We start from the raw sequence: 111,789 nt of genomic DNA on the forward strand, positions 1-111,789 counted from the left end.
GGGTGCTCGCCCGCGGTCGGAGCCCGGCGGACGGGCTCGCCGTGGACGATCTGCGCAAGCGGATCAACCCGCCCCACGAACCGTTCGTCCCGGACGGGCTCGACGCCGCCGACTGGCCGGACGACCTCCTCGACGCCTTCCGGCTGGCCACGGCGACGGTGGGGTTCAGTCCGGACAGGATGGCCGCGTCCCGGGCGGAGGCCTGGGACTGGTCCAAGGTCGACGCGCACGGGACCGTCACGCGGGGAGCGCGCAGCGCGCCGAAGGAGCCGTCCGAAGGCTCGAACAACTGGGCGGTGGCGCCGTCCCGCACCGCCACCGGACGGCCGATCCTGGCAAGCGATCCGCACCGGGTCTACCTGCAACCGTCGCTGCGCTACGCCATCCACCTTACCGCCCCGGGACTCGACGTGATCGGGGCGGGCGAGCCGGCTCTGCCCGGCATCTCCATCGGCCATAACGGCCACGCTGCCTTCAGCCTGACCATCGCACCGATGGACCAGGAGGATCTGTTCGTCTGCGAGATCGACCCGGCTGATCGGGATCGCTACCGCTCCGGCGACGGCTGGGCGCCGATCACGCGGATCACGGAGGAGATCCCGGTGCGGGGCGGGCCGGACGAGACCGTGATCCTGGGCTTCACCCGGCACGGACCGGTGCTCCGCGAGGCGGGCGGCCGTGCCTTCGCGCTGCGGACCGTGTGGTCGGAGCCCGGTGCCGCGGCCTATCTCGGCAGTCTCGCCTATCTTGGCGCCACGACGCCCGAGGCCTTCGGCGAGGCCCTGCGCCACTGGTCGGCGCCCTCCGTGAACCAGCTCTACGCCGACACGACGGGCCGAATCGCGTGGTTCATGGCCGGCAAGGCGCCGGCGCGGCCGGCTCATGACGGCCTGCTGCCGGCGCCGGGCGACGGCCGTTACGACTGGGCCGGCTTCCACGATCCCGGCACCCTGCCCCGAAGCATCGATCCGGATTCGGGCTGGCTCGCCACCGCCAACGAGATGAATCTGCCGCCCGATTATCCCGCGGAGGATCGAAAGCTCGGGTTCGAGTGGGCCGAGCCTTGGCGTGCCCGCCGCATCCGCGCGGTGCTCGGCGGACAGGACCGGCACAGCCTCGCCGATTCGCAGGCGCTCCAGAGCGATGTCTTCTCCGAGCCGGCCCGCCGGTTGGCCGAGCTGGTTCGGGCGCTGCCCACGGCCTCGGATCCCGATGTCGCGTTGGCTCAGGCCGTCCTGGCGTCCTTCGACGGCGCGCTGCACCATGGCTCCGCCGCAGCCGCCCTCATTGAGGTCTTCTGGGTCCGCCATCTGCGGCCGGCATTGCTCACGGCGCTCGCGTCCGACGCCGAGACCCGCCGGCTGCTTCCGCCCGGCGACACGCAGAGCCTGATCGAGCGGCTGGAGACCGATCTCGATCCGGAGGCGCGCATGGTGCTGCTCACGGCCGCCCTCGGCGCCGCCTACGGCACCTGCCGCGAGCGGATGGGATCCGATCCCTCGGGCTGGTCCTGGGGCCGCCTGCACCACGCGGTGTTCGCCCATCCTCTGACCGCGCTGACGCCCGATTCCGGCTGGGACGTCGGTCCGCTGCCCCTGGGCGGCGCCGCGGCATCGGTCATGCACGCGGAGTACCGAACCGATACGTTCCGGCTCACCCACGGCGCCTCGTTCCGCATGGTCGTGGATGTGGGGGACTGGGACCGATCGGTCTTCATCAACGTGCCGGGCCAGTCGGGGGAACCGGCAAGCGCGCACTATGCCGACTTGGCCCCGGTCTGGGGGCGCCAGGATTATGTGCCGATGCTCTACGGCCCTGCGGCCGTGGACGCGGCCACCGAAACGGTCATCACGCTGACCCCCAGCCCCGCCTGACCCGGCGGCCGGGACTGATAGGGACAGGACCTTGAAGATCTTCATCGCGGGTCTCGCCACCGAGACCAATACCTTCGCACCCTTGCCCACCGGACTGGCGGCGTTCCACGCCGACTACGCCCGTCGGGACGGCAGCCGGAACCCGCCGAGCCTCAGCAACATCGGTCTCAAAGCCTGGCGCGAGATGGCTGAAGCCGACGGGCATACGATCGTCGAGAGCCTTTCGACCTTCGCCCAGCCCGGCGGGATCACCCTGCGGGCCGTCTACGAGGAGCTGCGGGACGCCCTGCTGGAGGATCTGAAGGCCGCGATGCCGGTCGACGCGGTGCTGCTGTTCATGCACGGCGCCATGGTTGCCGAGGGCACCGATGATTGCGAGGGCGACATCCTGGAGCGGGCCCGCGCCATCGTCGGGCTGGACGCCACGATCGGCGTCGAACTCGACCTCCACTGCCACCTCACCGAGACGATGCGGGCCAATGCCGACGTCATCGTGATCTACAAGGAGTATCCGCACACCGACATCGTCGACCGTGCCCGCGACCTCTACCCGCTGGTGGTCCGGACCGTGTCAAAGGAGATCCGGCCGGTGATGGCCTATGCCGATTGCCGGATCATCAACATGTGGCGCACCAGCCGCGAGCCGGTCGCGGGCTTCGTGCGTCGGATGGAGGCGCTGGAGGGGCGCGACGGCATCCTTTCGGTCTCCTTCGGGCACGGCTTCCCGTGGGGCGACGTGGCGGATGTGGGTGCCAAGATGCTGGTCGTTGCCGACGGTGATGGCGCCAAGGCGCAGGCACTGGCCGACGAACTCGCCGGCGCCGTCTGGGCGATACGGGAGGAGGCGGCGAGCCACTGCGACACGATCGATGCGGCGATCGATCTCGCCCTCGCCTCCGACGACCCGCGCCCGATGGTGCTGGCCGATTTTGCCGACAATGCCGGTGCGGGCGCGCCCTCCGACAACACCGCGATCCTCGCGCGTCTCGCGGAGCGGGGCATCAGGGACGTGGCCCTCGGCCTGATCTGGGATCCCGGCGCGGTCGGCATTTGCCACGAGGCCGGACTCGGCGCGACCTTCACGCTCCGGATCGGCGGCAAGTGCGGCGTGACCTCGGGTGACCCGGTGGACCTGCGCGTCACAGTCCGCGGCCTCTCGGACGACCACAGCCAGACCGGCCTCAGTGGCGGCCGGGCCCATCTCGGCCCCGCGGCCTGGGTCGAGGCGGACGGGATCCACGTGGTGCTGACCCACAAGCGCCAGCAGGCCTTCGCGCCCGACGCCTTCACGGGCCTCGGCCTGAGCCTCGACGACAAGCGGATCGTCGTGGTGAAGTCGATGCAGCACTTCTACGCCGCCTTCGCGCCGATCGCGAGCGAGGTCCGCTACGTCGCGGCGCCGGGCGCCGTGCCGCCGGATTACGGCGCGATCCCCTACACCAAGCGGTCCGGTCTCTACTGGCCGCGGGTTGCCGATCCGTTCGCCGAGGAGAAAGCCCGATGATCCAGGATCTGCACGTCGACGCGCGCGACATCCTCGCGACCCTGCAGCCCTGGGTCCTGTGCGAGAGCCCGACCCACGACGCGGCGGCGGTCAACCGCATGATGGGCGTCGCCGCCCGCGATCTCGCGCTCCTCGGGGCGACCGTCGAGACGATCCCGGGCCGCATGGGCCTGAGCGACTGCGTCCGCGCCCGGTTCCCGCACCGGGACCGCGAAGCGCCCGGCATCCTGGTGCTCGGCCATCTCGACACGGTGCATCCGGTCGGCACCCTCGGGAGCCTGCCCTGGCGGATTGAGGGCGACCGCGCCTACGGTCCCGGCATCCTCGACATGAAGGGCGGCAACGTCGTCGCGCTGGCGGCGATCCGCGCCCTGGCGGCGGCCGGGATCGAGACGCCGCTGCCGGTGACTGTCCTGTTCACCGGCGATGAGGAGGTCGGCAGCCCCTCCACCCGCGACCTGATCGAGGCGGAGGCTGCACGCCACGCCTTCGTGCTCGTCCCCGAGCCGGGTCAGCCCGAGAACGGCGTGGTCACCGGTCGTTACGCCATCGCCCGCTTCGACCTCGAGGCTCTTGGCCGACCGAGCCACGCCGGCGCCTCGCCCCACGAGGGGCGATCGGCGATCCGCGCGATGGCGCGCAAGATCCTGGCCATCGACGCGCTGTCGGATGCCGACTGCACATTCTCCACCGGGATCGTCTCGGGCGGGCAGTGGGTGAACTGCGTCCCGACCGTCTGTCGCGGACAGGCGCTCAGCATGGCCAAGCGCCAAGCCGACCTCGACCGCGGCGTCGAGCGGATGCTGGCCCTCTCGGGGGAGGAGGACGGTGTCCGCTTCACCGTGTCCCGGGGCGTGACCCGGCCGGTCTGGGAGCCAGATGCGGGCTGCATGGCGCTCTACGAACAGGCGCGTGGGTTGAGCGAAGCGCTCGGCCGGCCCCTGCCCCACCGCAGCGCCGGCGGCGGCTCGGACGGCAACTTCACCGGCGCCAACGGCATCCCGACCCTCGATGGCCTCGGACCGCTGGGCCAGGGCTACCACACCCTTGAGGAGCACGTGCTGATCGAGACGCTGCCGCAGCGGGCGCAGCTGTTCGCGGCACTGCTGGCAAACCTTGGAGCGTCAGGCGGGGCCTGACCTAACCCCGGCCGCCCGCATGTCAGGCGGCGCCCCGTCAGAGCGGCCAGCAACCAGGGTGCTTTCCAGACTCCCCTTGGTGGCGATCACCGACATGTTGCAGCGTTTGCAATCACTGATTGCAAACGCTGGGCTATGCCCATTCAGTTTCGAGGAATGACGGTCGGGCGTCAGACCGGGTCCACCGGCATCTCCGGTACGCCGCCGGCCTCGATGGCCGCGCCGGCCGCGAGGCACAGGTCTTCCCGATATCGGGCCGCGACCAATTGCACGCCGACGGGGGTGCGCCCGATGAGCCCGGTCGTCACGGTGAGCGCAGGGATTCCAAGCGGCGCCAGTCCCACCTGAAGCAGATTCGCCTCGAAGGCCCGGGCGATCCCGGCATCGCCGGTCCGGTCGAGCCCGTCCGGGAAGGGCAACTCGCCGGAGACCGGGACCAGCAGCACCGGGTTCTCGGTGAGGAACAGCGACCATTCCCGCGCCAGTGTCGCGCGCCGGGTCAGGGCCCGGGCGATGGCGTCGGGCGCCATCGCTTCGGCTCGCGCCCGGAAGCTGTCCAGAAGCCCGATCGCCGCCGGATCACCCTCCCGCTCCGCTGCAGCCCGGACCGCCGCGTAGCCGTCGCCGAGCCAGAGCTGGAGCTGGAGTTCGCTTGCCTCCCGGATCGGCGGCGTCTCGGCGATCTCCGTGACCACCCACCCGGCCCCGCCGAGGCGCCGCGCGGCCTCGCGCAGGGCGGCCTCGACCTCCGGTACCGTGTTGAGCCCCCCCGGCCGCACGCAGAGAGCGACCTTGCGCGGGACGCGCGGCCCCTCCAGCGGCGCCGGCACCCACCATGGGTCGCGCGGATCCGGTGCCGCCATGACCTCCAGGCCGAGGCGCACATCCGCGATGCTGCGGGCGAGCGGGCCTGAGACCGCCATCAGCTGCGGACCGATGCCGCGCTCGGGGGAGGAGGCGTTCCAGGCCGGGATCCGGCCCAGGCTCGGCCGCAGCCCGTGCACGCCGCAGGCATAAGCCGGATAGCGCACCGAGCCGGCAATGTCGGTTCCGTGGGCGATCGCGCCGATCCCGGCCGCCACCGCGGCGCCGGCGCCGCCGGACGAGCCGCCGGGCGTCAGCGCCGGATCACGGGGGTTCTTGGTGTCGCCGTGGAGCTGGTTGGTGGTGAACCAGCGGAGGGAGAAAGCGGGCGTGTTGGTTCGCCCGAGCAGCACGGCGCCGGCCCGGCGGATATTGGCGACGACGGGATTGTCGTCCGTCGCCACGAGGTCACGCTGGAGGCGCAGCCCGTTCGTCGTCGCGAAGCCATGCTGGTCGGCGTTGACCTTGATGGTGACCGGCACGCCCGCGAGCGGACCGGGGGCCTCGCCGCGCGCGCGGGCAGCGTCCACCGCCTCGGCCTGCGCCAGCACCTCCTCCGGCCGGTGCTCGACAACGGCGTTGATCCGCCCGTTGACCGCATCGAGCCGGTCGAGAGCGTCCCGCGCGACCTCCCTGGCCGAAACTTGGCCGGTGCGGATCAGGGCCGCGAGATCGGTCGCCGTCAGACGCCAGAGCTGCATGGAGGTACCTTTCGAGCGCCCGGACGGGCGGATCCATCCTACGATTCGCGCCGCCCGAGCGGCTCTCGGCCGGCCCGCGCAGCATATTCAATATGCAAAGCGACGGCCGCTTTTTTACGCATCCGCGGATCGCAAGCCCGGGCAAGGCTTTGCCGCGTTGCAGCAGAAAGACCTAAGCATTTCGACGTAGACGGCTCTTGCCACCCCTGGAACGACTGATAACCTCGCCCTCGTTCGCGCGTTCGACCGGCCAATTCAGCAAGAAGGGATGATTTCCTTAGACAAAGGCAGGCAACCTCCAGCATAAGGCAGGCTCCCATGGCAGAGGTGATTCGCGTCAAGCCGACTCACGACGGCACCTACACCGTGTATCGCGGAACACTCGCGTTGATATGCGGTCTCACCCGCCTCCAGGCCGAGCGCTACGAAGCGAGCCTCAGCCGACAACAGCGCGCCGACCTCGCAGTCGCCGGCATCTGATTCGCCCACCGCTCTTCGGGCCGGCGCCGCCGATTGCGCGGTCGCGCCGGCTCAAGAGCTCAGGCGTGTTCCGCCTCGCCGAGATCCAGGGCGCCGAGATCGCCCATGGCGCCTGATGCGTCGAGTCCTCGTCTGCGGGCCGTGACCGTGAACCCCCGTTCCGCCCGGCCGATCTCGAACAGCAGATAGGAGGCCCGGCGCGACGCGATCGCCCCGTGCCCGTCCGCGCGTGCCGACGCGGAGGGGGCCCCGATCACCGGAACGACCCGACCGTTCGGTCCCGGGATCTGGGCCGCGCTGGTGATGTGATTGTGACCGTGCAGGATCAGGTCCGCTCCGGCCCGCGCGATCATCGCGGTGAACGCTGCGGCGTCTTTCAACTCGCGCCCCGGCGCGGCGCCTCCCGGCTGCGGCGGATGGTGGATCATCACCACGCGGAAGGGCCGGCCCGGCTCCGTGGCGAGGGCCCGGAGCAACGCTTCGACCGCAGCCAGTTGTGGCGCCCCGAGGCGGCCTGTCGCCACGAAGGGTTTCGTCGGGATCGCGCTCGACAGGCCGACCAGAGCCAGAGGGCCACGCCGCCGCAGGTAGGGAAAGCGGCCCCAAGAACCGGAATCATCGCCCGTGTAGCGGCCGCAGGTCGCGAGCAGGCCTTCCAGGGAACCGCGGACATAGGCATCGTGATTGCCCGGCACGAAGCTCACCGCCTCCGGCGACCCCAGCGCTTCCAGGAATGTCCGGGCGGTCTCCCACTCGCTCGGCAGGCCGATGTTGCACAGGTCGCCCGTACAGGCGACGTGCTCGGCACCCTGCGCCTTCATGTCGGTGACCAGCGCCTCCAGCACGGTCATGTCGTGGCTGCGCGAGCGCCCGCGCCGCCAATTGGCATAGCCGGTGGCGCGCTTGCCGATGAGATGGCGGAGGCGCACCCGGCCGAGAGGCCCGACATGCGGATCGCTGAGATGGACGAGGCGGAAGGTCAACGCCGGTGGTCACCCTCGACACGGGGACGTAAGGCGCTCCGCATCGCGGGCGCGACGCTTCCCGTCAAGCGCTTCCGATCAGCATCCCGACCACCAGCACCAGCGCGCCGCCGACCATGACCTGCAGGGCCGCGCGCCAGAACGGCGTCGCCATGAAACGCGTGCGGATCGCCGCGATGACCGCGAGTTCCACCACCACCACGAGAATGGCCAGGCTCGTGGCCAGGACGAAAGGATTCGGCCAGCCGGCCGGGAGCGTGTCGGGGATCGCATAGGGCAGCGTGTGGCCGAGGCCGCCCAGTGTGGTCATCGCGCCGCAGACGAGGCCGCGCAGCCACGGGTCGCCGCGGCCCGTGACGGCACCGTCGTCCGACAGGGCCTCTGTGAACCCCATGCTGATGCCAGCGCCGACCGAGGCCGCAAGCCCCACCAGGAAGGTCGCGCCGTTATGCCCCGTGGCGAAGGCCGCGGCGAAGATCGGTGCAAGGGTCGAGACCGAGCCGTCGATCAGTCCGGCGAGGCCGGGTTGGACATAGCGCAGGACGAAGGCGCGCCGCGCCTCCTCGTGAATCTCGGCGGCGCTCTGGAGAAGGGCGGCCATCGTAAAGCTCCTCTTTGGATCTATTCCAATCTACAGTCTAGAATTTGTCTAAACAAGAGGCGCTGCCGTGTTTTCGCCGCGCCGCAGGAGCATCCGCGGGACCGGAATGGCCGCCCGTACAGGTGGTCTATCCGTACGGTTGTGGGCGAGGCGGATTGTTTCGTCTCAGGCGCGGGGGCTAGACCATGCGCGGTCGAATTCGATCCCGAACTGATCGGGTGATGGCGGTCGAGCCGCCTCGGGCGTGACATGGGTCTCGGCAAGCGTATCCTCCGTCATCCCGCAGTGCAGCGCCTCCTCGGCCGCATCGCCGCGTCCTATCTGCGGCTCGTGCAGACGACCAACCGCTTCGAGGTCCACGCGGCCGGGGCTGCGCCGGGCAGCGTGGACCGGTGGATGGACGCGCGGCTGCCGCTCATCGCCGGCATGTGGCACGGGCAGCACATCATGATGCCGTTCATGCGCCGGCCGGGTGATCGGGTCGCCACGATCATCTCCAAGAATCCGGACGGCAACATCAACACCATCGCGCTGGAGCGCCTCGGCGTGCGCGTGATTCGGGCATCCGGCGCCCGCGGCCGAAGCCGGGCCAGCGACACCCGCGCCAAGGGTGGTGCGGAGGGCTTCCGAGCGATGCTGCGGGCTCTCAAGGCAGGCGAGTCCGTGGCCTTCAGCGCGGACGTGCCGAAGGTGTCGCGCCGGTGCGATGCCGGGATCCTGACGCTGGCGCGTTTCTCTGGCCGGCCGATCGTTCCCGCTGCCGTGGTGACGAGCCGGCATCTACGGTTCAAGTCCTGGGACCGGGCCTGCCTTGGCCTCCCCTTCGGGCGTGGAGCGATCGTGCTCGGGGAGCCCGTCTACGTTGCGCGGGATTGCGAGGGTGAGGCGTTCGAGGCGCTTCGACGCCATGTCGAGGCCGAGATGAATCGCGTCCATGCCCGCGCCTACGCGCTTGTGGGGCGTGCCGACCGGGCCGCGCTCTACCGCGAGGCGCCTGAGGTGACAGCCTCCACGCCGGTGGGAGACCTCGCGTGAGGCGCCCCTCCGTCACGCTGCCGCTGCAGGCCTACCGGGCCGGCCTGCGCATCGGCGAGCCAGCGCTGACCGGCCTGCTCGCGTGGCGCGCGCAGCGCGGCAAGGAGGATCCACGCCGGCTCCCGGAGCGGCGGGGCCTGCCGGGCCGGGCCCGGCCCGTCGGGCCGCTGGCCTGGATGCACGGGGCGAGCGTCGGCGAGGCCCTGTCGCTGATCGGGCTCGTCGACGGCATGATCGCCCGCGGCTTCTCGGTCCTCGTAACCACGGGCACACGCGCGGCCGCCGAGCTGGTCGGCGTCCGGCTGCCGCCGGGCGCGGTGCATCAGTACATGCCCCTCGACGCGCCGCGCTGGGTCGGCCGTTTCCTCGACCACTGGCTGCCAGATCTCGCGGTCATTGCTGAATCGGAAATCTGGCCGAACACAATCCTGGCGCTGGACGAGCGCGAGGTCCCCCTCATTCTGGTCAACGGGCGCATGTCGGAGCGCTCGTTTCGGGGTTGGGAGCGCTGCCCGCGCACCGCGAAGGCACTCCTGACGCGGATCGCGATCTGCCTGGCGCAGACTCAGGAAGACGGCGAGCGCTTCGCCAAGCTCGGCGCGCCGCGGGTGAGCATCGCCGGGAATCTGAAATTCGACGCGCCGGTGCCCCCGGCCGATGCGCAGCAACTCGCCTATCTGGGTTCCATGGTGGCCGGCCGGCCGGTTTGGGTCGCGGCGAGCACGCATTCCGGCGAGGAGGCGATGGTCGTCTACGCGCACGCGATGCTGAAGGCGCAGTTTCCCCAGCTCCTGACGATCATCGCCCCGCGGCACCCGGCCCGGGGTGCAGAGGCGGTCGCCTGCGCGAACGCCGTCGGCCTGCGCAGCGCCCAGCGTTCCACTGGCGGGCGGCCCCATCCCTCCATCGAGGTCTACGTCGCCGACACGATCGGCGAGCTGGGCCTGTTCTACCGCATGAGCCCGCTGGTGTTCCTCGGCGGGTCTCTGGTCCCGCGGGGCGGCCAGAATCCGATCGAGCCCCTGCGTCTCGACTCGGCGGTGCTGCACGGGCCCCACACCGAGAATTTCGGCGTGATCTATCAGGCCCTCGACCGTGCCGGCGGCACCCTGACGGTACGCGACGGCGTCGAGCTGGCGGCGGTCGCCGCCGAGCTTCTCGGCGACCAGGCGCGGCTCGCCGACATGGCCCGCGCGGGGCAGCGCGCCCTCGAGCCCTTCGAGGGGGCGGTGGCCCGTACGCTGGCGGTGCTCGACCCATTCGTGGCGCAGATGAAGCTCCAGCGCCTCGACCGGGGCACCCCCGTACGACCGCTGGCGCGAGCCTGATGCGACCTCCGGCCTTCTGGGCGGCGGGGCCGGATCACGTGGCCGCGCGCGGCCTCGCGCCGCTCGGGGCGGTCTACGGGGACCTCGTGGCCCGGCGCATGGATCGTCCCGGCGCGCGAGCCGGCTGCCCCGTCCTGTGTCTGGGCAACTTCACCCTTGGCGGGGCCGGCAAGACTCCGGCCGCCCTGATGGTCGCGGCCCTCCTCGCCGAACTCGGTGCCGCGCCGGCCTTCCTGTCCCGCGGATATGGGGGTCGGACCGCGGGTCCGGTGCAGGTCGATCCCGAGCGCCACGCGGCCGCCGAGGTCGGCGACGAGCCGCTGCTCCTCGCCCGTCGGGCACCCACGATCGTCTCCCGCGACCGCCCGGCGGGTGCTGCCCTGTGCCGGAGCCTCGGCGCTGACGTCATCGTGATGGACGACGGCCTGCAGAATCCGAGCCTCGTCAAGGATCTCAGTCTCGCGGTGGTCGACGGCTCGGCCGGCCTCGGCAACGGCCTGCCGTTCCCGGCGGGGCCGCTGCGCGCGCCGCTGGCCCGGCAATGGCCGCATGTCGGCGGGGTGATCGTGATCGGCGACGGAGCCGCGGGCGAAACGGTCGCCCGGGCGGCCGAGCGACGCGGCCTGCCGGTCCACAGGGCGCGGCTCGTCCGGGAGGCGGACGATCTGGCAGGCCGCCGCTGCCTTGCCTTCGCGGGCATCGGCTACCCGGAGAAATTCTTCGCGAGCTTGGCCGAAGCGGGAGCGGTGGTCGCCGGGATGCGCCCGTTCCCAGATCATCATCCTTACCGGGAGCGAGAGCTTGCCGCTCTTGCCGAGGCGGCCCGGCGCATCGGAGCGGACCTTGTCACGACCGAGAAGGACGCGGTGCGCCTGCCGCCGGCCTTCTCGGCCGGCGTGCGAATCCTGCGCGTCCACCTCGTCCTCGACGACGCGGACGCCCTGCGCCGGCAGATCCGCGACGCGGTCGGCGCGCCGTAACGGTCAGGGGCGCCCGGTTTCCTTCAGCCGCTTCAGGATCGCCTCAGGGGAGGCATAGGCTTCCTGGCGGGTCGCGCTCCAGTAGCGCAGCGCGTCGATCGCGATCGGCTCGCCAGTCACCGCGCAGCGCACGAAGCTGCCGGGCTTGACCACCCGCATCGTGCCATCGCCGTACTCGACGACCGCCTCGCCGTTGTTCCCGCGCTCGTAACGACCCAGCACGTCCGCCTCCTGCTCGATGACACCTTCTACACGATCCACGCCTGCCGCGATGCCCGCGGGATCAGGTCAGCATCGACGAGGTTAGATCGCGCGCCAGCAGGGTCCGCGCCGTTTGGGCATCGACGTGCATACGCTCGACAAGCGCCTCGGCGCTGGCGAACCGCTCCTCGCCGCGGATGTAGCCGACGAACTCCACGGCGATCTCCTGCCCGTAGAGATCGCCGGAGAAGTCGAAGAGATAGGTCTCCAGCAGCGGTGCGCCGTCATCGAACGTCGGACGGCGCCCGTAACTCGCCACGCCGTCGTGGAATCCGCCCGAGGCCAAGCGGACCCGCACCGCGTAGATGCCGTGCGCCAGCCCGCAGTCGGGCAGCATCATGTTGGCGGTGGGAAAGCCCAGCTGCCGGCCGCGCTTGTCGCCGTGTCGGACCGCGCCAAGGACGAACCAGCGGTAGCCGAGAAGCGTGTTGGCACGGACGATGTCGCCGGCCGCCAGCGCCGCACGAATCGCGCTCGACGAAACCGGCTCGGTCTCACCGCCGAGGGCGACCGGTGCCACGATCTGGCAGATCATCCCCGCCTCGCGGCAGAGTTCGGCGAGGATCGCAGGCGTACCTTCGCGGCCGCGGCCGAAATGGAAATCGTGCCCGACGACCACGCCGGAGAGGGCCAGGGACCCCTTCAGGAAGTCGAGCACGAAGGCGCGAGCCCCGGTCTCGGCCAGAGCCCCGTCGAATCGGCGCACGATCAGCCCGTCGAGGCCCAGATGCGCGAACACGATTTCCTTGGCGGCGAGGCCGGTCAGGCGGAACATCGGCGCGTCGGGCGCAAAATAGGCCCGCGGATGCGGCTCGAAGGTCAGGATCGCGGCCGGCCGACCGGCGGCATAAGCCGCGGCACGCACGATGTCGACGAGCATCCGATGGCCCAGGTGGACGCCATCAAAATTGCCGATCGCCGCCACGGCCCCGGCGAGGGCCGGGGGGACTGGCGCGTCGGCGCGGCAGATCGTGAAGGGCCGCGCGGCCGTGTCGTCGCCTGGGGCCATCGGTTCGGGGTCGAGTGCCTGGAAGAGTCGGATGGGGTCGCCTGACAGATCCGCGAGGGGCCCGACGCCGCCGGACCCTGCCGAAAGGTGCCCGGAGGGTCAAGCGAAGCCCCGGCGTCCGTGCGCGCCTCCGCGCCGCAGGCATCGGGGTTGTGCGCCGGCCGCGCCGATTAACGCCTTCGCAATGCGCATGCCCTATTTGAAAAGCTGTGCAGCGCAGCTAAATTGCAGCGTTAGCGAAGCGTTAATCTATCCGGGAGCCGCCGCGGCTTCCCGCCGGGCAATACGGAGCAGTTGTTCGATGGCTCTCGATCTGAGCATGCCGATCCTCGTTGTCGACGATTACCAGACGATGGTCCGCATTATTCGCAATCTATTGAAGCAGCTCGGCTTCGAAGAGGTCGATGATGCTTCCGACGGAACCGAGGCGCTCGCGCGACTGAAGGGGCGCAAATATGGCCTGGTCATCTCCGACTGGAACATGGAGCCGATGACGGGCTACGAGCTGCTCCGGCACGTGCGGGCCGACGAAAATCTTCGGACGACGCCGTTCATCATGGTCACCGCCGAATCGAAGACCGAGAACGTGATTGCGGCCAAGAAGGCCGGGGTGAACAATTATATCGTGAAGCCCTTCAACGCGGCCACGCTGAAGTCGAAGATCGAGGCAGTCTGCGGGAGCTGACCGGCCCCCTACTTCGTCCCCGCACCGTCCGACCGGATCGCCGCTGTGGCGCCCGATTCCGAGACGTGGCGTGGCCGGACATGACGGCCACAGATCCGAGGAGGAGAGCATGTCGTCAGCCGCTGCCCGGCAGGCCGATCTGCGGTTTCGAGAACCGCAGACGGTGATCGCCGAGCTGATCGAGATTGCGGATTACATCGCCCATCTCCGCGAGGAGATCGGTGCGTTGCGCGCGAACGAGATGAGCCGCGACCGGATCCCCATGGCGCACGAGGAACTCGGCAGCGTCGTCACGGCGACGGCGGGCGCCACCAACACGATCATGGAAGCCGCCGAGGCGATGCTCGGCCTGCCCGACGGGACAGGCTACCGCGAGGCCGTCGAGGAGCGCATCAACACGATCTTCGAAGCTTGCGCGTTCCAGGACATCACCGGCCAGCGGATCGCCAAGGTGGTGGAGTCGCTGAGACTGTTCGAGCAGCGCCTGGACCGATTCGTCAGCGCCGTGAAGGCCCGCGATGCGGCCTCGCTGGACCCGGCCGAGCGCGCCCGGCGAACCCGGGCCGAGGATCTCATGTTGAATGGCCCGCAGACCGTGGATGCCATGCCGTCTCAGGACGACATCGACGCCCTGTTCGCCTGACGCGGTCTCAGCCGGCTGAGCCTCGGCCGCCGATATGACATTCGACTTGGCGGCGACCAGCCGGTTAGATCGCCTCCCGGATCCGCCGCAGATCGGCGGCGCCGGCAGGAGGCCTCGGCAGGAATGACGGCGCGGTTCTGGTCCGAGCTGACCACTGAAGACTTGGCCCACCGCGACATGGGGCGGGCGATCGCCGTGCTGCCGGTGGCTGCCATCGAGCAGCACGGCCCCCATCTGCCGCTCGCCACCGACACGATCATCGCCGAGGGCTATCTCGCCCGGGTGCGCGACCACGCGCCGACGGATCTCGACGTGCTGCTGCTGCCGGTCCAGCCGGTGGGCAAGTCCGACGAGCACGATTCCTTCCCGGGCACGCTCTCGCTGGAAACCGGAACGGCGCTCGCCGCCTGGACGGGGATCGGCGCCGCCGTTCACCGTGCCGGCTGCCGCAAGCTCGTGATCGTCACGAGCCACGGCGGCAACAGCGCACTCATCGATCTCGTGGCGGGCGACCTGCGCGCCCGGTTCGACATGGTGGCGGTGACGACATCCTGGGCGCGGCTCGGCTATCCCGAGGGACTGTTCCCGGCGGACGAGATCGCGCACGGCATCCATGCCGGCGGTATCGAGACGGCGCTGATGCTGGCCCTGCGGCCGGATCTCGTCCGGACCGATCGGATTGCCGATTTCCCGCCGCGCACGCTGGCGATGATCCGCGATTTTACCCATCTGCGCGCTGGCCGCCCTGCCGCCTTCGCGTGGAAGGCTGGCGACCTCCAGGCCTCCGGCGCCATGGGCGATGCGCGGCTCGGAACCGCCGAGGCCGGCCGCGTGGCATTGGACCACGGCGCCCGGGCCTTCGTCGCGCTGCTGCGCGACGTTGACGCCTTCGAACTCGAGCTGCCGGCGTAACCGTCGTCGTGGTCCCGCCGAAGAAGCTGGTACGCTGGATTCGAACTGCCGGCGTGCGGGAGTTCCGGCCATGCGCCCTACCCTCTTGATCGCCGCCGCTTTGTTCTGCGCCGGCCTCCTTCCAGCCACGGCGGCGCAGCGCATTGTCGTTGTCGAATTGTTCACCTCGCAAAGCTGCTCATCCTGCCCTCCCGCGGAGGCGCTGATCGGCCGTCTCGCGCGCGAGACGCCTGGGGAGCGGGGCGACGTCCTGCCGCTCGCGTTCCACGTCACCTATTGGAACCATCTGAACTGGCGCGACCCCTTTGCCCTGCCGGCCGCGAGCACGCGCCAGGAGGCTTACGCGGCCCGCTTCGGCGGACCCACCTACACGCCGCAGGCGGTGATCAACGGGCGAATCGGGCTGGTCGGGTCCGACGAGGTCGGCCTGCGTGCCGCGATCGCCCGGGTCCAGGAGACCGGCCCCGGCATTCCCGTGACGCTGGGCCGCGACGGCGAGCGCGTCGTCGCGCAGATCGGGGCCGGCACCGGCGCCGGGACGGACGGCGCACGCGTCCTGCTGATCGGATACGATCCGAGCCACACCACACGTGTGCTGCGCGGCGAGAATGCCGGCCGCACCATCGAGCAGATCAACATCGTCCGCTCGCTTCAGGATCTCGGACGCTGGTCGGGTATGGCCGCGACCTTCACGTCGACCCGCCCCGAAGGCGCGAGTGCGGCCCTGCTGCTTCAGGCCGTTGACGGGCGCATCCTTGGCGCCGCGCGTCTCGCTGCGGCCCCTGCCGGGACGGTCCAGGAGGCCGTGCGATGATCCTCGCCGTTTCGGGCGGGATGGCCGGGCGCGGCTGGGCCCTGGCGTCGGGATCGGACCGCGGGGTAGATACGGCGCTGGCCGGGGGACGGAACGACGGCGGAGCCCGGATGGCGCTCGAACAGGAACTGGCAGCCCTGATGGCGGCAGCGCAGGGTGGTGACGCGGCCGCCTATCGTGCCCTGTTGAAGGCCTGCCTGCCGGTGGTCTCGGCGATCGCGCGGACGCAGGGCGTGCGCGGCGAAGCGGTGGACGATGTCGTGCAGGATGCGCTGATGACGGTCCACCGGGCTCGGGCGAGCTACGATCCCGCCCGCCCCTTCATGCCCTGGCTGCGCGCCATCACCCAGCGTCGGGCGATCGACCGGCTGCGGCACGCCGGGCGGCGTCCCAGAGAGGTCAACGATCCCCTGGCCTACGAGGCTGAAGTCGATCCGGGCCCGGCTCCCGGGCAGGGGCTCGAGGCGCGGGACCGGGCCGCCGCCCTGGCACGCGCGGTGGCGGCCCTGCCCGACGGACAGCGGCAGGCGGTGGAGCATCTCGGCCTGCGCGAGATGTCGCTCGACGAGACCGCCGCGCTCACCGGCCGGAGCAAGGGGGCCCTCAAGGTGAACCTGCACCGGGCGCTGAAGGCGCTCCGGGCCAGCCTGACGCAGGAGCGGGAGTGATGCCCGGAGAAGGGAGCAACTGGGCCGGCGTCGACCTGTCCCGTCACGAGCGGCTCGTCGAGGAGCTCGCGGGAGGGCTCGAACCTGTGCGACGGCTCCCTGCCCCGGAGGCTCGCGCGGCCCTGTGGCTCGGCGCGGCGCTGGGGGTTGGGCTGATGCTTGCCGCCTGGAACGGCACGGGTGGCTTCATGCTGCGCATGCATGTGCCGGATCTGGCCTTTGCGGCGATCGGCGCCGTGCTGACGGCGATCGCCGCTGCCTTCGCGGCCTTCGCCACCAGCGTGCCGGGCCGCTCCAGCCGCTGGGCCCTCCTGCCGCTTCCGCCCCTCGTCCTCTGGATCGGCGCGAGTGGGTTGGGCTGCCTGCGCGAATGGATCGCCCCGGGGGCCGACATACCCGGTGCGCATGCGGTCTCAGGCTGCTTCAGCTTCCTGATCTGCGTCTCAGTCCCGCTGTCGGTTCTGATCGTCGTGATGCTGCGACGCGCCTGCCCGCTGCGACCGAACCTCACGGCCGCCCTCGGCGGGCTTGCGGTGGCCGCAGCGGCGGCGGCGCTGCTGATGCCAGTCCACCCGCACGACGCCACCGCCACGGATCTTCTGATCCACGCGGCGGCGGTCACCCTCGTCATCGCGGCGAACGGATTGGCGGGCGGCAGGCTGCTGGGCCGTCAGGCCGCGACCGGCTAGGACGTTCTTGCTGAAGCGCGGATCCGCTTACAGTCTGCGGGAACCCTGGCCCCGGAGCGAAAGGATCTCCCGCGGCGGGGTCCCGCGCCTGTCGTCTCAGCTGGCACTGGGATCGAGGGCCGGCCAGTCCACGATCCGGTCCGGCAACTCGTCGTCCGAGAATTCCTCCTCGTTGCCCGAGAGCCGGCCACGAACCGAGATGCCGGCCTCGTGAACGCTCGCGGCCCGTCCGGAGACCAGCGGGTGCCACGGGTAAAGCGGCTTCCCGTCGCGCACGAGCCGGTATGCGCAAGTCGGCGGCAGCCACGCGATCGACCGCACCGCATCTGGCGTCAGGCGCACGCAATCGGGCACGCGCTTCTGCCGCCGGACATAGTCGCGGCACCGGCAGGTAAGGCCGTCGAGCAGCGTGCAGCCGATATCGGTGTGGTGGACGTCACCGGTATCCTCGTCTTCGAGCTTCATCAGGCAGCACCGGCCGCAGCCGTCGCACAGGCTCTCCCATTCGGACGGGGTCATGTCTTCGAGCGTCTTGGTCTGCCAGAATGGCTCGACCGCCCCGCGGCGCGGCGCCTCGGGCTTGGGCATCGGAAAGGTCTCTCGATCGGGGAGGCGCCTCTCTGCCCGAGCCGCAGGACCGCTGCAAGCGTGGCCGCCGCCGCACGAGCGCCGGGACGCCGGGCCCATGCGGCCGAATCGCGCTCTCGTGCGTTATGCCCAAGCTCGTCCGCGGCGATTCGCGAGACTGCGCAGAGCCTCGCACACGGGTCCGGATCCTGCTATGGACGTCGGGCGCTGCGCGGTGGCGTCGGCGCAGGTTCCCTGTCCGCGGCGCGGGCGCTCGACCATCCGCCGCCAGGATCCGCCGCAGAGGCGCTCGACAAGCCGGGTTCGACATCGTGCGCCTGCCGACGCTCACCGAAATCAAGATCCGCCTCGAACGCGCCGCGCTCGCGTTCGACGCCTGGGTCAATGCCAGCCTGTATGACAGTGGCCAGTCCACCGGGAACGCCTACGAGCGCTTTCAGCGTGTCATGAGCCGCTTCGCGGTGCGTGGCTGGAAGCGCGTCGCCCTGGACCTGACCAGCGAGGGCGTCACCATCGGGACCGGCGGCGCGGTGCTGATGCTGGCCCTGGCGCAGCCCGCCTTCCAGCTGACCAGCGAGAACTGGCTGAAGCAGCAGGACCTCGCCGTCACCTTCCTCGACCGTTACGGCACCGAGGTCGGGCGGCGCGGCATCAAGCACGACGACTCGCTCAAGCTCGACGACTTTCCCGACATCATGATCAAGGCGCTGGTCTCCACCGAGGACCGGCGCTTCTACGAGCACTGGGGCATCGATCCGATCGGCACCCTGCGGGCGCTGGTCAACAATTCGAAGGGCGGCGGCGGCACGCAGGGCGGCTCCTCGATCACGCAGCAGCTCGCCAAGAACCTGTTTCTGACGAATGAGCGCTCACTCGAAAGAAAGGTCAACGAGGCGTTCCTGGCGCTCTGGCTCGAGAGCCATCTCACCAAGAACGAGATCCTGAAGCTCTACCTCGACCGGGCCTATATGGGCGGCGGCACCTTCGGCGCGGTCGCGGCGGCGGATTACTATTTCGGCAAGCCGCTCAAGGACATCAGCCTCGCCGAGGCCGCCATGCTGGCGGGCCTGTTCAAGGCGCCGACCAAGTACGCCCCGCACGTCAACCTGCCGGCGGCCCGCGCCCGGGCGGCCGACGTGCTGCACAACATGGTGGAGGCGGGATTCGTCACCGAGGGGCAGATCCAGACGGCTTTGCGCAATCCGGCGACGCCGGTGACCCGGACCCGCGACATCACCGCCGACTACTACCTCGACTGGGCCTTCGGCGAGATTAAGGGCATGGCCGATGCCGGGAAGCTGCGCAACGACCGCGTGCTGACGGTGAAGACCCCCCTCGACCTCGCCATCCAGAAACGTGCCGACGAGGTGGTGGCGGACATCCTGCGCAAGTCCGGCGACGCCTACGACGTCGACGAGGCCGCCATGGTGATCCTCGATCCCGACGGGGCGCTCCGCGCCATGGTGGGCGGCGCCGACTACGGCGAAAGCCAGTTCAATCGCGCCACCGACGCGCTGCGCCAGCCCGGCTCGTCGTTCAAGCCCTACGTCTACTCGGCCGCGCTCGCCTCCGGTCTGTTCAAGCCCGACACGGCGGTGGTCGACAGCCCGGTCTGCATCGGCAACTGGTGCCCGCAGAATTACGGCCGCTCCTATGCCGGCCGGGTGCCGATGTGGCTCGCCGTGGCGAAGTCGATCAACACGATCCCGATCAAGATCTCCATCGCGCTGGGCAAGGCCATGGGCATCTCCCACGAGGCCCGGGCGGCCAAGGCGGGCCGCGCGAAGATCACCGAACTCGCCCACAAGATGGGTATCACCTCGAACCTGATCGACACCGTCTCGATGCCGATCGGCTCCGACGAGGTGACAGTCATCGATCAGGCGGCCGGCTACGCGGTGTTCGCCAATGGCGGGTTCCGTGCCAAGCCCTACGCGGCCATCGAGGTGAAGAACTCGTCCGGTGAAGTGATCTACCGCCACGCCGACGAGCCGCCGGACCGGGTTCTCTCGCCCCAGGTCGTGGCCGACATGAACTTCATGCTTAACAAGGTTGTCGAGGAGGGCACGGGCAAGCGGGCGCAGCTGGAGGGCGTGAAGGTCGCCGGCAAGTCCGGCACCACGAACGCCTACCGGGACGCTTGGTTCGTCGGCTACACCGGCAATTATGTCGGTGCCGTCTGGTTCGGAAACGACGACCACACCTCGACCAACAAGCTGACCGGCGGCTCGCTTCCGGCTCAGACCTGGCACGACGTGATGGAGCCGGCCCACCAGGGCATCGAGATCAAGGGCCTGCCCGGCTTGAAGGAGAGCCCTCGCGCGGCCCAGCAGCAAGCCTCCGGCGGCCCTACAGCCCCGATGGACCCCAACGCCAGCGCCTACGGCAAGCTCTCGCGCCGCTCCTTCGAGGTGATCAGCGGCCTGAACGGCTTGTTCCGGACGGTGGAACGCTCGCCCGGATCACCTTCGGGCGCGCGGTCCGGCGCCGGAGACGCGCCGAAGACCGGCCGAAAGCCGGGCGATCGGGCGGTGACGACGCCGTCCGGCCCGCTGCGCGAGGTCGCCGAGGGCGGCCGACCAGTTGGCGGCTTTACCGAGGTTCGCTGAGCGCATGAAGCTCACGATTCCCGATGCGTTCGGCCGGTCCTCCGCGTCCGTCAGAGCCCCACGCCACGGCGCGGTCCGGTTCGTCCTGCGCCTCTGGCGCAAGAGTTCGATCGCTGGCCTCGCCGTCTACGTGCTGGCGTTGGGGGCTCTTCTCGGACTCGCCAGCGCCGACTGGGCCACGAGCGGCGGCTATCCGTTCGGCGGCGTGCAGGTCGGGGCCTGGACGGCTTGGCCGCGGGCCGGCGCCGCGAACGCCGATCCCTATACGCGCGCGGTCAATGCGCGCCGGGGCGAGATCCCTCTGGCGGTCGGGGAAGGCCTGCTGCTCACGGCGGCGGTCGACGATTCCGGGCAGGCGCTCGACGCCACCTGCACCTACCGGGTCGGCGGCGCGACGCCGCCCGCCCGCGCCTGGACCGTCACGGTGGCCGGCCGTGGCGCGCGCGAACCCGGCCGCGCGCCCCTGCGCGAAGGCTTCACCTCCACGGAGGTGCTGCGCGCGGCGGATGGGCGGTTCGCGATCATGCTGGCGCCGGACGTTCAGCCGGGGAACTGGCTCCCGAGCCCACGGGCGAGCGGCCCCGTGCGTCTGGCTCTTCGCCTCTACGACACGCCGGTCGCCGCCAGCGTCGGGGCCCTCGACCGAAATTCCGTGCCGGCCATCACCCGCCTGGGATGCGCCCCGTGAGCCTGCGCTTCGTCTACGCCACGCTGATCGGCCTGGTGCTCGCGGGGATTGTCCACATCGCGGCGGTCCTGGCGATCCCCGCCTTGTCGGAAACCGACGCCGTCTCGCGTGCCCGCACCAGTGAGAACCTCGACCACCCGCAATCGATCTACACGGTTGCCACTGGTGACGACCCCTCTCCGGCCGAGGCATGGCTGCCGATCCCGGATCCGGCGGTGGCGGTGGGTGTCTGCGCCTACAATCTCGCCGACGGGCCGATGCGCGTTTCGGCCCGCACTGGGGCCCTGTCACTGTCGCTCGCCGCGCATGGCCGCCGGGGTGCCTTCTACGCGGTGACCGATCAGGCGGCGGTCCGCGGAGCCCTCGACCTCGTGATCCTCACCCGTGCCCAGTACGACGAGGCGCTCGCCGATGACGACGAGAACGACCCGAGCCGCGACGTGCGCATCGTCGCGCCCGACACGCGCGGGTTCGTTGTGGTGCGGGTGATCGCCAGCCTACCGAGCCAGCGCCCCGCCGCCAATGCCGCGGTCCAGGCCGTCTCCTGCACCACCGACACGCCTGCGGACGACACGGCGACGGGCAAGGATGCGTCCGGCAAGGGCACGGGGCGGTAGCCGGCAGGTCGGAACGGCCTCGTGTCGTCGGCCGATCTCGGACGTTGACGACCGCATCCCCTGAGGAGGGCGGATTGGATCCGGCGCGTGTTGTTCCCTCTTTGTGCTGATCCGGGATAGGTTCAGCCTTCAGACGGAGATGCGCATGTCCAGCCTGGATGCCAAACATAAAGCCTTCCTGGCGTTACACGAGCGGCCCGGTGCCTTCGTGATGCCGAACCCGTGGGACGCAGGCTCGTCGCGTATCCTGACGGCCTTGGGCTACGAGGCCCTGGCGACGACCAGCGCGGGCTTTGCCTTCTCGATCGGGCGCCGGGACTCCACTGCCGCCCTGTCTCGCGACGCGATCCTGGAGAATGCCCGCGCCATCGTGGAGGCGACCCATTTGCCCGTCTCGGCCGATCTGGAAGACGGGTTCGGCGCGGCCCCCGAAGCATGCGCGCTGACGATCATCCGGGCGTCGGAGGTCGGTTTGGTCGGCGGCTCGATCGAGGACGCCACGGGCGATTCGGCCTCGCCGATCTTCGATTTCGGCCTCGCGGTCGAGCGTGTTGCCGCCGCCGCCGAAGCAGCACGCCAGCCCCTTTCGTGCTGACTGCGCGCGCCGAGAGCTACCTGTGGGGCAAGCCCGACCTCGACGACACGATTCGCCGTCTGCAGGCGTTCGAGAAGGCGGGCGCGCACGTTCTGTACGCACCGAATCTGCCGGATCTAGACGCTATTCGGAGCGTGTGCGCCGCGGTGAGCTGCCCAGTCAACGTCGTCGCGGGCTTATCGGGGCAGCAGCACACGGTGGCTGAGTTGCAGGACGCCGGTGTGAAGCGGATCAGCGTCGGCGGGTCATTTGCGCGGGCGGCGCTCGGCGGTCTGGCGCGGGCCGCGCGGGAGGTGCTCGAACGGGGCACGTTCACCTACGCATCCGACGCGATGTCGGCACGCGAGGCGAAGTCCTACATGGCCGATGCGGCTCGATAGATTCGTTCGCGTGCCGCGCCGAACAGCCGAAAGGAGACCGGCGCTGCGCCGACTATGCTGGGCGATCCCAGGCGCTGACCATATCCGCAGGGCGGTTTCGGGAAGACCGCCCCCGGCCGCTCAGTCCTTGACCACCAGTGGCCCCGCCTGCGCAACCGGCAACGGGGGGAGGACCGGTCCGAGGCCGCATCGCGCCGCGGCATCGGGAGGAAGGAGCGGTTCGAGCAGGTTGCGGCGCGCGGCCAGCATCATGATGGAGCGCTCGGCCGAGACCGATTCCGGCGCCGGCGCCGCGGCGAACAGGTGCTCCAGGGCGAACCGATAGCGGGCTAGCCGCAGGCCGGCCTCGAAGCGCACCCAGGCGATCAGGCACCGGTTCTCGGCCACCCGCTGTACGGCATCCCGCAGGGCGGCATCGTCGAGGGTCTTGGCGAAGGGCAGGCTGCGCAGTCGTGCGGCATCCGCGTCGATGACGCGAGCGGCCAGCGCCACGAAGATCGGGATCAGCCGGGCATCGGCGGTCGCGTCGTCACTGAGTTTCCGGTAGCGGGAGACCGGGGAGCGGGACGGCTCCGCCGTCAAAGCCTCGTAATAGGCGCCGACCTCCTCGTAGCGCCATGTCGGCGGGAGCGCGTGGGCGCTGGCGAGGCCGAACACCGTGTCCTGGAACGCCGCGAAGCTGCTGGCGGGCTCGACGAAGCGCCACGCGCGGTCGCGCAGGGCCTGCTCGTCGTCGGTGAGGCCAGACTCAAGCAGCAGACGCCCGCGATCGCGGCTGCTGAAGCTGCCTGTCGTGTCGATGAGCCCATTCCAGACGCCTGTGCGCGGCCGGCCGAAATCACCGCTCTGGGTGCAGGCGGCGAGGAGCGCCAGCATCGCGCCGAAGGGGGCGAGACGCAGGGCGAGGCGCGTGCGGTCGAACGGCCGGCGATCCGGGACTGACATGGGGGAACCGTCGATGGCGTCGCGCGGCCGGAGGGATATGCGATATGCGCCGTGGCGCCCTCAGGACGCGAGGCGCTCGTAGCGGACGCCGAGGAACAGCAGGATCTCGCCGCGTCGCTCGCTGGAACGCGGTACGCGCGAGGTCGGCCGCGCCTCCGCGGCGGGAAATGGAATCAGCGTGGCGGACGTGGTCGGGGCAGCTCTGCGAGTCGGATCGGCAGCGTTCTGCGACGAACGGAGTCCACCGGTCTCCTGCGGCTTGAAAAGGGTCATGGTCTCCGGCTCCTGTCGGCGGTCCGAGCATCTGGCCCGGGCCCTTCGGAGGGCGTCGGCAAGGGCTACCGAAACAATCCAGCACGACGTAGTTAACGGAGTCTTTCCAGGGTTCGCCCGCGGAAATGGTATGCGATGGGAGTTGGCGCGCGAATTGCTGTGCCTCTCACGCCCATGGCGGGCGTTTCCTCCCTTCGACTTAAGGCCCTGTCCGACCCCGGACAGGGCCTTCTTGTTACCGGACACTCATGCTTGAGCTGCGGCCCGGTGCGACCTCCGCGCCACAATGGGGTGAAGCGTGGCCGCGACGTTCCTGCGCGGAACCCGCGGCGACCTCCAGCGCTTGCCTACCGCCCGGCCCGACCGATATGCCGGACACGGGCGAGGGCGGGGCCGCCGCGTCGGTTCTCCGCCCGATCGAGATTGAGGACACCGCTGAATGCGACTGGTTCCGGAACGATCACTGCGCTTCCCTCGCCGCGGCGGGTTGGCCACGGCGGCGCTCGCACTGCTCGCGCTGACGGCCGCCCCCGCCTATGCCCAGCGGGAGGACCAGGGTCTGCAGCTCGGCTGTGCGAACGATTATTTCCGTCTCTGCGCGGGCGTCGACCCGAACAGTCAGGATGCGGATCGCTGCATGATGCGCAACCGCAAGCGCCTGTCGCCCGAATGCCGCTCGGCGATCGGCGACTACGACAAGCGCACCGGCAGCAAGTCGCTGTCCGACGATTGAGACCGCATCCGGTCGAGATGCCCGCCGTTGGCGAGGGGCGTTTGGTATGAGCCTGACCGTCGCGGTTCAGATGGACCCGATCCAGAATATCCGGATCGCGGGCGACACAACCTTTGCCCTGCTGCTGGAGGCCCAGCGGCGGGGGCATTCCCTCGTCTACTACACGCCGGACCGGCTCTCGATGCAGGGGCGGCGCGTGACCGCGCGGGTCGAACGCCTGACCGTGCAGGATGTCGACGGGGCGCATTTCACGCTGGCGCCGCCGGAGCGGATCGACCTCGCCGAGGCCGATGTGGTGCTGATGCGCCAGGATCCGCCCTTCGACATGGCCTACATCACGGCCACCCACATGCTCGAGCGGATCCACCCGCAGACGCTCGTGGTCAACGACCCGTTCGAAGTGCGTAACGCACCCGAGAAGCTGTTCGTTCTCGACTTTCCCGAGCTGATGCCCCCGACCCTGATCAGCCGCGACAGGGCGGAGATCGAGGCCTTCCGACTTGAGCACGGCACGGTGGCGATGAAGCCGCTGCACGGGCATGGCGGCGCCGCCGTGTTCAAGGTCACCGAGAAAGACCCGAATTTCGGCTCGATGTTCGACCTGTTCGCCACCACTTTCCGGGAGGCCTGGGTCGTCCAGCGCTACCTCGACCGGGTCACGGAAGGCGACAAGCGCATCATCCTGGTCGACGGCGTCCCCATGGGCGCGGTCAACCGGGTCCCGGCGGCGAACGACATCCGCTCCAACATGGTCCGCGGCGGTGCCGCCTCTGCCTCGGAACTGACCGACCGCGAGCGCGAGATCTGCGCGACGATCGGACCGGAACTCGCGCGGCGGGGCCTGATCCTCGTGGGAATCGACGTGATCGACGGGCATCTCACCGAGATCAACGTGACCTCACCAACCGGAATCCGGGCGATTCAGCGCCTCGGGGGACCGGACCTGTCGGTGGCCGTTTGGGATGCGATCGAGGCGCGGATCGCAGCACGCAAGCGCGTGTGACAGCGCTCCGCTGACGCGGTCCATCCGCCATCGCGCGCGCAGCAAAGTGACCCAGCGCCGCGCGATGTCTGCTTGCGGTGTGTCAACGAGGAATCCTCCGCTGCGCGCACCAGGGCGGCGACTGCCCCTGGATGCCGCGCTCACGTCTCCGCGCGCGGCGTCGCGCTGAGTTCGGCCCAGTCGAACTCCTCCTCCAGCAGGTAATAGGCGTCGTCGCCGATCCGCCCCTGGCGACGCAGGGAAAGCACCGCGTCGCGGGCAGCCTCGACGGCGCGGCGCCGGGCGGCATCCGCCGGAAGGCTCTCCGGCGCCCGGCCCTCCTCGTGCGCTTCAGCCTCCGCGAGCGCCGCGCGGAACTCCGCGCGCAGGGCGTCGGCTGCCGGTTCATCCTCGGCGTCGGAAAGGCTGTCGAGGGCGGCCTGGTAGGCGGCGGCCCGGGCCCAGCCGGTCTCCCGCCCGACCGGGTCGTCGTCCTCCAGCTTCAGGCAAGCGAGGAGCGGGCGCAGGGTCAGGCCCTGCACGATGAGCGTGCCCAGCACGGTGAAGAAGGCGGTGAAGACCACGAGATCGCGGTGCGGAAACGCGGCGGGCAGCGCCAGCGCAGCCGCAACCGTGACGATGCCGCGCATGCCCGCCCAGGACAGGGCGAGACCCGGCCCGAGCCGTGCCGGCGCGCCTGCCTGCCGGAGGCCGAGCCCGCGCATGCCCGTGGTCGGCAGCACCCAGGCGAGACGGGTCACCACCACGGTGGCGAAAGTGGCACCTGCGAGGATCAGGGCCTGCCACGCATCCGGGCCGGTCAGCCGCTCCCGGATCGGATCGATCTGGATGCCGATCAGCACGAAAGCCAGGACGTTGAGCACGAACACCGCCGTGTCCCAGACCGCGTAGGAGATCACCCGGGCGCGCGGCGCCGTGATGCCCGGCGCCCGCCGGGCGACCGTCACCGCGAAGGTGACGATGGTCAGGACCCCTGACAGCTCCAGCCGCTCGGCGGCGAGCCAGATCCCGAAGGCAACGACGAACTGCATCACGATCGCGCTCGCCGGGTCCGTCACGCGCCGCGACAGCGCGACGAAGAGCAGACCGAGGACGGGGCCGACGACGAGGCTCGCCACGACGCCCAGAAGGAAGGCGGGCGCAACCTCGGCGGGGTGGAACGTGCCGGCCATCGCGCCAGCCACGCCGAGCCGGTAAATCAGCAGCGAGGCCGCATCGTTGAGCAGGCTTTCGCCGCGCAGGATCGTGGCGAGCCGGTGGGGCATCGGTGCGTGCTTGAGCACCGCCAGCGCCGCCACCGCGTCCGGCGGCGCGACCACTGCGCCGAGCACGATGCAGGCGGAGATCGGCATGTCCGGCACGACGAGCCGCGCCACGACCGCGACGGCGAGCGTCGTCACCGCGACCGCGCCGACCGCGAGCCCCAGCACCGCGCGCCAATTGTCCTTCATGTCCCGGACCGATGCGTCGAACCCGGCATCGAGCAGGACGGGCGCCAGGAACAGCGCGAGCGCGAGTTCGGGGTCGAGCCGCAGGTTCGGGACGCCGGGCACGAAGGCGAGGCCGACCCCACCCAGCGCCAGGAAGGCCGGATAGGGCGCGCCCAGCCGGCGCGCCAGACCGGCCAGAAGGACGGCGCCGAACAGGACGCCGACAACCCACTCGAAGATCAGCATGCTGCGGAAAGAACCGGGGCGCCGTCACCGTTCCCGGCAACGCCGTCGCGGGCCGGCTCAGTACTGCACGGTGGCGCGGACCCCGAGCACCGCGGCATTGCGCAGGCGGCGCCCGTCAGGCCCGGCGATGCCGGCGCCCGGATGGATGACGTATTGTGCGTCCGGCTGAACCGTGAAGCCCGGCCCGACGACGGCTTGATAGGTCGCCTCGATCACCGCCTCGGCGCGGCGCCTCGGCATCGGCATGCCCGTGTAGAGGATCGTGTCCCTGTCGGCCCGCTGCGCCTCGTCGCTGATGCGGGCGTAGGCGACGCTGAGGCCGATCGTGTCGTCGTCGCGCCCGTCGAGCAGGCCCTTGTAGGCGAGGCCGGTATCCAGGTAGGCGTCAATCAGGCTGGAGCGGGTGGGCGACCATGCGGCCCGTACGAAGAAGCCGAGACCCTCGTCGTCCTTGCCGGATTCCCGGTAGAGGGTCTGGTCGTAGATCGCGTAGAGGCCGGCATTGCCGCGCACCGGACGGCCGATCCCGCTGGCGTTCGGGTCGGCGAGCGGCACGCCGGTGATGTCGAAGCGCAGGCTGTCGAACCGGCCGAAATGCTGCCAGCCGCCGAGCGTGAGGTCGCCAGGCGGGCCCTTGGCCCCCGGAGCGATGTTGTACGCGTAGGTCGCCTCGGCGATGACCAGGGCCGGATCGCGCACGCGGAAATTCGTGCCGGTCCGATCGAGGCGCTGCGCCTCCGGATCGTCGCCCGGCCGATTGGCGCCTGCCGGATCGCCGTCATACAGCCCGACCTGCAGGGAGAAGCCGTTGCCCGGCGCGTATTTGGCCCGGATCGCCGGCGCCGCGAGCGGGTAGGCCGGGCCGCCGCTCGGCAGGTCGAGCCCGGTGATGGCCGGCCATCCGAAGGTGGAGTTCACGAACAGGGTCGCGGTCTGGCTGACGAAGAATTCGGTGTCGGCGGCCTGCTGCCCGATCCGGAGGCCGAGTTGGCCGTCCATCAGGCTCTGGTCGAGCCAGAGCACGTAGAGACGGCTCGACGGCAGCGCCTCGATGACGCTCGTGGTCAGTAGGTTGCCGACATAGTAGCGCGACAGACCGGTGCCGTGGATGACGTAGGCGTTGGCGTGGACCGTGGCGCCCTGCCAGCCCACGAGCCGGTCGAGGTCGAGATTGAGCCGCAGGTTGAGGCGATCCTCGACAATCGCGCCCTGCCGCAATCCGCCGACGGGGTTGCCGAGCACGTCGGCGATGTAGGTCAGGCTGTACTCGATGCCCCGCTCTTTCAGAAACGGGCGGATCCCCAGCGGATCGCCGAGCGGCCCGAGAGACGGCTCCACAGATCGGACATAGCCGCCGGAGGCTTGGCTGGTCGTCTCAGGCTGGGAGACCGAGATGCGGGGATCGGCGCCGGCACCCTCGAAGACGGTCGGGAAATGCTGCTGCGCTGCGGCAGGCACGGCCGACAGGCCGAGGGCGAACCAGGGTGTGAGCCTCCGGAACATTGGCCGCTTCTGGGCGACAGCACGCTTACAGCATAGCACGGAGCACCGCCTGGACACGCTTGGCCTTTGCAGGATGCGCAGGCTCGCCTAACCCTGCGCCGGTTACACCACAGGACCACTGATGCCCGAGACTCCCGTCTTCACCACTGCCGCCGTCGCCGCGCCCCATAGCCTCGCCGCCCAGGCCGGCCAGACCGTGCTGGCCCAGGGCGGCAACGCCATCGAGGCGATGGTGGCGATGGCCGCTTCCATCGCGGTGGTCTATCCGCACATGAACGGCATCGGCGGCGACGGCTTCTGGCTGGTGCGCGAGCGCGGCGGCCGGGTGCGCGGCATCGAGGCCTGCGGACCGGCCGGCCGCCTCGCTACGATGACCCGCTATCGGGAGAAGGGCTACGACGCGATCCCCGCGCGCGGTCCCGACGCCATGGTGACGGTGGCTGGCGCGGTGGGCGGCTGGCGCCTCGCCCTGGAACTGGCCCGCGCATTGGGCGGGCGCCTGCCCCTGGAGACGCTGCTTGCCGACGCGATCGGCCAGGCGCGCAACGGCGTGCCGGTCTCGCCTTCGGAGGCGCGCTACGTGCCTCAGGAACTCGACACGCTGCACGACGCCCCGAATTTCTCGAAGACGTTCCTGAAGGAGGGCAAGCCCTATCCGGCGGGGGAGACCCGCGCCCTTCCGCTTCTCGCCGCCACACTGGAGCAACTCGCCCATGCCGGCTTGAGCGACTTCTACCGCGGCGATATCGGCCGGGAGATCGCCGTCGACTTGGAGCGCCTCGGTGCGCCGGTCACCCGGGCGGATCTCGAGGCCTTCGCGGCGGCCGAGCGGGCGCCGCTCTCGATCCGGCGCCGTGACGCAACGCTCTACAACTTCCCGCCGCCGACCCAGGGACTCGCCGCGCTGCTGATCCTCGGGATCTTCGACCGGCTGAACATCGCCGAGGCCGAGAGCACGGCGCATTATCACGGGCTGATCGAGGCGACGAAGCGGGCCTTCGCGATCCGCGACCGGGTGGTCACCGATTTCTCCCGCCTGCGGCACGACCCTGCCGCTTTCCTGACAGCGGAACGGCTCGCCCGCGAGGCGGCACAGATCGAGATGGACCGCGCCGCCCGGGTGCCCCTGCCCGATCCGGGCCACGGCGACACGGTCTGGATGGGGGCGATCGACCAGGACGGCCTCTCCGTCTCGTACATCCAGTCGGTCTACTGGGAGTATGGCTCCGGCACGGTTCTACCCGCGACCGGCATCTGTTGGCAGAACCGGGGCATGTCCTTCTCGCTCGATCCGAAAGCCGTGAACCCGCTGGAGCCGGGCCGGCGGCCGTTCCACACGCTGATCCCGGCGCTGGCCTGCTTCGATGATGGCCGGGTGATGAGCTACGGCAGCATGGGCGGCGACGGGCAGCCGCAGTTCCAGGCTCAGATCTTCAGCCGCTACGCCGATTACGGGATGTCGGTGGCCAACGCGGTCGACGCGCCGCGCCTCCTCTACGGACGCACCTGGGGGGCTCCCTCGCTCAGCGTGAAGGTGGAGGACCGGTTCGATCCGGCCTGCATCGCGGCGCTCGGCCGCCTCGGACACGAGATCGAGGAACTGGGCGGACCCTATATCGACTCGCTCGGGCATGCGGGCATGCTGGTCCGCCACGCGCGTAACGGGCGGATCGAGGCGAGCCACGATCCGCGCTCGGATGGCGGCGCGCTGGGGCTCTGAGGGGCGTGTCGCCTGGGCGGCCCCTGACGACCGCTCACCCCGCCTGAACAAGCCAGCAGGCGGCACGCAGACTTACGGCCCCCCCTCGCGCGTGGCGCCGCAGAACCTCCGTCACCGCCGCTTCGGCCTGCATCCGCAGATGCGGCGCGGCCTCGCGGACGAGGTGCGAATTGGGGCCGAGGTCGAGAGAGACGTGGGTGGCCGTCGCGGTCGCCGCTGCATCGGTCTCGCCCTGCCCGAGGACGATGTCGCGGTCGAGCGCGTCGCAGGTCACGCTTGCGAACCCGGCGCCGCGCAGGAGTGCGACCAGCGGGTCGGCATCGGCGAAGCGGAACGGCCCGGGTGTGTCGGGCTGGGGTGGCGACGGGATCTCGGGCAGGAGCGGCAGAACCGCGTCCCGCGGCACGCTCACCCAGAGGTTCTCGGAGAGCGGCCGCCAGCACAGGAAGGTGAGCCGGCCGCCCGGTTTGAGCATCCGCCGCAGGTTGGCGAAGGCACGCCCTGAATCCGAAAAGAACATCACGCCGAAGCGCGAGAGGGCGTTGTCGAAGTGCCCGAGATCCGCCTGCTCCACATCGGCCTCGACGAATGCGACCGGGGCCGCGCCCGGCGCCTCCGCGGCGACGCGGCTCCGGGCGACAGCCAGCAGCGGCGCCGAGATGTCGGCTCCGGTCACAGCGCCGCCGGGCCCGATCCGGCGCGCCGCTTCCAGGGTCGTGGCCCCCGCACCGCAGCCGATATCGAGCACCCTGTCACCGGGGGCGAGGGGCGTGCGGGCGAACAGCGCCTCGGTCAGCGGGACGAACATCGCGTCGAGGACGGCTTGGCTGCGCGCCCAGCGCACGCCGACCTCGCCGTTCCAATACTCGGTCTGGGTGACACCGCCCGCCATGACGCTCCTCCCTCAGACGGTGGTCGTCGCCACCGACAGTTCGGGCTTGTGGTTCAGGGTCTGGAACACCACGCAGTAACGCTCGGTGAGCTTGAGCAGCTGCGCAAGCTTGTCCTCCGGTGCGTCGGTGTCGAGTTCGAAGAACAGGCGGATGCTGCGGAATCCCACCGGCGCCTCCTTGTCGACCCCGAGGGTACCGCGGAAATCGAGGTCGCCCTCGGCGCTGACCGTGCCGGACCGGAGCGGGATCTCCAGAGCGGTCGCCACCGCCTTGAGGGTCACTCCCGCGCAGGCGACCAGCGCCTCCAGCAGCATATCCCCCGAGCACAGCTCCGCGCCCGATCCGCCGGTGGCCGGATGAAGCCCGGCCTCCGCAATGGCGCGGCCAGTCTCGACCTTGCAGGCAATCTTGGTGTCGTCCAGCGTGCCCCTGGCCTTCAGGGTGATGACCGCCGCGTCCGGCGCGGTGCGGTACTTGTCCTTGATCGGAGCCTGGAGGGCTCGCAGCGCAGTGGCATCCATGGCGTCGTCCTCTCGAATTCGCTTCGCGCCCGCTTCTCTGCGGCGGGCCGGCCGGAGCGCTCCGGCTCCGTCGAGGCTCCGGTATAGGTGCGCGGGGTGCGGACGGAAAGCGGCCCTCAGGCCCGCCCGGTGAGGGCGGCAACCGCCTCGGCCATGGCGTCGACCTGGGCCTCGTCGTGGGCGGCCGAGAAGGCCACCCGCAGCCGTGCGGTCCCGGCCGGCACCGTCGGTGGGCGGATCGCCACCACCAGGAAGCCGGCCGCCTCCAGCGCGGCCGAGATGTCGAGCGCCGCCTGCGCCTCGCCGACCAGGACCGGCACGACGGCGCTCTCGGCTTCCGGCAGCCCCAGGCGGGCGGTGAAACGCCGGGCGAGCGCGACGGGCCGGGCCCGCCGGGCGGGCTCCGCCTCCAGGATCGCGAGGGCCTCCAGGGCGGCTGCGGCAGAGGCCGGAGGCAGGCCCGTCGTGTAGACGAAGCTGCGGGCGCGGCTCGTCATCAGATCGATCACGGGGCGCGACGCGCAGAGATAGCCGCCATACGAGCCGAGCGCCTTCGACAGGGTCCCCATCTCCAGCGGCGCCCGCGGGCCGTCCTCGACCACGCCGATGCCGTGGGCGTCGTCCACGAGCGTCCAGGCGTCGAAGGTCTCCGCGATGCCGAGGATGTCGCCGAGCGGCGCACGGTCGCCGTCCATGCTGAACACCCGCTCGGTCAGAACGAGGGCGCGGCCGTGATGGGACCGGTGCTCGGCGAGCTGCGCCGCAAGGTCGCCGGAATCGTTGTGGCGGAACGTCATAACCCGCGCGCCCGACAGTCGCGCGCCGGCCCACATGCAGGCATGGGACAGCTCGTCCAGCAGGACGAGGTCGCCGCGCCCGGCCAGGGCCGGGGTGATGCCGAGATTGGCGAGATAGCCGCTGCCGAAGACCAGGGCCGCCTCCAGGCCCTTGTGTCGCGCCAGACGTTCCTCCAGCGCGCCGAGATACGGGTGATCACCGGTCACGAGCCGCGACCCGCCCGCCCCCGCGCCGTGCGCAGCCGCGGCAGCCTGCGCAGCGGCGATCACGCGGGGATGGTGGGAGAGGCCGAGATAATCGTTGCAGGAGAACGAGACGAGCGCCCTGCCCTGTCGGGTCGCCGCGGCGTCCGGGCCGCGCTCGGTCGGCCTCAGCCGACGGCGCAGGCTGCCGGTCTCCAAGGCGTCGAGTTTTCCGCGGGCGAAGGCGTCGAGGCTGTCCATCAGGCCGGGGATGGGAGCTGCCGCGGCGGCAAAGTCAAGCGGCTCGCGCCGGACGCTTGACCCCCGTCCATGGTCCCACCATGCCGGACGCATGACCCGCGACGCGCCCGCCCGCCATCTCTGGCGGCCCTACACGCAGATGCGCCTCGCCCCGCCGCCCCTGGAGGCGGTGGCGACGCGCGGCACCCGCATCGTGCTCGCCGACGGCCGCGAACTCGTGGACGGTATCGCCTCCTGGTGGACGGCCGTGCACGGCTACAATCACCCGCACATTGCCCAGGCCGTGGCCGACCAGCTCGCGCGCATGCCGCACGTGATGTTCGGCGGCCTCACCCATGAGCCGGCCGAGCGGCTGGCGGCCCGGCTCGCCGTCCTGCTTCCGGGCGACCTCGATCACGTCTTCCTGAGCGATTCGGGTTCGGTCGCCGTGGAGGTTGCGCTCAAGATGGCGGCGCAGATGTGGATCAACCGCGGGGTGAGCGGTCGGACGAAGGTCCTGGCATTCCGCGGCGGCTATCATGGCGACACGATGGGGGCGATGTCGGTCTGTGATCCCGAGGAGGGGATGCATCGCCGCTTCGGTGCCTACCTGCCCACCCAAATCTTCTCCGACCTCCCGCGCGGCGCAGTCGAGACTGCGGCCCTGGACGCCGCCCTCGCGGCCCATCGCGACACCCTGGCCGCCGTGATCGTCGAACCGCTGGTCCAGGGCGCGGGCGGTATGCGGATGCATCCGCCGGAGGTGCTGGCGACCGTCGCGAGGCTCGCGCGCCGCCACGGCTTGCCGCTCATCGCCGACGAGATCTTCACCGGCTTCGGGCGCACCGGCAGCCTGTTCGCCTGCGAGCAGGCGGGGATTGTGCCCGACATCCTGTGCCTGTCGAAGGCGCTCACCGGTGGCACGATGGCGCTTGCCGCCACGGTCGCCCGCACGGAGGTGTTCGCGGCGTTCTGGTCCGAGGATCCGGCAGCGGCGCTGATGCACGGCCCGACCTTCATGGCCAATCCGCTGGCCTGCGCGGCGGCCAATGCCAGCCTCGACCTGTTCGAGGCGGAACCGCGCCTGACTCAGGCCCGCGCCATCGCGGACCGCCTTGCGGAGGGGCTGGAACCCCTGCGTCGGGTGCCCGGCGTGGCGGATGTTCGGGTTCTCGGTGCCATCGGAGCGGTGCAGTTCGCGCGGATGCCCGATCTGGCTGTCCTCAAGGCGAAACTGCTCGCCCAGGGCGTCTGGGTCCGGCCATTCGGCGACATCGTCTATCTCACGCCCGCCCTCACGATCGACGCGGCGGATCTCGACCGGCTGATCCAGGCGGTCGCCGCCACGGTGACCGCGCTGGCGCCGGCATCGACATGATGCCGGCGCCTTCCACATTCCCGTGACCAGCGCCCGCGCTGGCCTGCAACCCGAGGCCGTTTCTGCCGTTGGGCCTAGGGCTGGAGACGCGTGCGGCGGCCCGCGCGGCCGGACGCTGCCGGAGGGAGTACACAGTGGCGAGCGAGCAGACGGGTGCGAGCGGCGATCGGCCGGTGATCCTCCTCGTCGAGGACGAGGCACTGACGATCATGGACCTCGGGGACGTGTTGGAGGAAGGCGGTTACGACACCGTTCAATGCGCCTCGGCCGAGCGGGCGCTGAGCATTCTGCAGGCGCGCCCTGACATCTGCGGTCTGGTCACAGATGTGCAGCTCTCGGGAAAGACCGACGGGTTCGACCTCGCAAGCTCCGTGGCCGAGGCACGGCCGCAATTGCCGATCCTGATCGTGTCCGGGCGTGCGGCGCCAGACCCGGCCCGCATGCCCGAGCATGCCGAGTTCATTGCCCGGCCCTGCACCGGTGAGGACATTCTGGATCGACTTCAGCGCCTCATGCACTGCTGAGCGCATCTCTCAACAAGCCCCGTCATCGCACCGTCACCGGTCCGCGCCACAGGGTGCTGGGCGGCCGCTTGATGGGGGTGGACGGTGCAGATTCAGGATCGTCCGGCGGCCGCCGGCACAAATTCGGGCGCGTCGGTGGGCGACAAGCACAAGCGCGATCATCAGGACGAGGCCGCTTCCGTGCTCGGCCTCCCGTCGAAGAAACTGAGGCCGCCGGGCGTCCGCAGCGTCGGCTGGGCCCTTGTCCAGGCGGCGCGCCTGCATCGGGCCCGGACCGGCGACCGGCTCGCCAAGCTCGGCCTGTTCGCCGGGCAGGAGCAGGTCGTCCAGGCGCTGGCCTCGGCCGGCACGATGACGATGGGCGATCTCGCCGCGCTGCTGCGCGTGCGGCCGCCCACTGCCTCCAAGACCGTGACGCGGCTCGCGGCCCTCGGCATCGTCGAGCGTCGGGCCGAATCGGGCGACGGCCGCGTGGTCCGGGTCCAGCTCACCGAGGCCGGCATGGCCAAGGCCGAGGCCATCGAGCGGATCCAGGAAGAGGTGGAGGCCGAGTTGCTCGACCACCTCGACAAGACCGATCGGCGCCGCCTCCGGAAGCTTCTGCGCAAGGCTGCCCGTGGTCTGGCCGAGGCGGCGGGCGCCTCCGGTCAGACGACCGAGGCGGATGCCGAGATCGAGGCTGAGGACGAAGCCGAGGCGCTGGCGACCTGATCGGTGGATTCAGGCCGCGCGCTGCCAGGCCGGGAACGGATCCGGGAGCCCGCGATAGGGCTCAGGATCGAATGGCGCTTGATCCGCGCCGGTCTCGATCAGGCAGGCATCGAGCGCCGCGGTGAGCCCGGCCTCGTCCATGCCGGTGCCGATGAAGACCAACTCCTGGCGTCGGTCGCCCCAGACTTCGCTCCAGACCTCCTGCAGCCGCTCCCGAAACTCGGGCGCCTCCGGCCAGCGCCGCCGCGGCACCGCCGACCACCAGAAGCCCATCGCGGAGACCCGAGCCACGGCGCCCGCCAGGGAGAACGCGCCGACCCAGTCCGGCCGCGTCGCCAGCCAGAAATGGCCCTTCGCCCGGATCAGGCCCGGCCAAGTGGCCTTGACGAAGGCGTTGAAGCGCTCCGGGTCGAAGGGGCGCCGGGCGCGGTAGACGAACGAGGAGATGCCGTATTCCTCGGTCTCCGGCACGTGTTCGTGGGCGCCGTACAGCGCCTTGAACCAGAGCGGGTGCTGCTCGGCGCGCGCCTCGTCGAACAGTCCGGTATCGAGGATCTCGGATAGCGGCGCCCGCCCGTGGTCGGTTTCCAGGATGCGCGCATCGGCGTTCAGGCCGCGCACGACCGAGCGGACCAGGGCCAGATGCTCGGCGGAGACATCCTGCGCCTTGTTGATCGCAACCACGTCGGCAAACTCGATCTGCTCCACCAGCAGGTCCACCAGCGTGCGGGTGTCCTCCGTGCCCGCCGCCTCGCTCCGCTCGCGCAGGAAGGCCGCCGAGCCGTAATCCTTGAGCAGGTTCACCGCGTCGACCACCGTGACCATGGTGTCGAGCCGGGCGAGGTCCGACAGGGAGCGGCCCGCCTCGTCCCGGAATGAGAAGGTCGACGCGATCGGCAGCGGCTCGGCGATGCCGGTCCCCTCAATTAGCAGGTAGTCGAACCGTCCGGTCTCCGACAACCTGCGGACCTCGGCGAGCAGGTCGTCGCGCAGGGTGCAGCAGATGCAGCCATTGGTCATCTCGACGAGCGTCTCGTCGGTCCGGGACAGGTCGGCGCCCCCGGCGCGGACCAGATCCGCGTCGATGTTCACCTCGCTCATGTCGTTGACGATCACCGCGACGCGGCGGCCGTCGCGATTGGTGAGCACGTGGTTGAGCAGGGTCGTCTTCCCGGCTCCGAGGAAGCCGGACAGGACGGTCACGGGAAGGCGGGTGTCGCGCTGAGTCATGACGCGATCAAAGTGTTATAACGTTTCAAAGTCAACCGGCGTCGTGAGCTTGTGCAGGCGCGCCCCCCGGATCGCTGTTGCAACGATGTAACGTTTCTCGACCGTGTCCGACACCGGCCGGATTAACGCTTGCACCGGACCGAGGCACCGCAACAATGAAACGATATAACACTGTGTGAGTCTCGATGCTTCCCTCGCGCCGCTTCGGCTTCCTCGCCAGCACGGTCCTGTCCTCGACCGTCTGCGCCGGCCTCCTCACGCCCTCCGCCGCGCGGGCGCAGCAGGCCGTCGCCCTCGACGAGATCAGCGTCACCAGCCCGAGCCCGATCCAGCCGTCGCGCGGCGCGGTCGCGGCGGATGCGGCGGTGCCGATCGGCGTCCTGCCGGTGGCGACCAACACGTTCACGCCGGTCACCGTGGTGACCCAGGACCAGATCGCGCGCGACCAGCCGCGTACCCTGGGTGACGCCCTGTTCGACCGGCCGGGCATTTCGGGAACGTCCTACGCGCCGGGCGCGGCCTCGCGACCGATCATCCGTGGCCTCGACAATGCCCGGGTGCGGATCCAGGAGAACGGCATCGTCAATGGCGGCGTGTCCGACCTCGGCGAGGATCACGCGGTGCCGGTGAACCCGCTGGTCGCCGACCGGATCGAGGTGATCCGCGGCCCCGCGACCCTGCGCTATGGCTCCGGCGCCATCGGCAGCGTCGTCTCGGCCGACAACAACCGGGTGCCGACCTTCATCCCGGCGAACGGAGTGCAGGGCCAGGTCACCAGCGGCTTCTCCAGCGTGGATAACGGCCGGCTCGGGGCCGCCACGGTGGATGCGGGCGGCGATGGCATCGCGGTCCACGCCGACGGCTTCAAGACCGCGAACGACAGCTACGCGATCCCGGGGGGGATCCAGCGCAATTCCTACAACGAGTCGCAGGGCGGTGCGGTCGGCATCTCGGCGATTGGCGACCGCGGCTTCGTGGGCATCTCCTTCAGCCACTATGACGCGGTCTACGCAATTCCCGGCGGCGTCGCCGAGCAGGATCGCACCCGCCTGACGCCCAACCAGGACCGCATCCTGTCGCGGGGCGAGTACCGCCCGCTCGACGGCCCCTTCGAGGTGATCCGCTACTGGGCGGGCTACTCGGTCTACCGCCACAACGAGGTCGGGATCGGCGAGGACGGGATCGAGGGCGTCCAGGCGATCTTCAAGAACCGCGAGGCCGAGGGGCGTCTGGAGCTCCAGCACGTCCCGGTCTTTACCGAGTTCGGCAAGCTCACCGGCGCGCTCGGATTCCAATCGGACCGGCGCGTGATCAACACACAGCTCGAATCCTTCCTGCCGAAGACGGAGTCGCGCGCGAACGCGGTCTACCTCTTCGAGGAGCTGGAACTGCGCCCGGGCACGCGGCTGCAGGTGGCCGGCCGCTACGAGGTAGACCGGCTGTCGAGCACGGCGGCCCAGTTCCCCGCCGACTACGTGCCGGTCGACGGCCAGGAGCCGTTCCAGTACGCGCGAACCCGGCGCTTCGCCCCGAAGAGCGCCAGCATCGGCGCCCTGCAGGACCTGCCCTACGGCTTCGTGGCGAGCCTCACCGGCTCCTATGTCGAGCGCGGGCCCACGGGTTACGAGCTGTTCTCGCAGGGTCCGCACGACGCCACCGCGACCTTCGAGATCGGCAACCCGAACCTGAAGAAGGAGCGCGCCCGGACCGTCGAGGCCAGCATCCGGCGGGCCGAGGGGCCGTTCCGCCTCGACGCCACCGGCTACTTCACGCGCTATACCGGCTTCATCTACCGCAACTACACGGGCCTGACCTGCGACGACGATTTCGCGTCCTGCGGCCTCGGCACCGACAACCGGCAGATCGTCTACCAGCAGCAGAACGCAACCTTCTACGGCGCCGAGATCATCGGCCAGTACGACCTCGTTCCGGTTGGCAACGGCTTCGCTGGAATCGAGGCGCAGTTCGACTTCGTGCGCGCCCAATTCGACAACGGCGCGAACGTGCCGCGCATCCCGCCCTACCGGCTCGGCGGCGGCGTCTATCTGCGGGCCGATGGGTGGTTCGCGCGGGTGAACCTGCTCCACGCCTTCAGCCACGACGCCACGGCCGTGTACGAGACGCCGACCCCTGGCTACGACGACCTGCGCGCCGAGCTGAGTTACACCAAGGCCGTCGATCCCGCGGTCTACGGGGCGAGCGCGATCACCCTCGGTGTCCAGGGCCGCAACCTCCTGAACGACGACATCCGCAACTCGACCTCGTTCAAGAAGGACGAGATCCTGTTGCCGGGCCGGAATGTGCGGCTGTTCCTGACGGCGCGGTTCTGAGAACCGCTCTCCACCATGCGCCATCGTCCATGCGAGCGCGGCGAAGCCATCCGGGGCGACGCCTCCCGTCCGGGTGCCGTGCCGACCTGGGTCCCTCGCTGTGCTCGTGAGGACGAAACGGGTGTGATCCGCCGCGGCGGCAACCAGGGTCCCTAGGCTGAAAGGGTCCGGCGCAGCCTGCGCCAGCCCGCGACGAGCCCCGTCACGGCGATCCCCGCGGCCAAGAGGTTCAGGATCCACTGGGCCGCATCGTGCAACCGGCGGCTGCCGGTCAGCCCCGGCAGGTCGAGGCGGTGTGCGCCGTCGAAGAGCCAGCGGTTGATCCGGCCGGACAAGTCCAGGCGCTGGAGGATCGCCCCGTCCCTCGGGTCGACGTGGAGCCAGATGGCGGCCGGGTCGTCGAAGCGCAGGCGCAGGACCGGCAGCGGGCGCGGGTCGGCCCCGTGCGGGTACCAGTAGGTATCGAAGCCCGCGAGGGGCTCCACCGCGCGCAAGGCCCCGCCGGGCACGGCCCGGGCGGCCGCCGACGTGATCGCGTCGACCGTGAGAGGGAGGCCATCCGCCGCGCGGCGGCCCTGGGTTCCGGCTAAGCCATCGGTGACGATCCACCAGGATCCGCCGATGGCGACGAAGCGCAGCCCCCGTGTTCCGGGCTCGGCGAAGCCGCGCAGGGTTGCTGCATCGAGGCCGAGGGGGGGCGGCGCGCCGGCATAGGCTGCGCGGATCTCGGCGGGGGCGGCGTTGGAGGAAAACCAGCGATACGGATTCATCGAGATCCAGCCGCTGACGATGAACGTGCTCAGCCCGATCCCGCCCGCGAGGCCGAACAGGTGGTGCCATCGGGCGATCCCGCGATAGGGCGTGACGGACCCGCCCGCGTAGCGACGCCGGAGCCGCAGACGCCAGATCCCGACCACGAGGCCGCTCAACGCCCCCAGGGCGGCGAAGCCCGAGAGCCACAGCAGGATCGTCCGCCACAGCTCCGGCCGCGCGCGCAGCGGTGTGAGATAGATCCAGTGTGTCACGGCGCCGACCCAGTTCCAGGCCCGCTCGAACTGGGTCGTGTCGAGGGCTATCTCGCCGGTGACCTGCGAGACGTAGAGTTCGGTCCCCGCCGGATCACCGAGAGCGACCTTGAGGAAGGGGCGAAGCGGGTCATACCGGGCCGTGACGGTCCACTGGTCGCGCTCGACCGGTTCGACCCGCCCATCTGGCAAACCCTCGGTCGCGAGTCGCAGCGCGCCTTCGGGCGTCAGCGGGCCGAGCCGCGCGCCGGTTCGCGCCGAGACCGTCGCCCGGTTGCCGTCGCGGCCGGCGATCCGGTAGACGGCCTCCCCGCCCCGCATTTCCAGGTTGAAGGCGGCCGGCAGGCCGACGGCTCCGCCGGCCCGGAGCGCGTCATCCGGCGCGACCGCGACCTGATCCCAGGCGATCGGGGTGAGCCGCGCGAGGCGCTCAGTCTCGGTGAGCGTCGGGAACGGCACGTAGAGCATCACCAGCCCGGAGCCGATCCACAAGGCGAAGAACAGCCCCGCGACGATGCCGGCCCAGCGGTGGAACAGGAGCAGCCAGCGCCGTCCCGCCTTACCGAGCCGAAGCCGCAGGCTCACCACGTCACCGTGTAGGCAACCTCCACCGAGCGCGGGCGCCCGAGCAGCCAGTTGGTGCCGGCCCCGTTCACGGCGTTGCCGCTGATCGCGTAGACCTTGTCGAACAGGTTGTAGACCCGCAGCGACAGGCGCGAATCCGCCGTGACCTGATGGTCCAGGACCACGTTGACGAGATTGTAGGCCGGGCGCCGCGCCGTGTTGCCGAAGTCGCTGTAGACCTGCCCGACATTCTGCAGCCCGATGCGTGCGGTCCAGTCGCGTGTGACGTCCCAGGTCAGCCAGAGATTGGCCACGCGCTCGGGCACGTCGATCGGCTGGTTGCCGGCATACGAGACCGTGGCGCCGCCCACCGTCTGGTCGAACCGGTCGTAGCGCGCGTGGAGGAGCGCGAGGTTGCCGTCGAGGCGCCAGCCGGGCGCGAACCGCCAGCCGAGCGCCAGCTCGAACCCTTGGGAGGACTGGCTTCCCACCTGCGTGGACAGCGTCGGCTGGCCGGGGATCGCCGAGATCAGGTTGTCCTTGACGATCCGGTAGCCCGCGACGGTCCATTCCAGGGCACCGTCGAAGGCCAGACCCTTGGCGCCGATCTCGACCTGATCTCCGGTCGCGAGCTTAAAGCCGGCCAGCGACTGCGACAGCGTGATCAGGCTGTTCACCGGGTCGGTGGCGAAGCTGTACTGGGTGTAGAGCGCGCTGTCCGGCGTCGGGTTGTATACGAGGCCGAACCGGTAGCCCAGCGCCCGGTAGGTCTTCTCGAACCGCGATCCCGTCTGCAGATCCTCCCGGTTCAGCGTGGGCACGTCGAGGCGCACGCCGGTGAGGAACGAGAGCTTGTCCGACAGGATCACCCGGTCCTCGGCGAAGACCGAGGCCTGGCTCGTCTGCGTGGCGTAGGCCGGACGGGCCCGCCCGTTCTGCGGGAAAAAGCCCGGATCGTAGCCGACGAGCGGCACGCTCGTGGTCTGGTCGAAGTAGAAGTTGTTGGTGTGGCGGAAGTCGATGTGATTGACGTCAAACCCGGCCACGAACTGGTTCGGCAGACCGAACAGGCTGCCCCGGAACGTCGCGTCGAGCCGGTCCCCGACCTGTTCCTGGCTGTGGTAGATCTCCAGGTAGTCGCCCCGGTCAACCAGCCCGGTGCCGCGGTTGTAGGAATATTGCTCGACATCGAGCCAGTGGCGCCGGCTGGTCAGCCGGTACGCGGTGTTCCGGATCGTGATGTCGGCCGAGGGCGACCACTCGGTCTTGAGCTGAGTCCAGTTGTCGGCCCAGGTAATCTTCGCGTCGCGGACGTTGTAATTGTTGAACCGGATCAGCTCCGGGATGCGCCCTTCGACGAGCGGCGTGCCCCAGTAGCGGGCGGGCTCCTGGTAGCCCAGATCGTGGCTCACGGTGAACGCGAGGTCGGCGCTCGGACGAAACAGCAGGGCGGCGGACACCGCGAGATTGCGGAAATCGCCCTCCGGCCGGATCCAGCCATCGGCCCGGTTGCCGCTGACGTTCAGGCGGTACGCGAAGGTGTCGCCGAACTCGGCCTGCCCGATCGCCCCGCCGGAATCGAACGCGAGCCGCGCCACGCCGTCGGTGCCCACCACCGCGCGGGCGGCGTTGATCGGAACGAAGACCGGCTTCTTCGGGACCACGTTGATGACGCCGCCGATGGCGCCGTCGCCGTAGAGCACCGAGGATGGCCCGCGCAAAACCTCAATCCGCTCGACGTTCCACGTGTCGAACGGGAAGGTCACGGTGTTGGCGCCGACGTAGAAGCGGGTGCCGTCGTAGAGCTGCTGGATCGAGTTCGGCCCGGCGAAGCCGCGGGACGTGAACGCGCCGTTGCCGTTGCCGGGCGCCGCGATGGTGGTGATGCCTGTGGCGTCCTGGGTCACGGCCTCGGCGATCGTGTCCTGACCGCGCAGCCGCGCGGTCTCGCCCGACACGATGTCGAGGCTGCCCGGCGTCTCCAGCGGCGTCAGGCCGAGGCGGCTCGCGGTCCGGTCGGGGGTGCGCAGGTTGAGGCCGTTCGGCGGGAGGCGGCTCGGGTCGCCGCCCGCGCCCGCGACGGACAGTTCATCCAGGGTCACGGCCTCCTGGGCGGCGGTCGGACTGGCGAGGAACGCGAGCAGCACGCCGCAGAGCGGGGCCCGCCCGCCGAGGCGGGAGCGATGGGTCTGTGGAGACATGGGAGAAGCGGTCCGTGCACGGCGCGCGCCGGCCCCCGCGTCCTAAATGCATTGTAATAACATTACAATACCCGCTGTCCGAAGGCCTCAGCCTGCTGGGGCGCGCCACGGCGTCCCGAGGCAGGAATCGGGGGGCTTGAGATGGCGGAGACGGGCATGGGGAACGACGTCGCGGGCGCGCTTGCTGTGGCACGTCACCGCGAACGAGGCCTCGGCGACCGCCTCCCCTCGGGACTGGCGGCGCCTCGACACCCGCCAGGACACCCCGCCCGGCGCGTTTCGCGTGTGACCACGGCTGACGGCAGGTCTCCTGGCTCGCGGGTCGCCGCCCTCGCACCGTCTTCCCGGGGTGACCCAGTGACGTGGTGGTGAAGGGCTCGCCGCTTACAGTTGCGGGGGCAGCCGCGGCTTCGGGGCGAACCCCTCATCGCGTTCCCTTTTGATCCCCGAGGGGAACCGTCGAGGCAGAGCTTGGCCGTAGTGTGACCGGGCGTCAACCGTGTGTCTGGTCGTTGCCGTGGATCGACGCGCGGCGCGCCGACCCGTTGCGGCTTTGCCGACGACGGGCTAGCCGGTGCGAAATGACGGTCTGGCGGCCCCCGGCGGAGATTCGCGTCAAGGCGCTGGGCCTGCCCAGGCGCGGCAACAGCCTGCTGGTCGCCGAGGTCCGTGCGGATGACGGGCGGCTGAAGGGCGTCCGACCCCTCGGTGGCAGCGTCGCGTTCGGCGAGAGTGCCGAGGACGCCCTGATCCGCGAGTTCAAGGAGGAGCTCGGCGTCACCGTCTCGGTGCTCGGCGGCCCGCGCGTCATGGAGAACATCTTCACGCACGAGGGGCAGGTCGGGCACGAGGTGCTGTTTCTGTTCCCGGTCGCCCTGCCGCCGGGTTGGTTCGACGGGCAGGAGCGCTTCGACTTCCACGAGGATTGCGGCACCGCCTGCGTGGCGCGGTGGTGCGATCTGGACGGGCTCGACGTGGCGGGCGGTCCGGATCTCTTCCCCGCCGGCCTGAAGGCCCGGCTCCGCGACGCGTGGGACGCGCAGCCTTGACGGACCGAACCGGCCCGGCGCCTTTGCCGCTCGGCGCCGGCGATGCTACAGCCGGGCAATCCCATCGGTCCGGACGTCCGCGACGCCGCGGCCCATGCGCCCGGACGCTCCGTCCGACGCGAAGACGGGTGCCGGCGGAAGCATGACGACACGACCTCCCAAAAGCGGCGGGCCGAAGGGGCGCAAGCCTCAGGCCGGCAAGTTCCAGGCTGGCAGACCCCCGGCCGGCAAGTTCCAGGCCGACGGCCGTGCCCGCACGGGCCCGCGCACCAGCGCCCGCGACGCCGCCGAGCGCGCGGCGCGCAATCGCGGCGACGACGCCGGCGCGCGCGATCCCTGGGGAGGGCAGGTCGCCGCGGCCCCCGCGCCGGCTCGGCCCCCGAAGCCGCGCCGCGACGCCGCCGCACCGCGGGGCCCCGCGGTGGCCAAGCCCGGCAGCCGGCCTCCGGCCAAGCGCGCGGCGGCCACAGCCCCTGCTCCCGCTCCCGGTCCGACCCGGCGCGAGCAGCGCGCCGCCGCCTCCGCGACCCTCGCCTCCGGCGTGCAGACCCTAACGGTCGAGCCGGACGAGGCTGGGATGCGGATCGACCGCTTCCTCACCGCCCGCTTCCCGCTTTTGCCCTTCACCCGCGTGCAGACCATCGTGCGCAAGGGCGAATTGCGGGTCGACGGCAAGCGCGCCAAGCCGAACGACCGGCTGGAGCCGGGCATGAGCGTGCGCGTGCCGCCGCTGCGCCTCGACCAGCCCACCGAGCGCCCGCGCAGCGCCGCCCGCGAGCAGGATGACGCCGAATTCATCCGCTCGCTGATCCTCTACGAGGATGCCGACATGATGATCCTCAATAAGCCCTTCGGCCTCGCGGTCCAGGGCGGCTCGGGGACGGTCCGGCACGTGGACGGCCTGCTCGCCGCTCTCACGGGTCCGGACGGCCAGAAGCCGCGCCTCGTCCACCGGCTCGACAAGGATACGGCCGGCTGCCTGATCATTGCCAAGACCCGGCTCGCCGCCGCGACGCTGGCCAAGAGCTTCCGCTCGAGGGCGGCGCGAAAGATCTACTGGGCGCTCACCGCGGGCGTGCCGCGGGTCCGGCAGGGGCGCGTCTCGACCTACCTCGCCAAGGAGGAGCCCACCGACGCCGATGCGCGGATGCGCGTCGCCAAGCATGGCGACGAGGGCGCGAGCCACGCACTCACCTATTACGCGATGGTCGATCAGGCCGCGCAGAAGCTGTCCTGGCTGTCATTCAAGCCGGTCACCGGCCGCACGCACCAGCTGCGCGCCCACGCGGCCCATATCGGCCACCCGATCGTGGGCGACCCGAAATATTTCTCGGTGGAGAACTGGGAGCTGCCGGGCGGCATCCAGAACCGCCTCCACCTGCTCGCCCGGCGGATCGTCATCCCGCATCCGCGCACCGGCAAGCCGGTGGACGTGAGCGCGCCGCTCCCACCCCACATGGCCCAGAGCTGGAACCTCCTGGGCTTCGACGCCGCGCGCTACGACCCGATCGTCGAAGCGCCGGAGGTCTGAGCCCGCAGCCAGGGCACGACCGCGTCGGCAAGGGCATGTGGGGCTTCCAGCGGCAGCATGTGGCCAGACCCGTCGATCACCGTCAGCGTTGCGCCCGGGATTCCGTCGCGAAGCTCCTGCGCCTCGTCGAGGCTGCGCAAGGCGTCCTGAGCTGCCGCCACGACCAGGGTTGGGCAGCCGATCGCGCCGAGGCGGTCGCCGTCGGATTCCCGGGCCTGCCCGGCTTGGCGGAGGAAGACGGGTCCGCCGAGCCGGTCGCCCATCTGCCGAATGCGCGAGACCAGAGCGGTGTCGCCGGTCCGGCCCGGATGCACCGATTGGAGGATCGCGGCCCGGCTGAGGCCCCTGTAGCCCTGCTGCCGGATTTGGGCGATCGCGGCCGCCTTTCGGCGCGCCTGGGCTTGCGTGTCGGCGCGCGACGAGGTTGCGACGAGGACGAGCGCCTGCACCCGTTCAGGCACGAGCCGCGCGACCGCGCGGGCGACATAGCCGCCCATCGAGAAGCCGACCAGACCGAATCGCGCAGGAGCGGCCGCCGCCACCCTGCCCGCCATGGCGGGAATGGTGGCATCCTGGCTCAGATCGCCGTGCGTCAGCGGTCCGACCTGCGCCAGCCGCTCCGCCATGTCTGACCAGAGGTCGGCATCGGTCATGAAGCCGGGCAGCAGCACGAGGTTCATTGCCGGATCATCCTTCATGCCTTCGGATCGCCACCGCGAGCCCCGCCGCGCCGCGGCCTCTTCCATGGAAGGTGGCACGCCCTCCGAGACTCCTGTGTCGCGCATGCCTTGGCAATCGGCTGCGCCGCCTCATATGCTGCCCCGCGCCCCGCAGATCCGCGGCGGGGCCTGTTTCCGGCGGTTCGAGACCCTGACACATGAAGCTCGCGACGCTGGCCTGCCTCGCCGCCCTGTGCCTCACCGGGCCGATCGCGCATGCTGCACCGGGCGAGGCAGCCAAGCCGGCGCCGGCGACCAACGGCGTGCATCCGGCCGAGGCGGCGCCGCCGCATTCGGCCGCGACGCCCGGGGCGAGCGCGGCGCCCGCGCAGGCTGGTCCGCGTCCGGCCAACAGCGCCCGCGCGGAGCGCCGGCGGCGATCTTACGCGGCCTGCAACCGCGCCTCGCATCAGCGCGGCCTGCGCGGCGGCAAGCGCCGGCGGTTCCTGATCCGCTGCCGCCTCGGCTACGAACGGACCCGTGTTCCCGGCGGGCAGCCCGCAGCCGCGGCGCCGGCACAGCCGGGCCGGAAGCCGTGACGGTGGCCGATCTTTCCCGCTTCGCGCCGTCAGGGCGGGCTTTCGCGCGTCGCCGGCGATGAAACTCGTCGTCTTCGATGTCGATGGCACCCTCGTCGACAGCCAGCACCTGATCGTGGCGGCCCAGGAAGTGGCCTTCGCGGAGAACGGTCTGTCCGCTCCGGGGCGGCGCGAGGCCCTGTCCGTTGTGGGTCTGTCACTGCCGCAGGCTTTCCGACGTCTGGTCGGCGAGGACGGCCCGGTTGCGGAACTCTCGGAGAGCTACAAGCAGGCCTACAACCGCCTGCGGCTCGACCCGGCTCACGAGGAGCCCCTGTTCCCCGGGATGGCCGATCTGCTGGCCCGGCTGCATGACCGTTCGGACGTGCTGATCGGCCTCGCCACGGGGAAGTCGCGACGCGGGGTCGATCGGCTGATCGCGCATTATGGCTGGGCGGACTGGTTCGCCACCACTCAGAGCGCCGACGACGCGCCGTCCAAGCCGGATCCGACCATGCTGCAGCAGGCGATCAGCGAGGCCGGCTGCGAGGCCGGGACCACCGTGATGGTCGGTGACACCACGTTCGACATCGCCATGGGCGTGGCGGCCGGCGCCACGGCCATCGGGGTTGCCTGGGGCTACCATCCTCCGGATGCGCTCTACGAGGCCGGCGCGGTGACGGTTGTCCCGAGTGCCGCGGCGCTGGAGGCGCTACTTCTCGAGGGTCTTGCAACGGGCGCCTGATCGCGAAAGGCTCGCGCGCCGGGCCGGAAGCGCCTATCTCGCGTCCATGAGCGATCAGACGACAGACTGGCTCGGCGAACCGAGCGATAGGGAGCGGCCGGATCCGGTGCGCGCGGCGCGCGGCCACGCCAAGCCGGCCCTGCCCCGGCGCTTCTACACAGAGGCCGGCTTCTCCGAGGGCGCCGACGGATTTCGGCTGACCCTGGACGGACGTCCGGCCAACACACCCGCGCGGAACCCGCTGCAGCTCCCGAGTCGGGCCCTGGCCGAGCGCGTCGCGGCGGAATGGGCGGCCCAGGACGCCGCGATCGATCCGGCGCGGATGCCCCTGACTCGGCTCGCCAACACGGCGATCGACGGGGTCACGCCCCGGATGGCCGCCGTCGCTGCCGATCTCTGCGCCTATGCGGGCACCGATCTCGTGGCCTATCGCGCCGGAGATCCGGATCGCCTCGTGGCGGCGCAGGCGGCGGCCTGGGATCCCATCCTCGCCTGGGCTCGGGACGAGTTCGGCGCGCGGGTGATCCTTAGTGAGGGTGTCATGCATGTCGCGCAGCCGGCCGACACGATCCAGGCTCTGTCCGCGGCGGTGACCGGGGTCACCGACCCGTTCCAGCTCACCGGCCTGCACACACTCACGACGCTGACCGGCTCACTGTTGATCGCGCTGGCGGTGCTCCGGGGGCGCCTGACGCCGGCGGAGGCCTGGGCCGCGGCCCATGTCGACGAGACCTTCCAGGCCGCTGTCTGGGGGCGCGACGCCGAGGCGGAAGCCCGCCTCGAGACGCGTCGGACGGAGTTCGAGGCGGCTGCCGCGTTCGTCGGTGCCGGCGGCTGATGCCAAGCCCCTGTCCCGGGGCAGTCGCGCAGATGCAATTGCGCAACAATCCCGCATTCGCGGCGCTCAACCTGGGTCGGTGGCTGACAAAGACCGGACACTGTTTTAATCTCGGCACACATTGTGTTCGAGTCGACGATGCGTGCCGACCAGACTGCCGGGTGTAGATTCGAAGATGAGCTGGCTGGTTTGATCGCGTCGATTCAGTCTTCCCGGGATATCGGCAAGCGATACGCGCTCTTCGATGCTCTTTCGAACCTCGAACGTCGAGCTCAGTGTGCCCGCGCGCCCGAAGCGACCTTGCGCAAGATTGCCGAGATCCGCTTCCTGACGGGTATCCTGCGCGAGGCGGTGCGTCCGTTCCCGATCGCGCCCCTGCGGACGGTGCTGCGCGCGCGTGAACGGGTCGACACGATGCGCGTCTCCCCCGCCGCAGCTGCGGATCTCGACGCCGTCTGACGGCGGCGTGGCTCAGGCGTGCGTGGCCAAGACAGCCTGGATCTTCGCCTCCAGGGCGGCGGGCTTCGTCCCGGGCGCGAAGCGGGCGACGACCCGGCCGTCGCGTCCCACCAGAAACTTGGTGAAGTTCCACTTCACCGCCCGCGTCCCGAACAGCCCGGCGCGGGCGCGGGTGAGATAGGTGTAGAGCGGATCGGCCCCCGACCCGTTCACCGCGATCTTGGCGAGCACCGGAAAGCTGACATCGTAACGCAGCGCGCAGAAATTCGCGATCTCGGCGGCGTCACCCGGCTCCTGGGCGCCGAACTGGTTGCAGGGGAAGCCCAGGATCGTGAGGCCCGCATCCCGGTATCGGCGCCAGAGCGCCTCCAGACCCTCATATTGCGGGGTGAAGCCGCAGCGAGAGGCCGTGTTCACGATGAGCAGAACCCGTCCGCGATGCTGGGCGAGCGGGTACGGGGTCCCATCGGCCGCGGAGACGCTGAAATCGTGAACCGTCGTCATGGCCGATCAGTCGGGCAAACCGACCTAATCTGCAAGGCTCACCCCTCGCGGCATTGCGACTGCGAAGCCGGCCGAATGTCTATCCCGGTATATGGCCAAGCGCCCACGGGTCACGTCAGCGGGTGACACTCGCGGCAACGATCCTCGGCACGGCCGCGCGTGGGGGGTAACCGCATCCCCCGCCTGGACCCGACCGGGATCTGTGGATGGAGCGCTATCAGCTCAACGTCCACGACGGATCCACGATCTCGGACGCGGCGGGCACCGATCTGCCGGACTGGCAATCCGCTTAACTGGAGACCGTCCGGCGCGCCGGTGAAATCCTGAAGTGGGATGCTCAGCGCCTCGCCCTGGGTGAGGATTGGCGGATCGAGGTCGCCGATCAGACGGGGCTGATCCTGTTCCAGCTGACGTTCCGCGTCGTGGAGACGCCGGTTATGCAGAGAAGTTCCGGGATGGAGCGCTGAGCCGGGTCGGCGAGGGGTTCTGAGCGCTGTCGGGACCCTACGAGCGATCGGTTCAGGCCGGGACTTTCCGGACGTCGAAGCTCGGGCCTTGGGGCGTCATGCGGTCGGTTGTGACGATGCGTTCGTCGGCGCCCACGACTCCGAGACTGACATCGCGGTCCGGCAGGATGACGGTGGTACTCTTGTTGACGTGGACCAGCACGTGCCGCCGCAGCGGCACCGAGGCCACGGCCCAGCGCTTGAGCTGCCCGTAATAGGGTTCGCGCCGCCATGTGCCCGCCTGTCCGGGATCGACCTGCACGTTCATGTTGCGGGTGATCGGGTCGAGACTCAGCACCATCTTGGCACGATCGGGTTTCCATTCCGGCCCGAGCCAACCCTCGGTCATCCAGAGGCAGTGGAATGCCCGGCAATGATCGGGCCGCGTGGCATGGATGGCGCAGCCCTGGCCGGCCCGGGTGTGGCGGCACCATTGGCCCGCCACGCTCTCGACGGCGGGCACGTCGTAGACCTTGCAGCAGAGCGTGCAGGCACCGCAGGCGCGGCCGGGGGCGGGCTGCGCGACGAAGGCTTCGGGATTGAGCATGGTTTGTGCGTCGCGAGAGGCAGTCGCTTCCGGCATGCGTCCGGCAACGGCCGGCCGCGGATCCTTCGGGCTACCTGCCGGGGCATCGGGTCGGTAGTGTGGCGACGGTGACCCTCGCACGAGGACCTTGCGAACCATGCTCTCGAACCTCGCGACCCGCGACGTCGAAACCCTCCTCCATCCCTACACCAACTTGTCGATGCACCGACAGACGGGCCCGCTGGTCCTGGAGCGCGGCGAGGGCGTGCACGTCTTCGACACCGAGGGGCGTCCCTACATCGAGGGCATGTCGGGCCTGTGGTGCACGGCTCTCGGCTACTCGAACGCCGAACTCGTGGAGGCGGCGCAGGTGCAACTGGCGCGCCTGCCCTTCACGCACCTGTTCTCCGGCCGCAGCCACGATCCGGGCATCGAACTTGCCGAGACGCTCAAGGAGCTGATGCCGGTCCCGACCTCGAAGATCTTCTTTACCTCGTCGGGTTCGGAGGCCAACGACACGCAGGTCAAGCTGACTTGGTACTATAACAACGCCCTGGGCCGACCGAAGAAGAAGAAAATCATCGCCCGTCAGAAGGGCTATCACGGCGTGACGGTAGCCAGCGCCTCTATGACCGGGCTTGCGGCGAATCACGCCGACTGGGACCTGCCGCTACCGGGCTTCCTGCACGTCTCTGCAGCCCACCATTACCGGGGCGCGGAGCCCGGGGAGAGTGAGGAAGCCTACTCAGCCCGACTCGCTGCCGAGTTGGAGGAGACGATCCTGCGCGAGGGCCCGGAGACGGTGGCGGCCTTCATCGCCGAGCCGGTGATGGGTGCGGGCGGCGCGATCGTGCCGCCGCGGGGCTATTTTTCAGCAATCCAGGCCGTGCTGGCGAAGTACGATGTCCGCTTCATCGCCGATGAGGTGATCTGCGGCTTCGGCCGGCTCGGCACATGGTTCGGAAGCGAGGCGCTCGGTGCCCGGCCGGACTCCATCTCCTTCGCCAAGGCGCTCACCTCGGCCTACATGCCGCTCGGCGGCGTCAGTATCGACGCGCCGCTCTACGACGCGCTGGTGGGCCAGAGCGAGAAGATCGGTACCTTCGGTCACGGCACCACCTATTCCGGCCATCCGGTCGCCGCCGCGGTGGCGCTGAAAGCGATCGAGATCTATCGGCGCGATCGAGTGATCGAGGGTGCGGCCGAGAAGGCGCCGCATTTCCAGCGTCGGCTCTCGGCCCTCGCCGGGCATGACATCGTGGGCGAGGCCGGAGGGATCGGGCTGATCGGCGGCCTGGAGATCGTCGCCGACAAGGCCACGAAGCGGCAATACGACCCGAAGAAGGGGGTCGCCGCCCGCTGCGTCGCCTTCGCACAGGCCGAAGGGCTGATCGTGCGGGCGCTTGCCGGTGACCGCGTCGCCGTATGCCCGCCGCTGATCATTGCGCCCGACGAGATCGACGCCCTGTTCGACCGGCTTGGCCGGGCTCTGGACCGTACCCGCGACTGGATCCGCGCCGAGGGTCTGCAAGCGATGCCGGGGTGAGGGTCATCGGCCCCGCGCGTCGTGGAGAGGGCGTGAAACGGCGCCCTTCCAGGGCGCAGCAGGCGAGCCCGGAATCCAAAACCACTGTCATTGCAGAGCTTGGCACGTCGGCGGACCCGGATTCCGGGCTCCGCTGCGCGGCCGCGGAAAGACAGGCCCGGGCATGGCAATTCGCGTCAAGACGCCGGCTGCCCCAATAGACCTCCGCGCTGAGCGCAATCACCTCGCTCACCGGGGAACGGCTGCCCTCATACCGCGTCGCGCTGGGACTCCGGCTGGGCGGGGGCCTGAAGCCCGGCCGAGGTCAGCGGCGTGATCCGCAGCGTCGTGATCCGATTCTTCGCCTTCCGCAGCACTTGGAAGCGAAAGCCGTGGAAGTTGAAGGCCGTCCCCTGATCGGGGATGGTCCGGGCCTCGTGGATCACCAAGCCGGCGATCGTGGTCGCCTCCTCGTCGGGCAGGTTCCAGTCCATCGCCCGGTTCAGGTCGCGGATCGGCACGCCGCCGTCGACATTCACCGATCCGTCCCCCTGGGGCCGAACGCCCGAGACCGTGACGTCGTGCTCGTCGGCGATGTCGCCGACGATCTCCTCCAGGATATCCTCCAGGGTGACGAGGCCCATGACCTCGCCGTACTCGTCGACCACGAGGGCGAAGTGGGTCTTCTTGGTCAGGAAGGCCTTGAGCTGCGCGCGCAGCGACGTCGTGCCCGGCACGAACCAGGTCTCCAGGGCCAGCGCCTCGACCTTGAGGCCGGACGCGTCGCCGCCCGCGGCGTCGAGCGCCCGTAGAAGATCCTTGGCATGGAGGACGCCGACGATGTTCTCCGGCGTGCCGCGCCAGAGGGGCATCCGCGTGTAGGGCGAGGACAGAACGGCGCGGACAATGTCTTCGGAGGGCTGGTCGGCGTCGATCGCCCGCATCTTGGTGCGGTGGACCATGACGTCGGAGACCGACAGGTCCGACAGGTCGAGCAGGCCGCCCAGCATATCGCGCTCGGCCTTGGCAACGCCGCCTTCCCGGTGCATCAGCGCCACCTGCCCACGCAGCTCCTCAGCTGCGGTGAGGATCGACTGGTGCTCGCCGATCGTGATGCCAAACGGCTTCAGCATCAGCCGCACCAAATGCTCGATGGCGATAGCTAGCGGGCCCATCAGCGCTACCGCGAAGGCCACCGGCCGTGCGGTGAGCAGTGCCGCCTTGTCGGGCTTGGAGATGGCGAGCGTCTTCGGCAGGACCTCAGCGAAGACGATGACCAGCACCGACATGCCGACCGTGGCATAGATCACGCCACTCTTGCCGAACAGCGCGGTGAGCACGCTCGTGGTGAAGGCCGAGGCGCCGATCGCCACGATGTTGTAGCCGATCAGCATCGCGCCGATGAAGCGCTCGCGAATCGCCAGGATACGGTTGACGATCGCGGCCCGGGGATCCCCCGCCTGTTCGAGGGCGTGCATCCGGGCCCGCGAGGCGGCCGTGAACGCGGTCTCCGCGCCAGCGAAGAACGCTGAGAGAAGCAACGAGATCGCCACGATGCTCGCGGCGAACCACAGGTCGATATGGGTTTCCATCGGGTCCGTCAGGCACGCCGCGCGCGGCTTGTCGGCCGCCCATATAGCGTCTCCCGCGACTTATTGCGCGCCGATCGGGCGCACCGTCCACGTCGCCCAGTAGACGGGCCTTCCATAGAGGCTCGACGTTTCGCGGCCTGAAGCGGCCGGGGCGAGCCGGTCGAGCCACGTCAGGAACCCGGCCTTGTTCGGGTAGATCGCGGGAGTGTCGAGGTTGCCCTCCGCATCCGTCATCCAGAAATGCGCGCTCCGGTCGTACCGGCCGCTGCCGTTGCCTCCCGAGCGCAGCCCGAGATAGGCGGAGGAGCGGCCTGCTTCCACCGGATCGGCATAGAGCTTGAGGGCGCCGATCCCGTCGAGGCTCAGATCGGCCGTGTACTGGAGGCAGATGTCCGCCACCGGACCGCCCGGAGCGTTGGCGGGGCGCTGGCACGTGTAGGAGACCGCCCAGCGCGGCATACCCTTGGCCCGCGCCACCCGGACGAGGGTCCCGGGCGGCAGCGGCCCGGCGAGCTTGCGCGCTGTCGACCAGACCTTCGGCCCCGACAGGTCCTGCGCGGTGCGCAGGAACAGCCCGGTGCGGCGCTTCTCGGGGGCGAGGCCGCAATCCTCGGGCAGCACGTCGGTGTAGATGTAGTGATAGGTGCGGTCGACGACGCTGATCGAGCCGGCGAGTCCGTGGGTCTCGAAGGCCGGCGCCGTGCAGGCCGACGTGACCGGCTTGCCCGCCTCGTCGACCACCGCGGCGGGGACGGGCGGGTCGCTGCGGCGCCCGCGACCCGCGCCGGCCTCGAACGGCGTCCAGGCCAGCCCGTAGCCGTCGGCGGTGCGGGTCCGGATCTCGAACGTCTGGAAATCGAGGGTGCGCGCCTGAATCTGGACGCGGCGCCGGACGTCGGCCGGACCGGTCGCAGGCTCGTCTCGCTCCGCCCGCCGACGCCGGCCGCGGCGCTCGGTGTCGGCCTCGTCGCCGGCCGTGACGCCGACGCGCTCCTGCCCGAGCAGGAAGACGTAGCTGTAGGCCTCGCCGGCCCACGTCCGGCCCGTCACGGCGATCGGGTCGCGCGGGCCTATGCCCTCGGCGGACGGCGTTGGCTCCGACCAGCCGCGGGTCCGCGCACGCTCTTCCGGCAGATCGACCCAGAACCGGTCGGCCGATGGCGGCAGCGTCGTGGCCAGGGCCTCGAAGGTCCGGCCCGTGCGCAGGGCACCGCCGTCCCTGCTGTCCGTGGCGCGCCGCTCCGGACAGGGCTCGTCCCGCCGCGAGGCCACGGGGGTCTGGCCCTGGAACACGGCCTGGAGCGGACCGGGTGACTCGGAGCGGGCAAGCCGCAGGATCTGCACGCCGCGCACGAAGGCGCAGGGGGCCGGCGCGATCAGGACGCCCTCGGCCTCCGAACCTTCGCGGCAGATCTCGAGGGCGCCGCCGCCGGTCAGGAAGCAGCTCGGCGCGCTGCCCTCGTAGCTCGCAGATCGGGCTTTGGCGGACACTGGCCCGAGCAGCGTGGAACCGGACAGCGCGCAGAGCCCCGCGAGGGCCAGGACGTGCCGTCGCCGCCCGGCCGAACACCGGGACTTTACGTCGCGTGCACACGAGATGATGGTATCGGAGAGGGACGTCTTGAAAATCTTTATAGAAATCACGTCTATCGCCGAGGTTGATCCGGTGATCGAATTAGTCTCGCAGCCTCTATCCCAGGGTCGTTCAGGCGGGAAGTGGCGCGGACCACGCAAGCGGGCTTCGAAGGGGAAGAGGCGAACCCGGCGCCCGCTCGTCCGTTGTCGCGGCTTGAGGGCCCCGCTTGCCCGACCCTGTCAGCGTCCGGAGATCAGCGTATGGATATCGCCGTCGAAACCGTCACCGACATCGTCATGCGGCTGCGCGCCATCGAGGTGAAGGAGGGTAACACCGACCCGGATTCGGGCTCGAACCCGATCGACGACGGTGCCACCGATGTCCTGATCTCCGGCACCGACGATGCCACCGAATCCGAGGTCCGCAGCGTCATTGCTGGCCTCGACGACGATTCCCGGGCCGAGCTGCTCGCCCTCCTCTATGTCGGGCGCGGCGACATGGAGCCGGAGGAATGGAGCGAGGCGGTACGTTTCGCCCGCGAGCGGGAGGCTGCCGGCGAGGGCGCAGTGCGGGAGCTGCTTGGCAGCCCCGATGCCGGGGATCTCTTGGAGGAAGGCCTCGATGCGATGGGACTGAGCCCTGAGCTGCCGCAGGCCTGAGCGTCCGAGCGGCGTCTGATCCCATGACCTTGCGCGTGCGGAGGGGCGCCATCAAGGCGCTGCGGGTCCTCACCCGGCCGGTCCGTCGCGCGCAGGGGCATGGCGGCAAGGGCCGGGGCGGACTCGTGGTCGAGCCCTATCGAGGCTACGGGTCCCGGGACGAGCTGTTCCTGATCGGCCGGGTCTTCCGGCAATCGCCGGGGATCCCTGGCGAGGATCCCGAATCCCTACGGGCGCAGTGGCGCGACCTACGCCGCCGCATCGCCCGGCGGACAGTCGCCGGAGCGGCCGTGACTGCCCGGTTTGGCGACGACGCCGTCCGGGTCGAGACAGATCAGGACGGCTATTTCCGCGTGCACCTGCATCCGCGCACCCCCCCGGCCGAGTCCGGCGACTGGCACGCGGTCGATCTCCTCCTCGACGCCGAACCGCCGATCCCCGCCGAGGGCGCGGTGTTCATCCCGCCCGATCGCTGCCGCTGCGTCGTGGTCAGCGACATCGACGACACCGTCATGCGCACCGGCGTCGCCAACAAGCTGAAGATGCTCTGGCGCCTGTTCGTGGAGGATGCCGAGAGCCGTGTCGCCTTCCCGGGCGTCGCGGCCCTGTATCGCGCCCTCCATGCGGGCGCCGGCGGCGACGAGGGCAACCCGATGCTCTACGTCTCCCGCGCCCCCTGGGGTCTCTACGAGATGCTATCGGAATTCTTCCAGCGCCACGGCATCCCGGCGGGGCCGGTGCTGTTCCTGCGGGAATGGGGCCTGTCCTGGACCCATCCGCTGCCGCGGCGGGCCACCGACCACAAGCAGGCGCTGATCAAGCACATGCTCGCCCTCTATCGCGACCTGCCCTTCGTGCTGATCGGCGATAGCGGCCAGCATGACCCAGAAGTCTACGCGCAGATCGTCGAGGAGAATCCCGGGCGGGTGCTGGCTGTCTATATCCGCAACGTGTCCCGCGGCTCCGCCCGGGTCGAGGAGATCGTCCGCCTCGCCGGTGCCGTGGCCCGGGCCGGATCGAGCCTCGTGCTCGCCGCCGACAGCGTCGCCATGGCCGAGCACGCGGCCGCCATCGGGCTGATCGCCCCGGATGCAGTGGCCGGCGTCGCCGAGGAGCATGCCGCCGCGGCCGAAACCGGACCGCGCCGGGAGACCGCCCGGATCACGCCGGAACCCGCGGGCGTCGCCGACGCGGCGGAGGATCCGATCGCGCCGGAGGCGATCGCCGAGGCGCTCGCCGGCGATGGCAGCGTGCCGGCGACCCTGGTGGTCGAGCCGGGGACGCCGGCCGCGCTCCCGCGGCACGGCCCGTGAAGGCGCGGCCGCGATCGTAACCTGGCCCGCTGTCGCGGCCCGCCGGGTCCAATAGGTTTCGGACGAGTGCAGCCGGCACCCGCCGAGACGAGGCGCGGAATGGGCTTCCGCAGGAGGAGCCGAGATGCGCCTGAGCCTGTCCGCTCTGCTGATGATCGCCTGCGGCACCCAGGCCGCCTTCGGGCAGGCCGGCCCGCGGAGAGGGCCGTGCCCCGCTTCGCGCAGTTGGACGCCGAGATGCAGGCGGCCAACGCCCCCGAGGCCGCGGACGCTGCCGGCCAAGGTCGTTCCGGTGCCCGGCACGACCAGCCCGGAATTCCGCTCGGCGGTGGCGGCGCCCTACCGTGTGCCGGCCTGGAGCGCGAACCCGCCGGACGCCGCGGCTTGGAAGGCGCTGGTCGACCGGCTGGCCGCCGCGGGGGGCGCCACCTCCCCGCCCTGCGTGAGAAGTTCGGCTTCACCAGCGAGGCGGCGGTGATCGGCGGCGTGAAGTCTAACGTGATTCAGCCGCGACAGATGCCGGAGGCCAACCGCAACCGGTCGCTCCTGCACATCCGAGGGGGCGGCTACGTCTACAATCCCGGCGAATCCGGCACCCTGGAGGCTATCGTGACGGCCGGACTCGGCGGCTACAGCTGATCGTGTTCGATTACCGCATGCCGCCGGATGCCCCCTACCCGGCTGCCATTGACGACGCGACCGCGGTGTGGCGGGCCATGAAGACTAGGCAGAAGCCCCAGAACGTGGCGGTTCGGCACTTGTACGGGTGGCGGCATGACCCTGTCCCAGATGCTCCGGGCGAAGGCCGGGGGCTGGCTTTGCAGGCGCCCATTGGCCTCGGCACGCCCTGGTCCGACATGACTGAGACGGGCGACGGCTACCGGACCAACGAATGGCTGGACAACGTTCTCTCAGCTATTCCGGCTACCTCACGCCGGCCGCCAAGCTCTACGCTGCCGGTCGGGACCTGAAGGACCCGCAGCTCTCGCTGATCGACGGCGACTACACCAGCCTGCCGCCCACAATCCTGATCACCGGCACCCGCGACCTGTTCCTGTCCAACACGGTGCGCACACACCGTAAGCTGCGCGCTGCAGGGATCGACGCGCCGCTCCGGGTGTTCGAGGGCATCTCCCACGCCCGGTATCTGCTCACGCCGGACGCACCCGAGACCAGGGAGGTATTCGGAGAGATGGCACGGTTCTTCGACGGGCATTTGGGTCACTGAGGCCCTGCGCGTGGGGCTTGTGCGGGGCTTGTCCTCACGAAATGGTGCAATGCAGCAATTCGTGAGGAAGGGTTCACATCCGGCTCGCGATGCCTAGGTTCGGGCGCTCCCGTGCCGGTCCACGCTCTGCGAGCCCCTTGGAGCCCATCCGTGCAAACCTATACCCTCGCCATCGCCGACGGCGTCCTGTTCGCCTGCTTGCCCGACGAGGCCGACATCACGGCCGCGATCACTGACGCGACCGCCACCAATTACGGGTTCGGCCTCAACCTCGATATCGTCCGCGGCGCGACCTTGACCGACGCGACCGGTCCCGAGGACGAGGTCGTCTGGCAGGAAAGCCCCGACAGCGAACTGCTCGATTCCCAGGGCCGGCGCTATCGCTACGCCGTCCGGCGCCCGTGCTGAGCGCAATCCGCTGAGCCCCTGACGCGGACCCGACCTGTGGTGCTACGTTCCATTCATGCGGCTGGGAGCCTGTCGCGTTTGGAACGGATGTTTCGCCCCGGGGCAGGATCATCCTCACAGGGAACACCGTTCCCATCATGACAGGTTCGCCTTCGGCGACTCGGATTGACGGGGCGATGACGTTTATGGCCCCAACACCCTGATGCGGACAGGGGTGCGCAACGCGGGACAGCAGAGCGCGCTCGCCCGGTTCCTCGTCCTGTACGCCGCGCTCTACGGCGCCTATGGCGGCCTGTCGCCGATCCTGCCGGGATTCCTGGCCGCGCGCGGTCTGACGCCGGGCGAGATCGGCGTTCTGCTCGCCGCGGCGGGTGTTCTGCGCCTCGGGGTCGGACCCCTGGCCGGCGCCTTCGCCGACCGCCATCGGGCCGGCCGCTCCGTCCTGGCCGCGAGCCTCGCAGTGGCAGGGCTAAGCGCCCTGGCGCATCTGCCCGGGGAAGGGCTGGCCCAACTGATCGGGCCGGCCCTCCTCTACGCGGCCGGAACTGCGGCGCCGGCGCCGCTCGCCGACGCGCTGGCCTTGGCAGCCGCACGGGGCGGTGCGGCATTCCAGTACGGCTGGGTCCGCGGCGCGGGCTCGGCCGCTTTCATCCTCGGCACTGCCGCTACAGGCTGGCTGATCGGCCTCTTCGGCCTCGCCGCCGCCCTGGTCGCGAGCGGCAGCCTGTTTCTCGCCGCCGGCGTCGCGGCTCTGGCGCTGCCCGCCGCCTCAGGCGGAGCGGTCCGGGCCGAGGCACCGTGGCACGGCTTCGCCACCCTGATCGCGCTGCCGCGCTTCCGCCGCACGGTCCTGGCCGCCGCGCTGGTGATCGGCGCGCACGCAATGCACGACGGCTTCGCCATGATCCTGTGGCGCTCGGCCGGGATCGCGGCGGGCATGGCCGGCCTGCTCTGGTCGGTTTCGGTGGCCGCCGAGGTTCTGGTGTTCCTGCTGGTCGGCCCGCCGCTGCTGCGGCGTATCGGCCCCGCGGCCGGCATCGGGGTGGCGGCCTGTGCGGGGGCGGTTCGCTGGGCGGTGCTAGGCTCCACGACGGCGCTCCCGTGGCTCGCCGCCGTCGAGGCCCTCCACGGGCTGAGCTTCGCTCTCCTGCACCTCGCCTGCCTGGAGCTGATCGAAGAGACCGCGCCCGCTGATCTCCGGGCGACCGCTCTGGCTCTCTACGGGACCCTCGGCCTCGGCCTGTCCGGCGTGGCCGCGACCCTGGCGTCCGGGACGCTATACGGGTCCTTCGGGGCTTCCGCCTTCTGGGCGATGGCCGCCCTGAGCCTCGCGGCCCTGCCGCTGGTGCCGGGGCTGCGGGAGCGCTGAAGCGGCGGGTTCTTTTCCCGCGCCTATGGTACGGACCCGGAACGGACCCGCCCGAAAAGCCCCGCATGCCCCTCGTCGCCGAGATCCTGATCCCGCTCGCCCTCGATACGCCGTACAGCTACGTGGCGCCGGCCGGGCTCGACCTCGCCGCCGGCGATGTGGTCCAGGTGCCCCTCGGCCCGCGCGAGATCGTCGGGGTCGTCTGGGGCGTGACCGAGACCGCCGGCGGCTCCAACCTGCGGCCCGTGACCGGCCGGCTGCCCTACCCGCCGCTCTCCGAGCCTCTGCGCAGCCTCGTCGACTGGATCGCCCGCTACACATTGGCGCCGAAGGGCTCAGCGCTGGCTATGGTCTTGCGCCTTCCCGACGAGGCGGCGGCCGGCGAGACCGCCCGGGTCGCCGTGCGCGTCACCGACAAGCCCCCGGCCCGGCCGACCCCGGCCCGCACGAAGGTCCTGACGGTCGCCGCCGACGGCGCGCTGCGCGGCAAGAGCGCACTCGCCAAGGAGGCCGGCGTCTCGCTCTCGGTGGTTGATGGGCTCATCGACGACGGCGCCCTGGAGACCGTGGCGGTGGCGCCCCAGCCGGTCGCGCCGCGGCCCGACCCGGACTTCCCGCGGGCGCCGCTCTCGCCCGCCCAGGCCGAGGCGGTGGCGGCCCTGGTAGCCCCCTTCCCGTGGGACGGATCGCAGGAACAGGAAGCCGATCTCAGGCCGGTTCTGCTGGAGGGCGTCACCGGCTCGGGCAAGACCGAGGTCTATTTCGAGGCGGTGGCGGCCTGCATCCGCGCCGAGCGTCAGGCGCTGATCCTGATGCCCGAGATCGCCCTGACGGCGCAGTTCCTCGACCGGTTCGCGGCTCGGTTCGGAGTCAGGCCGGCCGCGTGGCATTCCGGGATTGGCGGCAAGCGGCGCGAGCGCCTGCGAGCGGCGGTGGCCGAGGGCGAGGCCCTGGTCGTGGTCGGCGCGCGCTCCGCCCTGTTCCTCCCCTTCGCGCGGCTCGGCCTGATCGTGGTCGATGAGGAGCACGAGACCGCCTACAAGCAGGAGGACGGCGTTCACTACCACGCCCGCGACATGGCGGTGGTGCGCGGGCGCCTGGAGGCCTGCCCGGTCGTGCTGACCTCGGCCACGCCCGCCATCGAGACCCGCGTCAATGCCGCGCGGGGGCGCTACCGGCACGTCCTGCTCCCAGAGCGCTTCGGCGGGCGGGCCCTGCCCGACATCGCAGCGATCGACATGCGCCTCGACCAGCCCGAGCGCGGTCGCTTCCTGAGCCCGCCGCTGGTCAACGCCGTGAAGAGTACCCTGGAGCGCGGCGAGCAGGCGCTGCTCTTCCTCAACCGCCGGGGCTACGCGCCACTGACCCTCTGCCGCGCCTGCGGCCACCGCTACCAGTGCAAGAACTGCTCGACCTGGCTCGTGGAGCACCGGTTCCGACGGGCGCTGGTCTGCCACCAATGTGGCTACGCGGAGCGCAGGCCGGAAGCCTGCACCGAGTGCGGTACCTTCGACAATCTCACCGCCTGCGGGCCCGGCGTCGAGCGCATCGCCGAGGAGGCCGCCGAGCTGTTCCCGGACCGTCGTATCGTGGTCCTGTCGAGCGACTTCCCCGGTGGCGCGGAGCGTCTGCGGCAGGAACTCGAAGCGGTGGCGGCCGGCGCCTGCGACGTCGTGATCGGCACGCAGCTCGTGGCCAAGGGCCACAATTTCCCGTTCCTGACCCTGGTGGGCGTCCTCGACGCCGATATCGGCCTGACTTCGGGCGATCCCCGGGCGGCGGAGCGCACCTTTCAGCTGCTCCAGCAGGTGACCGGCCGGGCTGGCCGCGGCGAGAAGCCCGGGCGCGCCCTCGTCCAGACCTACCAGCCGGACCATCCGGTGATCGCGGCCCTGCTCTCGGGCGATGCTGAACGCTTCTACGCTGAGGAGATCCAGGCCCGGGAGGCGGCTGGACTCCCGCCCTTCGGGCGACTCGCGGCCCTGATCGTCTCGGCGAGCGAGCGCGAGGTTGCAGAGGCACACGGGCAGGCCCTCGCCCGCGCCGCCGAGCCCCCGGAGGGCGTGATGGTGCTGGGGCCTGCCGAGGCGCCGCTGGCCCTGGTGCGTGGCCGCTACCGCTTCCGCCTCCTCGTGAAGACCGAGCGCAATGTCGACCTCCAAGCCTATCTGCGCGCTTGGATCGCCCGGGGCCCGAAGGTGCGCGGCAACGTCCGGGTCGCCATCGATGTCGACCCGCAGAGCTTTTTGTAGGACACTTCGCAGACTTCCCGGCAACGTGGACGCCGGTTCACCGTCGGAAAGTACGCCCGAGCCAGGGTTCGAAGCCATACCGCATCGCGACGGGATCGGGTATGGCTCAGGTCACGGGCGGCGGACCCTGGCCGGTTTCCGGCCACGGGACGGATGCGGTTCCCGAAGGAGCGATCAGTGCTGACCTACACCAAGACGCCGGATTCGAACGTTGCCGAGATCGTGGTCGACGGCAAGATCACCGACGAGGAGATGAGCGCGGCGATGACCGCGATGAAGGCAGACCTCGACAAGGGCGGCAAGATCAAGCTGCTCGAGGATATCCGCGCCTTCGAGGGCATGGAGCCGGCGGCCTTCTTCAAGGACCCGCGCTTCGGCTTCTCGATGATGAAGAGCGTCAGCCATGTCGCCCTGGTGACGGACGCCCCCTGGCTGAAGGCGCTGGCCGAGACCTTCAACTTCGTTTCGCCGACCCAGATCAAGGTGTTCGAGCGCGCCCGCATCGACGAGGCGCGCACTTGGCTCGCTGCGGCGGCCTGAGGAGCTTCAATCGGCCTGCGCGGTACGGGTGTCGCTGCGCCGCGCGGTCCAGTGCCCGGAGCAGAGGGACGAAACCTTCCAAGTGCCGGCGCCGCTGCCGGCCTGGAGCCGCCCGGTCCCGGTGCCGCTCGCCGTTCCGTTGCTGACGATGAGCCCGACGCTGCCGTCGGCTCCGACATGGCCGTTGACCCGAGCCCCTGCGGCGGCCGAGGTGAGCTGAACCTGACCCTCCCGGATCGTGAGCGCGTAGGAATAGCGGGCACTGCACAGGCCGCTTTCCGTCACCAGCTCTACCGACCAGCGCCCGTTATGCGCGCTCGGCGCCGCGTGGGCGGGCACGCACATCGGAAGAGATAGGCCGGCGGCGAGGGCCGCAGCCGAGGTCAGCTTGATCATTCGGGGCAATCTTTCAGCGAATCGGTCGCCGCGCAGGACGGCGTGTGCGGTCAGAATCATCGGTCGGGGATGACTCGACGCTGAACGATAGAAGCGGCAAGAGTATGACCGCACCGCTCCCGTTCAAGACAGGTTACGGGCGGCGATCGCTTCAGGAATAGTCAAGCTTGATGTCGGCGATGCTGTTCCCGATCTGCCGGCCGGGATCCAGTGCTGCCCCTTGTCGCTGAGGGACCGGAACGAGGCGCAGGTCTCGAGGCCAAGTTCCCGGGCTGCAATGCGTTCTCGGAAGCGCAGTCGTGGGGTTGATCCCTAGCGTTCCGAGCCCCGCCTCCGTTCATGGCGGAGCGAAGCGATCCAGCATGCCACGCCCAAACGGCACGCGAGGCCCAGAGCCACTTCGCTCGCGATGATGGGAGCTAGCGAAGCGACGGGGTTGCTCTCAATCCGTCAGCTGACGAGCTTCCTCCGGAAGCATGATCGGGATTCCGTCACGGATCGGGTAGGCGAGCTTCGCCGAGCGGCTGATCAGCTCCTGCCGAGCCGAGTCGTATTCCAGGGTGCCCTTGGTCAGCGGGCAAACCAGTATCTCCAAGAGCTTCGGATCGACGCGGGTCGCCTCGACGGTGGGGGTGAGGTCGTTGGACATCGATTGCGCAACCTATTGCATCGGCGACTCGGGACCCGAGCCGCGAACCAGTTCCATCTGCGTGACCGCGATCAGGATCTCGGCCCGCGTCTTCAGGTCGGGAGCCTCTAGCATCGCCTGCTTCTCGCGCACGCCGAACGGGCTCATCATGCACAGGGCGTTGACCAGCGCCTCGTCGGGCGCCTCGTCGATCCCGGCCCAGTCCACCTTGAGGTCGTTCGACTCCACGAAATCGCGCAGCGCCTTAAGGACGCCGTCACGGTCGACTTGCTCCTCGCCCGCCCGCGGCTCGAAGTCCACCGCGAACTCATCGTAGGAGACATGGCAGCGACGATAGGGGCCGACCGAGGCCAGCTCGCTCTCGACCCGGAACCGGGTGATTCCCGTGAGGGAGATCAGGTACCGGCCGTCGCCGGTCTCGGCATACTGGGTCACGCGACCCGCGCAGCCGACGCGGTAGAGCTTCGGGTTCGCCCCGCTCGAACCCTCGGGATCGGGCTGGATCATCCCGATGATCCGGTCCGTGCGCATGGCATCGTCGACCATGGCGAGGTAGCGCGGCTCGAAGATGTTCAGCGGCATCTGCCCCCGCGGCAGCAGCAGCGCGCCTGACAGCGGGAAGACTGGGATGACGGCGGGGCAATCCGCAGGTCCCTTGTAGCTCGCATGGGTGCTCATGGCGCCTCCCGGGGGGGCCGATTGGTGAGCCGGCGCCTCACGAGAACAGAAGCGCAGAGAGCTTGCGCCGCCCGCGGATCGTGTCGGGATCCATCACACCCCAGGCCTCGAAGAACTGCAGCAGCTGCTTGCGCGCCCCGTCCTCGTTCCAGTCCTTGTCGCGCTTGCGCAACTCGATCAGGTGATCGACGGCCTGGCCGCGTTCGCCTTTTGCCGCGAGCCCCAGCGCGAGGTCGAACCGGGCCTGATGGGCATCCGGATTGGCCTCGACCTCCCTCTGCAAGCCGACAAGATCGCCTAGCGCGGCGGCCTGCTCGGCGAGTTCGAGGGCGGCGCGAATACCGACGAGGGCCGGGTCGCCGGCCTTTGCCTCCGGAACCATCGCCAGGACGCGTTTGGCGTTCTCGATCTCGCCCGCGTCGAGCTGCATCTTGGCGAGGCCAGCCAGCGCCGTGACGTTGTCGGGCTGCTGCTCCAGGACCGCCGCATAGATCTCGGCGGCGCCGGCAAGGTCACCTTCCTCGATCAGGGCGGCGGCATCGGCGAGGGCCGCCTCGAGCGGATCCTGCTGAGGGCCGGCCACACGCCCGATCAACTCCTTGATCTGGCTCTCAGGAACCGCGCCCATGAAGCCGTCGACCGGCTGTCCCTTCTGGAAGACGATAACCGCCGGGATTGACTGGATGCCGAGCTGACCCGCGATCGAGGGATGCTCGTCGATGTTCATCTTCGCCAAGACGACCGCGCCCGCCGCCTCCCGGACCACTTTCTCCAGAACCGGCGTGAGCTGCTTGCACGGGCCGCACCAGGGCGCCCAGAAATCGACCAGAACCGGCCGGTGCATCGACTCGGCGATAACATCCTGACGGAAGCTCGCGGTGGTCGTGTCCTTGATGAGGGGGCCGGTGTCGCCGGCCGGGGCACCGCCCGCAGCGAGGGTGTCGTTGAGCATCGGTCTGGCTTCGGAACCTTTTTCGTGGAGCCCCTTAAATGGGGCTTCCGCTTCGATCTGACCAGTCCAAAGGCTGGTGGCCTCAACGGGTCGGCGCGGTACTCGGGGCACCGGTCGCCGCTTTGGCGGCGGTCACGAACGTGCCCGCGAAGGGACGCCCGTCGGCCGCGTTGGCCTCGCAGGTAATCGCGGTGCGGCCGGGTTCGGGGGTGGAGAAGCGGCAGGCTCCGATCGCGAGGATCGGGCCGCCGTCGTTACCTGTCGTGACGACGTTGATCGGCTGCAGCGGATCGGTCTCCTCGGTGGCTTCCTGCTGGGCGCCGTTTCCACTGAAGCTAAGGGTCTGGCCGCCCGTCGTGGTGAAGTCGAAGCTTGTGCGGTTGCGGCTCACCGCATTCGTGAGGACGTTGCTGCAGGAGCTGCTCAGATCCTGCGTGGCGATCACGAGCTTCTCGCAGGACCCTTCCAGCCGCAGGGCCGCCTGGGCGTGCGCTCCGGAGGGCAGGCTGACGAGGGCGCAGAGCAGCGCGAGGCGCAGGCTGTTGGTCATGGCGTGTCGGGCATCCTCCGGTTGAGAGCCGAACTAGGCGCGACGCGTCCGCAGTCGAGGGCGACGACACATAGTCGGGCCGCAGATGGGTCAGCAACATGCTGACCGAACCCTCTCCGTCTGTCAGGGCGCAGCGCGCGCTGAGATGCGGAGAATCCAGATCCGCGACAACCGCGCTACGCCGAAAACCTCAGGGCGCGATCGTGCGGGGCGGCGAAGTTCAGATCCGGTCCGATGGGCACGATCCCGGTCGGATTGATGGTCGAGTGACTCTCGTAATAATGCCGCTTGATGTGTGTCAGATCGACGGTCGGTGCGACACCGGGTAGCGCGTAGAGATCACGCAGGTAGTTCGAGAGGTTCGGATAGTCGGCGATCCGGCGCTTGTTGCACTTGAAGTGCCCGACATAGACCGCATCGAACCGCACCAGCGTGGTGAACAGCCGGATATCGGCCTCGGTCAGACGCTCTCCGCACAGATAGCGGCTGCGATCAAGCTGCGCCTCCAGCGCGTCGAGTTCCGCAAACAGGGCCTCGAAGGCGTCGGCGTAGGCCTCCTGCGTCGTCGCGAAGCCCGCCTTGTAGACGCCGTTGTTCACCCGATCGTAGACCCGGGCATTTACAGTTTCGATCTCGGCACGCAGGTCCGGCGGGTAGAGGTCGGGTCCCGCGCCCCCGAAGGCGTCGTTCAGCATCCGCAGGATTTCGGCGGATTCGTTCGATACGATGGTGGCGCGCTGCCGGTCCCAGAGCAACGGCACGGTGACGCGACCGCTGTAGGCGGGATCCGCCGCCACGTAGACCTCGTAGAGGCGCCGTGCGCCGTGGATCGGATCGGGCGTCGCACCTGGCGTGTCACGGAAGACCCAGCCCTCCGCGCCCATATGCGGATCGACCACCGAGACGGAGATCGAATTCTGCAGCCCCTTCAGGGCGCGTCCGATCAGGGTGCGATGCGCCCAGGGGCAGGCCAGGGATACGTAGAGATGGTAGCGCCCCGCCTCGGCCAGGAAGCCGCCCTCGCCAGAGGGACCGGGTGATCCGTCGGCGGTGACCCAGTTGCGGAAGGCCGAAGCCTTGCGCTCGAAGCGGCCGCCTGTCGCGGCAGTGTCGTACCACTGGTCGCGCCAGATCCCGTCCACGAGGAGGCCCATTGTCGTCTCCGGTTCCATGAGCGATCCGACGGAGATGGGCCTCGCCTCGCGCGTGTGAAGACGCACAGGCCACGCCCTGAGGATCACCGGATGCGCGGCCCCATACCGGTTCCCGCCTGACCGCGAATTCCGCGCAAGGCTGGTTTGCGCTGACCTGTCTGTTGCAGTGCGGCAAACTTCGCCATCTCTGGCGGCATCCACCGATCGCCGTGCGCGTGCCGCAGCTGCCCGATCCGGTGGGAGATCGATGGAGGTGAAGTAATGTCGTTCGCGCTGGTGCCCGTCGCCGAGGCGGCCCTGTTCACGTTCGGGTGCCTGGTGATCCATGCCCTGCGGCGCCATGCCGACGTGGTCACGGCGACGCTCGCGTGCCTCGCGACGCTCCTCGTCCTGATGATCGGCATCGCCTGCGCGCCGGAATCCTTCGCCAAGTATCAGGCGGCCAGCGTCACCGATTTCGCCCGCCTGGACCCAGCGATCTACTGAGGCACCGCTCCGCGACCAACGGCGCCGAGGCCGCCGGCCCGGAGCTTTGCGAGGCGGCCGCCGGTCCCGCGCTGGCCGGCGACGGCCACGTCGAAATCGTCCTTCGGGAGTTTGGCGAGGAAGCGCTCGGCCAGCTCGAACAGCAGGATGTCGGCGCGCACGCGCTCGATATAGGCCCAGTCGAGATTCGACGACCAGACGAAGTGAACCTCGCTGAAGCTCTCGGCGAGCAGCCCGGTCAGCAGGAACGGGTCGAAATGGGAGCAGGAATCACCGAACAGGACGAGGCGGCGCGGATCGGCTGCCGGTGACGGGTTCCGGTAGACGACATGCGCGCCGACATGCACCTCGCGATCGCGCCCTTCTGCCTCGTAGGCGGCAAGCAGCGGCCCGGTCTCGACCCGCGTCGCATCGCGCAGCAGCATGAACCGCTCCAGGCGCTCCCGCGGCCGCTCGGGCAGCTTCTCGCCGAGATCCATGATCTGGTCTGAGACGATGCCCGGACGCGCGCCGATATCGGCGGGCGGGATCGCCCCGAGCGCCCGCATGATCTCGCGATAGGCCAGCAGGCAGCCCTGCGCCGTCCAGTGGGTGTCGGTACGAAGATAGAGCGGCGCCGGGCCGTTGCGGGCGGCGCGGAGCGGGGCGAGGAGATCGAGATAGGCCGGATGCCGGGCGAGGCTCCGGGCCAGACGCCGGGTCGAGGCCTTGCCCGGCGCGTAGCGTAGGCCGTCGGTCTTGTCGTCGTAGACCGACAGCTTCTCCGGTACGATCACGTGGAGGCAGCGGATGCCGAGGCCCTCGGCTCTCCGCGCGCGGTTCTTGATCAGCCGCGTCCAGCCGCGCAGTAGCAGCCAGTGCCGCAGACCGCCGCGATACCGGTCCATGACCCGGTTGGTCCCCCCGACGAGGAATAACCAGCCATCGCGACCGACATGGACGCTCTCCCTGCCTGCAGACATGTCGGTGCTTTAGCCGCACCGCGACCGGCCGACTAGGCCGGACCCGGCGCCACTCACCACGCGTTCGTCAGGCATGCCGCCCTCGCCTGCCCCGGCCGTCCAGATCCATCATCACCCGGAGCCCGTCCGCCCGACTCGCCTTTGGCACCCGCGCCGGGTGTTGGTGATGCCGGCCGCCCTGGAGCATGCTCATGGGCGGGCCATGCTGGCGCGTGCCGAAGCGCTGGGCCTGCCCGTGGAACGCCTGTCCTCCAACCGGCTGCCGAGCCCGCGCGAACCGGATCCCCGCCGGGCCTATGCGGCCGCCAAGGCGACTCTCGCCCTGACGGTCGCGCCGCCGACCAAGCTGCGGCTGCAGCCGATTCCGCCTTCGGCCGACTGGCGCTTCGACCTGGCCGAGGGCTGCCCGGCCCATTGCCAGTATTGCTATCTGGCGGGCTCCCTCCAGGGGCCGCCGCTGACCCGCGCCTACGCCAATCTCGCGGCGATCCTGGGCAACCTCGGGGAATATGCCGGGCGCGGCGCGGTGACCTCGGCCTCCGCTGAGCGGGTGAACGAGGGGACCACCTTCGAGGCGTCCTGCTACACCGATCCCCTCGGCATCGAGCACCTCACCGGCTCGCTCTCGGCGGCGATCCGGCATTTCGGTGCCTGGAACGCGCCGGTGCAGCTGCGCTTCACCACCAAGTTTGCCGCGATCGGACCGCTCCTCGACCTGCCGCACAACCGGCGCACGCGCATTCGCTTCTCGGTCAACCCGCGGTCGGCCGCGCATTACGAGGGCGGCACCGATCCCCTCGACGCGCGGCTCGCCGCCCTGGGCGAGGCGGCCCGAGCCGGCTATCCGGTCGGCCTGACCATCGCGCCGATCCTGCCGGTCCCGGACTGGGAGGCAGCCTATGCCGGGCTGATCCGCGCCGCCGCCGATGCGCTGGCCGGCGTGCCCGACCTCGACCTTACCGCCGAACTCATCACCCACCGCTTCACGCCCGGCTCAAAGGCGGTCCTGCGCGGCTGGTATCCCGGCTCGGACCTGCCCCTCGACGAGGCCGAGCGCGTCGAGAAGCGCACCAAGTTCGGCTCGGTGAAGCACGTCTTCCCAAAGCCGCTCATGCAGGCGATGCGCGCTCATCTCACCGCCTGCCTCGCCCGCGACCTGCCCGCAGCGCGAGTCCTGTACTGGACCTGAGCGCCCGCGGGCGCCATTTCGGCCCGATGATCGACGCGGCCCCCCTGATCCTGACGCTCGCCTTCGACGAACCGACCTTCGCGCGGTTCGATGGCGAGCGCCGCCGGTACTTCCCCGAAGTCCTGAATCACATCCCGGCCCACGCGACGCTGTTCCACCATCTCCCGGGCGACCGGGAGCGGGGCGTGATCGAAACCATCACCGCCCTCGCCCGCACGGTTCCGCCGCCGGAGGTCGCCGTGACCGGCCTCCGCTTCACCGGCCGAGGCGTCGCCTATGTGCTTGAATCCGACGCGCTGGTGCGCTTCCGGGCCCTTCTCGCGCAGAAATTCGCGTCACATCTCACGGCCCAGGATGGTCAGGGCTGGCGTCCTCACGTCACGGTGCAGAACAAGGTATCCCCGGACAAGGCCAGGGCGCTGCACGCCGACCTGTCGGCGGGGTTCGCGCCATTTCGGTTTATCGCGCCGGCGACGCTTCTCTGGCGCTATCGCGGCGGTCCCTGGGATGCCGCGGCCTGCCTGCCCTTCGGAGAGAACACCTGATGGCTTTTGTCGCATATCGAGGTTTCGCGTCATGAGGGCGCCGGGCAACCTGCGGCAGAACCGGCTGATCGAGCCCGCCCTGGCGGTGTGGCTGCGGTTGCGCCTGAACGAGGTCGGCCCCCTCGTCGCCCTGCTCTGCCTGAGCATACTCGGCTACGGGTTCTTCTACCTCGCCCATGAGGTCGGTGAGGGATCTACGGCGGCCCTCGACCGCCGGATCTTGCTCGCCCTGCGTAACCCTGCCGATCTCGCCGACCCGATCGGGCCGCCCTGGCTCGAGGAATCGATGCGCGACATCACCGGGCTCGGCAGCGTCTTCACGGTGCTGTTCCTGACCTGCGCGGTGGCGAGCTATCTCTGCGTGTCTGGCCGTCGGCGCATCGGCCTCTACGTCCTGGTCGCGGTGGGCAGCGGCGAACTGGTTTCGACCGTGCTGAAGTTCTTCTATCACCGGCCGCGGCCGGACCTCGTGCCCCACGGCATGGAGGTGTTCACGGCGAGCTTCCCCAGCGGCCACGCGACCATGTCGGCCATCGCTTATCTGACCCTTGCGACCCTGATCGCCCGGGTCGAACGCAACCGGCGCGCCAAGGCGCTGGTCCTGGCCCTCGGCGTCAGCGTGACGCTGCTGGTCGGCCTCAGCCGCATCTATCTCGGCGTGCACTGGCCGAGCGACGTGCTGGCCGGCTGGTGCATCGGCGCGGCCTGGGCGTCCTTGTGCTGGTTCGTCGCCCTGCAACTGCAACGGCACGGCGAGGTCGAGGCGCCGGACCCGCCGCCGCCCGCATGAACCCGGAGTCAAGGGAAACGCGCGGTTAAAACGGTCGGCCGCGTACCAACCGGAATGGATGGCGGTTGTCCCGTCATCCGAAACCATCCGGATCAACCGATCGTGGTCGACCGGCGCCGCACTGCCCGACGACAAGTGTGCCTCGGCGGCTGGCTGCGTGTTGCAGCCCTTCTGCCGGAACTCGGCTGCACAATCCGCGACGTGTCCCTGGACTGGCCGCAGATCCGCGTGTCCGCCAGAGCCATCATGCCGGATTGCGTCGAGCTGTTCAGGTCCCGCCGCGGCGAGACCTGGCGCGCCTTTGACTTGGCGGGCGGATGAGACGCTCGGCCTAGGCTTTGCCGACACCCTCGCAGCCACGGAGCCTGAGGTGATCGCGCGTCGGCTCATCGCCGGTTAGGCAGAGGTGGCGCGTCTGCGCGCCGCGCTCCTTGACGGAAACAGCCCGGACCCGGGCCGCGTTCACTGAGGGCGTGGTTCCGCTCTCGGCGGTTTCCGGCCCACGCGGCGGCGCCCCGGGCGCAGACCCTTCGATCCGGCAATACGGCGAGGCACATGGCGGACGACACCCGGCTCTCACGACGCAATCTTCTCGCGACCGGGGGCGCCCTGGCCGGCGCCGCGATGGCCGGCGGCGCGCAGGCCGCCCCGCCGGCCCCGTCCGTTCCGGCTGATACCGGCGCCGTGCAGGGTGGTCGGGTGATGTTCCCGAACTGGCGCGGCTCCGGGGACAGGCCGCCCGCCCCCAGCCCGGCGCCGCAGCCGCCGGGCCAGCGGGTCGGCTACTGCGTGGTCGGTCTCGGACGCCTGAGCCTCGATGAAATCCTGCCAGCCTTCGGCGAGACCAGGCGCGCCCGCCTCGCCGCGGTGATGTCGGGTTCCCCCGAAAAGGCGAAGCTCGTGGCCCGGCAATACGGGCTGCCGGATGATTCCGTCTACGGCTATGACGAATGGGATCGGCTGAAGGCCAATCCGAACGTCAAGGCAGTCTACATCGTCACGCCGAACGGCGTGCACCGGGACAACGTCGTGGCGGCCGCGGCGGTAGGCAAGCAGGTCCTCTGCGAGAAGCCGATGGCGGTGACCTCGGACGAGTGCCGCGAGATGATCGCCGCCTGCGCGAAGGCCGGCGTCAAGCTGATGATCGCCTACCGGTGCCAGTACGAGCCTCACAACCGGGCCGTGATCAAGCTCGCCCGCTCGGGCGAGTTCGGCCGGCCCCGGCTGATCCAGGCCTTCAACGGCCAGACTACGGCATTGCCAGAGCAGTGGCGCCTGCGGAAGGCGCTGGCGGGCGGCGGCTCTCTGCCGGATATCGGGCTCTACTGCCTGAACACGACCCGCGCGATCCTGGGCGAGGAGCCCATCCTGATCCAAGCCCAGATTCATTCGCCGCCGGACGATCCCAAGTACCGCGAGGTCGAGGAGACGGTGAGCTTCACGCTGCACTTCCCGTCCGGCGTGATCGCGCAGTGCCTGTCGAGCTACGGTGTCTACGAGGCGCGGAGCCTGACCCTGCACACCGGGACCGCCTCTATCGATCTCCAGAACGCCTTCGCCTACCAGGGCCAGCGCCTGACCATCGGACACCGCGATGGCAAGAACGCCGCCCGGGACGAGAAAGTCCTCAGTCCCAGGAACCAGTTTGCCCTGGAGCTGGATCATTTCGCGCGGTGCGTCCAGGAGAATCTGCAGCCCCGCACCCCCGGTGAGGAGGGGCTGCAGGATCAGGTTCTCATGGAGGCGATCTACGAGTCCGCCCGGACCGGCGCGCCGGTCAAGGTCGGGCCGCCTCCCGGCGCCGGCGCCGGACTGGATGCCACCCGCGGGCCGGAGCCGGAGGAGCCGGGCTGAGATGCCTCAGAACGGCAGCAGGATGTCGACGAGCTGCTGGCCGTAGCGCGGCTGCTGAACGTCGGTGATCTGGCCCCGGCCGCCATAGGCGATCCGGGCCTGGGCGATCTTGGTCGAGTCGATCGTGTTGTCGGATTCGATGTCCTCCGGCCGCACCACGCCGGCGACGATCATCTCGCGGACCTCGAAATTCACCCGGATCTCCTGCTTGCCCTCGACCACGAGGTTGCCGTTGGGCAGGACCTGGGTGACCACCGCGGCGACGTTGGTGGTGACTGTCTCGGCGCGCTGGACCGAGCCGGCCCCGTCATTGGCGGTCGCCGAGGTGGCGGAGAGCAGCGCCGTGCTGCCGACGCCGAAGGATTTGCCCACCGCGTTGTTCTCCAGTCCGAGGGCGTTCGGCAGGCCGAAGCTCTCGGTGTTGGCCCGTGAGCGCTTGGTCTCGTTGCTGATATTCGCCTGATCGGTGACATTGACCTTCACGGTCAGGAGGTCGCCGAGCCGGGCGGCGCGCTGGTCCTTGAAGAAGGCGCGCGAGCCGGTGCGCCAGAGCGAGTTCGGGGCATATGAGACCGGCTGCACGTCCGGCATCGGCATCCGCACCGGCTTGTAGCCCGGCTGGCTGGTCGGATCCTCGATCGCCGACAGCGCCGGGGTCGCGCCGATCTGCGAGAGGCGGTCGGCAGTGTTGCAGGCACCGAGCGCGCCGGCAATCACAGCGGCGGCGAGCGGGTTCAGGACGATGCGACGGGCCATCGGGGCGATCACTCTTCGACGCGTGCAGGGCGGGCGGTCAGCGCAGGGAGGCGGTCGCCCGGACGGGGGCGGCGCCGGCGGCCTGCTGAGCCGCGGGGCTGGGGCTTACCGAGACCCGGCCGGGGCCGATCACGGTGGCCTGCAGGATCTTCTTGGAGGCGACGTTGACGACGTTGACGACGGCACCCATGCGGCCGGAATCGTTGGAAAGGCCGCGCATCGACAGGCTGATGCTCGGCGTCTCGTAAACGATGGTCACGTTCTCGCCGCGCGCGACCAGTTCGGGCGGGGCGGTGTCGGTGACCCGCAGCACGGTGCCGGCCGAGAGCGTGTTCTGGGCGATCTCTCCGAGGATCGTCGTGGCGCTCCCCTGTGCGTCCGGGGCGACGGCGTCGCGCGGACGCCGCTCCAGGGCGACATCACCTTCCTTCACCGGCTCGCCGCGGTTAAGGTTCCGGGTGAGCACGGCTACCTCGCGCAGCTCCACGACCACGCCGGAGACACGCAGGGAGGCCTGCCGCTCGCCGAGACTGACCAGGCCCGCGACGCGGCGCGTCCGCGGATCGTAGGTCAGGTCCAGGGCCGCGGCCTGACCTTCGAGGTCCATCGGTGCCAGCAGGGTCGGGCCGTCCCCGTCGAAGCGGACCGCGACGGTGCGGGGGTTGAGCCCGTAGCCGGTCTCGAGACTAAGCTTGAGTGCCGCTTCGATCTCCGGCGGCCCGAGGCGGCGGGCGGCGCGCTGCACGGCGATCTGCATCCTTCCGCCGGTCTCCAGGCCGTTGAGCCCCAGGGCTGCCGCCGCGTCGAGGATGCGGCGGGTCTGGATCGTCCCCGTTGCTCCGAGCGCCGGCGAGCGGAACAGCGGACGCGTGGCCAGGCGCTCCGGTGCGCCCTCCACCAGATCGGCCAGCGTCAGGACGTCGCCGCGGGCGGTGACGTCGCCGCGCAGCCTCAGCTCGTCCGCCCGCGCCATGGCGGGGATCGCCAGGGCGCCGAGGACCGCGAAGGTGAGGAAGGCCAGCACCGCGCGCAGGATGACGGCGGAGCCGAGGGGCATCACCCGCGGCGGGACGCGTCGGACGATCGGACTGATGTCGGTTCCCTTCGCCGCGCCTATGCGGGGCAGGTCGAGGGTCTCGAAATCGGGATGATCGGAATGCATGCCGGCATACATGTTCAGGGGCCTGAAGCGGGTGCGGGTCGCGCGGTTAGCTGCGGAACATCTGCGTCGTGGTGGAGAGCATCTGGTCGGCCGCGGTGACGACCTTCGAGTTCATCTCGTAGGCGCGCTGCGCGGCGATCAGGGAGGAGATCTCCGTGACGGCGTTCACGTTCGCCTCTTCCAGGTAGCTCTGCTGGAGGTTGCCGAAGCCGTCGGCGCCCGGCAGGCCGCTGATCGCCTGTCCGGAGGCCGCGGTCTCGACGAACAGGTTGTCGCCGATCGACTCGAGGCCGACCTTGTTGACGAAGCGCGACAGCTGGAACTGGCCCAGCGCCTGCGGCGCTGTCTGGCCAGGAATGGTCGCCTGCACGGTGCCCGTGGCACTGATCGTTACCGACGTCGCGTTCTGCGGCACGGTGATCGCCGGATCGAGCAGGTAGCCGTCGCGGGTGACGAGCTGGCCCGAGGCCGAGAGGTCGAAGGAGCCGTCTCGGGAATAGGCGGTTCGTCCGTCCGGCAGCGTCACCCGGAAGAAGCCCTCGCCGCGGATCGCGACATCGTAATCCTTCTCGGTGGAGGAGAGCGTGCCCTGTGACATCACGCGGGCCGTCGAGGTCGTCTTCACGCCCGAGCCGAGGGCGAGGCCCGCCGGGAGCTGGGTGTTCTGCTGCGAGGTCGAGGCGCCGGCCCGGCGCAGGTTCTGGTAGAGCAGGTCTTGGAAATGAACCTGCTGGCGCTTGTAGCCGGTGGTGCGCAAATTCGCGATGTTGTTGGAGATGACCTGGACGTTGAGTTCCTGGGCCGCCATGCCGGTGGCGGCGGAGTAGAGCGCGCGCATCGATCCAGCTCCTTACGCGACGTCGGCGAGGCGGCGGATCGCCGTGCCCCGCAGGTCGTCGAGGCGCGAGATCATGCTCGACACCATGGCGTAGGACCGGTTCACGTCCATCAGCCGGGTCATCTCAATCACCGGGCGGACGTTGGAGCGCTCCAGCGACTCGGGCTCCAGGCGCCCATCGATCCCGGCCGGGCGCGCGGGCTCCGGCGAGGCGTAGAGGTTCATCCCCTCATTGGTCAGCCGCTGCGGGTTGGGGAAGGTGACGAGCTTGATCCGCCCGCGGATGCCGAGATTGGTCGACACGGTTCCGTCGGGCCCGATGGCGAGGCCGGTCTCCTGCGGATTGATGGCGATCGGGCCGCCCTCGCCCACGACCTTGTAGCCGTCGCTGGTGACGAGCGTGCCCTGCGCGTCGATTTCGAGCGCGCCGTTGCGGGTGTAGCGCTCGCCCTGCGGCGACTGAACAGCGATGAACGCCGAGCCCTTGATCGCCACGTTGAGCGGATTGCCGGTTTGCTCGATCGGACCCTGTCCGAGATCGAGGGTGGTGCCCTGGTCGATCACGTAGGAGAGGCGCCGGTCAGGCCGGGCGAACGAATCCGCGCTGGCGACCGGCATCAGGTATTCCTGAAAGCGGGTGTTGCGAGCCTTGAACCCGGTGGTCGAGACGTTCGCCATGTTGTTCGCGATCACGTCCAGCTCGCGCTGGAGCGCCATCTGGCTCGACACGCCGACGAAGAGGGCATTCTGCATCGTGGACTCTGGGACTCGCGGGCCGCGGAGGCGGCAACGATCCATTCAGCATCCGCTGTGCCAAAGCCCGCCGTCTGGGATTATCGGGGTTTTACAATGGCTTAACTGCGATGAGCCGCCGTCAGCGCCTGCGCCGAGGCTGCGCCGCGGCAAACCTGGCCCGGCAGGAATTGCCTGCTTAACGGCACGTTAACCGTGATGCTCCGATATCCAGGTGTACCTGGCGCGCAGTCTCCTGCGAGAGAGCATTATTCCATGGCCAAGAAGCCCAAGAAGGCCTCCGCCGAGGAAGGCGAGGCCGCAGACGGCACCCCGAAGAGCAAGAAGAAGCTCATGATCATGGTGGCCGTCGCGGTTCTGGTCTTGATCGGGGGCGGCGGCGCGGGCGCGTACATGATGATGGGCCACGGCGACGGTAAGGAGGCCGCGCAGGGCGGTGGCCATGGTGGCGGTCACGGCGGCGACAGCAAGGCTGTCGGCCCGGACACCAAGAAGCCTGTGGTCTTCGTCGATGTGCGAGAGATGCTTCTCAATCTCAGTCCGGAATCGCCGCAGGACAAGGCCCGGTTTGCAAAGGTCCGCATCGCCCTGGAGCTGAAGGACGCGAAGGTCGAGGAGGAAGTGAAGCCGCTGATGCCGCGGGTGGAGGATGCGCTGCAGGTCTACATGCGCGAGCTGCGCGCCAGCGACATCACCAACTCGGTAGGCCTGTTCCGGCTGCGCGAAGAGCTGCTGCGGCGGGTCAACATCGCTCTGTATCCCGCTAAGGTCGACGCGGTGCTCTTCAAGGACGTGATCGTCCAATGAGCGGGCCTGCACCCGCGTCCGTTCCTTCGAAAGCCGCGCCGCGCCGGGCCCTGATCGAGCAAGCCTGATGGAACCCGAGGACGAACTTCCCGAGGACGACTGGTCGGCAGCCCTTTTGGAGCAGGGCGCCGAGGGCGGTGACACGTCGCTCGCCGAGGAATGGGGCGCGGCGCTCGCCGAGCAGGGCACCACGCGCAACGCGGGCGACGTCGCCGCCGAATGGGCGACGATGATCGAGGACGGGGAGAGCGACAACCTCCCCGAACTCGCCGGCAACGACCGGGTGCTGAACCAGGACGAGATCGACGGCGTCCTCGGCTTCTCCATGCGCGAACTCTCGGCCTCTGGGGCCGGGGGCGTGCAGGCCATCGTCGATTCGGGCGTCGTCCAGTACGAACGCCTGCCGATGCTGGAGATCGTCTTCGACCGGATGATCCGGTTGCTGTCGACCTCCCTGCGCAACCTGTTCCAGGACAACGTCGAGGTGACCCTCGACAACATCACCTCGGTGCGCTTCGGCGACTATCTCAACGCGATCCCGCTGCCGACGCTTCTGGGCGTGTTCCGGGCCGAGCAATGGGAGAATTCCGGCCTCGTCACGGTCGATTCGAACCTTGCCTACGCGACCTTCGACCTGCTGCTCGGTGGCAAGCGCGGCGGCTCGTCGAGCCGCCTCGACGGGCGCCCGTTCACCGCCATCGAGATGACCCTGGTGCGCCGCCTCGTGGAGATCGTGCTCGGCGACCTGGAGATGTCGTTCCAGCCGCTCTCACCCGTGACCTTCGGCATCGACCGGATCGAGACCAACCCGCGCTTCGCCACCATCACGCGGCCCGGCAACGCCGCAATCCTGATCAGCCTGCGCCTCGACGTCGACGGGCGCGGCGGCATGCTGCAGATCCTGTTTCCCTATGCGACGATCGAGCCGATCCGCGAGCTGCTCACCCAGAGCTTCATGGGCGAGAAGCTCGGCCGCGATCATGTCTGGGAAGGCCATCTCGCCACCGAGATCTGGCAGGCCGACGTGACCATGGAGGCGGTGCTGCACGAGATGATGCTGCCGCTCAAGCAGGTCATGAGCCTGAAGGTCGGCGAGACGCTGATGTTCGACGCCAAGCCCTCGGACCTCATCACCGTGCGCTGCGGCGACTGGGCGCTGACCCAGGGGCGGATCGGCCGGGTCGACGGGCACATCGCCGTCCAGGTCACGCGGCCGCTCCGCCGCTCGCGCACGACGATCCAGGCCTACGAGGCCTCGATGAACAACCGCTCGGACAGCTAGCGCCGATGAAGGTCCCGTCATGAGTCTCTTCGTCACCCTCGCGGCCGACATCTTGGTCGCCGTCCTCCTGGCGGCGACCATCGTCACGTCCCTCCGCCTCTCGCGCCGCATCGGCCAGATGAAGAGCGACGAGGCCGCTCTCCGCCAGACCATCGGGGACCTGATGGTCGCGACTGGCACGGCCGAGCGGGCCATCGCCGGCCTGCGGGCGACGATCGACGAGGGCGACCGCACCTTGAACGCGAGCCTGGAGAGCGCGACGGTCCGCGCCGCCGAGCTGCGGCTGCAGGTCGAGGCCGGCGAGGGTGTGATCGCCCGCATCGGCGCCATCGTGGCGCAGATGCGGGCCGTGCCGGTCCGGCCCGAGCCCGCGCCGGAGCCTAGGTCCGCGCCGCAGGCGGTCCCCGAGCCGACGCGCGCGCCGGAGATCCCGGCCGAGCGCCGGCCGGAGCACGCCGGTCCGAACGGGGAGCGCCTCGGGTTGGCGGCCGCGGCGGCCCTCGCGATGAGCGAGCGCGCCCTCGCCCGCGTCCGGGCACGCGCCGCGTGACCGGGGTCAAGGCTCCGAAGCTCCCGCCGCCGAAGCCGGATCCCGAGGCGAAGATGCGCCGCGCCGCGACACCGCTGCGGCGCTCGCGCCTCAAGCCCGTCCGGAAGTTTCGGCTGCGCCTCGTCGATGCCGTGGCGCTCGCGGCAGGCGGGCTGCTCGTGCTCAAGCTCCTAAGCTTGCTGCAGGCCGGCCTGCCGGAGAGTGGTGCGCTGCCGGAGTACGGGCGCGCAGTCGTCCGGGCGCGCACCGGCTTCGAGCCCTATGATCCGGTGACGACCGGATCGGTGGGCGCCAAGGAGGCGCCGGCCCCTGCGTCGGACCAGCCACCCGAAGCGGCCCCATTGCAACCCGCCCCTCCCGCGGCAGGGGCCTCGAACTCTCCCACTGAGCGCCTGCTCCTGGAGAAGCTCGGCGCCCGCCGCGACGCCCTGCGCCAGAAGAGTGACGAGCTGGAGCTGCGCGAGAAGGTGCTGGGCGAGGCCGAGCGCAAGCTCGAGACTGGCCTCGGCGACCTCAAGAAGGCCGAGGACAAGGTCGACGCCGTCGCGAAGGCGAAGGAGGAGGCCGAGAAGCAGGGCTTGAAGAACATCGTCACGATGTACGAGTCGATGAAGCCCAAGGACGCCGCCCGGGTGTTCGACCGGCTCGGGCTCGACGTGCTGGTGCCGATCGTGCTGGCCATGAACCCGCGCAAGATGTCCGAAGTTCTGGCGGTGATGCAGCCCGAGACCGCCGAGCGGCTGACCGTAGCGCTCGCCAACCGCGCCCGCGGCGCCGCAGGGCCGCAAGCACAGGCGGGAACGGGCCTCCCGGCCAACGAGCTGCCGGCGATCGATCCCGGGCAGTCGGCCCGGTAGGCTTGCGGCGCGGCGCAGACCTGCCGTGCGCCGCGCCGGAGCCCGCCGAGAAATCCGTTTGGCCGGCCGCGTCCGGCATCCGCATTATAGTCCGAGGCCGGGCGCGCTATAAGGGGCTCATGTCAGAGGCCGATCCCCAGCCCCTCCTCGCCGTCGAGGACCTGTCCGTGGCGTTCCGCGGACGGGAGGGTGAGACTGCGGCGGTCGACGGCATCACCTTCGCCATCCGCCGGGGCGAGACGCTGGCGCTGGTGGGCGAATCGGGATCCGGCAAGTCGGTGACCGCGCTGGCGATCCTGCGCCTGCTCGATGGATCGGCCCGTCAGGATGGCCGGATCCTGTTCAAGGGCCGCGACCTCGCGAGGCTGCCCGAGAGGGCGATGCGCGACGTGCGCGGCGCCGACATCACCATGGTGTTCCAGGAGCCCATGACTTCGCTGAACCCGCTCCACACGATCGAGCGGCAGATCGGCGAGGTGCTTGGCCTGCACCGCGGCCTCACCGGGAAGGTGGCCCGCCGGCGGATCCTGGAGCTTCTGGAACTCGTGGGTCTGCGCGATGCGGAGCGGCGCATGGGCGCCTACCCGCACGAGCTCTCCGGCGGCCAGCGGCAACGCGTGATGATCGCCATGGCGCTCGCCTGCGAGCCTGACCTTCTGGTCGCCGACGAGCCGACCACGGCCCTCGACGTGACCGTGCAGGCGCAGATCCTGGCGCTGCTCGCCGACCTGCAGAAGCGCCTCGGCATGGCAATGCTGTTCATCACCCACGATCTCGGCATCGTCGAGCGGATCGCCGACCGCGTCTGCGTGATGCTGAAGGGCAGGATCGTCGAGACGGGCGCGACCAAGACCGTCTTCGCGGATCCGCAGCACGAGTACACGCGCCGCCTGATCGCCTCCGAGCCGAAGGGCCGGGCTAACCCCGTTCCCGCCGACGCCGCGCCGCTCCTGGAAGCCGGCCCCCTGAAGGTCTGGTTCCCGCTGAAATCGGGTCTGCTCCGGCGCGTCACCGGCCATGTCAGGGCCGTGGACGGTGTCTCCCTGCGGGTCCGGACCGGCGAGACCATCGGCGTCGTCGGCGAGTCCGGATCGGGCAAGACGACCCTCGGCCTCGCCCTGCTGCGCCTCACGGGCTCAGAAGGCCCAATTGTCTTCCTCGGGAAGGCGATCGACGGCTACGGCGTGGCACAGATGCGCCCGCTGCGGAAGGACATGCAGGTGGTCTTCCAGGATCCCTACGGGTCCCTCTCGCCCCGCATGTCGGTGGCCGACATCGTCGCCGAGGGATTGGTGGTGCAGGGGACCGCACGCTCCCGGGCGGAGCGCCGGGCCGTGGTCGCCAAGGCGCTGACCGATGTCGGGCTCGATCCGGCCGCCATGGACCGCTACCCGCACGAATTCTCCGGCGGCCAGCGTCAGCGCATCGCCATCGCCCGGGCCATGGTGCTCAATCCCCGCTTCGTCGTCCTCGACGAGCCGACCTCGGCCCTTGACCGTTCGGTGCAGGCGCAGATCGTGACTCTGCTCCGCGACCTCCAGCGCGAGCGGGGCCTCGCCTACCTGTTCATCAGCCACGACCTGAAGGTGGTGCGGGCGCTGGCCAACTACGTGATCGTCATGCAGAACGGGCAGGTGGTCGAGGAGGGGGCCGCGGAGACGATCTTCGCGAACCCGGAGACGCCCTACACCCGCGCCCTGTTCAAGGCCGCCTTCGCCCTCGAGAGCGACGCGCCTGCCGAGCTGGAATCCGCCTGACCGTGGCACGCGCGCTCCTCATCGTGCTGGATTCCGTTGGTATCGGCGGCGCTCCGGATGCGGACAGCTACGGCGATGCCGGATCCGACACGCTCGGGCACATCGCCGAACGTTGCGCGGAGGGCGGCGGCGACCGGGCGGGTCTGCGCGCGGGTCCCCTGCGCCTCCCCCATCTCGCCGCCCTCGGTCTTGGACTGGCCGCCGCCGGGGCCTCCGGCCGCATTCCGGCGAATCTCGCGCCCGACGGCGTGCCGACCGGCGCCTACGGCCACGCGGTGGAGAGAGCCGCCGGAAAGGATACGCCCTCCGGCCACTGGGAGATCGCTGGTCTGCCCCTGACAAAGCCCTGGGGTCATTTCCCCGATACGCGGCCGGCCTTCCCGCCGGACCTGACCCGCGCGCTCATCGCCGAGGGCGGCCTCCCGGGCATCCTGGGCGATTGCCACGCGCCCGGCGTCGCGATCATCGACGCGCTGGGCGCCGAGCACGTCCGGACCGGTCAGCCGATCTGCTACACTTCGGCCGACAGCGTATTCCAGATCGCCGCCCACGAGGAGGCTTTCGGGCTGGAACGCCTCTACGACCTATGCCGTGTGGCGCGCCGCCTGTGCGACCCCTACCGCGTCTGCCGGGTGATCGCGCGGCCGTTCGTGGGTTCGCCTGAGGCGGGCTTCCGCCGGACTGGCAACCGCAAGGATTTCGCCGTCGCCCCGCCTGGGCGCACGCTGCTCGACCGGGCCGAGGCGGCCGGCCGCGCGGTCGTGAGCGTCGGCAAGATCGGCGACATCTTCGCCCACCGCGCCACCGGCCGCGAGATCAAGCCGGGCCCGAACGCGGCCTGTCTGACGGCGGGGCTCGAGGCGTTGGCGGCGCTGCCGGAGGGCGGCCTGATCTTCGTCAACCTGGTGGATTTCGACACGGAGCATGGCCACCGCCGCGACGTGCCGGGCTACGCCGCGGAACTGGAGGCGTTCGACGCCCGGATCCCCGAGATCCTGGCGGCGCTGGCGCCGGGCGACCTCGCCGTGATCACGGCCGACCACGGCAACGATCCGACCTGGACCGGGACCGACCACACCCGGGAGCAGGTCCCGATCCTGGCCTTCGGCCCCGGCCTGGCCGCCCGGTCGATCGGGCGGCGGGAGACCTTCGCGGATATCGGCGCGACCGTGGCGGCGCATCTCGGCCTGGAGCGGGACGGGGCCGGAACACCGTTCCTGTAGGGAGGACACGACGTGCGGGACGACGACGACCGGCCGCGCAAGGCCGTGGTCCATGAGATCGGGCAGGCCCTCGACACGCTCTCGCTCGGGGATATCGACGAGCGCGTCGCGCTCCTGCGCGCCGAAATTGCCAGGCTCGAGGCAGCGCGTGCCGCCAAGCAGGCGGCGCAGGGCGCGGCCGACGCCTTCTTCAAGCGGGGCTAAGGTTTGGACCGGAGCGAAACCCTCGCCGCCCTGCGGCGCGGCGATCTCGGCGGCGCGCGGGAATTGCGGTTACCCGACGGACTGACCGAGGTGCCGCGCGAGGTCTTCGCCCTCGCCGACACGCTGGAGGTGCTCGATCTCGGCCGGGGCAGCCTCGCCGACCTGCCGGATGATCTCGGCTGCCTGCACCGCCTGCGCGTGCTGTTCTGCTCCGGCAACCCGTTCCCGCGTCTACCGCCGGTGCTCGGCGCCTGCCCCGCGCTGAGCCAGCTAGGCTTCCGCGGCTGCGGCATCCGCGAGGTCCCGGCGGACGCGCTGCCGCGCGACCTGCGCTGGCTGACGCTGACCGACAACGAGATCACGGAGCTGCCCGCAACCCTCGGCGAGCGGTCGCTCCTGCAGAAGCTGATGCTGGCGGGCAACCGGCTCACTGCGCTACCCGATAGTCTTTCAGGGGCGAACAGTCTCGAGCTGATCCGGCTCGCCTGCAACCGTCTCGCGGCGCTCCCGCCGTGGCTCGCGCGCCTGCCCCGCCTCGCCTGGATTGCCTATGCCGGCAACCCTGCCGAGCCGGTGACGGTGCCGGTGCCGTCCCCCGCCGTGCCGTGGGCCGACCTCGCCCTCGGCGACCTGCTCGGCGAGGGCGCCTCTGGGCGGGTCTACCGGGCGCGCTGGCAGGATCCGGCCGGCGGGCAGGACGTGGCCCTGAAGCTGTTCAAGGGCGTGATGACCAGCGACGGCCTGCCTGAGCGGGAGATGGAGGCCTGCCTCGCCGCCGGGACGCACCCGGCCCTCACAGGCGCGCTCGGCCGGCTCGACGGCCATCCCGATGGCGCCCGCGGCCTGCTGCTTCGGCTCCTTCCGGCGCACTGGCGCGTGCTGGCCGGGCCGCCGAGCCTCTCGAGCTGCAGCCGCGACGTCTACGACCCGGATCTGCGCCTCGACGGCGACGCGGTGCTGCGGATCGCCCGCGCCGTGGCCGAGGCGGTGGCGCACCTGCACGGCCGGGACCTGCTGCACGGCGACGTCTACGCCCACAACACGCTCTGGGATGCTGGAACCGGCGCGGCCGTGCTCAGCGATTTCGGGGCGGCCTCGGCCCTGCCGGACGGGCCGCTCGGCGCGGCGCTGGCGCGGATCGAGGTCCGCGCCGTCGGCATCCTGATCGGCGAATTGCTCGACCGCTGCGCGGCGCCGCCGGACAGTCTGCGCGCCCTGGCGCAGGCCTGCACGGAGCCGGATCCCGACCGGCGACCGGGACTCGGGGCGGTGATCGCCGAGATCGGGCGGCTCCAGGCCTGAGCGCCGCGCAGCGTCGACCGGTGCCGGGACCGGTCCGGCATCCTCAGCCCGGCTCAATCCGGGATGTCGCCCTGCCCGCGCGCGACCACGGCGAACAGGTCGCCGAGGGCCGCGAGGCTCGCGGCCTGCAGCTGGGCCGCCGGCACCACGCCGCCGTCCGGTCCGGGCAGGTCGCGCGTCGCCGTGGCGGCCGCCACGACGGTGGGGCGAAACCCGAGGTTGAAGGCGCTTCGGGCCGTGGAGTTGACGCACATATGCGTCATGAAGCCCGCCAGGACCACGTCCTTCACGCCGGCCTGCTCAAGCCGCGCCTGGAGGTCGGTGCCCACGAAGGAACTCGGATAGGCCTTGGTGATGACTGGCTCGTCGCCCTGTGGCGCCACCTCCGGGCTGATCTGGCCGATCGGCGCGGTCAGGTCGTAGGGTGTGCCCGGTCCGGCATCGTGGCGGACATGGATCACCGGGATCCCGGCTTCGCGGGCCCGTCTCAGAAGCTCCGCCGCCTCCCGGAGCGCGGGCTCGACCCCGTCGAGCCGCATCACGCCCTCTCGATAGGTCTGCTGCAGGTCGATCATCAGGAGCGCCGAGCCCTTGAGCGGGGCCGGCGCGGGGCTCAGGCCGGACAGGCCGCGCAGCGTTGCCAGATCGGACATCGGCGGATCTCCCATTGGGCCGCCTTGGTAGCGGCTCTCCGAAGCCGGGACGCTACGACAGGGCGGCCCAGTCGCGCCAGTGCGCAAAGGTGCAACCCGCGGCGGTGGAGCAGGATGTTCCCCCAGGAAGGTTCAGGGCGCGGATTGATCCGCACCCGCAGGTCGCTACATGCCCGACGTGATCGCCCTGCCCCTGCGCCTCGGCGCGCTGCTCCTCGCCCTCGCCTGCGCGCATCCGGCTGCGGCTGCCCCGTCCGAAGGGGCGACCGAGACCGTCGAGCAGGCATTGTGCCGGCTCATCGACGATGCCGCCAAGGCCCGCGGCCTGCCGGTGCCGTTCCTGACGCGCCTGATCTGGCGCGAGAGCAGTTTTCGCGTGGGCGTCGTGAGCCCGGCCGGCGCGCAGGGCGTCGCGCAGTTCATGCCCGGGACGGCCCGCGAGCGCGGCCTCCTCGACCCGTTCGACCCCGAGCAGGCAATCCCGCACGCCGCTCATCTGCTGGCCGATCTGAAGACCCAGTTCGGCAATCTGGGCCTTGCCGCCGCGGCCTATAACGGCGGCGCCGCGCGGGTCAGCAAGTGGCTCGCCGGGGACGGCGGCCTGCCCGCCGAGACCCGGGCCTACGTGGCCGCTATCACCGGCCTGCCGGTGGATGATTGGCGGACCGCTCCCGCCAAGGCGGTCGAATATCCGGAGGGCAGCACGCCCGCCAAGCCCGAGGAAAAGGACGCGAAGGACGCCAAGCCGGAACTGCCGAAGACCTGCCTGCAGGTGACCGCCAGTCTGCGTATTCCATCCCGCGGCGACCGCTTCGCCCTCGGCCTCAACGAGGGGCCGGCCGCACCCTGGGGTATCCAGCTCGCCGGCAATTTCTCCAAGGCGCTGGCGCTCCAGAGCTTCAACCGCGCGCGGAGCGCCTATGTGGGGGTGATCGGCGAGGTGCGGCCGATGATCATCGGCACGCGCCTGCGCAACCGCGGAACCCGCGCCTTCTACCGGATCCGCATCCCCGCACAGAGCCGGCAGGCGGCCGACGACCTGTGCGGCCGTATCCGCAAGGTCGGCGGCGCCTGCGTCGTGCTGCGGACCTGATTTTTTACGATCCGCCCCGAGACCGTCATCAATCCGCCCCGAGGGCAGTGCGGTATAGCCCGGTCGGGACAACCGGATGGGAAATGACACGTCTCCTCATCGCGTTCGCTAGCCTTCTCTGCCTCGGGCTCGCCGCGTTCGGCTTCACTGCCGCCTCGCCGCTCGCCCTGTTCGACGCGATCGGCCCGCGTGATCCGGGGGGGCGCCTCGCCGCGAAGGATCAGGCCTTCGGAGAGGGGCCGCGGCGGCAGCTCGACGTCTACGTACCGACTGCGGCCGCCGAAAACGCGCCGGTCCTGGTGTTCTTCTATGGCGGATCCTGGCAGAGCGGCTCCAAGGACGACTACGCCTTCGTCGGCCATGCGCTCGCCGCGCAAGGCTTCGTCACGGTGCTTCCCGATTATCGCCTCTTCCCGGAGGCGCCATTCCCCGGCTTCCTGGAGGACGGCGCGGCCGCCATCGCCTGGGTGCGCGACAACATCGCGGCTTATGGCGGCGATCCGCGCCGCATCGTGCTCGCCGGCCATTCCGCCGGCGCCTATAACGCGGTGATGCTCGGCCTAGACCCGCGCTACGTGATCGCGGCCGGCGTCGATCCCAAGGTGATCAAGGCCGTGGCGGGCCTGTCCGGCCCTTACGACTTCCTACCGTTCGATCAGGACACCACCATCAAGGTGTTCGGGAACGCACCCGATGCGGTGGCCACGCAGCCGGTCACCTTCGCGGGCCCGCTGTCGCCGCCCGCCTTCCTGGCGACCGGGGACGCCGACACGATGGTGAAGCCGCGGCACACGGTCAGCCTCGCCGCCAAGCTGCGGGCCGAGCACGTCCCGGTCCAGGAGCGAATCTATTCGGGGCTCGATCACAAGGACACGCTCCTCGCGTTGTCCGTCACTTTCCGCGCGAAGGCGCCCGAACTCGCCGAGATGGCGTCCTTCCTGATGCGGCAATCGGCCGGCCGCGCCCAGTACACGATGCGGCGCTGAGCAGCCCGAGCGGGCGTCAAGGTTATCGCGCGATCATCGTGCCCAGCGCCTGATTTCCCATCGCCCCGGCCCCGCGGGCCGCTAAAATGCTTTCGGCCGCGCGACGCGGCTCTCGCGGTGGGACGGTATGGCTTCTGCGCACGCGGCGATCGGGATCCCGGCCGACGGGCGGCAGCGTGGTGCGGCGGGTCGCGACGTGCCGGACGTGCTGCGCGTGCTCCTGAACGGGGCCGTCTTCGTCCTGCTCTGGAACCACGTCTGGCTGAAGGACCTGTCGGACCGATCGATGCTCGCGGCCTCCGAGGAGGGCAGCCTGCTGACGCAGATCCTGTTTCTCGCTGCCGGTGCCGCGATGGCGGCGGCAATCCATCGGATCGGCTTCCGCCACCTCGGGCCCCTGGTGACCCGCCCCCTGGTACTGTGCGCCCTCTGGCTCGGCGCCACAGCGCTGCTCTCCATAGAGCCGAGCCTGTCGTTGCGGCGGCTGGCGCTCTTCGCCATCGCCGCGATGCTCTCGGCGGGCGTGCTGATTGTCGCCCGCTCACCGCGGCAGCTGGCGCTGACCATGGCGGGATCCGCCCTGGTGATCGTGCTCGCCTCCTACCTCGCGGTCGCCTTCGTGCCGAACCTAGCGGTCCACTCGGCCTTCGACGTCAACTCCGATCCGAGCCATCCGGGCCTCTGGCGAGGGATCTTCCCGCAGAAGAACGAGGCCGGCGCCGCCATGGTGATCCTGGTGATCGTGGGCCTCTACGTCTCCAACGTCGCGAGCCGCGTCCTCGGCTGGGCGATCGTGCTCCTGGCGGCTGGCTTCCTGCTGGCGAGCGGCTCCAAGACCGCGATCCTGCTCCTGCCGGTGATCCTCGCCGTGACCGGCCTGTGCCAGGTCCTGACCGGCGGGTTCCTGCGCCGTCTGCTGCTCCTCGGCCCAGTGATCGGGTTTTCGCTGATCTCGATCGGCTCGGTGCTCGCGCCGCCGATTCAGGAGGCGGTCGGGTCGCTGCTCACCGACGCGACCTTCACGGGCCGCAGCGAGATCTGGCAGTTCGCCATCGACAACATCATGATCCGGCCCTGGCGCGGCTGGGGGATTGGCGCGTTCTGGATGACCGAGCGCACGATGTATGGCGGTTCCGAGGAGCTGACCTGGGTCAACACCGTCGATCACGCCCACAATGCCTATCTCGATACGGCCCTGATCGGCGGCCTTCCATTCCTCGCCCTGACCGTGCTGGCTTTCGTGCTCGCGCCGGTGCGCGACCTTCAGCGCGTGGCCGGCGGGACGCGTCTCGACGCGGAGACCATGCTGTTCCTGAGGCTGTGGTTCCTCGGGCTTGTCTCGGCGTCCTTCGAGACCGTGCTGTACAACGGCAACAACGCCACCTGCTGCATGTTCATGATGGCGGTGTTCGGCCTGCGCCTGCGCACGCGCTACGCCATCGCGGCCAGCTGAGGCGGCTCCATCCCGCCATGATCCGCTCCTCTCAGCGTTGCGCCGTCCCGGCGCGGAGTGCCGTCGGCGAGAGGCAAGCCCGCATATTTGATTTTCGGCGCAGGGCGGGGCGAAGCGCCCGACCGCGCCCACAGCCGCACCGCCACTCTGTGGCCTCCCGTCAGAGCGACACGTCAAACTGCCGATCCAGGCAAGTCATCCGATTGATTTCCGCAGGTGCTCCAAAGTAAATATATTATCCCAACTTGTCGGCCGTCTGTCGCGATATCTTAACCGTTCGCGCAGCCTCTCAGACGAGAAAGGAAAGCAGAAAGGTCTGTTCTTCTAGCTTGGCTGGGGCGAGCCGATGCTCGAAGCGGGTGGAGAAGCTACGCGCCGCTCGGTCGCATGAAGGCTCGCTGTCGCCAAATGTCAGAAATCCTGCGCCACGAGCGGTTTGAGGAAGAGCGCTTGGCCGCGCTCTACGAACTCAACCTCCTTGACACGCCACCAAGCGAGAGCTTCGACCGCATCACGCGGATGGCCAGTCAGATCTTCAACCTGCCGATATCCGCGGTGTCGCTGACGGATCGCGACCGACAATGGTTCAAATCACGCATCGGCGTCGACCATTGCTCGATCCCCCGCGATAGGGCGCCGTGTGCCCAGGTGGTCGAGAGTTCGGACGTCCTGGTGATCCCCGACTTAGCGCAGGATGCCTGTTACGCCGAAAGCACGCTTGGCCGTTCTGGTATCCGCTTCTACGCCGGCGCACCGCTCGTTACGCGCGACGGTTACAGCCTCGGCGCCCTCTGCGTTCTGGGCACTGAGCCGCGTGCGGCCGCTGCCTCCGAGGTGACCGCTCTCAAGGACTTGGCCGCGATGGTCATGGCGCAAATCGAGCTGCAGCATGCCTTCGGCCGAGTCGACCCGCTGAGCGGCCTACCCAGCCGGAACCAGTTCTTGGATGATCTCGCCGACCTCGCCGCCGAGCATCCGGACGTCGCCCGGATTGCCGTACTCGTCGACCTCGCCCGTCCCGAGCAAATCGCCGCCTATGCTCGCGTCATGGGGCCGAGCCGCATTGACGATCTGGTGCGGGAGGCAGCCCGGGAGATGAGACGGCTCGTGGGTCCGGAGCGCAGGCTCTACCACACGGCAGCCACGCAATTCGCCTTCCTGGCCGCCCCGGGCGTCCGGCAGGAGGATTACGTCCAGCGTCTCGCGGAGGAGCATCGGCAGGCGCGAGAGCGCTCCATGACCGGCATGCTCCTGACCAGCGCCATCGGCGTGAGTGTGTTCAAGCCCGCCTCGACAACGCCGCAGGATGTCCTGCGCGCGCTCTACAGTGCGGTCCAGGACGCGCGTTCCTCGTCCGACCTGATCAGCGTGTACTCGGCCATCGCTGACGAAGCCTATCAGCGCCGGTACCAGCTGCTCCAGGATTTCGGCCCGGCCCTCCTTGCCGACGACCAATTGCGGCTCGTGTTCCAGCCGCGTATCGACCTGTCCACCGGGGAATGCGCCGGCGCGGAAGCGCTTCTCCGCTGGAACCATCCGGTTCTGGGCACCGTGTCCCCCGGTGAATTCGTCCCCGTCATCGAGCACTCGCCCCATGCGCAGGCCATGACGGCCTTCGTCCTGGACCGGGCGCTCGACCAGGCGCGTCGCTGGGATGAGGCCGGGCACGGGCTTGTGATATTGGTCAACATCTCGGCCGCTAACCTGCACGAGCCGGGCTTCGCGAGCGCGGTCAAGGCCGCCCTCCGGCATCACCGCCTCGCACCTGAGCGGCTGGAACTGGAGGTGACCGAGAGCGCGATCATGCAGGATGCCGGCCAAGCGCGTCATCAACTCGACGCGATCGCTGCTGCAGGCATCCACTTGGCTATCGACGACTTCGGGACCGGCTACAGTAGCTTGGCATACCTTCAAGATATCCCAGCCCAAGTTGTGAAGATCGATCGGAGTTTCGTCCGCAAGCTGGTAGAGGGCAAGAGAGAACAGTCGCTCGTCCGCTCGATGATCGGGCTTTCGCACGACCTCAACTATCGCGTGGTCGCGGAGGGCGTGGAGACCATAGAGGCCGCCGACGAGCTCGCGGCGATGCGCTGCGATGAGGCGCAAGGCTACTTATACGCGCGTCCACTCGAGATTAGCCAGTTTGAGGTTTGGCTTCAGGAGTACGCGCGGCGCCCCGGGCGCGCCGGGCGCGCTTCTGCACCGCACGTCTGAGACAGGGTGCGTGACAGCAGGCTTGCCTGCTTCAACCAGGATCGCCGGCGGTCGTGCGCAGCCTGTCATTTACTGAAGGTCTGACCCCCTCCATGTGAAACGGGGGCGGGCATACTGAAAACCACGCCGCTCGGGTCATCGCGATGGTTGCCCAGAATCGGGCGTGGATCATCGGGAACACGCCACGATCCCGGGCCGCGCTGGCATCGACAGCCGCACGGGCCTCTTAGGACCGCCGGAGGCTGCGCCCGGCTCTGTCCGCCGAAGCGGGATCAGAGACCGGGATCCTCCGGTGGCACCAATCGCGGGCGCCGATCGTCGCCGATTGCCACGAAGGTGAAGGTCGCCTCGGTCACCTTCATGGTGGCCTCGCTTGCCCGCTCGCGCCGCCAGACCTCGACCTGGATGCGCAGGGAGGACCGTCCGACCTTCAGGAGCCACGCGTAGAGGCTCACCTCGTCGCCCACGAAGACCGGATGGTGGAACGTGATCGCATCGACCGCGATTGTGGCGCAACGTCCCCGCGCCCGGCGGGCCGCGACGTTGCCGGCCGCGAGATCCATCTGCGCCATCAGCCAGCCGCCGAAGATGTCGCCGGCCGGGTTCGTGTCAGCAGGCATCGCGATGGTGCGGATCACCGGCGGCCCGCGGTCCGTCGGCTGGGCCACAGTGCCGACCCCGATGCCCTCGCCGCAATCCGCCATGACCAGCCGTCCCCCGAACCGGCAGGACACATCCGGCCAAGCTCGGCTGCGGTCAATCGGGCAGCGCGAAGACCAGCAGTGCGTCGCCGGTGCCGAATCCGGACGCCTTGGTGAAGGACGCGCCGCCTGCCGCCACCGCGAGGTACTGCTTGCCGTCGAGCGCGTAGGTCATCGCAGGGCCGCTGATGCCGGCTCCACACTGGAACCGCCAGAGCACCCGGCCGTCCCCGGCATCGTGAGCGTCGAAGTGACCGTCCTCCTCACCGGAGAAGACGAGGCCGCCGCCAGTCGCCAGCGTTCCCCCCGAGAGGCGGCTCGCCGACCGGACCGACCACGCGATCGTCCCGCCGTTCACGAGGTCGACGGCGGTGAGGGTGCTGAAGGACGGCTCGCCTTTGGCCTCGCCCGTTTCGGTGTAGCGGATCTCCGGACGCCCGGCGGCCGCCGGCACGGTCTTCACCGTGTAGGCCGTCGCTCCGTGGCGGACCTGCACGTAGGCGCGCCGGCCGTCATAGGCGGTGGGTGGCCATGAGACTGCGCCGAGCGGCCCCGGCGCCACCACGGTGCCCTGCGCGGTCGGTGGTGCGAACAGGTTCTTCTGGTCGATGAGCGGTGCCGAGCGCTCGATGAGCGTTCCGGTGGCGCGGTCGTGGACGTAGATCCACCCGGTCTTGCTCGCCGAGGCGACGGCCTGCGCGCCGCCGGGCATGTCGAGCAGGAAGGGCGGCGCGGCGACGTCGTAGCCCCACTCGTCGTGTGGCACCTGCTGATAGTACCAGCGCAGCGTGCCGGTCCTCACGTCGAGGGCGACGAGGCACATCGTGTAGAGATTGTCCCCCGGCCGCGACAGGCCGAAATTCTGCGGTGCCGGGTTGCCGGTCCCGAGGAAGATCAGACCGAGACCGGGATCGTAGGCTGGCGTCATCCAGAGCGATCCGCCGCCCACACGCCAAGCGTCACGGTTGGCGTGTGCCGCCGCCTTCTCGGCGGCGATGTCGCGGTGGAGCGGCGTGCCATCGGCGGTTTTCACCACAAAGCCGCCCTCCCAGCCCTCCGACGGTGTAACGTACCAACGCCAGCGCTCTTCGCCGGTCTGCGCGTCGTAGGCTGCGAGCCAGCCGCGCCGTCCGTAGCCCCCCTCGATGCCGACCACCGATCCGCCGTCGAGCCCGCCGGCCTCGTCCTCAATGTGGAGACCGTAGCCCGCTCCGGTGACGCCGACGATCACCAGGCCGTCGGCGACCAGCGGCGGCATCTTGAAGCCGAGACGGCTCGAACCCTGCACCGGCTTGCCGCCGAGCGTCGCGGCGAGGCCCGAGGCGGTCTCGGTCTCGCCGTCCTCCGGGCGCACCGCCTCCTTGTCCCAGACGATCCGGCCGTTCTTTGCGTCGAGGGCGATCAACCGCCCGTCCATGGTCGCCTCGAAGACGAGGCCGCCCGACACCGCGAGCCCGCGATTCGAGGGCGGTCCGAAGATCTTCTCGGTGCGCGGCTTGTGCGTGTAGGTCCAGAGCGGCTTGCCGGTGCGCGCGTCGAGCGCCGCGACGTTGTTCTGTGTCGTCGAGACGTAGAGGGTACCGTCCACCATCACCGGCTGGGCCTGGAAGTAGCCGGTGATCCCGGTCTGGAAGATCCAGGCGGGCCGCAGCCGCCCGACATTGTCGCGGTTGATCTGGGTCAGGTCGGAGAAGTTGCGATTGCTCGAATCATGCCCGAAAGCTGGCCAGGACGTCTCGGCGCCGAAGACCGAGCCGAGGGAACCGGGTCCTGCAAGGCAGGCCAGCAGGGCGGCCCCAATCCATCGCGACAAAGCTGTGCTCCCGTCTGCGGCGACCGTCGCGCTCAAATAGGCCTGTTCCTGATACGAGGGCCTATGCCCGCCGCTGCTTAGCCCCATCGAGCTGCGCCGGCGTCGCCTCGGCGCCCATTGCCCGGGCCATGTCGGCGGCGCTCTGGCCGGAGGCGTCGCGTCGCTCCGGGTCGGCGCCATGCTGGAGGAGAAGGTCGACCATCTCGGTGCGGTCGAACATGGCCGCGGTCATCAGGGCCGTGCGGGTGCCGTCGCCAGTCCCGTCCACCGCGGCACCGTGCCGGAGCAGGAGCTGCGCGATGGAGAGATCGTTCTTGAAGGCCGCACCGGCGAGCGGCGTCTGACCGCGGTCATTCGCAAGTTCCGGGTCGCCGCCGGCTTCCAGGATTATCCGGGTCGCCTCCGCCTGGCCGTTATAGGCGGCCAGCATCAGCAGGCTGTCGCCCTTGTCGTTGCGCAGATTCGCCGGCAGCCCCTGCCCGAACAACGCGGCGAGTTCCTCCGCGTGGCCCATCCGCGCGTACTGGAAGACCCGCGCCGCGAAGGCCAGGGTCTCGTCGTCGAGGGTCGGGGGCGTCTTTGTCTCTGAGGCCATCGCGTGCTCGTCTCTCGTCGCGGCTGATCTGGGCCGCTGCGGCATCCACGTCCAGCGGTGGCGGGAACAGTTTTGGCGTGCGGCTCGTTCCAGCCGCCAATCCGGGCCCGAAGGTCCGGCGCTTCCGGAGCGCGACGATGCCCCGACCGTTTGAGCCCTACGCTGACGCGCTGCGCACCGCCCGCGAGATCGTGCGCGAGCAGGCGGGCGCCATCGTCGAGGCGGCGGTCCGTGCGGATTCCCAGGCTTATGATGAGGCGTGCAACGTCCTCGTCGTCCGGATCGCCCAGGCCATCGTCGATGCCGGCGAGGCCGGGACGGCGCATCGCCTGGCCCGGGGCGACGCGGCCGCCTGAATTCCGCCGCCAGTCAGCCCCGCCGCCGTCCGCCGCCGCCCTTGTACTTGGGCTTCTGCCCGCCGAGTCCCTGCGTCGAGCGTGGCTTCGGCCGCTCCTGCCAGACCGGTGCGAGGCCGCCCACCGGCAGTTCCCGGTCCGTGCCGGGGCCCATATTGTCGAGGTCCGGCTTGGCGATCCGGCTGCCGCCCCCCCCGCGTGGCGCCTTTCGTCCGAACTTGCCGGCCTCGCGCTCCACGTCGCTCTGCCGGGCCATGGGATCGTCCGAGACCAAGAGTTCGGTCGCCTGAAGGCGTTTCAGCTCGTCGCGCAGCCGCGCCGCCTCCTCGAAGTCGAGGTCGGCGGCCGCCGCCCGCATGCGCTTCTCCAGATCCGCCATGACGGCCTTCAGGTTGTGGCCGACCGTGATCGCGTCCTTGGCCAGCCCGGTATCGACCTGGACATGATCGCGCTCGAACACGCTGCTGAGGATGTCGGCGATGCCGCGCTTCACGCTCTGAGGCGTGATTCCGTGCTCTTCGTTGTAGGCGAGCTGCTTGGTGCGCCGGCGCTCGGTCTCGGCCATCGCCCGCTCCATCGAGCCGGTGATGGTGTCCGCGTACAGGATGCAGCGCGCGTCGGCGTTGCGGGCTGCGCGGCCGATGGTCTGGATTAGCGAGGTCTCCGACCGGAGGAACCCCTCCTTGTCGGCGTCCAGGATCGCCACAAGGGCGCATTCCGGGATGTCGAGGCCCTCGCGCAGCAAATTGATGCCGATCAGCACGTCGAAGGCCCCGAGCCGCAGGTCGCGGATGATCTCGATGCGCTCCAGCGTGTCGATGTCGGAGTGCATGTAGCGCACCCGCACGCTGTTCTCGTGCAGGTACTCGGTGAGATCCTCGGCCATGCGCTTGGTGAGCGTGGTCACGAGCGTCCGGTAGCCGGCCTGCGCCACGGCGCGGACCTCGCCCAGCAGGTCGTCGACCTGGCTTCGGGCCGGGCGGATCTCGATCACCGGATCGACGAGGCCGGTGGGCCGGATGACCTGCTCGGCGAAGACGCCACCGGTCTGCTCCATCTCCCATTTGCCAGGCGTCGCCGAGACGTGGACCGTCTGCGGCCGCATCGCATCCCACTCCTCGAAGCGGAGCGGCCGGTTGTCGAGGCAGGAGGGCAGCCGGAACCCGTACTCGGCCAGCGTCGCCTTGCGACGGAAGTCGCCCCGATACATGCCGCCGATCTGCGGCACCGTGACGTGGCTCTCATCGGTGAAAACCAGGGCGTTGTCGGGCAAGTACTCGAACAGGGTCGGCGGCGGCTCGCCGGGCTTCCGACCGGTGAGATAACGGGAATAGTTCTCGATGCCGTTGCAGGCGCCGGTGGCCTCGATCATCTCGATGTCGAAGGTACAGCGCTGGTCGATGCGCTGCGCCTCGATCAGCCGGCCCATCTTGGTCAGCTCCTCGATCCGGGCGTTCAACTCGTGCTTGATGCCCTTGATCGCCTGCTGCAGCGTCGGGCGCGGCGTGACGTAGTGCGAATTGGCGTAGACCTTCACGAACTTCAGCTCGGAAATGGTCTTGCCGGTGAGCGGATCGAACTCGACGATGCTCTCGACCTCGTCGCCGAACAGGCCGATGCGCCAGCCGCGATCCTCCAAGTGGGCGGGCCACAGCTCGATCGAATCGCCCCGCACCCGGAACGTGCCGCGGGCGAAATCAGACTGGATGCGCTTGTATTGGAGCGCGACGAGATCGGCGATGAGCTGGCGCTGCTCGATCCGCTCGCCCAGACTCACCGTGAACGACATGGCCGTATAGGTCTCGACTGAGCCAATACCGTAGATGCACGAGACCGACGCCACGATGATCACGTCGTCCCGCTCCAGCAGGGCGCGGGTCGCGGAGTGGCGCATCCGGTCGATCTGCTCGTTGATCGAGGATTCCTTCTCGATGAACGTGTCCGAGCGCGGCACGTAGGCTTCGGGCTGGTAGTAATCGTAGTAGGAAACGAAATACTCGACGGCGTTTTCGGGGAAGAAGGCCTTGAATTCGCCATAAAGCTGGGCGGCGAGCGTCTTATTGGGCGCGAGGATCAGGGCGGGGCGTTGCGTCTCCTCGATGATCTTGGCCATCGTGAAGGTCTTGCCCGAGCCGGTGACGCCGAGCAGAACCTGGTCGCGCTCCATCGCCTGCACGCCGCCGACCAGTTCGGCGATGGCCCTCGGCTGGTCGCCAGCCGGCTTGAACTCGGATTTCAGCGTAAACCGGACGCCGCCCTCGGATTTCTGCGGGCGCTCCGGCCGGTGCGGGACCCAGGTCTTGCCGTCCTTGAACAGCGGGTTGCCCTCGACGAGCAGGCGCTCCAGGGCGCTCACCGTTGCCGAGGCGCCGCCGTCGCCGCCGGGATCCGGCAGGTCGGCGCCCTCCGGCACCGGGCCGTCCTCGGGCGGCGTCAGGCCGAGCGCCTGCGCCAGACGCGGATCGACATCAGCCGCGCCGCCGAGCGCGTAGCCGGCCTGGGGGGCCTCTGAGAAGCCGTCGCGGGCAATCTCGGCCCGGCGCGTGGCGGCCTTGGTATCTACCTTGCCGGCGCGCGCCTTCGGCTTGCCCGGCCGCGCGGGCGGCTCAGAGGGCGGCTCGACGGGCGCCAGCCGGTTGCGATTGAGCGCCGGGTTCAGGAGCTCCGCCAGATAAGTGTCCAGCGGCTTCAGCTCGGGCTTCGACGCCTTGGCGGACGTGGCCGTGACGGAGGCGGCGCGCGGTTTCTTCGGTGCGGGCATGTGCACAATATGGGCCCGGACCGCGCTCCGAGAAACCCTGTGGGGATGCGGTTTGACGGCTTTCGTTGACGGCTGGCCGCGCCGCGGACCGGTGGTGGGACGACGCGCCTTTCCACTAAAGGCGGTGTGGCGAATACAACCGCTAGGTAGAATTTACCCGGGAGCGAACTCGACCGCGGCCCCGGTTGCTGAGAAGATCGGCATACGCGGCGCGGGAAATCGGCTTGCCGTGAGCCGACGCGGTCGATACTTTGCGCTGCAAAGCATGCTGCAGCCGGGGGCTTTTGGCACATGCAGGACCTGGACAAGGCGCTGGCCGACATCGTGGCGATCCGCTCGCAGATCGCCCGCGACACGGCGTTCCGCGGGGTGGGGGCGGCGACGGTGGCGGGCACCGGCGGCTTGGCGCTGGCCTGTGCGGCGGGCCAAGCCCTGTGGCTTGGCGATCCGGCGGTGCGAACAGGCCTGTTCTTCGGTCTCTGGATCGCGGCCGCCCTCGCGGCCTTCGCGATGATCGGCGTCGAGGCGGTCCGGCGCAGCCGGCGCCTGCATTCCGGCCTCGCCGATGCGATGGTGTGGAATGCCATAGAGGTGTTCCTGCCGGCGGCGGGTGCGGGGGCCTGCCTCGCCCTCGTCATCGCGCGTTTCGCTCCCGGCGAGGTCTGGATGCTGCCGGGTCTCTGGCAGGTGCTAGTCGGCCTTGGCCTGTTCGCCTCAGCGCGAATCCTGCCACGAGGGGTGCAGGGCGTCGGTGCCTGGTATCTGCTTGCCGGGCTCGCGGTGCTGGCAATGTCGGCCGAGACGCGCGGCCTGTCCCCCTGGACGATGGGCCTGCCCTTCCTCCTCGGTCAAACCTGGCTGGCGGGGATCATCCATCGCGGGGCCCGGGCCTTCGATGACAATCGCTGACCGTTCCGACGGGCGCTTTTCCTACGAGGGGCTCGACAGGATCATCCACGAGCGGGCACGCCTGAGCGTGCTGACCTCGTTGGTGGCGCATCCGAAGGGATTGCCCTTCCCGGATCTCAAGCGCCTGTGCGGGCTCACCGACGGCAACTTGAGCCGCCATCTCGCCGTGCTGAGCGAGGCCGATCTAGTGAGCCTCGAGAAGGGCTTTGCGCACAACCGGCCGCAGACGGTCTGCCGCCTGACCTCCGTCGGACGCCAACGCTTCATTGGCTATCTCGGCGTGCTCGAGCAGGTGGTGCGCGACGCCGCGGTGGCCGCCGAGCGCGGGTCCGAATCCGGTGTCCGCGGCCTCGATCCGGCCACGAAAACGGCGTGAGGACGCCCCGCCTGGCCGGGAATATTAACTCCGTTTCGATAGAGCTCAACGCCACGCCCATGCCGGGAGACTTTACGATGCAAAGCGAAGCGGTGCCGGGCCCCCTGCACGCCGCGATCATCATGGACGGTAACGGGCGCTGGGCCACGCAACGCGGCCTGCCGCGGCTGGCCGGCCATCACCGGGGCGTGGAATCGATCCGGCGCACCGCAGAGGCCTGCCCGGATCTCGGCATCGGCACGCTCACGCTCTACGCCTTCTCGGCGGATAACTGGCAGCGGCCCACCGAAGAGGTCGGCGGCCTGATGCGGCTTCTGCGCTCCTACCTGCGCAACGAGACCCAGCGCCTTGCCCGCACCGGCACCCGCCTCAGCGTCGTCGGCCGGCGCGACCGCCTGCCGGACGGCATCCCCGAGGCGATGGCTGCGGCGGAAGCCGCCACGGCGGCGGGGACTCGGCTGCATCTCCGAATCTGCGTCGATTACTCGGCCCGCGACGCGATCATCGCGGCCGCGCAGCGTCTCCACGGCGATGACCTGACGCGCGAGGGCTTCGGCCAGCTGGTGGCCGGCCCGATGCACGGTTCGCCCGTCGACGTCGACCTGCTGATCCGCACCGGCGGCGAGCGCCGTCTCTCTGACTTCATGCTCTGGGAGGCGGCTTATGCCGAGCTGCATTTCACCGAGCGGATGTGGCCTGATTTCGGCCCCGAGGACCTCGCCGAGGCGGTGGCCGAGTTCGGCCGCCGCGAGCGCCGGTTCGGCGGCCTGAAGGCGCCGGCCGTCCCGGCCGCGGCCTGAGCCGCTTGACGCGCGCGTCCCGGCGCGCAGAGGGTCGCGCGCATGATCGAGACCCTCCACCAGCGCCGCGTCCTCCTCGTCATCGGCGGTGGCATCGCGGCCTACAAGGCGCTCGACCTGATCCGGCGCCTGCGTGAGCGCGGCGCCAGCGTCTGCCCGGTGCTGACCGCAGGGGCGCAGGAATTCGTAACACCCCTCGCGGCTGCGGCGCTCGCGGGCGAGCGGGCGCATACCGACCTGTTCGACCGGGCCTCCGAGGCCGAGATCGGCCACATCAAGCTGGCCCGTCAGGCGGATGCCGTGGTCGTGGCGCCCGCCACGGCCAACCTGATGGCCCGCATGGCTGGCGGCCACGCGGCTGATCTGGCGACCACGATCCTGCTGGCGACGACCCTGCCGATCCTGCTTGCGCCGGCCATGAACGTCCAGATGTGGGCCCATCCGGCGACCCGGCGGAACCGCGCGATCCTGGAGGGAGACGGCATCCGGATCGTCGGCCCGAATGCCGGCAGGATGGCGGAGCCCGAATCCGGGCCTGGCCGCATGGCCGAGCCCAACGAGATCGCCGACGCGCTGGAGCGGATGCTGGGGCTGCAGGCCGGCGACGGGCCCCTCGTCGGCCGGCGCGTGCTCGTCACCTCCGGTCCGACCCATGAGCCAATCGATCCGGTCCGCTACATCGCCAATCGCTCGTCGGGCCGCCAGGGCCACGCCATTGCGGCCGCCGCCGCCGCGGCCGGTGCCGCCGTCACCCTGGTCTCCGGGCCGGTGGCGCTTCCCGACCCGCCGGGCGTCGCGGTGGTCCAGGTCGAGACTGCCCGGGAGATGCTCGCCGCCGTCGAGGCGGCGCTTCCGGCCGACATCGCGGTCTTCGCCGCCGCCGTGGCCGATTGGCGTCCGGAACACGAGGCTGGAACCAAGAAGATCAAGAAGGACGGCACCGGGCCGGCGCCGATGTCGCTGGTGGAAAATCCCGACATCCTCGCCACGATCGCGCGCCGGCCGGCGGGCCGCCCCCCCCTCGTGGTCGGGTTCGCCGCTGAAACCGACCGGGTTATCGAACACGCACGGGCGAAAATCGCCCGAAAGGGGTGCGACCTGATCGTGGCCAACGATGTGTCGGCCGAGGGCGGCGTGATGGGCGGTGCCGACAACGCGGTGCACGTGATCCGCCGGGACGGCACGGTCGAGACCTGGCCGCGCCTCGGCAAGGACGAGGTTGCCCGGCGCTTGGTGGCGCATTTCGCGGGCCTTCTGGCTGATTGATGGAGGTCGGCCAGACTGGAGTGCTGTGAGGCACCTGTGACGATCGCTTCCGTTCGGGAACAACTACGCACAGGAAAGATAGAAAACTGGCTTTCAGGTTTGCATCGGATCGTGAGTAAGAATTTCGGATCCGGCGCATTTTGTAAGCGAAAAAATATGATTGTTCTTGATACTTGCCTTTCTGAATTGCTCGGAACGGGAATCGCATCAAAAAGAGTCTGAGCGTCGCGGCGGTGGCTGAAGAGCTGGGCGCCGCCACGCAAGAGATCGTCCGCAACGTCGCCCGAGAGGCTTAGGCCGCCGCCGCAATGGTCGGTCACATCGCCGGCGTGGCCGCGGCCTCGAAGGCGAATGACGCAGCGACGGACCCTGTCCTTAGCGGGGCGTGCGCCCTGTCGGGCCGAGCCTTTCTTTGCGGAGGTGGGCCGCTTCCTGGCCACCAGCGTCCGGGCCGCCTGAGCGGTCCCGGTGGTGCGGTCGGCCGCCTCCCTGGCCTGGACCGGTCCGAAGCGATAGAAGGCCCTCCGAAGGCCGGCGCGTACGGCGCCGGCTCCAGGGAGAAACCATGCCTCGCCTGTCCCCCCTCTTCGGAGCCGCGTTGATCGCCATGACCACAGCCGCCAATGCCGAGACCGTGACCACGCCGTCGGGCCTCAAGTATCAGGACGAGGTCGTCGGCACCGGGCCTGAGCCGAAGGCCGGCCAGCAGGTCACCGTCCAGTACACCGGCTGGCTCGACGAGGGCGGCAAGAAGGGCAAGAAGTTCGACTCGTCCCGCGACCGCAACCAGCCCTTCAGCTTCCCCCTCGGCGCCGGCCAAGTGATCAAGGGCTGGGACGAGGGCGTCGCCACCATGAAGACCGGCGGCAAGCGCACTCTGATCATCCCGCCGCAGCTCGGCTACGGCGCCCGCGGCGCCGGCGGCGTGATCCCGCCGAACGCCACCCTGATCTTCGACGTCGAACTCCTCGGCGCGAAGTAAGGCATCGATCGGGGCTCGGGCTGCGCGGCGGCGAGAGTTTTCAGAACCATGCTGTTCGCGCAGCTGTCCGACGAGCTGTTCAAGCCGCTCGCCTCGCCGAGCCGCGGCTTCAACGCCGCCCTGCTCCTGCACCTGCACCGGCGCGTCCTCGGGGCCGAGCCGGTGCGCAAGGCCGAACTCCTGGCCGAGATCGGCGACTTCGCCGCCGGCTGGAGCGATCCCGAGATCAGCGGCGACGAGCCGATCTCGGCGGATCCGACCGAGCGCCGCACGGCGCTCTACCGGCGCCTCCTCGACACCGGCTGGCTGATCGAGCGCCGCGAGCGCTACGTTCCGGTCGCGGAATTCGACCCCGAGGCCCGCCTGCTCTTGGAGGAGCTGTCGCGGCTGGAACGGGGCGAGACCCGCTCGTACGGCGGGGCCGTGCTGGAGGTGTTGGGCGGGCTCGAGAGCGCCCTGTCGGACCCGGCGAACCGCTCCGAGGCGCTGTCCAACGCCGCCCGGGGCGCGGCCGCCTTCCTGTCGCACGTGCGCGGCTTGGCAGCCGGCATGCGCAAGGTCGAGGAACGCATCCTGCGCGAGCCCGACCGCGCCAAGACCTTCCGGCTGTTCTTCGAGGATTTCGTCGAGCGCCACCTGATCAGCGACTACCGGACGCTGCATACCCGTTTCAACCCGTTCCGCTTCCGCGCCAGCGTGGTGCGCGAGGCCGGGCGGGCGCTGCGCGACGCCCTCACGGTCCGGGCACTGGCCGAGGGCCTGATCCGCGAGGGGCGGAGTGCCGACCTCGACGCAGCGCAGAAGGCCGTCCGGGCCGATCTCGCCCAGATCCTCGCGGTGTTCGAGGGTCTCGACAACCACCTCGACGCCGTCGACGCCGTGGTGGCGCGCCTGGAGCGCCGGATCGCCTCCGCGCTGCACGTGATGGACCGCCCGGACCCGAGCGGCGTCGAGCGCGTCGCCGCGCTGCTGCGCGCCGTCGGGGGAGCGGAGATCGCCCCCGAGGTGCCGGGCGACGTCTCGCTGCTGCGGCCGCCGATCGGGCACGCGCATCTCCAGGCGCCGCGGACCCGCAAGGCCGCGATCGACATGGAGCCGCTGCCCGACATCGAGGACGACCCCGTGGTCGACGCCTTCGCGGCCGCGAAGGCAGAGTTCCGGCGCCGCACCACCGTGACGCCCGAGAGCATGAGCGCCTTCGTGGAGGGCCACCTCGGCAAGGCCGTTCGGCTGCGCGGGTCGCAAATCGTGATCGCGGGCGTCGACGACTTCATCGTGTTCCAGCGCCTGCGTGAGATCGACGTGCTGTTCGACGCCAAGCTCGGCGCACGCTACGCCCTGACCCGCCTGTCCGAGCGGGTGGTCAACGGCTGGCTGGACTGCCCGGATTTCCTGTTGGAGCGCCGTCCCCGTGCTTGAGGGCTTCCGCGCGATCATCGACGGTGACGAGCCGCCACCCCCCGGCGCCCGGGCGCCGGACGCCGAGGAGCTGTGCCGTGCCCTCCAGGTGCTGCTGAAGGGTCAGGTGATCTACGCCGAGACCCAGAACATCGGCCGCTCCTACGAGCTCGCCCGGCACTACGCGCCGTTCTTCACCGACTACTTCGCCTGCCTCGGCTACGCGCTGACCGTCTCGCACCGCGACCAGATGGTCTCACTGAGCCCGGCTGCAGACGCCCCGCGGCACGACATCGTCTCGGAGCGCCTGCGCAAGGACGAGACCCTGGTGCTGCTGGCGCTCCGGCTGCTCTACGAGGAGGGGCTGCGCGATCATCGGGCCGGCACGGACGGGATCGTCGACTGCACCACCGACGAGATCGTCGAGAAGATCCGCGCCGTGGCACGCAACGAGCCCCCCGAGGAGGGCCGGCTCGCCGACATCCTGCGCCTCTACGCCAAGCGCGGTGGCCTGCGCCTCGGCGAGCGCGACCGGGTCGAGCGGGTCACGCCGCTCGCGCTCCTGCCGGGCGTGACGGTGCTGGCCTCCGACGCCTGGATGGAGCGCCTGCGGGCGTGGTCCGAGGCCGGCGAGGCCTGAGGCCGGCGCCGGCCGCTCCGGAACGCGTCCCCGGGCGACCGCGCCGTGCCTGCCAGCTCCCGGTCAGGCCGCCCGGACCGTCGCCAGGAAGTGCTCGACCTCGCTGCCGAGATGGGCCGCCTGGCGGGCCATCTCGGAGGCTGAGGCCAGGACCTGCGCGGCTGCCGCGCCGGTCTCCTCGGCGGCGCCCGCGACGCCGCTGACGTTGGCGGTCACCGACTCGGTCCCGGTCGCCGCGTCGGCGACGTTGCGGACGATCTCCTGGGTGGCCGCGCCCTGCTCCTCCACCGCCGCCGCGATGGAGTTGGCCATGCCGCTGATCTCGCGGATGCGGCCGGCGATGCCGTCGATGGCCTGGACAGCCTGACCGGTCGAGCCCTGGATCTGCGCGATCTGCGCCGAGATCTCGGCCGTGGCCTTGGCGGTCTGGTCGGCCAGCGCCTTCACCTCGGTTGCGACGACCGCGAAGCCGCGGCCGGCGGTGCCCGCGCGCGCGGCCTCGATCGTGGCGTTCAGCGCCAGCAGGTTGGTCTGACTGGCGATCGCCGAGATCAGGTCCACCACCTCGCCGACCCGGCGCGCGCCGGTGCTCAAGGCCTGGACGAGGTCGGCCGTGGCGGCCGCCTCGCGGACGGCGGCCTGCGCCAGATCCGCGGAGGAGCCGACCTGACGGCCGATCTCGTTGACCGAAGAGCCGAGCTCCTCGGCCGCCGCCGCGACTGTGGTCACGTTCGTGGAGGCCTCCTCGGCGGCCGCCGCTGCGCTGGTCGACTGGCCGGCCGTCTGCGTCGCCGTCGCGGTGAGGCTCTGGGCCGTGGCCTGGAGCTGCGTCGCCGCCGATGTCACCGAGCCGACGATGCCGCCGACGGTGGATTCGAACCGGTCGGCGAGCTCGCGCGTCGCCTGCCGACGCTGGGCTTCGGCGCCGGCCCGAGCCTGGGCGGTCTCGGCCTCCAGGGCGCGCGTATGCAGCAGGTTCTCCCGGAAGACCGCGACGGTCGCCGACATGGCGCCGATCTCGTCCCGCCGCGCCGCGTAGGGAATCTCGGCCTGCGCGTCGCCGTCGGCGAGGCGCCGCATGGACTGCGTCATACGGGCGAGCGGCCGCGACACGCCCGTGAAGGCATACAGCATGGCGCCCAGCGCGATGACGAGGCTGACGAGCAGGCTCACGAAGGTAGTCCGGACCGCGTCGGCCTGGCTGTCGCGAGCCGTACGCCCGGCCGCCTCGCCGGTCTTGATGTTCAGGTCGGCGAGCGCGCGGGTCGTGGTCGAGGCCGCGAGGTAGTTGGCGTTCATCGGCCCGCGGAAATAAGCGAGCGCCTGATCGTGCTGATCGACCGGGAAGGCGCGCAGACGAGTCCAGTCGGTCTGCTGCACCGCAAGCTTGGCGAGCAGGTCGTCGTAGATCGCCTGCTCCTCTTTCGAAGCCACCAGGCTGCGGTAGGCCTCGGCCTTCGCCTGGCGGTTCCGCATCATCTCGTCCGCGTTCTGCAGGCTGGTTTCGCGCTCGGCGTCAGTATCCGCCGTCACGTAGCGGAACTGCCACAGTCTCGCGCGCATCACGAGGGCGTTGATCGTTTGAGCCTCGTTGATCGACGGCACGGCGTTGTCGATCAGCTCCGCAAGTCGCTGGTCGACCGACTGCATCTTGTAGAGGGTCACGCCACCCTGAACCATCGCCGTCAGGAGCAGGAGGGCGAAGAGGCCGCTGAGTTTCGCTTTGAGACTGAGACGCATCGGTATTTCCGGTCGTGCTGACGAGACCGGAACGGCATGAACAGGTTGTGCTAACAGGGTCATAACCTGTGGTGGAATCGGGCTGCAGGGCTGCGCGTGTGTCGGCTTGCATACGCGGCCGAGTCCGGCCAACTGGACCGATCATTCTCCGCCACCGGACCGGCTCACCGACATCGTGTACGTCCTCACCGACATCGCTATCTCGAATTGGTACCTGATCCGCCGCGAGCAGATTCGCCTGCGCGGCGCCGCGGCGCTGGTCGGGCCGACCGGGGCCGGGAAATCGACGATCTTCGACGCGGTCGGCACGGTGCTGGCCGGCAACAACGCCAGCCGCCTCGCCCTCAACGCCTCGGCCTCAGGCCGCAGCGCCCGCACCGTGCGCGATTACTGCCTCGGCTGGATCAGCGACCCTGCGGAAGGCGGCCGCCCGACGCGGGAATCCTGCGAGACCGTGCTGGTCCTGGTCTTCGAGAACCCCGATTCCGGCCGCGTGGTCTCGGTCGGACTCGCCCTGGCGGCTCGGGCTGTCGAGCCGAAGGAGACCGTGCTGTCGCGCTTCATCGCGGTCGGGCACCGGTTCGAGATGTCCGACTACGCGCGCACCGCCCCGGGCGGCACCTACACGGCGCCCTGGAGCGAGATCGCCGCCGACCTGCGCGCCCGCGCGTCGAGCTTCACCGAGTACCGGACCTCCGGCGAGCGCTTCACGGCCGACGTGCTCGCCACCCTGCGCGAGGGTGCGCCGGCGCCGGAGCCGCGCCATTTCCTGCGCAGCTTCGCCAACGCGGTGGCGTTCAAGCCGATCTTCGACACCAGCGCCTTCGTGCGCGCCTTCGTGCTCGACCCGGAGCCCCTCGACGTCGAGCGCGTGCGCCAATCCATCGCCAACTGGCGGCGCCTCCTGGAGACCATCGCCGAGCTGGAGAGCCGGCTCGGGCGCCTGCGGCGCCTGCGCGACCGCTACGAGGCCTGGGGTGAGGCGGTCCTCGCCGCCGCGACGCACGAGCTGCGGGCGGCCAGCGCCGAGCTGCGCCGCCGCAGCCTCGACCTGATCGCCGTCCGGAGCCGGCTCCGCGAGGGCGCCGACACCCTGCGCATCGCCCGCGAGCGGGTCGCGGCGAGCCGCGGCTACGTCCGCGAGATCGACGGCGAGATCGCCGAGAAGAAGGCGCTGGCCGCCGCGAGCGCCGCCGAGGGTCGGCTCGCCGCCTCGACGCTCGGCCTGTCCATGCTGGAGCGGGACCGCAAGGAGCTGATCGGCCGGATCGGCGACCTCGTCGCCCTCGTCGGGCAGATGGCCAAGCTCCAGCCGGTCGCCCCGATCCTGCGCCAGAGCTGCCCGCAGGCGGCCCGCCTCGCCGAGGCCTGCGCACGGGCGGGCCTGCGCCGGGAATCTTCCCCCGAGGAGATCCTTCGCCCCGAGGGGCCGCTGGCCGAGCTCGCCGACGGCCTCGCGCGCCTGCCCGATTTCGATGAGGCCCTGGAGCGGGCCGCCGAGGACGCGGCCGTCAAGGCGCGCGCCCAGGAGAGCGAGGCCGAGCGCACGGCGCCGCGCACCGGCGGCGGCCCGGCGGTGCGCCTGTCCTCCGACACGGTGGCGTTCCGCGGCGAGCTGGAGCGGCGCGGCATCGACGCGATGCCGATCTGCGAGCTGGCCGAGATCGTCGACCCGACCTGGGGGCCGGCGCTCGAAGGTCTGCTCGGGCGCGCGCGCGAGGCCCTGGTGGTCGCCCCCGACCGGCTGAACGAGGCGCTCGGCGTGCTGCAGTCGGGCCGCGACCGCTTCAGCCGCTGCATCCTGGTCAAGACCACCGACACCGCCAAACAGCGGTCGCGCCGCTACGACGACGGGCCGCTGACCGTGATCGAGACCAGCGACCCCCACGCGGAGGCCTTCCTCGGCGTGCGGCTCGGCGGCTACGACCTCGCCCGGGACGATGCCGAACTGGCGCGCCTGTCCCGGGCCGTGGCGCCGAGCGGCCGGACCACGGCCGGCATGGCCTATACGGTGACCCGCAGCGTCGACCTGCTGATGACCCGCGGTCATCGCGGGCCGACCGCCGACAGCCGCCGCGCCCACGAGATCGCCGTTGCGGAGGCGCGGCGCTTGCGTGGCGAGGCCGCGGTGCTGCGCGAGGCCGCCCGGACGGCCGCCGCGATCCGGGCCCGCGTCGCCCGGGGTCTCGACGACGTGGAGGCCCTGCGGTCCGAGCTCGACGGTCTCGAGGGACGGCGGCGCACGGCCCAGACCGAGCGGGAGGGCATCGAGAAGCGCGACACGGCCGGGCTGACTGCCGAGATCGCCGCGCTGACCACCGAGCGGGTCGGCTACCTGCGGGAATTGTCGGAGGAGCTGGAGCCGAAGCTCGACCGCCTGCTCGCCGACGAGGCGGCTCTGCGCGCCCGGATGGGGCCGGTGCGCGAGGCCGTCCGCGCCGCCCTGTCCGCCCGCCGCGCGGCCCTGCGCCAGCTGAGTGCAGGCGACGCGGCGCGGGTGCGCCTCGCCCGCGCCGAGCCCTTCGACCTCGGCTTGGTCGCCGAGGCGCGGCGGGCGCTGGCCGGCCTCGACGCCAAGGCAGCCGGGTCGCGGGTGAGTGCCGAGCGCGGCCTCGCCCGGGATTCCGCTGAGGCCGCCCGCTCGCACGGGCGGATCGCCGAGCGCGAGCTGGCGGAGGCCTGCGCCGCCTGGCGGGTGGAGAACCCGCTCGCCTCGGGCGACGCCCCGGCGATCGACGGCTTCGCCTGGGTGCGGCGGGAATACGAGGCGGTCGAGGGGCACGAGCTGCGCCGGTACCGGGCGCAGGCCGAGCGGGCCGAGTCCGAGATGCGCCGCCTCATGACCGAGGACCTGCTGACGCGCCTTGCCGACCGGTTCGAGCGGGTCCATGCCCGGCTCGCGGCCCTGAACGAGCGGCTCTCGGCCCGCAGCTTCACCGGCCAGACCTACGCGTTCGAGGCGGCGGTCGACCGCCGCTACGCCGCTGTCCACGCGCTGGCCACCGAGACCGCCCGCTCGCCCGAGGCCGCGCAGGCGCTGCTCGCCGGCGAGGCCGAGGGACCGATGGCGGCCGCGCTTGAGGAGATCACCGCGCTGATCGCCGGCGAGGAGGACGCGGCGCGGCTCGCCGATTACCGCAACTATTTCGTCTATGAAATCGGCATGCGCGACCGGGCGGGCAACCGCACCACGATGTCGGCCCGGGCGCTGCGCGGCTCCGGCGGCGAGGCGCAGGCGCCGTTCTATGTTGCGATCGCCGCCTCGCTCGCCAGCGCTTATTATCCAGGCGACCGTCCGGGCGACGAGAATCCGGGCTTGGGCCTGTGCCTGCTCGATGAGGCGTTCTCAAAGCTCGATGTGCGCAACAGCCAGGCGCTGGTCGATCTCTACCGCGCCTGGGGGCTGCAGCTCCTGATCGCCGCCCCCGAGGACAAGCGCACGACGCTGACCGAGGTGATGGACACGATCGTAACGGTCTACAAGAGCCCGGATCTCACCTCCGTCCGGATCGAGGCCGAGCACCCCCTCGAGGCGGCCCGGCGGGCGCTGCACGCGATCAACCCCGACCAAGTCGGTATCGAGGGCTTTCGCCAGTCGGACGCGGCGGAGTGAGGTCTCGACGTGAGAGACTAGAGCGAGGCCCCGGGGCGGGGCATTGCGCCGCCGTCCCCGGTATCCCCGTTCTTCGGGTGAGCGACCGTCAGTTCAGGTAGGTGCGGATCCAGTTCGGCGACAGGATCTCGCCTTCTTCCGTGATGATCCAGGGCTGCTTGGCCGGGTCGGTCAAGGCGCCGGCCGCGGCGGCGATTGCCTCGCGCAGGGTATCGTAGCGCTCGGGCTGCGCGAGCGGGGCGCTCGCCGGGGCCGTGCGCCAGATCGTCAGATCCGCGGGCCGTTCCAGAGCTTCGGTTTCCATCGGTACTCGTCCTTCCGAACCGTTTTTGACCGTTCAGATCGCCGCGGCCGGGCTGAGCCGGGAGGTTGCGGCGATCAAGGGTCTGAGCGTCAATGCAAGCATCTCTGCGGCAGCTTTGCGATCAATTCGGGCGGTTTTCGAAACCAGCCTCTCGTGCCGAGGCACGAGAATGAGCGTGTTTCGGTTTTCCATGTCCGTATCGAGCGCGATTGAACTGCCCTGGACTTGCAAGAATTGTGGCTCCTGAATGATAACCATTCCGTTAGCCAGTTTGCGCCGGTCGCCGACGTGCGCCAGAACACGTCAGGGGCCTATTGGCGGCCGTGCCCCTCTGTGTTGACGCCCCGATCCTGAACGCGCACTTAAGGCTCAGCCCGTCGAGGGCCTGCCTTCGCGCTTCTTTCGGAGACACCCGTGCCGGATCGCACCGTGCGCATCGTCCTCGCCGCGGTCCTGGTCCTGCTGGCGCTCTACGTCGCCCAACCCTATTTGCAGCCCCTCCTCTATTCCGCCGACACGCCGCGGGCGGTGCTGGCCCGCGGCGATTTGGCGCCGGCTGAGACCTCGACCATCGCGCTGTTCGAGCGGGCGAGCCCGTCCGTCGTTCACGTTTTCGCGCAGGGTGCGGCGCAGAACCGCGATCTGCTCGACCTCGACGATCAGGGGGGCGAGCAGGGCGGCACACAGACGGGCACCGGCTTCGTCTGGGACGGCGCCGGCCACATCGTCACCAACACCCATGTCGTGCAGAACGCCGCGCAGAGCGGTGGGTCGGTCTCCGTCCGGCTGAGCGACGGCACGGTGGTCTCCGCGACCTTGGTTGGTTTGGCGCCGTCTTACGATCTCGCGGTCCTTCAGCTCGGGCGGGTGACGCACATGCCGCCGCCCCTGGCAATCGGCACCTCGGCGGATCTGAAGGTCGGGCAATCGACCTTCGCCATCGGCAATCCGTTCGGCCTCGACCACACCCTGACCACCGGCGTGATCAGCGCCGTGCGACGGCGCATGCCGACAAGCGAGGGCCGCGAATTGTCCGGCGTCATCCAGACGGATGCGGCGATCAATCCCGGCAATTCCGGCGGACCCCTGCTCGATTCCGCCGGCCGACTGATCGGCGTCAACACCGCCATCGTCTCGCCGTCCGGTGCCAGCGCCGGGATCGGCTTCGCGATCCCCGTCGACGTGGTGAACCGGATCGTGCCGGAGTTGATCAAGGCCGGCCGGGTGCGCAATCCCGGCATCGGCATCATCGCCGCGCAGGAAGCGGCCACCGCGCGCCTCGGCATCGATGGTGTGGTGATCGTGCGGGTGCTGCCCGGCTCGCCCGCCGCGCAGGCCGGACTGCGCGGCGTCGACCCACAGACCGGCGACATCGGCGATGTGATCGTCGAGGCCAACAATCGTCCGGTCCATCGGCTCGCGGACCTGACGGCAGCCATCGAAGAGGCCGGGCTCGGCGCCGGTGTGACTCTGAAGGTCGAGCGCGACGGCCGGATCCGGCAGGTCCGCGTCACCACAGCTGATGTCGCGGAGAACCGGCGATGAGACGTCTCCGCCTCGCCCTTCTGCTCATCCTCCCCATCATGCTGATCGCCGGCGCCGCGCAGGCCGGCGAGCCGCCCACGCGCGCGCGCCTTTGCCAGGACAATCTCCCCGAGGGCGTGCGCCTGCCGCCGCAACCCGGCTGCGACGCCGGCACCCGCGCACCGAAGCCGCGCCGTCCGGGCTTCTACGATCTGGGCGACGGAACGAGCCTCCAGATCGGCGGGAGCGCCTCGGCTGCCTACGGCGTGCGGCGCTGAGCGATGATGCTGTTCGCCGGCCTGCTCGCCTGCCTGACCCTGTGGTGGCTGTCCAAGAACGGCGGCCTCGGCCGGCGGCTCAAGCGCGGTCTTGGGGCGGGCCTCGGCGCCGCCCTCGGGGGCGCGCGGCTGCCGACCTTCGGCGCCTTCGCGCTGCTCGCCGCCGGATTTCTGCTCCTGCGCGGCAACTTCGTCCTCGCGGCGCTCCTCGGGCTCAGCGGCGTCTGGTTGATCGAGGGGCAGGCCGCGATGACCGCACGGCTCCGCCGCTTCATCCGGCCAGGTCCCGGTCAGGGAGCCCGCGACGGTGAGGATCGCCGCTTCCGCACGACTCTGATTGACGCCCTCCTGCGCCCCGACGGCAGCCTGCGCACCGGCCGGGTCATCGCGGGGCCGGGTGCCGGCACGTGGCTCGACGCCATGCCCACCGGGGCCGTGGTCGAGCTGCTGCGCCTCTGCCGCCTCCGCGACGCCGCGGGCGCCGCCCTGCTAGAGCCGTATCTCGACCGCAGGTCGCCCGGATGGCGTGTAGACGCTGAGGGCGATCGTCACCCGCGGCCGCGCCGTCCGCCGAACCCAGGGGCGATGACGCAAGAGGAGGCGTACCAGGTCCTGGGGCTTCAGAGCGGGGCGACCGCTGAGGAGATCCGGTCGGCCCACCGGTCTCTGATGAAGCGCGCTCAC

At 70.1% G+C, this 111,789-nt stretch carries 107 protein-coding genes, 2 pseudogenes and 1 riboswitch (2 of these 110 only partly in view); of the genes and pseudogenes, 70 read left to right on the forward strand and 39 right to left on the reverse strand.

Annotated features, from left to right (window positions below):
* The 3 genes in view from CIW48_RS10265 to CIW48_RS10275 are tightly spaced (at most 31 nt apart) and all read left to right on the forward strand, a layout consistent with a single transcriptional unit that may run on beyond the window.
* Window positions 1-1,874, forward strand: partial view of a penicillin acylase family protein gene (locus CIW48_RS10265; protein ID WP_149310704.1) — the 3' portion only. 484 nt of this gene lie to the left of the window's left edge; 1,874 of the gene's 2,358 nt are visible here — the last part of the coding sequence; the start codon falls outside the window, past its left edge; its stop codon occupies window positions 1,872-1,874.
* 31 nt (window positions 1,875-1,905) lie between these two features.
* A complete protein-coding gene (locus CIW48_RS10270; protein ID WP_149310705.1) occupies window positions 1,906-3,378 on the forward strand; it encodes a M81 family metallopeptidase in 1,473 nt (490 codons plus the stop codon).
* Window positions 3,375-4,517, forward strand: coding sequence for a M20/M25/M40 family metallo-hydrolase (locus CIW48_RS10275; RefSeq protein ID WP_149310706.1), 1,143 nt, complete (start codon window positions 3,375-3,377; stop codon window positions 4,515-4,517). Before CIW48_RS10270 ends, CIW48_RS10275 begins: the two co-directional genes overlap by 4 nt.
* Before the next feature lie 170 nt (window positions 4,518-4,687).
* Here CIW48_RS10275 and CIW48_RS10280 read toward each other — a convergent pair whose 3' ends face one another.
* Complete coding sequence (locus CIW48_RS10280; protein ID WP_149310707.1) at window positions 4,688-6,082, reverse strand: amidase family protein; 1,395 nt, start codon at window positions 6,080-6,082, stop codon at window positions 4,688-4,690.
* A gap of 318 nt (window positions 6,083-6,400) precedes the next feature.
* Here CIW48_RS10280 and CIW48_RS33205 point away from each other — a divergent pair, with 318 nt between their 5' ends.
* Window positions 6,401-6,562: a hypothetical protein gene (locus tag CIW48_RS33205; protein WP_173009238.1), complete on the forward strand. Its 162-nt coding sequence runs from the start codon at window positions 6,401-6,403 to the stop codon at window positions 6,560-6,562.
* Window positions 6,563-6,621: 59 nt separating this feature from the next.
* Here the strand turns inward: CIW48_RS33205 and CIW48_RS10285 are convergent, their stop codons facing one another.
* Window positions 6,622-7,545, reverse strand: a complete 924-nt coding sequence (locus CIW48_RS10285; RefSeq protein ID WP_149310708.1) for a metallophosphoesterase — start codon at window positions 7,543-7,545, stop codon at window positions 6,622-6,624.
* Window positions 7,546-7,609: 64 nt separating this feature from the next.
* A pseudogene (locus CIW48_RS10290) lies at window positions 7,610-8,101 on the reverse strand (VIT1/CCC1 transporter family protein); the annotation flags it as partial.
* Window positions 8,102-8,395: 294 nt separating this feature from the next.
* Here CIW48_RS10290 and CIW48_RS10295 point away from each other — a divergent pair.
* The 3 genes from CIW48_RS10295 to lpxK are packed head-to-tail and all read left to right on the forward strand — an operon-like array spanning window position 8,396 to window position 11,489.
* Window positions 8,396-9,181, forward strand: coding sequence for a lysophospholipid acyltransferase family protein (locus tag CIW48_RS10295; protein ID WP_091779867.1), 786 nt, complete (start codon window positions 8,396-8,398; stop codon window positions 9,179-9,181).
* Window positions 9,178-10,509, forward strand: a complete 1,332-nt coding sequence (locus tag CIW48_RS10300) for a 3-deoxy-D-manno-octulosonic acid transferase (RefSeq protein WP_149310710.1) — start codon at window positions 9,178-9,180, stop codon at window positions 10,507-10,509. The genes CIW48_RS10295 and CIW48_RS10300 overlap by 4 nt, the downstream gene beginning before the upstream one ends.
* Window positions 10,509-11,489, forward strand: a complete 981-nt coding sequence (lpxK, locus tag CIW48_RS10305; protein ID WP_149310711.1) for a tetraacyldisaccharide 4'-kinase — start codon at window positions 10,509-10,511, stop codon at window positions 11,487-11,489. The genes CIW48_RS10300 and lpxK overlap by 1 nt, the downstream gene beginning before the upstream one ends.
* A gap of 3 nt (window positions 11,490-11,492) precedes the next feature.
* On the opposite strand, the gene CIW48_RS10310 is transcribed toward lpxK, so the two are convergent.
* Window positions 11,493-11,711, reverse strand: a complete 219-nt coding sequence (locus tag CIW48_RS10310) for a DUF2093 domain-containing protein (RefSeq protein ID WP_091779874.1) — start codon at window positions 11,709-11,711, stop codon at window positions 11,493-11,495.
* A gap of 61 nt (window positions 11,712-11,772) precedes the next feature.
* Complete coding sequence (locus tag CIW48_RS10315) at window positions 11,773-12,759, reverse strand: bifunctional riboflavin kinase/FAD synthetase (protein ID WP_149310712.1); 987 nt, start codon at window positions 12,757-12,759, stop codon at window positions 11,773-11,775.
* 301 nt (window positions 12,760-13,060) lie between these two features.
* On the opposite strand from CIW48_RS10315, the gene CIW48_RS10320 reads away from it, so the two are divergent.
* The 6 genes from CIW48_RS10320 to CIW48_RS10345 all read left to right on the forward strand — a co-directional run bounded on the left by CIW48_RS10320 (window position 13,061) and on the right by CIW48_RS10345 (window position 17,170).
* Window positions 13,061-13,444, forward strand: coding sequence for a response regulator (locus CIW48_RS10320; protein WP_012317888.1), 384 nt, complete (start codon window positions 13,061-13,063; stop codon window positions 13,442-13,444).
* Between the two features lie 109 nt (window positions 13,445-13,553).
* On the forward strand, window positions 13,554-14,087 hold the full coding sequence (locus CIW48_RS10325) for a protein phosphatase CheZ (RefSeq protein WP_149310713.1): 534 nt from the start codon (window positions 13,554-13,556) through the stop codon (window positions 14,085-14,087).
* A gap of 123 nt (window positions 14,088-14,210) precedes the next feature.
* Entirely contained in the window at window positions 14,211-14,999 is a 789-nt protein-coding gene (locus tag CIW48_RS10330) for a creatininase family protein (protein WP_149310714.1), read from the forward strand.
* Window positions 15,000-15,069: 70 nt separating this feature from the next.
* Window positions 15,070-15,813, forward strand: coding sequence for a DUF1223 domain-containing protein (locus CIW48_RS10335; protein ID WP_149310715.1), 744 nt, complete (start codon window positions 15,070-15,072; stop codon window positions 15,811-15,813).
* Window positions 15,810-16,481, forward strand: coding sequence for a sigma-70 family RNA polymerase sigma factor (locus CIW48_RS10340; RefSeq protein WP_246695186.1), 672 nt, complete (start codon window positions 15,810-15,812; stop codon window positions 16,479-16,481). Before CIW48_RS10335 ends, CIW48_RS10340 begins: the two co-directional genes overlap by 4 nt.
* A complete protein-coding gene (locus CIW48_RS10345) occupies window positions 16,481-17,170 on the forward strand; it encodes an NrsF family protein (RefSeq protein ID WP_149310716.1) in 690 nt (229 codons plus the stop codon). Before CIW48_RS10340 ends, CIW48_RS10345 begins: the two co-directional genes overlap by 1 nt.
* Window positions 17,171-17,266: 96 nt before the next feature.
* Here the strand turns inward: CIW48_RS10345 and CIW48_RS10350 are convergent, their stop codons facing one another.
* The gene (locus CIW48_RS10350) at window positions 17,267-17,758 is read right to left on the reverse strand and encodes a YcgN family cysteine cluster protein (protein WP_149310717.1); all 492 of its coding nucleotides are present in this window, start codon (window positions 17,756-17,758) and stop codon (window positions 17,267-17,269) included.
* Window positions 17,759-18,069: 311 nt separating this feature from the next.
* On the opposite strand from CIW48_RS10350, the gene CIW48_RS10355 reads away from it, so the two are divergent.
* From CIW48_RS10355 to CIW48_RS10370, 4 genes and pseudogenes are all read left to right on the forward strand, one after another.
* Entirely contained in the window at window positions 18,070-20,367 is a 2,298-nt protein-coding gene (locus CIW48_RS10355) for a PBP1A family penicillin-binding protein (protein WP_149310718.1), read from the forward strand.
* 4 nt (window positions 20,368-20,371) lie between these two features.
* Window positions 20,372-21,055, forward strand: coding sequence for a DUF1214 domain-containing protein (locus tag CIW48_RS10360; RefSeq protein WP_149310719.1), 684 nt, complete (start codon window positions 20,372-20,374; stop codon window positions 21,053-21,055).
* A complete protein-coding gene (locus CIW48_RS10365) occupies window positions 21,043-21,672 on the forward strand; it encodes a hypothetical protein (protein WP_149310720.1) in 630 nt (209 codons plus the stop codon). Before CIW48_RS10360 ends, CIW48_RS10365 begins: the two co-directional genes overlap by 13 nt.
* 211 nt (window positions 21,673-21,883) lie before the next feature.
* Window positions 21,884-22,647: pseudogene (locus CIW48_RS10370) on the forward strand (isocitrate lyase/phosphoenolpyruvate mutase family protein).
* A gap of 120 nt (window positions 22,648-22,767) precedes the next feature.
* Here the strand turns inward: CIW48_RS10370 and CIW48_RS10375 are convergent.
* Complete coding sequence (locus CIW48_RS10375) at window positions 22,768-23,592, reverse strand: hypothetical protein (protein WP_173009239.1); 825 nt, start codon at window positions 23,590-23,592, stop codon at window positions 22,768-22,770.
* A 60-nt stretch (window positions 23,593-23,652) separates the two neighbouring features.
* Window positions 23,653-23,865, reverse strand: a complete 213-nt coding sequence (locus CIW48_RS10380) for a hypothetical protein (RefSeq protein WP_149310721.1) — start codon at window positions 23,863-23,865, stop codon at window positions 23,653-23,655.
* Between the two features lie 439 nt (window positions 23,866-24,304).
* Here CIW48_RS10380 and CIW48_RS10385 point away from each other — a divergent pair, with 439 nt between their 5' ends.
* Complete coding sequence (locus CIW48_RS10385; protein WP_149310722.1) at window positions 24,305-24,598, forward strand: hypothetical protein; 294 nt, start codon at window positions 24,305-24,307, stop codon at window positions 24,596-24,598.
* Window positions 24,599-24,644: 46 nt separating this feature from the next.
* Window positions 24,645-25,601 carry a glutathione synthase gene (gshB, locus tag CIW48_RS10390; protein WP_149310723.1) on the forward strand — a complete coding sequence of 319 codons (957 nt, stop codon included), beginning with the start codon at window positions 24,645-24,647 and terminating at the stop codon, window positions 25,599-25,601.
* A gap of 140 nt (window positions 25,602-25,741) precedes the next feature.
* On the opposite strand, the gene CIW48_RS10395 is transcribed toward gshB, so the two are convergent.
* On the reverse strand, window positions 25,742-27,277 hold the full coding sequence (locus tag CIW48_RS10395; RefSeq protein WP_149310724.1) for a sodium:proton antiporter: 1,536 nt from the start codon (window positions 27,275-27,277) through the stop codon (window positions 25,742-25,744).
* A 57-nt stretch (window positions 27,278-27,334) separates the two neighbouring features.
* Window positions 27,335-28,780: a carbohydrate porin gene (locus CIW48_RS10400; protein WP_149310725.1), complete on the reverse strand. Its 1,446-nt coding sequence runs from the start codon at window positions 28,778-28,780 to the stop codon at window positions 27,335-27,337.
* Window positions 28,781-28,901: 121 nt separating this feature from the next.
* Here CIW48_RS10400 and CIW48_RS10405 point away from each other — a divergent pair, with 121 nt between their 5' ends.
* Window positions 28,902-30,500: a gamma-glutamyltransferase family protein gene (locus tag CIW48_RS10405; RefSeq protein WP_149310726.1), complete on the forward strand. Its 1,599-nt coding sequence runs from the start codon at window positions 28,902-28,904 to the stop codon at window positions 30,498-30,500.
* Window positions 30,501-30,534: 34 nt separating this feature from the next.
* On the opposite strand, the gene CIW48_RS10410 is transcribed toward CIW48_RS10405, so the two are convergent.
* From CIW48_RS10410 to CIW48_RS10420, 3 genes are all read right to left on the reverse strand, one after another.
* Entirely contained in the window at window positions 30,535-31,392 is an 858-nt protein-coding gene (locus tag CIW48_RS10410) for a class I SAM-dependent methyltransferase (protein ID WP_149310727.1), read from the reverse strand.
* A gap of 12 nt (window positions 31,393-31,404) precedes the next feature.
* A complete protein-coding gene (locus CIW48_RS10415) occupies window positions 31,405-31,914 on the reverse strand; it encodes an OsmC family protein (RefSeq protein WP_091779927.1) in 510 nt (169 codons plus the stop codon).
* 116 nt (window positions 31,915-32,030) lie between these two features.
* The gene (locus CIW48_RS10420; RefSeq protein ID WP_149310728.1) at window positions 32,031-33,155 is read right to left on the reverse strand and encodes an aminotransferase class I/II-fold pyridoxal phosphate-dependent enzyme; all 1,125 of its coding nucleotides are present in this window, start codon (window positions 33,153-33,155) and stop codon (window positions 32,031-32,033) included.
* 91 nt (window positions 33,156-33,246) lie between these two features.
* On the opposite strand from CIW48_RS10420, the gene CIW48_RS10425 reads away from it, so the two are divergent.
* The 3 genes from CIW48_RS10425 (at window position 33,247) to CIW48_RS10435 (ending at window position 35,747) form a co-directional block, all read left to right on the forward strand.
* The gene (locus tag CIW48_RS10425; RefSeq protein ID WP_149310729.1) at window positions 33,247-34,512 is read left to right on the forward strand and encodes an adenosylmethionine--8-amino-7-oxononanoate transaminase; all 1,266 of its coding nucleotides are present in this window, start codon (window positions 33,247-33,249) and stop codon (window positions 34,510-34,512) included.
* Window positions 34,513-34,646: 134 nt separating this feature from the next.
* Window positions 34,647-35,036: a response regulator gene (locus CIW48_RS10430; protein WP_091779936.1), complete on the forward strand. Its 390-nt coding sequence runs from the start codon at window positions 34,647-34,649 to the stop codon at window positions 35,034-35,036.
* A gap of 84 nt (window positions 35,037-35,120) precedes the next feature.
* Entirely contained in the window at window positions 35,121-35,747 is a 627-nt protein-coding gene (locus CIW48_RS10435; RefSeq protein WP_091779939.1) for a MarR family transcriptional regulator, read from the forward strand.
* Window positions 35,748-35,756: 9 nt separating this feature from the next.
* Here the strand turns inward: CIW48_RS10435 and CIW48_RS10440 are convergent, their stop codons facing one another.
* The gene (locus CIW48_RS10440; RefSeq protein WP_149310730.1) at window positions 35,757-36,977 is read right to left on the reverse strand and encodes a GTP-binding protein; all 1,221 of its coding nucleotides are present in this window, start codon (window positions 36,975-36,977) and stop codon (window positions 35,757-35,759) included.
* A 185-nt stretch (window positions 36,978-37,162) separates the two neighbouring features.
* On the opposite strand from CIW48_RS10440, the gene CIW48_RS10445 reads away from it, so the two are divergent.
* Window positions 37,163-39,307 carry a TonB-dependent receptor gene (locus tag CIW48_RS10445; RefSeq protein ID WP_173009240.1) on the forward strand — a complete coding sequence of 715 codons (2,145 nt, stop codon included), beginning with the start codon at window positions 37,163-37,165 and terminating at the stop codon, window positions 39,305-39,307.
* A 152-nt stretch (window positions 39,308-39,459) separates the two neighbouring features.
* On the opposite strand, the gene CIW48_RS10450 is transcribed toward CIW48_RS10445, so the two are convergent.
* Entirely contained in the window at window positions 39,460-40,920 is a 1,461-nt protein-coding gene (locus CIW48_RS10450; RefSeq protein ID WP_149310731.1) for a PepSY domain-containing protein, read from the reverse strand.
* On the reverse strand, window positions 40,914-43,097 hold the full coding sequence (locus CIW48_RS10455) for a TonB-dependent siderophore receptor (RefSeq protein WP_149310732.1): 2,184 nt from the start codon (window positions 43,095-43,097) through the stop codon (window positions 40,914-40,916). The genes CIW48_RS10450 and CIW48_RS10455 overlap by 7 nt, the downstream gene beginning before the upstream one ends.
* 282 nt (window positions 43,098-43,379) lie before the next feature.
* Window positions 43,380-43,573, reverse strand: a riboswitch (cobalamin riboswitch).
* Between the two features lie 105 nt (window positions 43,574-43,678).
* Here CIW48_RS10455 and CIW48_RS10460 point away from each other — a divergent pair.
* Entirely contained in the window at window positions 43,679-44,146 is a 468-nt protein-coding gene (locus CIW48_RS10460) for an NUDIX domain-containing protein (RefSeq protein ID WP_149310733.1), read from the forward strand.
* Between the two features lie 142 nt (window positions 44,147-44,288).
* Window positions 44,289-45,677, forward strand: a complete 1,389-nt coding sequence (locus CIW48_RS10465; protein WP_149310734.1) for an RluA family pseudouridine synthase — start codon at window positions 44,289-44,291, stop codon at window positions 45,675-45,677.
* Here CIW48_RS10465 and CIW48_RS10470 read toward each other — a convergent pair.
* Window positions 45,644-46,375, reverse strand: a complete 732-nt coding sequence (locus CIW48_RS10470; RefSeq protein ID WP_246695187.1) for an alpha/beta fold hydrolase — start codon at window positions 46,373-46,375, stop codon at window positions 45,644-45,646. The genes CIW48_RS10465 and CIW48_RS10470 overlap by 34 nt on opposite strands.
* Window positions 46,376-46,554: 179 nt before the next feature.
* Here CIW48_RS10470 and CIW48_RS10475 point away from each other — a divergent pair, with 179 nt between their 5' ends.
* From CIW48_RS10475 to CIW48_RS10490, 4 genes are all read left to right on the forward strand, one after another.
* A complete protein-coding gene (locus CIW48_RS10475; protein WP_149310735.1) occupies window positions 46,555-46,935 on the forward strand; it encodes a hypothetical protein in 381 nt (126 codons plus the stop codon).
* A 58-nt stretch (window positions 46,936-46,993) separates the two neighbouring features.
* Window positions 46,994-47,659 (forward strand): HAD-IA family hydrolase, encoded by a 666-nt coding sequence (locus tag CIW48_RS10480; protein ID WP_149310736.1) that lies wholly within the window; start codon window positions 46,994-46,996, stop codon window positions 47,657-47,659.
* A 46-nt stretch (window positions 47,660-47,705) separates the two neighbouring features.
* Window positions 47,706-48,497, forward strand: a complete 792-nt coding sequence (locus tag CIW48_RS10485; RefSeq protein ID WP_149310737.1) for an ATP12 family protein — start codon at window positions 47,706-47,708, stop codon at window positions 48,495-48,497.
* 138 nt (window positions 48,498-48,635) lie between these two features.
* Entirely contained in the window at window positions 48,636-48,956 is a 321-nt protein-coding gene (locus CIW48_RS10490) for a hypothetical protein (protein ID WP_149310738.1), read from the forward strand.
* 12 nt (window positions 48,957-48,968) lie between these two features.
* Here the strand turns inward: CIW48_RS10490 and CIW48_RS10495 are convergent, their stop codons facing one another.
* Together CIW48_RS10495 and CIW48_RS10505 are read right to left on the reverse strand one after the other, a co-directional pair.
* Window positions 48,969-49,460: a glutathione peroxidase gene (locus tag CIW48_RS10495; protein WP_149310739.1), complete on the reverse strand. Its 492-nt coding sequence runs from the start codon at window positions 49,458-49,460 to the stop codon at window positions 48,969-48,971.
* 519 nt (window positions 49,461-49,979) lie between these two features.
* Window positions 49,980-50,513 (reverse strand): hypothetical protein, encoded by a 534-nt coding sequence (locus tag CIW48_RS10505; protein WP_149310740.1) that lies wholly within the window; start codon window positions 50,511-50,513, stop codon window positions 49,980-49,982.
* 136 nt (window positions 50,514-50,649) lie between these two features.
* On the opposite strand from CIW48_RS10505, the gene CIW48_RS10510 reads away from it, so the two are divergent.
* The gene (locus CIW48_RS10510; RefSeq protein ID WP_149310741.1) at window positions 50,650-52,038 is read left to right on the forward strand and encodes an aminotransferase; all 1,389 of its coding nucleotides are present in this window, start codon (window positions 50,650-50,652) and stop codon (window positions 52,036-52,038) included.
* A 248-nt stretch (window positions 52,039-52,286) separates the two neighbouring features.
* On the opposite strand, the gene CIW48_RS10515 is transcribed toward CIW48_RS10510, so the two are convergent.
* The gene (locus CIW48_RS10515; RefSeq protein ID WP_149310742.1) at window positions 52,287-53,609 is read right to left on the reverse strand and encodes an HlyC/CorC family transporter; all 1,323 of its coding nucleotides are present in this window, start codon (window positions 53,607-53,609) and stop codon (window positions 52,287-52,289) included.
* 60 nt (window positions 53,610-53,669) lie between these two features.
* A complete protein-coding gene (locus tag CIW48_RS10520; protein WP_246695188.1) occupies window positions 53,670-55,100 on the reverse strand; it encodes a hypothetical protein in 1,431 nt (476 codons plus the stop codon).
* 345 nt (window positions 55,101-55,445) lie between these two features.
* Between CIW48_RS10520 and CIW48_RS10525 the strand changes: the two genes are divergently transcribed.
* From CIW48_RS10525 to CIW48_RS10555, 9 genes are all read left to right on the forward strand, one after another.
* On the forward strand, window positions 55,446-55,844 hold the full coding sequence (locus CIW48_RS10525; RefSeq protein WP_091779979.1) for a DUF3775 domain-containing protein: 399 nt from the start codon (window positions 55,446-55,448) through the stop codon (window positions 55,842-55,844).
* Window positions 55,845-55,867: 23 nt separating this feature from the next.
* Window positions 55,868-57,157 (forward strand): phosphatase domain-containing protein, encoded by a 1,290-nt coding sequence (locus CIW48_RS10530; RefSeq protein ID WP_149310744.1) that lies wholly within the window; start codon window positions 55,868-55,870, stop codon window positions 57,155-57,157.
* Between the two features lie 207 nt (window positions 57,158-57,364).
* Window positions 57,365-57,796: a hypothetical protein gene (locus CIW48_RS33885; protein WP_246695189.1), complete on the forward strand. Its 432-nt coding sequence runs from the start codon at window positions 57,365-57,367 to the stop codon at window positions 57,794-57,796.
* Between the two features lie 17 nt (window positions 57,797-57,813).
* Window positions 57,814-58,128: a hypothetical protein gene (locus CIW48_RS33890; RefSeq protein ID WP_246695198.1), complete on the forward strand. Its 315-nt coding sequence runs from the start codon at window positions 57,814-57,816 to the stop codon at window positions 58,126-58,128.
* On the forward strand, window positions 58,050-58,385 hold the full coding sequence (locus CIW48_RS33895) for an alpha/beta hydrolase (RefSeq protein WP_246695190.1): 336 nt from the start codon (window positions 58,050-58,052) through the stop codon (window positions 58,383-58,385). Before CIW48_RS33890 ends, CIW48_RS33895 begins: the two co-directional genes overlap by 79 nt.
* 150 nt (window positions 58,386-58,535) lie before the next feature.
* Window positions 58,536-58,793, forward strand: a complete 258-nt coding sequence (locus CIW48_RS10540) for a hypothetical protein (RefSeq protein WP_091779990.1) — start codon at window positions 58,536-58,538, stop codon at window positions 58,791-58,793.
* Window positions 58,794-59,007: 214 nt separating this feature from the next.
* Entirely contained in the window at window positions 59,008-60,162 is a 1,155-nt protein-coding gene (locus CIW48_RS10545; RefSeq protein WP_246695191.1) for an MFS transporter, read from the forward strand.
* Window positions 60,163-60,227: 65 nt separating this feature from the next.
* Window positions 60,228-62,414 carry a primosomal protein N' gene (locus tag CIW48_RS10550; RefSeq protein ID WP_149310746.1) on the forward strand — a complete coding sequence of 729 codons (2,187 nt, stop codon included), beginning with the start codon at window positions 60,228-60,230 and terminating at the stop codon, window positions 62,412-62,414.
* Window positions 62,415-62,591: 177 nt separating this feature from the next.
* The gene (locus CIW48_RS10555; protein WP_091779996.1) at window positions 62,592-62,954 is read left to right on the forward strand and encodes an STAS/SEC14 domain-containing protein; all 363 of its coding nucleotides are present in this window, start codon (window positions 62,592-62,594) and stop codon (window positions 62,952-62,954) included.
* A gap of 6 nt (window positions 62,955-62,960) precedes the next feature.
* Here the strand turns inward: CIW48_RS10555 and CIW48_RS10560 are convergent, their stop codons facing one another.
* The 6 genes from CIW48_RS10560 to CIW48_RS10585 form a co-directional block, all read right to left on the reverse strand.
* Entirely contained in the window at window positions 62,961-63,350 is a 390-nt protein-coding gene (locus CIW48_RS10560) for a hypothetical protein (RefSeq protein ID WP_149310747.1), read from the reverse strand.
* 442 nt (window positions 63,351-63,792) lie between these two features.
* Window positions 63,793-63,999, reverse strand: coding sequence for a Trm112 family protein (locus CIW48_RS10565; RefSeq protein WP_149310748.1), 207 nt, complete (start codon window positions 63,997-63,999; stop codon window positions 63,793-63,795).
* 12 nt (window positions 64,000-64,011) lie between these two features.
* Complete coding sequence (locus tag CIW48_RS10570) at window positions 64,012-64,677, reverse strand: LON peptidase substrate-binding domain-containing protein (RefSeq protein WP_091780009.1); 666 nt, start codon at window positions 64,675-64,677, stop codon at window positions 64,012-64,014.
* Between the two features lie 37 nt (window positions 64,678-64,714).
* Window positions 64,715-65,629, reverse strand: a complete 915-nt coding sequence (gene trxA, locus CIW48_RS10575; protein WP_149310749.1) for a thioredoxin — start codon at window positions 65,627-65,629, stop codon at window positions 64,715-64,717.
* Window positions 65,630-65,711: 82 nt separating this feature from the next.
* Window positions 65,712-66,179, reverse strand: coding sequence for a hypothetical protein (locus CIW48_RS10580; protein ID WP_149310750.1), 468 nt, complete (start codon window positions 66,177-66,179; stop codon window positions 65,712-65,714).
* 176 nt (window positions 66,180-66,355) lie between these two features.
* Window positions 66,356-67,333: a glutathione S-transferase family protein gene (locus CIW48_RS10585; RefSeq protein ID WP_149310751.1), complete on the reverse strand. Its 978-nt coding sequence runs from the start codon at window positions 67,331-67,333 to the stop codon at window positions 66,356-66,358.
* Between the two features lie 261 nt (window positions 67,334-67,594).
* Between CIW48_RS10585 and CIW48_RS10590 the strand changes: the two genes are divergently transcribed.
* A complete protein-coding gene (locus CIW48_RS10590; protein WP_149310752.1) occupies window positions 67,595-67,819 on the forward strand; it encodes a hypothetical protein in 225 nt (74 codons plus the stop codon).
* Here CIW48_RS10590 and CIW48_RS10595 read toward each other — a convergent pair.
* Window positions 67,813-68,781, reverse strand: a complete 969-nt coding sequence (locus tag CIW48_RS10595) for a hypothetical protein (RefSeq protein WP_149310753.1) — start codon at window positions 68,779-68,781, stop codon at window positions 67,813-67,815. The genes CIW48_RS10590 and CIW48_RS10595 overlap by 7 nt on opposite strands.
* A 73-nt stretch (window positions 68,782-68,854) precedes the next feature.
* Here CIW48_RS10595 and CIW48_RS10600 point away from each other — a divergent pair, with 73 nt between their 5' ends.
* The 5 genes from CIW48_RS10600 (at window position 68,855) to CIW48_RS10620 (ending at window position 73,159) form a co-directional block, all read left to right on the forward strand.
* Entirely contained in the window at window positions 68,855-69,970 is a 1,116-nt protein-coding gene (locus tag CIW48_RS10600) for a radical SAM protein (RefSeq protein ID WP_348645125.1), read from the forward strand.
* Window positions 69,971-69,996: 26 nt separating this feature from the next.
* Window positions 69,997-70,515 (forward strand): 2'-5' RNA ligase family protein, encoded by a 519-nt coding sequence (locus tag CIW48_RS10605; protein ID WP_149310754.1) that lies wholly within the window; start codon window positions 69,997-69,999, stop codon window positions 70,513-70,515.
* 31 nt (window positions 70,516-70,546) lie between these two features.
* Window positions 70,547-71,305, forward strand: coding sequence for a phosphatase PAP2 family protein (locus tag CIW48_RS10610; protein ID WP_149310755.1), 759 nt, complete (start codon window positions 70,547-70,549; stop codon window positions 71,303-71,305).
* Window positions 71,306-71,407: 102 nt separating this feature from the next.
* Window positions 71,408-71,626, forward strand: coding sequence for a hypothetical protein (locus CIW48_RS33900; RefSeq protein ID WP_246695193.1), 219 nt, complete (start codon window positions 71,408-71,410; stop codon window positions 71,624-71,626).
* Window positions 71,627-71,860: 234 nt separating this feature from the next.
* Window positions 71,861-73,159 carry a Gfo/Idh/MocA family oxidoreductase gene (locus CIW48_RS10620; RefSeq protein WP_149310756.1) on the forward strand — a complete coding sequence of 433 codons (1,299 nt, stop codon included), beginning with the start codon at window positions 71,861-71,863 and terminating at the stop codon, window positions 73,157-73,159.
* A 6-nt stretch (window positions 73,160-73,165) separates the two neighbouring features.
* Here CIW48_RS10620 and flgH read toward each other — a convergent pair whose 3' ends face one another.
* The 4 genes from flgH to flgF are packed head-to-tail and all read right to left on the reverse strand — an operon-like array spanning window position 73,166 to window position 76,668.
* Complete coding sequence (flgH, locus tag CIW48_RS10625; protein ID WP_149310757.1) at window positions 73,166-73,915, reverse strand: flagellar basal body L-ring protein FlgH; 750 nt, start codon at window positions 73,913-73,915, stop codon at window positions 73,166-73,168.
* Between the two features lie 37 nt (window positions 73,916-73,952).
* Window positions 73,953-75,077, reverse strand: a complete 1,125-nt coding sequence (gene flgA / locus CIW48_RS10630) for a flagellar basal body P-ring formation chaperone FlgA (protein ID WP_246695194.1) — start codon at window positions 75,075-75,077, stop codon at window positions 73,953-73,955.
* Window positions 75,078-75,123: 46 nt separating this feature from the next.
* On the reverse strand, window positions 75,124-75,915 hold the full coding sequence (gene flgG / locus CIW48_RS10635) for a flagellar basal-body rod protein FlgG (protein WP_091780037.1): 792 nt from the start codon (window positions 75,913-75,915) through the stop codon (window positions 75,124-75,126).
* A gap of 12 nt (window positions 75,916-75,927) precedes the next feature.
* Window positions 75,928-76,668, reverse strand: a complete 741-nt coding sequence (gene flgF, locus CIW48_RS10640) for a flagellar basal-body rod protein FlgF (RefSeq protein WP_149310758.1) — start codon at window positions 76,666-76,668, stop codon at window positions 75,928-75,930.
* A gap of 255 nt (window positions 76,669-76,923) precedes the next feature.
* On the opposite strand from flgF, the gene fliL reads away from it, so the two are divergent.
* The 8 genes from fliL (at window position 76,924) to CIW48_RS10680 (ending at window position 84,650) form a co-directional block, all read left to right on the forward strand.
* The gene (fliL, locus tag CIW48_RS10645; protein WP_149310759.1) at window positions 76,924-77,475 is read left to right on the forward strand and encodes a flagellar basal body-associated protein FliL; all 552 of its coding nucleotides are present in this window, start codon (window positions 76,924-76,926) and stop codon (window positions 77,473-77,475) included.
* Window positions 77,476-77,539: 64 nt separating this feature from the next.
* Window positions 77,540-78,757, forward strand: a complete 1,218-nt coding sequence (fliM, locus tag CIW48_RS10650) for a flagellar motor switch protein FliM (protein ID WP_149310760.1) — start codon at window positions 77,540-77,542, stop codon at window positions 78,755-78,757.
* Window positions 78,758-78,776: 19 nt separating this feature from the next.
* The gene (locus CIW48_RS10655; RefSeq protein ID WP_149310761.1) at window positions 78,777-79,307 is read left to right on the forward strand and encodes a DUF6468 domain-containing protein; all 531 of its coding nucleotides are present in this window, start codon (window positions 78,777-78,779) and stop codon (window positions 79,305-79,307) included.
* 53 nt (window positions 79,308-79,360) lie between these two features.
* Entirely contained in the window at window positions 79,361-80,164 is an 804-nt protein-coding gene (locus tag CIW48_RS10660; RefSeq protein ID WP_149310828.1) for a hypothetical protein, read from the forward strand.
* 119 nt (window positions 80,165-80,283) lie between these two features.
* Window positions 80,284-81,921, forward strand: coding sequence for an ABC transporter ATP-binding protein (locus CIW48_RS10665; RefSeq protein ID WP_149310762.1), 1,638 nt, complete (start codon window positions 80,284-80,286; stop codon window positions 81,919-81,921).
* A gap of 2 nt (window positions 81,922-81,923) precedes the next feature.
* Window positions 81,924-83,144: a phosphopentomutase gene (locus CIW48_RS10670; RefSeq protein WP_149310763.1), complete on the forward strand. Its 1,221-nt coding sequence runs from the start codon at window positions 81,924-81,926 to the stop codon at window positions 83,142-83,144.
* Between the two features lie 12 nt (window positions 83,145-83,156).
* Entirely contained in the window at window positions 83,157-83,348 is a 192-nt protein-coding gene (locus CIW48_RS10675) for a DUF1192 domain-containing protein (protein WP_149310764.1), read from the forward strand.
* Between the two features lie 3 nt (window positions 83,349-83,351).
* Window positions 83,352-84,650, forward strand: coding sequence for a leucine-rich repeat-containing protein kinase family protein (locus CIW48_RS10680; RefSeq protein WP_149310765.1), 1,299 nt, complete (start codon window positions 83,352-83,354; stop codon window positions 84,648-84,650).
* Between the two features lie 53 nt (window positions 84,651-84,703).
* On the opposite strand, the gene CIW48_RS10685 is transcribed toward CIW48_RS10680, so the two are convergent.
* Window positions 84,704-85,303 carry a cysteine hydrolase family protein gene (locus CIW48_RS10685; protein ID WP_149310766.1) on the reverse strand — a complete coding sequence of 200 codons (600 nt, stop codon included), beginning with the start codon at window positions 85,301-85,303 and terminating at the stop codon, window positions 84,704-84,706.
* A gap of 169 nt (window positions 85,304-85,472) precedes the next feature.
* Here CIW48_RS10685 and CIW48_RS10690 point away from each other — a divergent pair, with 169 nt between their 5' ends.
* The 4 genes from CIW48_RS10690 to CIW48_RS10705 all read left to right on the forward strand — a co-directional run bounded on the left by CIW48_RS10690 (window position 85,473) and on the right by CIW48_RS10705 (window position 91,049).
* Window positions 85,473-86,396 (forward strand): lytic transglycosylase domain-containing protein, encoded by a 924-nt coding sequence (locus CIW48_RS10690; RefSeq protein WP_149310767.1) that lies wholly within the window; start codon window positions 85,473-85,475, stop codon window positions 86,394-86,396.
* 83 nt (window positions 86,397-86,479) lie between these two features.
* Window positions 86,480-87,382 (forward strand): alpha/beta hydrolase, encoded by a 903-nt coding sequence (locus CIW48_RS10695; protein ID WP_149310768.1) that lies wholly within the window; start codon window positions 86,480-86,482, stop codon window positions 87,380-87,382.
* 127 nt (window positions 87,383-87,509) lie between these two features.
* A complete protein-coding gene (locus CIW48_RS10700) occupies window positions 87,510-88,835 on the forward strand; it encodes an O-antigen ligase (protein ID WP_149310769.1) in 1,326 nt (441 codons plus the stop codon).
* Between the two features lie 450 nt (window positions 88,836-89,285).
* On the forward strand, window positions 89,286-91,049 hold the full coding sequence (locus CIW48_RS10705; protein WP_246695195.1) for an EAL domain-containing protein: 1,764 nt from the start codon (window positions 89,286-89,288) through the stop codon (window positions 91,047-91,049).
* A 272-nt stretch (window positions 91,050-91,321) separates the two neighbouring features.
* Here the strand turns inward: CIW48_RS10705 and CIW48_RS10710 are convergent, their stop codons facing one another.
* The 3 genes from CIW48_RS10710 to CIW48_RS10720 form a co-directional block, all read right to left on the reverse strand.
* Window positions 91,322-91,753 carry an acyl-CoA thioesterase gene (locus CIW48_RS10710; RefSeq protein ID WP_149310771.1) on the reverse strand — a complete coding sequence of 144 codons (432 nt, stop codon included), beginning with the start codon at window positions 91,751-91,753 and terminating at the stop codon, window positions 91,322-91,324.
* Window positions 91,754-91,805: 52 nt separating this feature from the next.
* The gene (locus tag CIW48_RS10715; RefSeq protein WP_246695199.1) at window positions 91,806-93,539 is read right to left on the reverse strand and encodes a PQQ-binding-like beta-propeller repeat protein; all 1,734 of its coding nucleotides are present in this window, start codon (window positions 93,537-93,539) and stop codon (window positions 91,806-91,808) included.
* Between the two features lie 85 nt (window positions 93,540-93,624).
* Complete coding sequence (locus CIW48_RS10720) at window positions 93,625-94,158, reverse strand: ankyrin repeat domain-containing protein (RefSeq protein ID WP_149310773.1); 534 nt, start codon at window positions 94,156-94,158, stop codon at window positions 93,625-93,627.
* Window positions 94,159-94,295: 137 nt separating this feature from the next.
* Between CIW48_RS10720 and CIW48_RS10725 the strand changes: the two genes are divergently transcribed.
* The gene (locus tag CIW48_RS10725) at window positions 94,296-94,514 is read left to right on the forward strand and encodes a hypothetical protein (RefSeq protein ID WP_149310774.1); all 219 of its coding nucleotides are present in this window, start codon (window positions 94,296-94,298) and stop codon (window positions 94,512-94,514) included.
* 13 nt (window positions 94,515-94,527) lie between these two features.
* Here the strand turns inward: CIW48_RS10725 and uvrB are convergent, their stop codons facing one another.
* Complete coding sequence (uvrB, locus tag CIW48_RS10730; RefSeq protein WP_149310775.1) at window positions 94,528-97,275, reverse strand: excinuclease ABC subunit UvrB; 2,748 nt, start codon at window positions 97,273-97,275, stop codon at window positions 94,528-94,530.
* A 291-nt stretch (window positions 97,276-97,566) separates the two neighbouring features.
* Between uvrB and CIW48_RS10735 the strand changes: the two genes are divergently transcribed.
* From CIW48_RS10735 to CIW48_RS10765, 7 genes are all read left to right on the forward strand, one after another.
* Window positions 97,567-98,184, forward strand: a complete 618-nt coding sequence (locus tag CIW48_RS10735) for a hypothetical protein (protein WP_149310776.1) — start codon at window positions 97,567-97,569, stop codon at window positions 98,182-98,184.
* Entirely contained in the window at window positions 98,171-98,560 is a 390-nt protein-coding gene (locus CIW48_RS10740; RefSeq protein WP_149310777.1) for a transcriptional regulator, read from the forward strand. The genes CIW48_RS10735 and CIW48_RS10740 overlap by 14 nt, the downstream gene beginning before the upstream one ends.
* Window positions 98,561-98,637: 77 nt before the next feature.
* Complete coding sequence (locus CIW48_RS10745) at window positions 98,638-99,360, forward strand: di-trans,poly-cis-decaprenylcistransferase (RefSeq protein ID WP_149310778.1); 723 nt, start codon at window positions 98,638-98,640, stop codon at window positions 99,358-99,360.
* A 42-nt stretch (window positions 99,361-99,402) separates the two neighbouring features.
* Window positions 99,403-100,626 (forward strand): bifunctional phosphopantothenoylcysteine decarboxylase/phosphopantothenate--cysteine ligase CoaBC, encoded by a 1,224-nt coding sequence (gene coaBC, locus CIW48_RS10750; RefSeq protein ID WP_149310779.1) that lies wholly within the window; start codon window positions 99,403-99,405, stop codon window positions 100,624-100,626.
* Between the two features lie 565 nt (window positions 100,627-101,191).
* Window positions 101,192-101,608, forward strand: a complete 417-nt coding sequence (locus tag CIW48_RS10755) for an FKBP-type peptidyl-prolyl cis-trans isomerase (RefSeq protein ID WP_053610948.1) — start codon at window positions 101,192-101,194, stop codon at window positions 101,606-101,608.
* A gap of 48 nt (window positions 101,609-101,656) precedes the next feature.
* Window positions 101,657-103,027 carry a Wadjet anti-phage system protein JetA family protein gene (locus tag CIW48_RS10760; RefSeq protein ID WP_149310780.1) on the forward strand — a complete coding sequence of 457 codons (1,371 nt, stop codon included), beginning with the start codon at window positions 101,657-101,659 and terminating at the stop codon, window positions 103,025-103,027.
* Window positions 103,020-103,646, forward strand: a complete 627-nt coding sequence (locus CIW48_RS10765) for a DUF4194 domain-containing protein (protein ID WP_149310781.1) — start codon at window positions 103,020-103,022, stop codon at window positions 103,644-103,646. The genes CIW48_RS10760 and CIW48_RS10765 overlap by 8 nt, the downstream gene beginning before the upstream one ends.
* Before the next feature lie 63 nt (window positions 103,647-103,709).
* On the opposite strand, the gene CIW48_RS10770 is transcribed toward CIW48_RS10765, so the two are convergent.
* Window positions 103,710-105,386, reverse strand: coding sequence for a methyl-accepting chemotaxis protein (locus CIW48_RS10770; RefSeq protein WP_149310782.1), 1,677 nt, complete (start codon window positions 105,384-105,386; stop codon window positions 103,710-103,712).
* 175 nt (window positions 105,387-105,561) lie between these two features.
* On the opposite strand from CIW48_RS10770, the gene CIW48_RS10775 reads away from it, so the two are divergent.
* Window positions 105,562-108,999, forward strand: coding sequence for an SbcC/MukB-like Walker B domain-containing protein (locus tag CIW48_RS10775; RefSeq protein ID WP_149310783.1), 3,438 nt, complete (start codon window positions 105,562-105,564; stop codon window positions 108,997-108,999).
* An 88-nt stretch (window positions 109,000-109,087) separates the two neighbouring features.
* On the opposite strand, the gene CIW48_RS10780 is transcribed toward CIW48_RS10775, so the two are convergent.
* Complete coding sequence (locus CIW48_RS10780; protein WP_091780115.1) at window positions 109,088-109,303, reverse strand: hypothetical protein; 216 nt, start codon at window positions 109,301-109,303, stop codon at window positions 109,088-109,090.
* Window positions 109,304-109,717: 414 nt separating this feature from the next.
* Between CIW48_RS10780 and CIW48_RS10785 the strand changes: the two genes are divergently transcribed.
* The 3 genes in view from CIW48_RS10785 to CIW48_RS10795 are tightly spaced (at most 3 nt apart) and all read left to right on the forward strand, a layout consistent with a single transcriptional unit that may run on beyond the window.
* Complete coding sequence (locus tag CIW48_RS10785; RefSeq protein WP_149310784.1) at window positions 109,718-110,848, forward strand: trypsin-like peptidase domain-containing protein; 1,131 nt, start codon at window positions 109,718-109,720, stop codon at window positions 110,846-110,848.
* A complete protein-coding gene (locus CIW48_RS10790; protein ID WP_149310785.1) occupies window positions 110,845-111,105 on the forward strand; it encodes a hypothetical protein in 261 nt (86 codons plus the stop codon). The genes CIW48_RS10785 and CIW48_RS10790 overlap by 4 nt, the downstream gene beginning before the upstream one ends.
* Before the next feature lie 3 nt (window positions 111,106-111,108).
* Window positions 111,109-111,789 carry the 5' portion of a DnaJ domain-containing protein gene (locus CIW48_RS10795; protein ID WP_149310786.1) on the forward strand. It continues 78 nt past the right edge of the window, so only the first 681 of its 759 coding nucleotides appear in the window; its start codon is at window positions 111,109-111,111; its stop codon lies off the right edge, out of view.

Origin of the sequence: Methylobacterium sp. P1-11 (genome assembly GCF_008329595.1) — a bacterium.
Classification (GTDB): Bacteria; Pseudomonadota; Alphaproteobacteria; order Rhizobiales; family Beijerinckiaceae; genus Methylobacterium.

What these genes read in the sequence shown, in the direction of transcription:
- CIW48_RS10570 (WP_091780009.1), bottom strand. Translation starts at nt 64,677, where the DNA reads ATGAGCACCCATGCGAGCTACAAGGGACCTGCGGATTGCCCCGCCGTC.
- CIW48_RS10475 (WP_149310735.1), top strand. Translation starts at nt 46,555, where the DNA reads ATGAAGCTCGCGACGCTGGCCTGCCTCGCCGCCCTGTGCCTCACCGGG.
- CIW48_RS10325 (WP_149310713.1), top strand. Translation starts at nt 13,554, where the DNA reads ATGTCGTCAGCCGCTGCCCGGCAGGCCGATCTGCGGTTTCGAGAACCG.
- CIW48_RS10365 (WP_149310720.1), top strand. Translation starts at nt 21,043, where the DNA reads ATGCGCCCCGTGAGCCTGCGCTTCGTCTACGCCACGCTGATCGGCCTG.
- CIW48_RS10565 (WP_149310748.1), bottom strand. Translation starts at nt 63,999, where the DNA reads ATGTCCAACGACCTCACCCCCACCGTCGAGGCGACCCGCGTCGATCCG.
- CIW48_RS10580 (WP_149310750.1), bottom strand. Translation starts at nt 66,179, where the DNA reads ATGACCAACAGCCTGCGCCTCGCGCTGCTCTGCGCCCTCGTCAGCCTG.
- CIW48_RS10510 (WP_149310741.1), top strand. Translation starts at nt 50,650, where the DNA reads ATGCTCTCGAACCTCGCGACCCGCGACGTCGAAACCCTCCTCCATCCC.
- CIW48_RS33890 (WP_246695198.1), top strand. Translation starts at nt 57,814, where the DNA reads ATGCCGCCGGATGCCCCCTACCCGGCTGCCATTGACGACGCGACCGCG.
- CIW48_RS10725 (WP_149310774.1), top strand. Translation starts at nt 94,296, where the DNA reads ATGCCCCGACCGTTTGAGCCCTACGCTGACGCGCTGCGCACCGCCCGC.
- CIW48_RS10345 (WP_149310716.1), top strand. Translation starts at nt 16,481, where the DNA reads ATGCCCGGAGAAGGGAGCAACTGGGCCGGCGTCGACCTGTCCCGTCAC.
- CIW48_RS10485 (WP_149310737.1), top strand. Translation starts at nt 47,706, where the DNA reads ATGAGCGATCAGACGACAGACTGGCTCGGCGAACCGAGCGATAGGGAG.
- CIW48_RS10405 (WP_149310726.1), top strand. Translation starts at nt 28,902, where the DNA reads ATGCCCGAGACTCCCGTCTTCACCACTGCCGCCGTCGCCGCGCCCCAT.
- CIW48_RS10315 (WP_149310712.1), bottom strand. Translation starts at nt 12,759, where the DNA reads ATGGCCCCAGGCGACGACACGGCCGCGCGGCCCTTCACGATCTGCCGC.
- CIW48_RS10600 (WP_348645125.1), top strand. Translation starts at nt 68,855, where the DNA reads ATGCCGCCCTCGCCTGCCCCGGCCGTCCAGATCCATCATCACCCGGAG.
- CIW48_RS10490 (WP_149310738.1), top strand. Translation starts at nt 48,636, where the DNA reads ATGCGTGCCGACCAGACTGCCGGGTGTAGATTCGAAGATGAGCTGGCT.
- CIW48_RS10760 (WP_149310780.1), top strand. Translation starts at nt 101,657, where the DNA reads ATGCTGTTCGCGCAGCTGTCCGACGAGCTGTTCAAGCCGCTCGCCTCG.
- CIW48_RS10610 (WP_149310755.1), top strand. Translation starts at nt 70,547, where the DNA reads ATGAGGGCGCCGGGCAACCTGCGGCAGAACCGGCTGATCGAGCCCGCC.
- CIW48_RS10360 (WP_149310719.1), top strand. Translation starts at nt 20,372, where the DNA reads ATGAAGCTCACGATTCCCGATGCGTTCGGCCGGTCCTCCGCGTCCGTC.
- CIW48_RS10465 (WP_149310734.1), top strand. Translation starts at nt 44,289, where the DNA reads ATGACGACACGACCTCCCAAAAGCGGCGGGCCGAAGGGGCGCAAGCCT.
- CIW48_RS10550 (WP_149310746.1), top strand. Translation starts at nt 60,228, where the DNA reads ATGCCCCTCGTCGCCGAGATCCTGATCCCGCTCGCCCTCGATACGCCG.
- trxA (WP_149310749.1), bottom strand. Translation starts at nt 65,629, where the DNA reads ATGCTCAACGACACCCTCGCTGCGGGCGGTGCCCCGGCCGGCGACACC.
- CIW48_RS10660 (WP_149310828.1), top strand. Translation starts at nt 79,361, where the DNA reads ATGCGCCGCGCCGCGACACCGCTGCGGCGCTCGCGCCTCAAGCCCGTC.
- flgH (WP_149310757.1), bottom strand. Translation starts at nt 73,915, where the DNA reads ATGGCCCGTCGCATCGTCCTGAACCCGCTCGCCGCCGCTGTGATTGCC.
- CIW48_RS10590 (WP_149310752.1), top strand. Translation starts at nt 67,595, where the DNA reads ATGTCGTTCGCGCTGGTGCCCGTCGCCGAGGCGGCCCTGTTCACGTTC.
- CIW48_RS10330 (WP_149310714.1), top strand. Translation starts at nt 14,211, where the DNA reads ATGACGGCGCGGTTCTGGTCCGAGCTGACCACTGAAGACTTGGCCCAC.
- CIW48_RS10530 (WP_149310744.1), top strand. Translation starts at nt 55,868, where the DNA reads ATGACCTTGCGCGTGCGGAGGGGCGCCATCAAGGCGCTGCGGGTCCTC.
- CIW48_RS10790 (WP_149310785.1), top strand. Translation starts at nt 110,845, where the DNA reads ATGAGACGTCTCCGCCTCGCCCTTCTGCTCATCCTCCCCATCATGCTG.
- CIW48_RS10620 (WP_149310756.1), top strand. Translation starts at nt 71,861, where the DNA reads ATGGCGGACGACACCCGGCTCTCACGACGCAATCTTCTCGCGACCGGG.
- CIW48_RS10780 (WP_091780115.1), bottom strand. Translation starts at nt 109,303, where the DNA reads ATGGAAACCGAAGCTCTGGAACGGCCCGCGGATCTGACGATCTGGCGC.
- fliL (WP_149310759.1), top strand. Translation starts at nt 76,924, where the DNA reads ATGGCCAAGAAGCCCAAGAAGGCCTCCGCCGAGGAAGGCGAGGCCGCA.
- CIW48_RS10445 (WP_173009240.1), top strand. Translation starts at nt 37,163, where the DNA reads ATGCTTCCCTCGCGCCGCTTCGGCTTCCTCGCCAGCACGGTCCTGTCC.
- CIW48_RS10700 (WP_149310769.1), top strand. Translation starts at nt 87,510, where the DNA reads ATGGCTTCTGCGCACGCGGCGATCGGGATCCCGGCCGACGGGCGGCAG.
- CIW48_RS10420 (WP_149310728.1), bottom strand. Translation starts at nt 33,155, where the DNA reads ATGGACAGCCTCGACGCCTTCGCCCGCGGAAAACTCGACGCCTTGGAG.
- CIW48_RS10515 (WP_149310742.1), bottom strand. Translation starts at nt 53,609, where the DNA reads ATGGAAACCCATATCGACCTGTGGTTCGCCGCGAGCATCGTGGCGATC.
- CIW48_RS10595 (WP_149310753.1), bottom strand. Translation starts at nt 68,781, where the DNA reads ATGTCTGCAGGCAGGGAGAGCGTCCATGTCGGTCGCGATGGCTGGTTA.
- CIW48_RS10495 (WP_149310739.1), bottom strand. Translation starts at nt 49,460, where the DNA reads ATGACGACGGTTCACGATTTCAGCGTCTCCGCGGCCGATGGGACCCCG.
- CIW48_RS10745 (WP_149310778.1), top strand. Translation starts at nt 98,638, where the DNA reads ATGCAAAGCGAAGCGGTGCCGGGCCCCCTGCACGCCGCGATCATCATG.
- CIW48_RS10560 (WP_149310747.1), bottom strand. Translation starts at nt 63,350, where the DNA reads ATGATCAAGCTGACCTCGGCTGCGGCCCTCGCCGCCGGCCTATCTCTT.
- CIW48_RS10440 (WP_149310730.1), bottom strand. Translation starts at nt 36,977, where the DNA reads ATGACTCAGCGCGACACCCGCCTTCCCGTGACCGTCCTGTCCGGCTTC.
- CIW48_RS10585 (WP_149310751.1), bottom strand. Translation starts at nt 67,333, where the DNA reads ATGGGCCTCCTCGTGGACGGGATCTGGCGCGACCAGTGGTACGACACT.
- CIW48_RS10740 (WP_149310777.1), top strand. Translation starts at nt 98,171, where the DNA reads ATGACAATCGCTGACCGTTCCGACGGGCGCTTTTCCTACGAGGGGCTC.
- CIW48_RS10695 (WP_149310768.1), top strand. Translation starts at nt 86,480, where the DNA reads ATGACACGTCTCCTCATCGCGTTCGCTAGCCTTCTCTGCCTCGGGCTC.
- CIW48_RS10655 (WP_149310761.1), top strand. Translation starts at nt 78,777, where the DNA reads ATGAGTCTCTTCGTCACCCTCGCGGCCGACATCTTGGTCGCCGTCCTC.
- CIW48_RS10605 (WP_149310754.1), top strand. Translation starts at nt 69,997, where the DNA reads ATGATCGACGCGGCCCCCCTGATCCTGACGCTCGCCTTCGACGAACCG.
- CIW48_RS10470 (WP_246695187.1), bottom strand. Translation starts at nt 46,375, where the DNA reads ATGAAGGATGATCCGGCAATGAACCTCGTGCTGCTGCCCGGCTTCATG.
- CIW48_RS10770 (WP_149310782.1), bottom strand. Translation starts at nt 105,386, where the DNA reads ATGCGTCTCAGTCTCAAAGCGAAACTCAGCGGCCTCTTCGCCCTCCTG.
- CIW48_RS10460 (WP_149310733.1), top strand. Translation starts at nt 43,679, where the DNA reads ATGACGGTCTGGCGGCCCCCGGCGGAGATTCGCGTCAAGGCGCTGGGC.
- CIW48_RS10720 (WP_149310773.1), bottom strand. Translation starts at nt 94,158, where the DNA reads ATGGCCTCAGAGACAAAGACGCCCCCGACCCTCGACGACGAGACCCTG.
- CIW48_RS10710 (WP_149310771.1), bottom strand. Translation starts at nt 91,753, where the DNA reads ATGGCGGATTGCGGCGAGGGCATCGGGGTCGGCACTGTGGCCCAGCCG.
- CIW48_RS10295 (WP_091779867.1), top strand. Translation starts at nt 8,396, where the DNA reads ATGGGTCTCGGCAAGCGTATCCTCCGTCATCCCGCAGTGCAGCGCCTC.
- CIW48_RS10505 (WP_149310740.1), bottom strand. Translation starts at nt 50,513, where the DNA reads ATGCTCAATCCCGAAGCCTTCGTCGCGCAGCCCGCCCCCGGCCGCGCC.
- flgF (WP_149310758.1), bottom strand. Translation starts at nt 76,668, where the DNA reads ATGCAGAATGCCCTCTTCGTCGGCGTGTCGAGCCAGATGGCGCTCCAG.
- CIW48_RS10380 (WP_149310721.1), bottom strand. Translation starts at nt 23,865, where the DNA reads ATGACCCTTTTCAAGCCGCAGGAGACCGGTGGACTCCGTTCGTCGCAG.
- coaBC (WP_149310779.1), top strand. Translation starts at nt 99,403, where the DNA reads ATGATCGAGACCCTCCACCAGCGCCGCGTCCTCCTCGTCATCGGCGGT.
- CIW48_RS10410 (WP_149310727.1), bottom strand. Translation starts at nt 31,392, where the DNA reads ATGGCGGGCGGTGTCACCCAGACCGAGTATTGGAACGGCGAGGTCGGC.
- CIW48_RS10350 (WP_149310717.1), bottom strand. Translation starts at nt 17,758, where the DNA reads ATGCCCAAGCCCGAGGCGCCGCGCCGCGGGGCGGTCGAGCCATTCTGG.
- CIW48_RS10735 (WP_149310776.1), top strand. Translation starts at nt 97,567, where the DNA reads ATGCAGGACCTGGACAAGGCGCTGGCCGACATCGTGGCGATCCGCTCG.
- CIW48_RS10320 (WP_012317888.1), top strand. Translation starts at nt 13,061, where the DNA reads ATGGCTCTCGATCTGAGCATGCCGATCCTCGTTGTCGACGATTACCAG.
- CIW48_RS10415 (WP_091779927.1), bottom strand. Translation starts at nt 31,914, where the DNA reads ATGGATGCCACTGCGCTGCGAGCCCTCCAGGCTCCGATCAAGGACAAG.
- CIW48_RS10400 (WP_149310725.1), bottom strand. Translation starts at nt 28,780, where the DNA reads ATGTTCCGGAGGCTCACACCCTGGTTCGCCCTCGGCCTGTCGGCCGTG.
- CIW48_RS10395 (WP_149310724.1), bottom strand. Translation starts at nt 27,277, where the DNA reads ATGCTGATCTTCGAGTGGGTTGTCGGCGTCCTGTTCGGCGCCGTCCTT.
- gshB (WP_149310723.1), top strand. Translation starts at nt 24,645, where the DNA reads ATGAGCCTGACCGTCGCGGTTCAGATGGACCCGATCCAGAATATCCGG.
- CIW48_RS33205 (WP_173009238.1), top strand. Translation starts at nt 6,401, where the DNA reads ATGGCAGAGGTGATTCGCGTCAAGCCGACTCACGACGGCACCTACACC.
- CIW48_RS10375 (WP_173009239.1), bottom strand. Translation starts at nt 23,592, where the DNA reads ATGTCAGTCCCGGATCGCCGGCCGTTCGACCGCACGCGCCTCGCCCTG.
- CIW48_RS10455 (WP_149310732.1), bottom strand. Translation starts at nt 43,097, where the DNA reads ATGTCTCCACAGACCCATCGCTCCCGCCTCGGCGGGCGGGCCCCGCTC.
- CIW48_RS10480 (WP_149310736.1), top strand. Translation starts at nt 46,994, where the DNA reads ATGAAACTCGTCGTCTTCGATGTCGATGGCACCCTCGTCGACAGCCAG.
- CIW48_RS10665 (WP_149310762.1), top strand. Translation starts at nt 80,284, where the DNA reads ATGTCAGAGGCCGATCCCCAGCCCCTCCTCGCCGTCGAGGACCTGTCC.
- CIW48_RS10755 (WP_053610948.1), top strand. Translation starts at nt 101,192, where the DNA reads ATGCCTCGCCTGTCCCCCCTCTTCGGAGCCGCGTTGATCGCCATGACC.
- CIW48_RS10385 (WP_149310722.1), top strand. Translation starts at nt 24,305, where the DNA reads ATGCGACTGGTTCCGGAACGATCACTGCGCTTCCCTCGCCGCGGCGGG.
- flgA (WP_246695194.1), bottom strand. Translation starts at nt 75,077, where the DNA reads ATGCATTCCGATCATCCCGATTTCGAGACCCTCGACCTGCCCCGCATA.
- flgG (WP_091780037.1), bottom strand. Translation starts at nt 75,915, where the DNA reads ATGCGCGCGCTCTACTCCGCCGCCACCGGCATGGCGGCCCAGGAACTC.
- CIW48_RS10690 (WP_149310767.1), top strand. Translation starts at nt 85,473, where the DNA reads ATGCCCGACGTGATCGCCCTGCCCCTGCGCCTCGGCGCGCTGCTCCTC.
- CIW48_RS10280 (WP_149310707.1), bottom strand. Translation starts at nt 6,082, where the DNA reads ATGCAGCTCTGGCGTCTGACGGCGACCGATCTCGCGGCCCTGATCCGC.
- lpxK (WP_149310711.1), top strand. Translation starts at nt 10,509, where the DNA reads ATGCGACCTCCGGCCTTCTGGGCGGCGGGGCCGGATCACGTGGCCGCG.
- CIW48_RS10335 (WP_149310715.1), top strand. Translation starts at nt 15,070, where the DNA reads ATGCGCCCTACCCTCTTGATCGCCGCCGCTTTGTTCTGCGCCGGCCTC.
- CIW48_RS33895 (WP_246695190.1), top strand. Translation starts at nt 58,050, where the DNA reads ATGGCTGGACAACGTTCTCTCAGCTATTCCGGCTACCTCACGCCGGCC.
- CIW48_RS10525 (WP_091779979.1), top strand. Translation starts at nt 55,446, where the DNA reads ATGGATATCGCCGTCGAAACCGTCACCGACATCGTCATGCGGCTGCGC.
- uvrB (WP_149310775.1), bottom strand. Translation starts at nt 97,275, where the DNA reads ATGCCCGCACCGAAGAAACCGCGCGCCGCCTCCGTCACGGCCACGTCC.
- CIW48_RS10685 (WP_149310766.1), bottom strand. Translation starts at nt 85,303, where the DNA reads ATGTCCGATCTGGCAACGCTGCGCGGCCTGTCCGGCCTGAGCCCCGCG.
- CIW48_RS10275 (WP_149310706.1), top strand. Translation starts at nt 3,375, where the DNA reads ATGATCCAGGATCTGCACGTCGACGCGCGCGACATCCTCGCGACCCTG.
- CIW48_RS10425 (WP_149310729.1), top strand. Translation starts at nt 33,247, where the DNA reads ATGACCCGCGACGCGCCCGCCCGCCATCTCTGGCGGCCCTACACGCAG.
- CIW48_RS10340 (WP_246695186.1), top strand. Translation starts at nt 15,810, where the DNA reads ATGATCCTCGCCGTTTCGGGCGGGATGGCCGGGCGCGGCTGGGCCCTG.